101 protein-coding genes and 2 riboswitches (2 of these 103 cut by a window edge) are annotated in these 115,343 nt (G+C 50.8%); of the genes, 10 read left to right on the plus strand and 91 right to left on the minus strand.

Annotation, left to right across the window (positions count from 1 at the left end; translation table 11 throughout):
* The 7 genes from AC0YNW_RS24535 to AC0YNW_RS24565 form a co-directional block, all read right to left on the minus strand.
* Positions 1 to 370, minus strand: the 5' portion of a protein-coding gene (locus tag AC0YNW_RS24535) for a flagellar protein FlgN (protein ID WP_475834162.1). It extends 128 nt beyond the left edge of the window; only the first 370 of its 498 coding nucleotides appear in the window; it begins with the start codon at positions 368 to 370; the stop codon falls past the left edge of the window.
* A gap of 18 nt (positions 371 to 388) precedes the next feature.
* A complete protein-coding gene (gene flgM, locus AC0YNW_RS24540) occupies positions 389 to 667 on the minus strand; it encodes a flagellar biosynthesis anti-sigma factor FlgM (protein WP_475834163.1) in 279 nt (92 codons plus the stop codon).
* A 98-nt stretch (positions 668 to 765) separates the two neighbouring features.
* A complete protein-coding gene (locus AC0YNW_RS24545) occupies positions 766 to 1,182 on the minus strand; it encodes a TIGR03826 family flagellar region protein (RefSeq protein ID WP_475834164.1) in 417 nt (138 codons plus the stop codon).
* A 125-nt stretch (positions 1,183 to 1,307) separates the two neighbouring features.
* Positions 1,308 to 2,183, minus strand: a complete 876-nt coding sequence (locus AC0YNW_RS24550) for a ComF family protein (protein WP_475834165.1) — start codon at positions 2,181 to 2,183, stop codon at positions 1,308 to 1,310.
* Between the two features lie 62 nt (positions 2,184 to 2,245).
* Entirely contained in the window at positions 2,246 to 4,402 is a 2,157-nt protein-coding gene (locus AC0YNW_RS24555) for an ATP-dependent helicase ComFA (protein ID WP_475834166.1), read from the minus strand.
* Positions 4,403 to 4,518: 116 nt separating this feature from the next.
* The gene (locus tag AC0YNW_RS24560; RefSeq protein ID WP_475834167.1) at positions 4,519 to 4,983 is read right to left on the minus strand and encodes a hypothetical protein; all 465 of its coding nucleotides are present in this window, start codon (positions 4,981 to 4,983) and stop codon (positions 4,519 to 4,521) included.
* A gap of 836 nt (positions 4,984 to 5,819) precedes the next feature.
* Positions 5,820 to 6,521: a hypothetical protein gene (locus AC0YNW_RS24565; RefSeq protein WP_475834266.1), complete on the minus strand. Its 702-nt coding sequence runs from the start codon at positions 6,519 to 6,521 to the stop codon at positions 5,820 to 5,822.
* Between AC0YNW_RS24565 and AC0YNW_RS24570 the strand changes: the two genes are divergently transcribed.
* A complete protein-coding gene (locus tag AC0YNW_RS24570; RefSeq protein WP_475834258.1) occupies positions 6,481 to 6,684 on the plus strand; it encodes an LPXTG cell wall anchor domain-containing protein in 204 nt (67 codons plus the stop codon). The two genes, AC0YNW_RS24565 and AC0YNW_RS24570, sit on opposite strands and share 41 nt — an antisense overlap.
* A gap of 122 nt (positions 6,685 to 6,806) precedes the next feature.
* Here the strand turns inward: AC0YNW_RS24570 and AC0YNW_RS24575 are convergent, their stop codons facing one another.
* From AC0YNW_RS24575 to AC0YNW_RS24655, 17 genes are all read right to left on the minus strand, one after another.
* The gene (locus AC0YNW_RS24575) at positions 6,807 to 7,535 is read right to left on the minus strand and encodes a response regulator (RefSeq protein WP_387478764.1); all 729 of its coding nucleotides are present in this window, start codon (positions 7,533 to 7,535) and stop codon (positions 6,807 to 6,809) included.
* Positions 7,516 to 8,703 (minus strand): sensor histidine kinase, encoded by a 1,188-nt coding sequence (locus tag AC0YNW_RS24580; protein WP_387478762.1) that lies wholly within the window; start codon positions 8,701 to 8,703, stop codon positions 7,516 to 7,518. The genes AC0YNW_RS24575 and AC0YNW_RS24580 overlap by 20 nt, the downstream gene beginning before the upstream one ends.
* A 73-nt stretch (positions 8,704 to 8,776) precedes the next feature.
* Positions 8,777 to 11,482 (minus strand): stalk domain-containing protein, encoded by a 2,706-nt coding sequence (locus AC0YNW_RS24585; protein WP_475834168.1) that lies wholly within the window; start codon positions 11,480 to 11,482, stop codon positions 8,777 to 8,779.
* 226 nt (positions 11,483 to 11,708) lie between these two features.
* Positions 11,709 to 16,151, minus strand: a complete 4,443-nt coding sequence (locus tag AC0YNW_RS24590; RefSeq protein ID WP_475834169.1) for an Ig-like domain-containing protein — start codon at positions 16,149 to 16,151, stop codon at positions 11,709 to 11,711.
* 194 nt (positions 16,152 to 16,345) lie between these two features.
* On the minus strand, positions 16,346 to 17,548 hold the full coding sequence (metK, locus tag AC0YNW_RS24595; protein ID WP_387478756.1) for a methionine adenosyltransferase: 1,203 nt from the start codon (positions 17,546 to 17,548) through the stop codon (positions 16,346 to 16,348).
* Between the two features lie 160 nt (positions 17,549 to 17,708).
* Positions 17,709 to 17,987 (minus strand): alpha/beta-type small acid-soluble spore protein, encoded by a 279-nt coding sequence (locus AC0YNW_RS24600; protein WP_387478753.1) that lies wholly within the window; start codon positions 17,985 to 17,987, stop codon positions 17,709 to 17,711.
* Between the two features lie 178 nt (positions 17,988 to 18,165).
* On the minus strand, positions 18,166 to 18,666 hold the full coding sequence (locus tag AC0YNW_RS24605; RefSeq protein ID WP_475834170.1) for a hypothetical protein: 501 nt from the start codon (positions 18,664 to 18,666) through the stop codon (positions 18,166 to 18,168).
* Positions 18,667 to 18,736: 70 nt separating this feature from the next.
* Entirely contained in the window at positions 18,737 to 21,217 is a 2,481-nt protein-coding gene (locus AC0YNW_RS24610) for a hypothetical protein (RefSeq protein WP_475834171.1), read from the minus strand.
* 140 nt (positions 21,218 to 21,357) lie between these two features.
* The gene (locus tag AC0YNW_RS24615; RefSeq protein WP_475834172.1) at positions 21,358 to 23,802 is read right to left on the minus strand and encodes an Ig-like domain-containing protein; all 2,445 of its coding nucleotides are present in this window, start codon (positions 23,800 to 23,802) and stop codon (positions 21,358 to 21,360) included.
* Between the two features lie 486 nt (positions 23,803 to 24,288).
* Positions 24,289 to 28,491 carry an S-layer homology domain-containing protein gene (locus AC0YNW_RS24620; protein WP_475834173.1) on the minus strand — a complete coding sequence of 1,401 codons (4,203 nt, stop codon included), beginning with the start codon at positions 28,489 to 28,491 and terminating at the stop codon, positions 24,289 to 24,291.
* 358 nt (positions 28,492 to 28,849) lie between these two features.
* Positions 28,850 to 29,998, minus strand: a complete 1,149-nt coding sequence (locus tag AC0YNW_RS24625) for a glycosyltransferase family 4 protein (RefSeq protein ID WP_387478739.1) — start codon at positions 29,996 to 29,998, stop codon at positions 28,850 to 28,852.
* A gap of 197 nt (positions 29,999 to 30,195) precedes the next feature.
* Entirely contained in the window at positions 30,196 to 30,957 is a 762-nt protein-coding gene (locus tag AC0YNW_RS24630; RefSeq protein ID WP_475834174.1) for a WecB/TagA/CpsF family glycosyltransferase, read from the minus strand.
* Between the two features lie 7 nt (positions 30,958 to 30,964).
* Positions 30,965 to 32,122, minus strand: a complete 1,158-nt coding sequence (gene csaB / locus AC0YNW_RS24635; protein WP_475834175.1) for a polysaccharide pyruvyl transferase CsaB — start codon at positions 32,120 to 32,122, stop codon at positions 30,965 to 30,967.
* Complete coding sequence (locus tag AC0YNW_RS24640) at positions 32,086 to 34,200, minus strand: DUF5693 family protein (RefSeq protein WP_475834259.1); 2,115 nt, start codon at positions 34,198 to 34,200, stop codon at positions 32,086 to 32,088. Before AC0YNW_RS24640 ends, csaB begins: the two co-directional genes overlap by 37 nt.
* 30 nt (positions 34,201 to 34,230) lie before the next feature.
* Complete coding sequence (locus AC0YNW_RS24645) at positions 34,231 to 35,946, minus strand: phospho-sugar mutase (RefSeq protein ID WP_475834260.1); 1,716 nt, start codon at positions 35,944 to 35,946, stop codon at positions 34,231 to 34,233.
* 65 nt (positions 35,947 to 36,011) lie between these two features.
* Positions 36,012 to 36,443 carry a 3-hydroxyacyl-ACP dehydratase FabZ gene (fabZ, locus tag AC0YNW_RS24650; RefSeq protein WP_387478898.1) on the minus strand — a complete coding sequence of 144 codons (432 nt, stop codon included), beginning with the start codon at positions 36,441 to 36,443 and terminating at the stop codon, positions 36,012 to 36,014.
* Positions 36,444 to 36,594: 151 nt separating this feature from the next.
* Positions 36,595 to 37,125 (minus strand): CDP-alcohol phosphatidyltransferase family protein, encoded by a 531-nt coding sequence (locus AC0YNW_RS24655; RefSeq protein WP_475834261.1) that lies wholly within the window; start codon positions 37,123 to 37,125, stop codon positions 36,595 to 36,597.
* 206 nt (positions 37,126 to 37,331) lie between these two features.
* Here AC0YNW_RS24655 and AC0YNW_RS24660 point away from each other — a divergent pair, with 206 nt between their 5' ends.
* The gene (locus tag AC0YNW_RS24660) at positions 37,332 to 37,943 is read left to right on the plus strand and encodes a TetR/AcrR family transcriptional regulator (protein ID WP_475834176.1); all 612 of its coding nucleotides are present in this window, start codon (positions 37,332 to 37,334) and stop codon (positions 37,941 to 37,943) included.
* Positions 37,944 to 37,985: 42 nt separating this feature from the next.
* The gene (locus AC0YNW_RS24665) at positions 37,986 to 39,443 is read left to right on the plus strand and encodes an MDR family MFS transporter (protein ID WP_387478728.1); all 1,458 of its coding nucleotides are present in this window, start codon (positions 37,986 to 37,988) and stop codon (positions 39,441 to 39,443) included.
* A gap of 253 nt (positions 39,444 to 39,696) precedes the next feature.
* Here AC0YNW_RS24665 and AC0YNW_RS24670 read toward each other — a convergent pair whose 3' ends face one another.
* The 38 genes from AC0YNW_RS24670 to AC0YNW_RS24855 all read right to left on the minus strand — a co-directional run bounded on the left by AC0YNW_RS24670 (position 39,697) and on the right by AC0YNW_RS24855 (position 77,126).
* Positions 39,697 to 40,119 carry a DNA-directed RNA polymerase subunit beta gene (locus AC0YNW_RS24670; protein ID WP_475834177.1) on the minus strand — a complete coding sequence of 141 codons (423 nt, stop codon included), beginning with the start codon at positions 40,117 to 40,119 and terminating at the stop codon, positions 39,697 to 39,699.
* A gap of 21 nt (positions 40,120 to 40,140) precedes the next feature.
* Positions 40,141 to 40,980, minus strand: a complete 840-nt coding sequence (locus AC0YNW_RS24675; RefSeq protein WP_475834178.1) for a flagellar hook-basal body protein — start codon at positions 40,978 to 40,980, stop codon at positions 40,141 to 40,143.
* 33 nt (positions 40,981 to 41,013) lie between these two features.
* Positions 41,014 to 41,880, minus strand: coding sequence for a flagellar hook-basal body protein (locus tag AC0YNW_RS24680; RefSeq protein ID WP_475834179.1), 867 nt, complete (start codon positions 41,878 to 41,880; stop codon positions 41,014 to 41,016).
* Positions 41,881 to 42,190: 310 nt separating this feature from the next.
* Positions 42,191 to 43,180 (minus strand): rod shape-determining protein, encoded by a 990-nt coding sequence (gene mreB, locus AC0YNW_RS24685; RefSeq protein ID WP_387478716.1) that lies wholly within the window; start codon positions 43,178 to 43,180, stop codon positions 42,191 to 42,193.
* A 150-nt stretch (positions 43,181 to 43,330) separates the two neighbouring features.
* Positions 43,331 to 43,618: a sporulation transcriptional regulator SpoIIID gene (gene spoIIID / locus AC0YNW_RS24690; RefSeq protein WP_387478713.1), complete on the minus strand. Its 288-nt coding sequence runs from the start codon at positions 43,616 to 43,618 to the stop codon at positions 43,331 to 43,333.
* Positions 43,619 to 43,795: 177 nt separating this feature from the next.
* Positions 43,796 to 44,539 carry a peptidoglycan DD-metalloendopeptidase family protein gene (locus AC0YNW_RS24695; RefSeq protein WP_475834180.1) on the minus strand — a complete coding sequence of 248 codons (744 nt, stop codon included), beginning with the start codon at positions 44,537 to 44,539 and terminating at the stop codon, positions 43,796 to 43,798.
* A 64-nt stretch (positions 44,540 to 44,603) separates the two neighbouring features.
* A complete protein-coding gene (spoIID, locus tag AC0YNW_RS24700) occupies positions 44,604 to 45,830 on the minus strand; it encodes a stage II sporulation protein D (protein WP_475834181.1) in 1,227 nt (408 codons plus the stop codon).
* 300 nt (positions 45,831 to 46,130) lie between these two features.
* Positions 46,131 to 47,495 (minus strand): UDP-N-acetylglucosamine 1-carboxyvinyltransferase, encoded by a 1,365-nt coding sequence (gene murA, locus AC0YNW_RS24705; protein ID WP_475834182.1) that lies wholly within the window; start codon positions 47,493 to 47,495, stop codon positions 46,131 to 46,133.
* A gap of 273 nt (positions 47,496 to 47,768) precedes the next feature.
* Complete coding sequence (locus AC0YNW_RS24710; protein WP_387478702.1) at positions 47,769 to 48,032, minus strand: DUF1146 domain-containing protein; 264 nt, start codon at positions 48,030 to 48,032, stop codon at positions 47,769 to 47,771.
* A 32-nt stretch (positions 48,033 to 48,064) separates the two neighbouring features.
* Complete coding sequence (locus AC0YNW_RS24715) at positions 48,065 to 51,283, minus strand: S8 family peptidase (RefSeq protein WP_475834183.1); 3,219 nt, start codon at positions 51,281 to 51,283, stop codon at positions 48,065 to 48,067.
* A gap of 363 nt (positions 51,284 to 51,646) precedes the next feature.
* Positions 51,647 to 53,389 (minus strand): NADH-quinone oxidoreductase subunit N, encoded by a 1,743-nt coding sequence (locus tag AC0YNW_RS24720; RefSeq protein ID WP_475834184.1) that lies wholly within the window; start codon positions 53,387 to 53,389, stop codon positions 51,647 to 51,649.
* Positions 53,390 to 53,392: 3 nt separating this feature from the next.
* Positions 53,393 to 55,012, minus strand: a complete 1,620-nt coding sequence (locus tag AC0YNW_RS24725; RefSeq protein ID WP_475834185.1) for a complex I subunit 4 family protein — start codon at positions 55,010 to 55,012, stop codon at positions 53,393 to 53,395.
* Positions 55,009 to 56,880 (minus strand): NADH-quinone oxidoreductase subunit L, encoded by a 1,872-nt coding sequence (nuoL, locus tag AC0YNW_RS24730; protein ID WP_475834186.1) that lies wholly within the window; start codon positions 56,878 to 56,880, stop codon positions 55,009 to 55,011. Before nuoL ends, AC0YNW_RS24725 begins: the two co-directional genes overlap by 4 nt.
* 5 nt (positions 56,881 to 56,885) lie before the next feature.
* Positions 56,886 to 57,188 (minus strand): NADH-quinone oxidoreductase subunit NuoK, encoded by a 303-nt coding sequence (gene nuoK / locus AC0YNW_RS24735; RefSeq protein ID WP_119802143.1) that lies wholly within the window; start codon positions 57,186 to 57,188, stop codon positions 56,886 to 56,888.
* Entirely contained in the window at positions 57,189 to 57,704 is a 516-nt protein-coding gene (locus AC0YNW_RS24740) for an NADH-quinone oxidoreductase subunit J (RefSeq protein WP_475834187.1), read from the minus strand.
* Entirely contained in the window at positions 57,705 to 58,154 is a 450-nt protein-coding gene (nuoI, locus tag AC0YNW_RS24745; protein ID WP_387478690.1) for an NADH-quinone oxidoreductase subunit NuoI, read from the minus strand. It abuts the gene before it with no gap.
* A gap of 22 nt (positions 58,155 to 58,176) precedes the next feature.
* Positions 58,177 to 59,190 (minus strand): NADH-quinone oxidoreductase subunit NuoH, encoded by a 1,014-nt coding sequence (gene nuoH, locus AC0YNW_RS24750; protein ID WP_475834188.1) that lies wholly within the window; start codon positions 59,188 to 59,190, stop codon positions 58,177 to 58,179.
* Entirely contained in the window at positions 59,190 to 60,290 is a 1,101-nt protein-coding gene (locus tag AC0YNW_RS24755; protein ID WP_475834189.1) for an NADH-quinone oxidoreductase subunit D, read from the minus strand. Before AC0YNW_RS24755 ends, nuoH begins: the two co-directional genes overlap by 1 nt.
* A 7-nt stretch (positions 60,291 to 60,297) precedes the next feature.
* Positions 60,298 to 61,047 carry an NADH-quinone oxidoreductase subunit C gene (locus tag AC0YNW_RS24760; RefSeq protein ID WP_475834190.1) on the minus strand — a complete coding sequence of 250 codons (750 nt, stop codon included), beginning with the start codon at positions 61,045 to 61,047 and terminating at the stop codon, positions 60,298 to 60,300.
* A complete protein-coding gene (locus AC0YNW_RS24765) occupies positions 61,044 to 61,562 on the minus strand; it encodes a NuoB/complex I 20 kDa subunit family protein (RefSeq protein WP_120114298.1) in 519 nt (172 codons plus the stop codon). The genes AC0YNW_RS24760 and AC0YNW_RS24765 overlap by 4 nt, the downstream gene beginning before the upstream one ends.
* Positions 61,553 to 61,918, minus strand: coding sequence for an NADH-quinone oxidoreductase subunit A (locus tag AC0YNW_RS24770; RefSeq protein WP_387478677.1), 366 nt, complete (start codon positions 61,916 to 61,918; stop codon positions 61,553 to 61,555). Before AC0YNW_RS24770 ends, AC0YNW_RS24765 begins: the two co-directional genes overlap by 10 nt.
* 282 nt (positions 61,919 to 62,200) lie before the next feature.
* On the minus strand, positions 62,201 to 62,602 hold the full coding sequence (locus tag AC0YNW_RS24775; RefSeq protein WP_120114295.1) for a F0F1 ATP synthase subunit epsilon: 402 nt from the start codon (positions 62,600 to 62,602) through the stop codon (positions 62,201 to 62,203).
* A 24-nt stretch (positions 62,603 to 62,626) separates the two neighbouring features.
* Positions 62,627 to 64,030 carry a F0F1 ATP synthase subunit beta gene (atpD, locus tag AC0YNW_RS24780; protein WP_475834191.1) on the minus strand — a complete coding sequence of 468 codons (1,404 nt, stop codon included), beginning with the start codon at positions 64,028 to 64,030 and terminating at the stop codon, positions 62,627 to 62,629.
* Positions 64,031 to 64,062: 32 nt separating this feature from the next.
* Complete coding sequence (gene atpG / locus AC0YNW_RS24785) at positions 64,063 to 64,923, minus strand: ATP synthase F1 subunit gamma (RefSeq protein ID WP_475834192.1); 861 nt, start codon at positions 64,921 to 64,923, stop codon at positions 64,063 to 64,065.
* Positions 64,924 to 65,017: 94 nt separating this feature from the next.
* On the minus strand, positions 65,018 to 66,523 hold the full coding sequence (gene atpA / locus AC0YNW_RS24790) for a F0F1 ATP synthase subunit alpha (protein ID WP_387478665.1): 1,506 nt from the start codon (positions 66,521 to 66,523) through the stop codon (positions 65,018 to 65,020).
* A gap of 15 nt (positions 66,524 to 66,538) precedes the next feature.
* Positions 66,539 to 67,087: a F0F1 ATP synthase subunit delta gene (locus AC0YNW_RS24795; RefSeq protein WP_387478662.1), complete on the minus strand. Its 549-nt coding sequence runs from the start codon at positions 67,085 to 67,087 to the stop codon at positions 66,539 to 66,541.
* Positions 67,084 to 67,569 (minus strand): F0F1 ATP synthase subunit B, encoded by a 486-nt coding sequence (gene atpF / locus AC0YNW_RS24800; RefSeq protein WP_387478659.1) that lies wholly within the window; start codon positions 67,567 to 67,569, stop codon positions 67,084 to 67,086. Before atpF ends, AC0YNW_RS24795 begins: the two co-directional genes overlap by 4 nt.
* 86 nt (positions 67,570 to 67,655) lie before the next feature.
* Positions 67,656 to 67,874: a F0F1 ATP synthase subunit C gene (atpE, locus tag AC0YNW_RS24805; RefSeq protein ID WP_119802130.1), complete on the minus strand. Its 219-nt coding sequence runs from the start codon at positions 67,872 to 67,874 to the stop codon at positions 67,656 to 67,658.
* 109 nt (positions 67,875 to 67,983) lie between these two features.
* Positions 67,984 to 68,754, minus strand: a complete 771-nt coding sequence (gene atpB, locus AC0YNW_RS24810; RefSeq protein ID WP_475834193.1) for a F0F1 ATP synthase subunit A — start codon at positions 68,752 to 68,754, stop codon at positions 67,984 to 67,986.
* A 9-nt stretch (positions 68,755 to 68,763) separates the two neighbouring features.
* The gene (locus AC0YNW_RS24815) at positions 68,764 to 69,144 is read right to left on the minus strand and encodes an ATP synthase subunit I (protein ID WP_387478653.1); all 381 of its coding nucleotides are present in this window, start codon (positions 69,142 to 69,144) and stop codon (positions 68,764 to 68,766) included.
* Positions 69,137 to 69,370 (minus strand): AtpZ/AtpI family protein, encoded by a 234-nt coding sequence (locus tag AC0YNW_RS24820; protein WP_119802127.1) that lies wholly within the window; start codon positions 69,368 to 69,370, stop codon positions 69,137 to 69,139. Before AC0YNW_RS24820 ends, AC0YNW_RS24815 begins: the two co-directional genes overlap by 8 nt.
* Positions 69,371 to 69,561: 191 nt before the next feature.
* Positions 69,562 to 70,710, minus strand: coding sequence for a non-hydrolyzing UDP-N-acetylglucosamine 2-epimerase (gene wecB, locus AC0YNW_RS24825; protein ID WP_387478650.1), 1,149 nt, complete (start codon positions 70,708 to 70,710; stop codon positions 69,562 to 69,564).
* A 37-nt stretch (positions 70,711 to 70,747) separates the two neighbouring features.
* The gene (gene upp / locus AC0YNW_RS24830) at positions 70,748 to 71,377 is read right to left on the minus strand and encodes a uracil phosphoribosyltransferase (protein WP_119802125.1); all 630 of its coding nucleotides are present in this window, start codon (positions 71,375 to 71,377) and stop codon (positions 70,748 to 70,750) included.
* A gap of 398 nt (positions 71,378 to 71,775) precedes the next feature.
* The gene (locus AC0YNW_RS24835) at positions 71,776 to 72,828 is read right to left on the minus strand and encodes an acyltransferase (protein ID WP_475834194.1); all 1,053 of its coding nucleotides are present in this window, start codon (positions 72,826 to 72,828) and stop codon (positions 71,776 to 71,778) included.
* Positions 72,809 to 73,663: a D-alanyl-D-alanine carboxypeptidase family protein gene (locus AC0YNW_RS24840; protein WP_475834195.1), complete on the minus strand. Its 855-nt coding sequence runs from the start codon at positions 73,661 to 73,663 to the stop codon at positions 72,809 to 72,811. Before AC0YNW_RS24840 ends, AC0YNW_RS24835 begins: the two co-directional genes overlap by 20 nt.
* A gap of 9 nt (positions 73,664 to 73,672) precedes the next feature.
* Positions 73,673 to 74,779 (minus strand): alanine racemase, encoded by a 1,107-nt coding sequence (gene alr, locus AC0YNW_RS24845; protein WP_475834196.1) that lies wholly within the window; start codon positions 74,777 to 74,779, stop codon positions 73,673 to 73,675.
* 4 nt (positions 74,780 to 74,783) lie between these two features.
* The gene (locus tag AC0YNW_RS24850) at positions 74,784 to 75,863 is read right to left on the minus strand and encodes a D-alanine--D-alanine ligase family protein (RefSeq protein ID WP_475834197.1); all 1,080 of its coding nucleotides are present in this window, start codon (positions 75,861 to 75,863) and stop codon (positions 74,784 to 74,786) included.
* Positions 75,864 to 76,022: 159 nt separating this feature from the next.
* Positions 76,023 to 77,126: a mechanosensitive ion channel family protein gene (locus tag AC0YNW_RS24855; RefSeq protein ID WP_475834198.1), complete on the minus strand. Its 1,104-nt coding sequence runs from the start codon at positions 77,124 to 77,126 to the stop codon at positions 76,023 to 76,025.
* A 256-nt stretch (positions 77,127 to 77,382) separates the two neighbouring features.
* On the opposite strand from AC0YNW_RS24855, the gene AC0YNW_RS24860 reads away from it, so the two are divergent.
* Positions 77,383 to 79,590 carry an Ig-like domain-containing protein gene (locus tag AC0YNW_RS24860; protein ID WP_475834199.1) on the plus strand — a complete coding sequence of 736 codons (2,208 nt, stop codon included), beginning with the start codon at positions 77,383 to 77,385 and terminating at the stop codon, positions 79,588 to 79,590.
* Positions 79,591 to 79,645: 55 nt separating this feature from the next.
* On the opposite strand, the gene AC0YNW_RS24865 is transcribed toward AC0YNW_RS24860, so the two are convergent.
* The 12 genes from AC0YNW_RS24865 to spoIIR form a co-directional block, all read right to left on the minus strand.
* Positions 79,646 to 80,602, minus strand: coding sequence for an ABC transporter ATP-binding protein (locus AC0YNW_RS24865; protein ID WP_475834200.1), 957 nt, complete (start codon positions 80,600 to 80,602; stop codon positions 79,646 to 79,648).
* Positions 80,599 to 81,600, minus strand: coding sequence for an ABC transporter ATP-binding protein (locus AC0YNW_RS24870; RefSeq protein WP_475834201.1), 1,002 nt, complete (start codon positions 81,598 to 81,600; stop codon positions 80,599 to 80,601). Before AC0YNW_RS24870 ends, AC0YNW_RS24865 begins: the two co-directional genes overlap by 4 nt.
* Positions 81,601 to 81,633: 33 nt before the next feature.
* Positions 81,634 to 82,584, minus strand: a complete 951-nt coding sequence (locus AC0YNW_RS24875; protein ID WP_475834202.1) for an ABC transporter permease — start codon at positions 82,582 to 82,584, stop codon at positions 81,634 to 81,636.
* Positions 82,585 to 82,587: 3 nt separating this feature from the next.
* Complete coding sequence (locus AC0YNW_RS24880; RefSeq protein ID WP_475834262.1) at positions 82,588 to 83,520, minus strand: ABC transporter permease; 933 nt, start codon at positions 83,518 to 83,520, stop codon at positions 82,588 to 82,590.
* Between the two features lie 125 nt (positions 83,521 to 83,645).
* Positions 83,646 to 85,322, minus strand: coding sequence for a peptide ABC transporter substrate-binding protein (locus AC0YNW_RS24885; RefSeq protein ID WP_475834203.1), 1,677 nt, complete (start codon positions 85,320 to 85,322; stop codon positions 83,646 to 83,648).
* Between the two features lie 903 nt (positions 85,323 to 86,225).
* Positions 86,226 to 87,473, minus strand: a complete 1,248-nt coding sequence (locus AC0YNW_RS24890; RefSeq protein WP_475834204.1) for a serine hydroxymethyltransferase — start codon at positions 87,471 to 87,473, stop codon at positions 86,226 to 86,228.
* An 86-nt stretch (positions 87,474 to 87,559) separates the two neighbouring features.
* Positions 87,560 to 88,165: a TIGR01440 family protein gene (locus AC0YNW_RS24895; protein WP_475834205.1), complete on the minus strand. Its 606-nt coding sequence runs from the start codon at positions 88,163 to 88,165 to the stop codon at positions 87,560 to 87,562.
* Between the two features lie 31 nt (positions 88,166 to 88,196).
* Complete coding sequence (gene rpiB / locus AC0YNW_RS24900) at positions 88,197 to 88,655, minus strand: ribose 5-phosphate isomerase B (RefSeq protein ID WP_387478611.1); 459 nt, start codon at positions 88,653 to 88,655, stop codon at positions 88,197 to 88,199.
* Positions 88,656 to 88,780: 125 nt separating this feature from the next.
* Positions 88,781 to 88,862: riboswitch (ZMP/ZTP riboswitch) on the minus strand.
* A gap of 60 nt (positions 88,863 to 88,922) precedes the next feature.
* Positions 88,923 to 89,504 (minus strand): low molecular weight protein arginine phosphatase, encoded by a 582-nt coding sequence (locus tag AC0YNW_RS24905; protein WP_475834206.1) that lies wholly within the window; start codon positions 89,502 to 89,504, stop codon positions 88,923 to 88,925.
* A gap of 40 nt (positions 89,505 to 89,544) precedes the next feature.
* Positions 89,545 to 90,102 (minus strand): manganese efflux pump MntP, encoded by a 558-nt coding sequence (locus tag AC0YNW_RS24910; RefSeq protein ID WP_475834207.1) that lies wholly within the window; start codon positions 90,100 to 90,102, stop codon positions 89,545 to 89,547.
* 66 nt (positions 90,103 to 90,168) lie between these two features.
* Positions 90,169 to 91,257 carry an L-threonylcarbamoyladenylate synthase gene (locus AC0YNW_RS24915; RefSeq protein WP_475834208.1) on the minus strand — a complete coding sequence of 363 codons (1,089 nt, stop codon included), beginning with the start codon at positions 91,255 to 91,257 and terminating at the stop codon, positions 90,169 to 90,171.
* A gap of 163 nt (positions 91,258 to 91,420) precedes the next feature.
* Positions 91,421 to 92,149 (minus strand): stage II sporulation protein R, encoded by a 729-nt coding sequence (spoIIR, locus tag AC0YNW_RS24920; protein ID WP_475834209.1) that lies wholly within the window; start codon positions 92,147 to 92,149, stop codon positions 91,421 to 91,423.
* A gap of 146 nt (positions 92,150 to 92,295) precedes the next feature.
* Between spoIIR and AC0YNW_RS24925 the strand changes: the two genes are divergently transcribed.
* Both AC0YNW_RS24925 and AC0YNW_RS24930 read left to right on the plus strand, forming a co-directional pair.
* Positions 92,296 to 93,198 carry an RNA polymerase sigma-70 factor gene (locus AC0YNW_RS24925; protein ID WP_475834210.1) on the plus strand — a complete coding sequence of 301 codons (903 nt, stop codon included), beginning with the start codon at positions 92,296 to 92,298 and terminating at the stop codon, positions 93,196 to 93,198.
* Positions 93,199 to 93,252: 54 nt separating this feature from the next.
* Positions 93,253 to 93,690 (plus strand): carboxymuconolactone decarboxylase family protein, encoded by a 438-nt coding sequence (locus AC0YNW_RS24930; RefSeq protein ID WP_387478594.1) that lies wholly within the window; start codon positions 93,253 to 93,255, stop codon positions 93,688 to 93,690.
* 131 nt (positions 93,691 to 93,821) lie between these two features.
* Here AC0YNW_RS24930 and sdaAA read toward each other — a convergent pair whose 3' ends face one another.
* From sdaAA to ychF, 6 genes are all read right to left on the minus strand, one after another.
* The gene (gene sdaAA, locus AC0YNW_RS24935; protein WP_475834211.1) at positions 93,822 to 94,715 is read right to left on the minus strand and encodes an L-serine ammonia-lyase, iron-sulfur-dependent, subunit alpha; all 894 of its coding nucleotides are present in this window, start codon (positions 94,713 to 94,715) and stop codon (positions 93,822 to 93,824) included.
* Positions 94,693 to 95,445 (minus strand): L-serine ammonia-lyase, iron-sulfur-dependent subunit beta, encoded by a 753-nt coding sequence (gene sdaAB, locus AC0YNW_RS24940; protein WP_475834212.1) that lies wholly within the window; start codon positions 95,443 to 95,445, stop codon positions 94,693 to 94,695. The genes sdaAA and sdaAB overlap by 23 nt, the downstream gene beginning before the upstream one ends.
* A 26-nt stretch (positions 95,446 to 95,471) precedes the next feature.
* The gene (locus AC0YNW_RS24945) at positions 95,472 to 95,669 is read right to left on the minus strand and encodes a hypothetical protein (RefSeq protein WP_475834213.1); all 198 of its coding nucleotides are present in this window, start codon (positions 95,667 to 95,669) and stop codon (positions 95,472 to 95,474) included.
* A gap of 33 nt (positions 95,670 to 95,702) precedes the next feature.
* A complete protein-coding gene (gene prmC / locus AC0YNW_RS24950) occupies positions 95,703 to 96,662 on the minus strand; it encodes a peptide chain release factor N(5)-glutamine methyltransferase (protein ID WP_475834214.1) in 960 nt (319 codons plus the stop codon).
* Positions 96,663 to 96,791: 129 nt separating this feature from the next.
* Positions 96,792 to 97,862, minus strand: coding sequence for a peptide chain release factor 1 (gene prfA, locus AC0YNW_RS24955; protein ID WP_387478583.1), 1,071 nt, complete (start codon positions 97,860 to 97,862; stop codon positions 96,792 to 96,794).
* 261 nt (positions 97,863 to 98,123) lie between these two features.
* Positions 98,124 to 99,224 (minus strand): redox-regulated ATPase YchF, encoded by a 1,101-nt coding sequence (gene ychF, locus AC0YNW_RS24960; RefSeq protein WP_475834215.1) that lies wholly within the window; start codon positions 99,222 to 99,224, stop codon positions 98,124 to 98,126.
* A 198-nt stretch (positions 99,225 to 99,422) separates the two neighbouring features.
* On the opposite strand from ychF, the gene AC0YNW_RS24965 reads away from it, so the two are divergent.
* A complete protein-coding gene (locus AC0YNW_RS24965) occupies positions 99,423 to 99,566 on the plus strand; it encodes a hypothetical protein (RefSeq protein ID WP_387478574.1) in 144 nt (47 codons plus the stop codon).
* Positions 99,567 to 99,690: 124 nt separating this feature from the next.
* On the opposite strand, the gene AC0YNW_RS24970 is transcribed toward AC0YNW_RS24965, so the two are convergent.
* The 6 genes from AC0YNW_RS24970 to AC0YNW_RS24995 form a co-directional block, all read right to left on the minus strand.
* Positions 99,691 to 100,566, minus strand: coding sequence for a carbohydrate ABC transporter permease (locus tag AC0YNW_RS24970; RefSeq protein WP_475834216.1), 876 nt, complete (start codon positions 100,564 to 100,566; stop codon positions 99,691 to 99,693).
* Positions 100,567 to 100,588: 22 nt separating this feature from the next.
* A complete protein-coding gene (locus AC0YNW_RS24975) occupies positions 100,589 to 101,449 on the minus strand; it encodes a carbohydrate ABC transporter permease (RefSeq protein WP_475834217.1) in 861 nt (286 codons plus the stop codon).
* A gap of 107 nt (positions 101,450 to 101,556) precedes the next feature.
* Positions 101,557 to 102,897 (minus strand): ABC transporter substrate-binding protein, encoded by a 1,341-nt coding sequence (locus tag AC0YNW_RS24980; RefSeq protein ID WP_475834218.1) that lies wholly within the window; start codon positions 102,895 to 102,897, stop codon positions 101,557 to 101,559.
* Between the two features lie 266 nt (positions 102,898 to 103,163).
* Positions 103,164 to 105,539, minus strand: a complete 2,376-nt coding sequence (locus AC0YNW_RS24985) for an S-layer homology domain-containing protein (protein WP_475834219.1) — start codon at positions 105,537 to 105,539, stop codon at positions 103,164 to 103,166.
* A gap of 171 nt (positions 105,540 to 105,710) precedes the next feature.
* The gene (gene trxA, locus AC0YNW_RS24990; protein ID WP_119802096.1) at positions 105,711 to 106,025 is read right to left on the minus strand and encodes a thioredoxin; all 315 of its coding nucleotides are present in this window, start codon (positions 106,023 to 106,025) and stop codon (positions 105,711 to 105,713) included.
* Positions 106,026 to 106,092: 67 nt separating this feature from the next.
* Positions 106,093 to 106,509, minus strand: coding sequence for an RrF2 family transcriptional regulator (locus AC0YNW_RS24995; RefSeq protein ID WP_387478559.1), 417 nt, complete (start codon positions 106,507 to 106,509; stop codon positions 106,093 to 106,095).
* Positions 106,510 to 106,749: 240 nt separating this feature from the next.
* On the opposite strand from AC0YNW_RS24995, the gene AC0YNW_RS25000 reads away from it, so the two are divergent.
* Both AC0YNW_RS25000 and AC0YNW_RS25005 read left to right on the plus strand, forming a co-directional pair.
* The gene (locus tag AC0YNW_RS25000; protein ID WP_387478556.1) at positions 106,750 to 106,959 is read left to right on the plus strand and encodes a hypothetical protein; all 210 of its coding nucleotides are present in this window, start codon (positions 106,750 to 106,752) and stop codon (positions 106,957 to 106,959) included.
* Positions 106,960 to 107,148: 189 nt separating this feature from the next.
* Positions 107,149 to 110,229 carry an FAD-dependent oxidoreductase gene (locus AC0YNW_RS25005; RefSeq protein ID WP_475834220.1) on the plus strand — a complete coding sequence of 1,027 codons (3,081 nt, stop codon included), beginning with the start codon at positions 107,149 to 107,151 and terminating at the stop codon, positions 110,227 to 110,229.
* Between the two features lie 77 nt (positions 110,230 to 110,306).
* Here AC0YNW_RS25005 and hisC read toward each other — a convergent pair whose 3' ends face one another.
* The 5 genes from hisC to AC0YNW_RS25030 all read right to left on the minus strand — a co-directional run bounded on the left by hisC (position 110,307) and on the right by AC0YNW_RS25030 (position 114,759).
* On the minus strand, positions 110,307 to 111,380 hold the full coding sequence (gene hisC, locus AC0YNW_RS25010) for a histidinol-phosphate transaminase (RefSeq protein WP_475834221.1): 1,074 nt from the start codon (positions 111,378 to 111,380) through the stop codon (positions 110,307 to 110,309).
* Positions 111,377 to 111,841, minus strand: coding sequence for a VanZ family protein (locus AC0YNW_RS25015; protein ID WP_475834222.1), 465 nt, complete (start codon positions 111,839 to 111,841; stop codon positions 111,377 to 111,379). Before AC0YNW_RS25015 ends, hisC begins: the two co-directional genes overlap by 4 nt.
* Before the next feature lie 24 nt (positions 111,842 to 111,865).
* Positions 111,866 to 112,381 (minus strand): N-acetyltransferase family protein, encoded by a 516-nt coding sequence (locus tag AC0YNW_RS25020; protein WP_475834223.1) that lies wholly within the window; start codon positions 112,379 to 112,381, stop codon positions 111,866 to 111,868.
* The gene (gene mobA, locus AC0YNW_RS25025; RefSeq protein WP_475834224.1) at positions 112,378 to 113,004 is read right to left on the minus strand and encodes a molybdenum cofactor guanylyltransferase; all 627 of its coding nucleotides are present in this window, start codon (positions 113,002 to 113,004) and stop codon (positions 112,378 to 112,380) included. The genes AC0YNW_RS25020 and mobA overlap by 4 nt, the downstream gene beginning before the upstream one ends.
* Before the next feature lie 81 nt (positions 113,005 to 113,085).
* On the minus strand, positions 113,086 to 114,759 hold the full coding sequence (locus AC0YNW_RS25030) for a glutamine--tRNA ligase/YqeY domain fusion protein (protein WP_475834263.1): 1,674 nt from the start codon (positions 114,757 to 114,759) through the stop codon (positions 113,086 to 113,088).
* 225 nt (positions 114,760 to 114,984) lie between these two features.
* A riboswitch (cyclic di-AMP (ydaO/yuaA leader) is annotated at positions 114,985 to 115,135 on the plus strand.
* Positions 115,136 to 115,140: 5 nt separating this feature from the next.
* Here AC0YNW_RS25030 and AC0YNW_RS25035 point away from each other — a divergent pair.
* A protein-coding gene (locus AC0YNW_RS25035) for a C40 family peptidase (RefSeq protein WP_475834225.1) crosses the window boundary here: on the plus strand, positions 115,141 to 115,343 show its 5' portion. It continues 286 nt past the right edge of the window; only the first 203 of its 489 coding nucleotides appear in the window; the start codon lies at positions 115,141 to 115,143; its stop codon lies beyond the right edge, outside the window.

Genomic DNA, 115,343 nt, shown 5'->3' on the forward strand with positions numbered 1-115,343 from the left:
ACTGCTGAATGAGCTGCTGATTTGACTCATTCACTTGCTTCAGTCGTCTCAAAATATCTGTTAGCTCTTCATATAACCGTGTAAGCTGCAGCTTCTCCTCGGGATTATTGACCGACTTGATCAGATCGGACAATACGCCGGAGCGCATCCGGAAGCCGATATCCTTAAAGTATCTCGCCGTCGTCAATAACCGGGTCGTCTCGAGTTCATCCGCTTGGGCAGTTAGCAGCTTTTCCTTTTGGGTAACCACGTTCAATTGAACAATTTCATTCTCCATAATCAAATCTGTCTTGCTCTCTTCACATTCCAACAACCGTCCGTACAAGTTCAATTGCTGCTCCAATATTTCCGTTATCTTCGAGATCGACATTCGGTTATTCCCCCGCCCTTATTCTGGCCGATTATTGTTGAGATAAGGCAGAAGCTTCTCCGCAATCTTGCCCGCTTCAACATGATACGTGCCGGAAGCGACGGATTGCTTAAGCTCGTTAATGCGTTCAGCGCGTTCAGCATTGCTGAGCTTGCTCGTCGAGAGCATCTCTTTGGCTGCGGCCGAGATTTGGACCTCATCCTTCTGACGGGCTTTCTTGGCTGCGTCCGTCCGGAACTCCGACTGCTTCTGATACGGGTTCGTGCCGCCGATTCGGTTGGTTTCGTTTATTTTCAAATTCTCCACCTCATTCAATATACAGGAACTAAAAAAGCCGATGACCTTATACAAGTGTTATCGGCTCTAGTCAAGTATTATTTAATAGTATCGTTGATTTATCTATCCTTATACTGATTAAGACCGCGGTAAGCAACATCTGTTGACTTCAGCTTGTCCGTCTCCGTATGGTTGCCTTCGTTCTGCGTCATTCGGCGCGCATCCTTCACCAGCCTCGACCGGCAGCTATCGCACAGATGATTCTCCCGGATCAAGGTTCCGCAAGACTCACAAGGATAGGACATGTTCGGAGCATTGACCATCGAGATCCGGCCCTCGCGAATAAACTTAGTAATTTGCTTGATCGATACGCCTGTCTGATCCGACAGCTCGCTAATGATCGCACCTTTAAACTCTCTTAAGTAGTCGGCGCAAAGCTGATACTCCTTATCTATATCGCGTATGCATACCGGACACACATCTCTGAAATTTTTGGCAAACAGCTTTCCGCAACGAGGACAATTATCCAAATTCATCGCTCAGGCCCTCCTCATCTTCACTTCTGCATTTCTATCTATATTAACGGATTTCAGCACGCTTTTCATTAATTTTATAGTTACATAAAGGAGAGATTCGCTATTTTGTCATAAAAGATCACCGATTACGATCTCGCCCACGTCAGCGTGTACATCTGAACCGGTCGAGAGGCGCAATGAATCAGCGCTGCGGCGCAGGCTTCGGCAGTGCTGCCTGTTGTATAAATGTCATCAATGAGAAGAATTCGATAGGCTACCATATTAGAAGGTGTCCGACTCTCTAGTTTTCTGATTTGTGCATCATTCCCTGTAAAAAGAGAATGAGAATCACGCTGCCGCTCCGCTCTTGTCTTAAAGCTCATCTTCTCGGTATGCCGGTCGCGTCTCAGCAAATCATAAATCGGAATCTCGAACTTGTCCGCCAAATGGAGCGCCATCTGCTGAGCCTGATTAAATCCCCGCTCCTGCGCCCGCTCCCCGCTGATCGGCACATACGTGATCGCATCCCAACTTCGGGATAAGTCCGCATATGGATTCCATACACGGTGTACCCATTGCTTGAACCGTTGAAGCCCTCTACCCCGCCCCTCCCTTTGCCCAACCTGACCTCTTAGACAACTGGAGACCTCTGTCTCCTCCGTAAGCCGAATGAAGACCGGCACCAGCATCTCCGCAAGCAAGGGAGCAAGGCGCTCATGTCCCCGATACTTGTACATAGCAAGCCATTCGCCCATAACGGAGCTATAACCGACCGCACTGCGATTGCATACAAAATGACGTTCCGTCCGCCGTAAGCAATCCCCGCAGCTTACTCCTCTGCCGCATATCTCGCATTGAATCCGGTCCAGCCAAGGGATGGACACAAAGCAGCCTACACATAAGGCCTGTCGAAGTTGACGGTACGAGGCCATACCCCGCTCAGGATAGGAGTCCCCTTGTTGGGGCAGCACGGTTTTCCCGCATAGCATACAGCCGGTTACACCCGGAGACAGCCATTCCATCGGCCGCTCTCCTGCGGTCCGAAGAATCGATTTGAGACGCCCCAACCTTTGTCCCAAGCCGCTCATGCGCGCACTCCCTTTCCCGTATATACAGGCAGCAGGTACCCCCGCTCCTTTGCTATCTTGTTCATCGATCGGATATGTCGCACTGCTTGAAGCTGAGATTGATTGCGCTCCGGCGCGAAAAAATATACCTTGCCGCCCGGATCATCGGCAGATCGCCCAGCCCGGCCCGCCATCTGTACAAGGGAAGCTTCATCGAACAATTTCCCGTCCGCATCCAAAATGTAGACGTCGCTTCTCGGAATCGTCACCCCTCTCTCCAGAATCGTGGTCGTAACTAGCAGGCGAATATCGCCCTTACGGAAGTTCATGACTTTGGCAGCCCGATCCGGATCCTGCGAAGATGTGGCATCGACATGCGGACATTGCAGCTTGCGGCGCAGTAGGGCTGCCAGAGGCTCCGCCTGCGCAATTCGCTGCACGAACACGAAGATTTGGGCGCCCCGGCCAAGGGAGCCCCTCAGCGCCTTTGTCAAGGCCAGAGGAAGCTTGCTTTCCTCGAGCATGCCCTTGACAGTCGGCGCGCCCACAAGGCTGGGAACAGGCAAAGGATGCCTGTGATAGCGAACAGGAACGCGGGCATGCGCCAGCTTGCCGCTCCGGGCTGCCCGCTGAAGGTCACGAGGCGGAGTAGCGGATAGGAGCAGGCGCGGAGCGCCCGGTAAACAGCTCTTGTCCGCCGCATACTTAAGCATGGGATCACCGTGATAGGGAAAAGCATCTAACTCATCAAGAATGACGAGATCGAAAGCCTCCTGAAAACGGAACAGCTGATGGGTCGTCGATAACGTAATCTCGCCCCGCTCCCACCTCTGCTCGCTTCCGCCATACAACGTCACCACTTGCGCATCAGGGAATGCGCGCCTAATGCGCGGATCTAACTCCAAAACAACATCCCGTCGCGGAGAAGCGATCAGCGCCCTGCCTCCCCGGCTTATTACAGAATCGACAAGCGGGAAGATCATTTCCGTCTTCCCGGCCCCCGTAACCGCCCACAACAAAAAGTTGCGGATATCCGTTCGTTCCTCTGTCGGCGGGGTGACCCAGGACAAGAGAGTCTTCGGCCATTCGTGCAACAGGGGATGGCGTCTCTGCCACTCTGCGGCTTTCTGACGCCAAGATCCCTTTCCCGCAGCCAGGCTACTCGTTGAGCGGGCTCCATGGCGGTGACTGCTTCCCTTGTTGTACAACGGCTGCGATTCAACAAAACGCAAAGCATCCGCAGCAGCTGCACGTTGCGCAGGACTAAGCCCCCACTTTCCCAGTCGCTCCTTCACAGGCAGCTCCGGACCCACAGAGCCCTCCCTGGCCCGTTTCCCCCTCTCAGACGCTTCATACCTGCCCATCACCAGCAACTCGCATTCCCGGCTCCTTCCCATCGTCAGGCATGCCTCGCAATACGCACAGACTCTGCCGCACGACGCACAGCTCGTGCAACGCAACTGCTCCTCGCCGCTGCCGCAGCGCAGGCAGCGGCTGCGCCCCCGGGCGTCAGCCCGCCCACTAGTGGCGGCGACCGCTCCGCTAAGGCGCACGCGCCCGAGCAAAGCCGCCAGCTGCACCGCTTCGCTCCAGCTGGCTCCTGCCACCGGCGCGCTAGCGCCCTCAAGCAGGGCGCGCGCTTCTCCGCTAAGCAGCGCACGTCCCTGCAGCAGCCCGGCGGCTATGCTCGCCGACGCCGTCACCTGCTCCATGCCTCTCTCCGCTGCGCTACCTTTCAGCTTACCTCGGCCGTCTCGCGGCCAATACTCCGCTCGCTCCAGCCACCCCATCCGATCCGGCGAATCTTTAACCTTCTCGCCGACCCGCTGCCCAATGCCTTTTACCCCCCTTTCCGCCGAAAGGTATTCTTTATGCACACGTTGTATCATTTGAGCCAAGTAGGCCAGCGCTTCCTTCGAACCTGCACCACTCCCCGACAACTCCTTACTTAAGACATACTTTCGGCTACCCCTCACACCCGGCCGGTAATCCCAACCCTCAGCAACCCGGCATGCCCAGCCTAACGGCAAAGGCTCGCTCCAAAACCATCCTGCATCTGCCCGCTCTTGGCAGCCCCCTCCTTCGAACCAATACCAGTAATCCACTTGCGGCTCCAACGTCATTTTTGCTTCCCATCCAGTGCCTTTATGTACGATATACACCCACGCCTTCATGCCCGACTCTCCTCCAATCTCCGATTGAAATCAACAAAAAAAGCACACCCGATAACGCCCGTAAGGCGTCTCAAGTGTGCTTCACTCTTCATTCATCTCTATAATGGAATTATAAGTCAAAACGGCATCTTCGACAAGTCGGCCGGGTTTTGCAAATCGACAAGCACTGCGTGATCTGACTCCGACACAATGCCTTCAGCCTGCAGCATCCACATGAGATGCACCGCAGTGCTTCCGGCTGGCTGCGAGCGCTTACCACTTGCAATGCCTTCTTGCTCCTGTTCTTTTACTGCAACTGCATGAATGTGCACCTGCTCGCCCCTTCGCTTCCATCGCTCTACAATAGCCATCGTCTCCTCCGATGCGCCGGCATCTACCACCGTGAGGCGGATATCCCTGCCCAGCCAACGGGAGAAGGCATACAGCATTCTTAAATACCATTCCATATTTTTCCCGGCCTGCCCCGCAATGAGCACAAAATGCTTCTCCGTCCGGGACCGCCTCTGTCCGATCCAAAAAGCCAGATGCACGAACAACGCCGCAACAGCATAACAACCGATGATGAGAAGGATAAGCTCCACTGTCGGCACCTCCTAATCGTTTTGCCATGCAAAACCATTTCGTCAGCATACCCTTGCCACACTATATGCCGCTAACCGCCCATCGGTTACGGCTTTCAGGGACAAGTGGAGCACAATTTGAGGAAACGTACACCATTCGACAAAAATACGAGCCTTCTCACCAAAAATACACTCTTGCTCAATTACCATAATATGCTATCATTTTTGTACACGTATATTCATATCGTTGATATGATGGCCTGCATTATGAAGGGGGAGTGGAAAAGTCCTTATAGCCCGAACCGGGCCCAATGATCATATAGATAAAAGGAGAGTGAACGGATGAAGAAAATGAAGAGGCCTCTATCTATTGCTTTAGCTTTGCTAATGATGTCTTCCTTAACACTCGGCTCCATTGTATTTGCAGAAGGACGGGCGAATGAGCAGGAAGCTTCTATAGAGAGCTTGAATGCGCAATCACTGCCGGAAGATGTATTAGAAGATGCGACCGCTGCTGTATGTACCAGCTACTCTAAGCATTTTGGGGCGATTGACCAGCAGGAGCCAGGCGTTCCGTTTATCAAAATAAATGGAGACGGCACTGCAACGGCCACCTTTAAAACGAATAAAGACTGCGTAGAAGTGACATTCTCTGCGTATACGTACGAAGGCTCGCCTACGCCTTACGAAAATCAGAAGCATTTTTCCAGCAATAGTGTCCAGTTGAATAACGCCGGCAATTATTCGCTCGACATTTCATTACCTCAATGTGGTTTAAGCCAATTGGATCTTTATGCAGGACCCACTCAATTCACTTTGAACCCGGGATACGGGCATGACCATTTGACTTTAAGGTATCATCTATTATACAACGCAGGAAGTTGTCCAGAACCGACTCCGACACCTACGAGCACGCCAACTCCTACGCCTACGGAGACACCAACTCCTACACCTACGGAGACACCGACTCCGACACCTACGAGCACACCAACTCCTACGCCTACGGAGACACCAACTCCTACACCGACGAGCACACCGACTCCTACGCCTACGGAGACACCAACTCCTACACCGACGAGCACACCGACTCCTACGCCTACGGAGACACCAACTCCTACACCGACGAGCACACCGACTCCTACGCCTACGGAGACACCAACTCCTACACCTACGAGCACGCCAACTCCTACGCCTACGGAGACACCGACTCCTACACCTACGAATACGCCTACTCCGACACCTACGAATACACCTACTCCGACACCTACGAATACACCTACTCCGACACCTACGAGCACGCCTACTTCAACACCTACGAATACACCTACTCCGACACCTACGAGCACGCCGACTTGGACGCCTACAAGCACACCGACATCCACACCTACGAGTACGCCAACTGCGACACCGCCATTGGAGACGCCGTCTGCTACGCCAAGCGAATCACCTACGCCTACTCCGGTGGAGTCGACCGCTCCTACTCCTACGCCAACTATCATAACGGTTGAAGAAGAGGAAGTGCCAATTGGCGGAGGCACGGATGGGGGTGAAGAAATCATCGATCAATCTACCGATGAGAATAATCCGGAACAATCCGTTCCGATCGACAAGTTGCCTAAGACTGGAGAAAATAGTCCTGTTCCATACTATTTGTTAGGTTCCTTTATTCTCGTAACTGGCTTAGCCACTCTTCGGAAGAGACGGCGCAATAACGAATCTTGAGGATGGTATTAGCGAAGTAATGCCATCCATATAAGCAACAACGAACAAAGCCCTTGGAGCAAGCGATGCTTGCCTCAAGGGCTTTGTTGCCATTGATTAAATGGATTCATACCTATTTATCGTTAAAGCGTAACCCAGCCAAACTTAATGGAATTGATAACGGCCTGCGTGCGATCGTCGACTTCCATCTTCTGCAGAATGCTGCTAACATGGTTTTTAACCGTCTTCTCGCTAATGAACAGATACTCGCCGATCATCTTATTGCTCTTGCCCTCCGCCATCAAACGAAGTACTTCCGCCTCACGACGTGTTAATGGGCTATCTTCAGTTGCAATATATTTAACGCCTGGCTCCTTCGCTGCTGCTGCGCCAGAAGCAACGCCCATCTCATCCAGGTACGTCATACGGCGTAGCTGGTTAATGAGCTTGCCTGTCACCTTCGGATGAATGTAGGAATGTCCGTGATGTACAGAGCGGATTGCGTTAATGAGCGACTCAGCCTCCATATCCTTCAACAAATAGCCTGTCGCACCTTTGCGAAGCGTCTCAAAAACATAGCTTTCATCATCGTGAATCGATAGAATAATAACCTTAACGTCCGGGAACATCCCCTTCAGACGCTCTGTGGTGACAACTCCCGTCTCAATCGGCATGTTGATGTCCATGAGTACGATTTCTGGAATGGTATGATTGCAGAATTCCAATACCTGAATGCCATCACCGCATTCGCCTATTACTTCTATATCGTTTTCCATATTAAGAATGCGCTTTAATCCTTCACGAAAAAGCTGATGGTCATCAGCCAATAGAATCTTAATCTTAGTGGAACTGCTAGCCGATATCTGGTTCATTATTCTCATTCTCCTTTCTATGTTCGGAAGTTGCTGGAATGTCTATTACAATCTTCGTTCCCTGCCCAGGTTTTGAGTCTATTACCATCCTTCCCTCGATCAATTCCACGCGCTCCCTCATGCCAACCAGGCCAAAATGGGAATTGCGGCTGGTAGGCTGATCGTCCAAGCCTACCAGAAAGCCATTCCCGTTATCCTGAATCGTCAACGTAATAAGCTGCGGGCTGTAGCAGATGTCCAGAGATACATGGGAAGCGTTCGCATGTTTCAGTATATTAGAGAATGCTTCCTGCACCATCCGGTAGATGGCTGCCTCCATGGCGGAAGGCAGCCGGATTTCCTTCCCCGTCAGCTCGAATACGGTATGAACCCTGGCCTTCTCCTCGAAGTCCTGGGCGAATTTACGCAGCGTAGGCACCAGACCAAGATCGTCTAGCGCCATTGGACGAAGGTTAAATATGATCTTTCTAATTTCCTCAAGTCCGGAACGCACCTGGCTCTTCAGATCCACCAGCTCATCCTGCACCAGCTCGAACTGCTGCTTGATGAGCATGCGCTCCGCAATCTCGGTACGCAGGACGATGTTCGCAAGCGACTGCGCAGGGCCGTCATGAATCTCCCTCGCAATGCGCTTTCGCTCCTCCTCCTGCGCCAATATGATTTTCAATCCCAGTAGCTGCCTGGTCTTGGCTGATTCAATAATGCGTGTAACCTGATTCAAATCCCCCGACAAATACTCCAGTACCACATTGATCTGGGAGCCGATCATCTCCGCACGCTCAATCGATTTCTCGACATTGCGCACCCGCTTCTGAAGATCATCCCTGCGAGATTTCAAATAATTTTCTTTCTCGCGATAAACCATAAGGTCCAGCTGGATCTGAGTCGCCTTCTCGTAAGCGGACTTAATATCTTCTTCCTTATACCGCACGAAGTCTCGGCTGACTTCCGTCAGACGCATACGCGCGCGCCGGTACTCCTGTTCTAACTGATCTACCTTATCGATCGTCCGGACTGTCTCCTGAAGCACCTGTTCAAGCTCAGACTCCAGCGCTTCCAGCTCCGTTCGTGCCGATTCGCATATTTCATAGATTTGATATTTGCTATCCTCCATGACTTGAATGGCATTCGAGATTACTCTATTAATATCGACCGTAAGGTGATCCACTGCGGCTAGGCACTCCCCATCGAAAAAGGATATTCCTCTTTATAATACCACACTTTATCCGTATTCCGTCTAGCTATTCTATGGTAACTTTTTTGGCTTTCTCATCGTAACCGACTTTGAAGCCCAGCTTCTCCGAGAACAATCGGACCGGAATCAGCGTTCTGCCATTACGCGTAAATGGCGCTACATCCGACGTATACCGCACGCCGTTCAGCATATAATCCTTCTTACCAATCGTCATCTCGATCATTTGGCTTCCACGCAGCACGGTTACTTTCCGTGTCTTATCATCGTAGAGCACCTCGGCACCCATCGCTTCCGAGACAAAACGCAACGGCACATAAGTCGAGCCCTGCTGAATGAGCGGAGCCGCCTCCAGCTTAATACCTTTGCCATTAACAGATGCATTCGTGTTGCCTATATTCATGACGATTGACGATCTTGCCGGTTCCTTCACAGTTGCCGCAGTACGAAGGACGATATTATCAATCGCAATAGCACCGGAAGGCGCCTTCTTATCGCTGTTTTGATCAATGGTCACCACATAAATGCGCTTCAGCTTGGCCGGGAATGCGATGCCTGCGCTACCTACGTCGATTTTGACGTTTTTCCAGCCATCCCAATTCAGTTCCTTGGCTACGTCCAGCAGATGGGTCTTGCCGCTTGCGTCAACCACTTCGGCCCTTACCCAATTCTTGCTGTTATCGCTGAATACGTCCATCGTCATTGAGGTTGGCGAACCGGCTAGCGTTACGCCATTGGTTCCGAATACCGCGTAGGAAGCCCTTGTCCCTGTTCCTGCCGAGAAGTCATACGATATTTGGAGGCCACGGCTCGTTTGGTCCGGCAGGTCGCTAATGAGCTTCACGCCGCCTTTTGTCGTGTCCGCAGGCGTCACTTGCGAAGTGATCCCATAGCGTGACACTTCAAAGTCTTCGACGACAACCGCTTCTTCTCCTTTAACGAACGGAATCATTGCTCCATATCCATCGTAGCTGCCGACCGCATAACCTGTAGTCGATTTGCCGTCAACGCTGTTAACGGTAATGGCACCGTTCTGATACGTTCCCTCGAAGCCAACAAATTCCCACTTCAAGGAATCTCCTGTCAGGTTGTACGTTTTGCCGTTTTTCAGCTTCACCGTAATGGGCACGCTCACCGAGCTGCCTGGCGACAGCATGCCGGCAGAAGTATTAATTTTCATCGAAGCAATTTGATCTTGGCCAATAACCTCGACCTCATATTTGGCTTCCACATTGCCCGATTTGGCTGTAAATGTAGTTTTGCCAATTTTGCTCGCCGTAAATGCATTTTGCTCAAACTTGCCAACCGCAGCTGATGAAGTCCATGTCAGCGTCGTTGGATCCACTGTGATCGGATTGTAGTATGTATCATACGCGCTTACCGCATATTTGGCTGTCTGGCCGAGCAACATAATATTGGAACCATAGACGGACATGCCTCTTATCGAACCTTGAGGAGCGGTTGTAAAGACGCCGATTCCGTTCGATACGGATCGCTGCGAGCTCTCCTGCGTCGGATGAGCCAGCTGCAAATTCGTTGTGCCAAGCGGACGTTCGGTCATCGTAGTCGAGCCGCCTCCGTCCATATTAACGCCTTTATGTACGCCTAGCTGAACCATGATCTGCTGAAGCTCTCTCAAGCTTAATCCGGTATTGCTGCCGGATCTTTCGCTTGTAATCATGTACACCTTTGTTCCGTCCTTGGAGTAGCCAATTCCGGTACGAGATGTAAAGGATGAACCGCTTACACCTTGAATATCTCTGGAGAATGAAGAAGCGGCTCCATTATCGACGAGAAGCGTATGTCCGCCGACTAGCATTTGCAGAGTCGAAGTATCGACAGGCTGCTTCGTCGTCTGTGAGACAAGCGTATAATCCGATGTGACGGCTTGACCTACTTGAATATTCGCTTTGATGAAAGCGGCAGCTTTGCCGTGTCCCCGCAAAATATAGCCGTCTGCCGGAACTGCGCCAGCAATCTGTTCGTTTTCGCTGATCTGCTCCACGATACCATTGCGAACGAGAACCTCAGTCGGCTTTGTTGCAGAATTTCTTGGTCTCTCCGCTCCGCCCCAAGCGCTTGTGTAGATGAACAGGTTGTCTACATGACTATAAGTCACGCCTGCAATCTCCGGCGTATAAGTCGATTGGTTGAGGCCTTCAATCGCGAACGTCTGACCGTTCTCCGCCGTAACCGTTCCGCTGAAGGTAAATGCATCAATCATCGGCTTGCGGTCTGTCGTCATAGCGAATGCGTACATGCCATTCAGTTTCGATGGGCTGACCATTAGAGAGCCGCTTGTCACTTGCGCGCCCAGAGGCGCTCCTTCATTCGCCATTACGAACACATCACCGTTAATTCCGGCAACCGCTCCGCTTTCTTTTGTCATGTTCAAAATATTGTTTCGCTGTCCGACGCTATTATTCCTGCCGCTCATGGCATTTAATGTTACATGCGGATTCGTGAGATCCACTTCAATGACATGCACATCGGTTTTGACAGCCTTATTGCTTCTGGTTGTATGCCATACATAATCCATACGCTTAGCGCCCGCTGTAATAATCTGTGACTGCTTAAGCTTCAAAACAGGCGCTGCGTTTGCCGCCTCCGCCTGTGATACGATAAAGGATGCTCCGTTCCCCGGAAGCAATCCGGCAATAGGTTGTGCCAATAGGACTCCGCTTACTGCGATAATGACGACTCGTCTACTCACTCTGCTCTTCTGCCGACCAATGCTGTCTGATCGCTTGCTCATAATTCTAGCAACTCTCCCATCTCTATGTAACTACTTAGTATAGACTACAAGAATGGGTTTAAAGTTTCGTCCATAAAAGACTGCTATCACTATTGACCAAGCGATAGATATTAGCTATATATGCCTTTCTTAACAGCATTCAACTCTTCCAATAAGACCTGTCCCATAAAAATAGGACCTTATGCCCGGGATGCGTTCCCGCGAGCTAAGGTCCTATTCAATCCAATTACTGTGTCAGAAATTCCGCTTTCTCCAATAGACGCATAATCATAACCGCGCCTTCTGCCCTTGAAGCGTTCGTCGTCGGGCTAAGCGTTGTATTCGTTTTGCCATTGATAATGCCCAGGTAGACAGCTTCTGCCATATTGGTCTTCGCATAGGCACTCACCTTGGTGCGGTCTGTATACTTCTGGAGATACGAGTCAGCCGAGCTAGGCAAGCTTACGCTCATGCCGGTTACCTTCGCCGCACGCATCATCATAGCCGCCATTTCCTGACGTGTAATGAAGTTATTCGGTTTAAAGGCTGTGCTGCTTGTACCATTTACGATGCCTGCTGAAGCCGCTGCTCCAATGTAAGCGCCCATGACCGTATCGGCATTCACATCCTTGAACTTGGCTGCAGCCGTACGATTGCCTGCCAAGCCCAGTCCTTTGGCGATATACGTGGCGAATTCACCGCGTGTAATCGGCTTGTCCGGCTCATAGGTGGACGCGGTGCGTCCTTCTACGATGAACTTCTGGCTCATTAATCGCACATAATTTTGCGCCCAATGATTAGATGAGATATCGCTGAATCCCCATGTATTCGACACAAGCGCATAAGCGCCGTTTCCTTTTTGCTTAAAGGTAGCTTGCATGGTTCCATTTACTCTTTGGAATATAGTTGGAACATGTGACAGGGTACCTGTAGTAGGATCAAACCATACAATGATGGATTGGCCCGGATTCATACCGGATGTAATCTTCATTGTTTTGAAGTTATATCCGCTAAAATTAGTAACTTCCTGTTTGTTTGTTCCGTTTACAACATTTACTTCAAAGTAAAGCGGATCCGATAGAATCTCCGTTGCAACAGAACTATTAATCGCTGTTGTCAGAGCTTGCGTTTTTGATGAACGTCCTGTATCAATGGCTATCAAAAGATGATTGGTTGATCCACTACCGTTCAGCGCTCTAGACAACTCTGTAAAGTTCAATGTCTTCAGCGGAAGCTCGAACAACGTGTCCCCTAGCTGAACAACGAAGGTCACATTACCGCCCTGTCTATTCGCCATCTCAAGTGCTATGACCGGTACTGCAACAAGTGCAGCTTTTTCATGGTCAGGTACTTTAAATACGATACGCGGACTCGTAATGCCAGCATCTCTGGACGTCGTCACAGCAGCTATAAACTTCTCGTTGACCAGCGTATAACGGTTCGCCGATACACCTGCTGGTGAGGTATCGTTAGATGTGGTCGCAGCAGACAGCAAGATTCTAACACCGCCGCCATCGGCAGCCTCGTAATCGCCGGTCAAGCTATCCAGAATCGTTGTCTGGTTCGCAACATTGGCGTTATTGAAAACATTAACCGTATTGCCCGATATGGAACGGAGCCCGTTGGAATTGCTTAAATACGTCACTTCCGCTTTTTCGCCCACTTTGGCTGCGTTATCCAGTGTCAGAATGACCGTACTTCCTTCCACTTTGACGCCTGTCACCAACCGAACCATATCTTTAACTCTTACCACAAAGAAAGTATTCGACGGTACGTAAGACGGATCAAGCGTCTCGCTGAAGGAAATCGTCAGCTGATTGCCTTTCAGGATGGCTCCAATCATCGAGATGCTTCCTGTATTGCCGCCGCCTGTTCCGCTCGTAATCGACAAGCTATTGAATGAAGCCGCTGCATTGCCGTAAATATCCTTCGTAGTGCTGCTGCTGCCGTAATAGGACACTCTCATCGTCGATGGATTCGAAATGGTAGCGCTCAGTGTCAATATAACAGAGTCGCCGGACAACGTGACGTTCGTGACGGACTTGGATTGACTATCAGCTTGTACGCTGAACTGGAATGTGCCTGGCGTTGTTGTGGTATTGAGCGCCCGATTGTATCGGATCGATACCATGTTGCCTGAAGCCGCTACGCTCTGTATCTGCGGAGCGCCTGTCGTGCCTCCTGTGCCGCCTCCGCCGCTGCTTCCCGAATTGGCCAAGTAGTTGCTGAAGGATGAGACATGGTTGCCGGATACGCCGATAATCGGATAGCTGATCGGGCTATAAGAAATATGCACCTGTTGGCCGCTTGGAATCGAGCTGAACAGGTTCAGTGTAATGGTATTGCCGTTTTGCGTTAATGTATTGGCGCTATAATTGACGCCGCCCACCGTAATCGTGAATTGACTGTACGCATAAGCATGCGGCTTCATCAGCTCTTCGCTGAATCTTAACGTAACCGTCGTACCCGACGCCGTAGCGCTAGAGATGACAGGGCTCGTATTTGAAGCGCCATTGGAGATATCCACATTGTTCAAAGTATCTGCTGCATTGTCCGACAAATCACGGATTTGCGGATTGCCTGGCTTCGTGTAAGACAACGTCACTTTTTGATTAGCAGTCACGCTGCTCGCCAAGGTTACAAATACGATATTCCCTTCAATCTTCACACCCGTTACGTTGCGCGGCAATCCCGCTACGGTAACGTAGAAGCTGGCCGCAGACGGCTTTAAGCTTTCTTTCAACGGCTCATTGTAGATCAGTCGAATCGTCGATCCGCTAACTTCCGTTCTGGAGATAGACGGAGGCGTAGTATCTGCGCCTCTCGTCAAGAAGGTCCACTGGTATTCATTCAGAATGCCCGCAAAATCATTGCCCGCCAAGTCTGTAACGGCTCCCTCGTCAATGTTTACAAAGTAACGTGTATCCAGTGACAACGCGAATCTGCCAGGAATAATGATAATGCTTTTATTGTCTTCAGGATCAACATAGTAGGACGCTGCAATCGTGCGGTTGCCTTCCTCAAGCTTGGTTATAAATTTAATTTGTTTGATCGAATCCGTTGATACCATGATCGGCTTATCGAATGTTGCTTTGAACGTATCGTTGACCTCTACTACATTCGAATTGTTAGCTGGTGTAAGGCTGACTATGTTTGGCTTCTTGTCATCCTGTGTCGCTATGAAGGACCATCCGCTGGAACTGGAGATACCCGTGAAGAAATTGCCCGCCCCGTCTCTAATTGCACGGTTGCCAATCGTGACATAGTATCTCGTGTTATTCACAAAAGACTTTGCCGCATCACTGGAGGATACATGGCTCGTTGCGTCAATCGTCAGCTCTTTTGTCCCTGCGCCTTTCACACGTGTAGACGTGATCGGAATGGAACGGAAGAGCGTACCGCTATTGGCATGGCGGATCTCAATATCGCCGCTGTTCAAGTATACTTCTTTGTTAAAGGTTAACGTCAGCTTGCCGTTCAAATTCGTCAATGTGCCGCTTCTGGTTGGCGAATAGGTCGACACGTTTGGAGGCGATGTATCATTGCCAAATCCGGTCGTGAAATTCCAAACCGTAGCGGAGCTTATGCCATAGAACCACTGACTCGCATTTGGATTCGGCCTGGAGAATGCGCCTGGCTCGATCCACACGTAATAAGGCGTGTTCGGTGCCAAGGTACTCGGTTTAATCGTCACAGAGTTAAAATCCACTTTTACAGCGCTCGACGTAGCAAGAATACGTTGTACAGCTACGTTGTCGCTTACTCTACGGATCTCAATGTACTTGTTAGAATTACTTTGAACCTGCTGGTCAAAGCGAATTGTCAGCTCAGTGCCACTAGTTGGAACAAGAGTTGCGTTCTTTGCAGGGGAAAAGGGATTGCTGTTTGCCAAATTAACAGGCGCTGACCCCGTTGTGAATGTCCAAGTCATGCCGGCAAAAGTATTGCCTGATGAATCCTGAAAGTTGCTTCCAGAAATACGCACACGATAAGTTGTCTTAGGCATAAGTGCCCCGTCCGGCGTAATCGTGATATAAGACGTTCCGCTTCCGGTTACGCTGGATGATGTCACTGGAATATAACGATTATCCTCTGTCGATTCCAGAACAATGTCTCCGCTTGCTGCATAAACAGGCTTGCTGAAGGACATCGTAATTGGACTTGTAATGGAGGCATTATCGCCCTCCGGACTCCGGTACGTATACTGCGGTCTCGTATTGTCTTCCACGAGCACCGTACGGAAGCGCCAGGTTGTCGCATCCTGAATCCCCAAATAAGACGCTCCATTGGAGTCGTTCACAAAAGCACCTTGGTCGATCAACACATAATATTCAGTGTTCAGTTCGAACTTGCCTCCGAGCGAACTAAGCGCCGGGGTGATCGTCGCTTGATTGCCGGATATCGATACTCTGCCGCTTGTAGCGCCGATCTTCTCAATTAGAGCATTGTTTTCCGTTTTGTATATGTAAATGCTTGTTGATGAAGCGCCCAGTTTGACATTTTCGTCGAAGGTCAGACGCAAGCTCGTGCGCAGCGGCACATTGTCCAAATTTTTGCCGGGGAAGAAGCTTGTAACAACAGGACCTCCCGGCGCTGCCGAAACGTTCTCGGATGACGACCAGCCAGGCAATGCGAATTGAAGTAGCATAGCAATAGATAAGAATAAGGACAACTTGCGCATACGATACATAATGTTCACTCCTCAAATATACACTCGTACCTTATTTTTCGGTCTGAATGCATGAAAATGTTAGGTTCGCACACTTTTTTGTGCCGATAGCCCTATAGTCATAACAAAAATAAAAGCCATTTCACCCATCAGTACAAGTGACGGGTAAAACGACTTTTAAGTTGCGCATGCGCACTATTATTTTCCAAAAGGGATTATAGGCCAGCTCCTGCTTTAAGCAGCTCGGCTTTGTCTACACGCTCCCAAGGAAGATCCACGTCTGTACGTCCGAAGTGGCCGTAAGCTGCAGTTTGAGCGTAGATTGGACGACGAAGGTCCAGCATCTTGATAATGCCAGCAGGACGAAGGTCGAAGTTGCTAGTGATCAGCTCAACCAGCTTCTCCTCAGACACTTTGCCTGTACCATACGTATCGACATTGATGGAAACCGGCTGTGCTACGCCAATTGCATAAGCAAGCTGGATTTCGCATTTGTCAGCCAGACCAGCCGCAACGATGTTTTTCGCAACGTAGCGAGCTGCGTAAGCAGCGGAACGGTCGACTTTTGTAGGATCCTTGCCGGAGAATGCGCCGCCGCCATGACGAGCGTAGCCGCCGTAAGTATCAACGATGATTTTACGGCCTGTAAGACCGGCATCGCCTTGAGGACCGCCGATAACGAAACGGCCTGTAGGGTTGATAAAGTATTTGGTTTGCTCGTCCAGCCATTCAACTGGAACAACCGGTTTAATAACATGCTCCATGATGTCGCTTTGGATTTGCTCCAGCGTTATTTCTTCCGCATGTTGAGTCGATACGACAATAGTATCTACACGAACTGGCTTGCCGTCTACGTATTCAATCGTTACTTGCGTTTTGCCGTCCGGACGGAGGTAGGCAAGCGTCTCGTTCTTGCGCACTTCGGACAAGCGGCGAGCGATACGGTGCGACAATGCGATTGGCAATGGCATCAGCTCAGGTGTCTCGTTAGTAGCGAAACCGAACATCAGACCTTGGTCGCCTGCGCCAATATCTTCATTCTCTTGCTTCATGTCTTTGCCATCGCGTGTTTCAAGAGCAGCATTAACGCCTTGAGCGATGTCAGCGGATTGCTCGTTCAACGATGTTAGAACGGCACAAGTGCTGGAGTCGAAGCCGTATTTCGCGCGTGTATAGCCAATTTCCTTAATCGTACGGCGAGCGATCGCCGAAATATCAATATAATCCGCACGGCTGCTGATTTCGCCAATAACAAGCACGAGGCCAGTCGCTACCGAAACTTCGCACGCTACGCGCGCATTAGGGTCTGCTTCCAGGAATGCATCAAGAACGGCGTCCGAGATTTGGTCACAAATCTTATCCGGGTGTCCCTCCGTTACTGATTCCGATGTGAATAAGTGGCGTCCTTTAACCGACATCCATATCAACCTCCTACAACCTTAGTATTAAATAAGTGCGAATGTTCTACACAAAAAACGAACCTTTCCCACGAAGGAAAAGGTTGTTAGACAACTCTTCTTCTAAAAATTTATGATACCGAAAATGTCGCTTGGTGTCAATGGACGCCTCATTTGCCAATTATAACTGGAAGCCCCCGTTTAACACCTGTTCAGCCTGCGCGACAAGCCGACGAGTGATCTCTCCGCCTACAGAACCGGCTTGACGAGTAGAGAGCCCTGACCAATGTACGCTTCCGCCTTGACCGGACACGGAGCCTAGCTCACCTGCAAACTCAGTATCGGCACCATTAGAAGAATATCCGCCTGTCATCAGACCGAATTCTGCTGCAATTTCGTATTTCATTTGGTTAAGTGCGGCTTTACAGTTGGGCACAACCACTTTATTGGAACGACTCATTATACATGCACCTCCGTGAGGAATGGATTACACCCCTATTGTGCATCCATCCTCTTGGCTTCAAGCGTATAACTTAATGGTACTTGGAGAAATTTATAGCATGTAAGGGATAAATATATACGACCAAAAAAAAGCTACCCCAATACATCATTGGGATAGCTTGTAGAACTTGCCTTTATTATTTGATTGTATAATTACCTTTTACGAGAACGGTCAGAATATTCGTCTCATTCGGGTGTCCTTGAATGCCACGGCCATCACGCGGGAACCATATCAAGTGATTCGTCGGCACGTCCTTGCCGCTCTTGATATCCACACCGCCTGTCAGATCCGAGATACCATTCGTATCGGAGCTATAGGCCACCGCTTTGCCTACGCGGACGACCACTTCAGCACCAGCTGAAGCCATCAGTGTTTTGCCTACAGGCACCTCTACGACCTCCAGCTTGACGCTGGCGCCAGTCTCCCCAGAGTTACCGTTATTATTTCCTGTATTGCCGCCACCGTTCAGCTTGGCAATCTGCTCGTCTACATAGCTCTTGGTCACAACAGGATCTTCAATCGTTCCCGGTGTAACGGCTGAGTTCGCTTCAAGCGGCTTCGCCAGAACCATTCCGGCCCAGACACCTGCTGTCACTAACACAGCCGCTCCCATTACTTTCAACATCTTCTGTTTCACTCTAGCAGTCTCCTCTCCGTCTAGTATCCTATACGTACTAGGATACTAGATTTCAGGGGGATTGGGTAGTTTAATCGTTTACTGTACCCCATTGCATGTTTTGCGATGCGATCAATGTTTTGAATCCTTGGAACGAGTCGTAGATGTTGATCGTGAAGCCTTTTGCGTACTCGTTTTTGTGAGTAACCAGTTGATTTTGGAATACGAACTCTTTTTGCAGCTTTTTACCTACAACCAGTTCGTCTTTGTTATTGTCTTTGCCAAGAGCCAGTTCTTTCGTGAATACGATATCTTTATAATCGTTATCCACAAATTCAAATATCAACTTGTGCTCTTCAGCAAATGCCCGATCAGCATCTTCCGATTCAACAAGATCATATTCAAATGAAACTTTTACGCTATCAATCGCATAGCCATCCGATGCATGCATAGTAGCTACAACATAACGAATGTCTAACGAGTTATTCATGAATCCAATCTTTTTCAAGTCTTTTTGTACTGCAATTTCTTTAATTGCATAATCTGTAAATACTGGCTTCACCACAGCGGTCCCTTTATCATCTGCCAGTTTAAAAGCTTCGCCAAAATAGAACGAAATCTTATCTTTCTCGAAGTTTCTAGGCACCTTCGTCCACGCTGAGATGACTACTTTGCCATTTGGCATCACTTTTTCTTTGTATTCACTGAATGTCAGATCGATAATCGAATCATTCTGATTCTGAATATAACCAGCTAATTGTGCCGGATTAATTGCTCTACGCTCTTTATTGGTATATTCAACCTCAGCATAGAAGAAATCACTACTAGTGCCTTTGTACAAAGCAGATTTTACAAATCTTACTTCAGCGCGTTTTCCGAGACTTGTAATGTTGTACGCTTCGTTGCTGCCTAGTTCTATAGCTTGAGTAGGCGCATCAACAGAGAAGATGTGAATTTGTTTTTCATTTTTCTTGTCTGCATCTGTCTCATTCATGACAAATTCGATTTTACTTATTACCTGCGTATAAGGCACCTCTGTGTAAGCAACTACTTTATAGCTTTGATTTGGTCCTACAGTCGTTACATCATCCAGAACAACAATTGTAGATTTCGCTGGATCAATTTTAACACCGTCTACAATGAAATGTCCGCCAAGTTGAAGCTTCGATTTCGCTTGCGTTGTAGTATTTTTGAAGGTAAATTCTGCTACGACCAGATCCGTTAGGTCGTTAGGCGTACGCTGGATCGATTCTTGTCTTACTTCATATCCATTGTATTGTGCAACTGCACTGCTTTGCTCTCCAGTTGCTGTTTTCACAGCTACGGCAAAATTGCTCAGGAAGCTGCTCTTGCTTTCTTCGCCACCATTTTTATAGAAAACAACAATCTCACTGGTCTTCAGAATACTGCTGTTCGGAATTTGTCCAGAAAGCTGAATCGATTGTTTGATTTTAGGGAGAAGTACTACTTCAGCGTCTGAATCTCTGGTTAATGGATAGAGGTAACCTTCTTTAGTTTTCAGATAAAATTCCAACGCAGGTAAAGGCAATTTTGTGGAACTTGTATTCTCCAAGACAAATTGAGTAGAAAGCTGTTCGTGATTAGCTGCTAAGCTAACAAAGCTGTCTCCTGCTGTAACGTTAAGTGTATTGCCACCCAGATACAACGCTTTTGTTACGTTTGGTTTAACTGCAACCGTTGGCTTAAGTGCCGGTAGATCAAATACACCAATTGGCAAGTTCGTTTTACTTTGCTCTTCCGTCGTAGACAATACTAATGAGAATTTGCTTGAAAGATTTTTCAATGGTATGGCTACGGAAAGTGTAATCATCTTGGTTTCGCGAGCTTTAAGCGTAATGTTAGATGTGTTCTTGTCGAATGCAAATACGCTTCCGCCATCAATTTGTGCAAAGTAGTTCACAGGAGTCAGGTCCACAGAACTTAAGGATAAATTCTCAAGTGAATAATCAACGGTCAAGTAGCCGTACTGGCTATCCTTGTAAAGCGTATACTGCTTCACTTGACCTTTTAGCTTATTATTGCCGAATAACATTTCTCTAACACCATATGAAGCGGTAGAACCTGTTCCCGAAGCGTTTAAAGTGCCTAATTTGTTCTCATAATTAGCACTTGAAAAATCCCATTTAATTAAATCAATGCTCAAATCAGCAAGCTTGGTTTGGTTATCCACAGATGCATAATATGTAAGATACGTGGTCCCCTTAGATGGTGCTGTTACTTTGGTTTTGTCCGTTTCTTTTAATTTGGTTGGATACGTTTTACCGGACTTGGACTTAATTTTTGCCCAATAATCCAGCAATTGAAGACTATTCGAAGAATCATTCTGGATCGCGATCGTAAAAGATGCTAGTTTTCCTTGTTCTTGTGTTACAAGCTGTGCATCATAAAGGATTGCTTGCACGTTAGAGGCGATAGTGGTGGTTGGTTTCTTAGATGTCGCAGTAGCTGCTGCTTCAATGCGATTATTCGGTGCAATCGTATATCCAATCAGCAGACTAAGTACTAGACATAGCTGTATGACTCGACTGCGCTTCTGAAAATAATGATTCAATGAGACCCCTCCTAATCTTGGTATTAAATTAGACGCATAAGCCGTTTAATTTGTTGCGTTTTACAAGAGTAATTTATTGAAAATAATAGAAAGAACCCCTTGGCATAAGCCAAGGGGTTCTTTCGTGTAGTTGTTAAGTCTTAGTCAACAACTTTAACTACGATGATGTAGTGTTTGTCAGCGATTTTCAGTGTCAGAGTTGCTTCACCTTTAACGCCGATGCTCAGATCGTTGTCTACTACAGTCAGGTCAGAAGAGATAACTTGAACTTTAGTAGCATCCAGTGTAGGGATGATTTGAACTTTGTCGCCGTATTGGTTGTAACCAACGAACACGCCGCCGTCAGCATCAGTACCGAACAACTTAGTAGTCAAGCTGTCGCCTGCTTTAACTGTTACAGCATTGTTGTTTTGGGCAACAGTGGATAGTGCTGGAGTAGTGTTAACTACTGTGAAGCCGATAGTTGCAACACGAGCGCTGTTTACTTTAACAACAACATTCTCGGATCCAACTTTAGCGCTTGTTACTGTTTGACCAGCAACAGATACTGCACCGCCAGTAGCGTCTGCATCTTCAAGAGTTACACCGCTGTTTACAACGGAAATGTAGTTGCCATTAACGTCTTTTTCGTAAACAGTGATTGTAGTGTTTGTAGGACCTTTACGCTTTTTGTCAGCTGTGTCAACGTTCAGGTCAAGAGCAGTGTCACCAGCAACTGCAGCGTAACCAGCGAAGTTTCCAGCTTTTACAAGGGAAACAGAGATAGTTCTTTCCATGGAGCCGTATTTCACTTTCAGGGAACCGGAAAGTGCTTCAGCGTCACTTGCGGAATAAGGATTCAGAACAATGTCAGCTTTACCGTCAACGATACCAACTGTTTGAACAACGTCTTTAGCAACGCCGTCAGCCAGTTTGTCTCTGTTGATGGAATAAGTAATTTCTGTTACTTCAGGAGAAGTAGGTTTGAATGTGTTGCCATATTGATCAAGTACTTCGAATTTAACTGTTTGAGCAATTGCGGAACCGATAACCAGTTTCGAGTTAGCTGCTTCAACTTTGATAGAAGTTGCTTTAGCTGCTGCTTTAACAGTGATTGTTACAGATTTGGAGATTTTCTTGTCGTCGCCGCCGTCAGCAGTCAGAACTACTGTTGCAGTACCAGCGCTTACTGGAGTTACCAGGCCAGCTTGGTCAACAACAACAACTGTTGGGTTAAGCGATCTGAAAGAAGCTGTGTATTGACCTGGGTCAACCACGTTGTTGCTTTGGTCAAGAACTTGGAAGCCCAGTACGCCAGTGTCACCAGCGAAGATGTCAAGCTTTTGGTCATCAATGTTGCCGATGCCTACTTTACCAAAAGAAGTTACTTGGGAAAGAGTTTCTTTAACGTTGATGATTGTGTTGCCAGTTTCGAAATCAGTGTTGTTCAGTTTAACGTTAACAACTGCGTAGCCAACGTTAACTGCTTCCAGATCACTTGCAACTTTAGTAGTGTCGGAAGTTTCGATAGTCAGGTCGCCAGGGATGCTGTAGTTAGCTGTAATGTCGTTGCCGTTAGCATCTTTAATTACAACTGGAACGTCAGAACCTTTAGCAACTGTTGTGCGAGCAAAACCAATGCTTGCTGCTGCTTGAGCAACATATTTGAAATCTTTGGAAGTCAGGTCAAGCGTGTAGTCGCCAGCTTTAGTTTTCAGGCCGTTAACTTCTACAACATACTCTTTATCGTTTGTAAGAGTGTCGATCAAAGTCAAAGTAACTTTGTCGCCTTCAACTGCTACTTTGTCGATAACTTTAATTGCGTATTGGTTGCCTTTTTCATGTACAGTGAAGTTTGTAGCTTTAGCAGCGCCAACTTCAGTGTTGAAGTCAAGAACAACAGTTGCACGGCTAGGAGCGATTACAGAGTCAAGAGTCAGCTCTTTAACTTCAAAGCCTTTCAGACCCAGGATTGTGCCCAGTTTCTTGCCAGTGCCAGTAACTTCAGTGTTCAAAGCTGTTACGATAACTTCGTAAGTAGCGCCACGAAGAGCGTTAGCAGCGAAGTCAGTGCCTTCAGCAACCAGTTTCTTTTCAACTGCTACTTTAGGAACGTCGTCATAGTCAGCTTCGATTTTCAGAGCGCGAAGAACGACAGCTGCGAAATGTTGGTTAGTCAGTGGAGCGTTGTAACCAAAAGTAGTTTCGGTTTTGCCGATCATCAGGCCTTCTTTTTTAGCCCACGAGATGAAACCATCGTAGAACGAGTTAGTTACATCAGTGAAGCCGTGAGTGTTAGCGTGCTCGGAAGCAGCTTTCTCTACGCCCAGAAGACGGGACAGAAGAACTGTCAAATCTTCACGTTTCCATTCTTTGTCTTCGTTAAGGTTTCCTTCAAGGTTACCTTTAATAACTCCGATTTCTTGCAGGTACTCACCAGCAGTTTGTTTCTCTGCTGCGGATGCTACAGCTGCGAACATGGAGAATACCATTGCGATCGCAACCAACAGGGATAAACTTTTCTTCATAACCTTTTTTTCTCCTCCTCTAAATTGCTTCGGTTGTTGAGAGTTTTGCTTGGATAATGAATTGCTCGTTTCCCTCATAGCCGATTCACCCCCTTCCCAGAGTAGAGCAGTAATTTGTATAAATGATGTCTACGCATGATCAACCCTATGTAATCTCATGTCGTAGAAACTTGTAAACCATGAAAGAATAGATGCTAGACTAGCTGCATCACTATAACATTATACAATGGGCTACCCGTACCGTAAAGAGGAACTTGTGAATTCATTCCATTTAAAATCGTTGCGCCCTCTCGACAACGTCATGTAATTAAACGTATGTCATCGTGAAAAGTTGCGATTCGTTCGGAAAAACTTTTCTGAGTTTTTTCTTAGACAAGCCGCGTCCTTAGCACGTTGTTAGTATAGCTTGTTCTATTCATGGAGTCGATGCAAAAGATTTTCCATGGATAAAAATGCTCTCTATAACTCTCGTACAAGCTCTATTGCGCATCAATGCTGAAAATTTTCGTAACATTGCACAAAAGAGGGATTGGCTCAGCGCCAACCCCTCTTCCAACACAGTAATTAATTGTATATCTTAGGAAGCTTCTTCATATCGTTCATCACGCGGGCCATAATAATTGCCGCATCGCTGCGAAGAAGTCTTGCTTTTGGATCGAATACGGATCCTTCTTTTGGATTTGTCGGATTAATGAGCTTGCCTTGAATAAAGTTTTTCTTTTGAATCGCTAGAACTGCAGGGATGGAGTAGAAATCGAAAGTTCCAGAATCCTTGAATATCTTATCCAGCGACTTCTTCGCTTTCGTCGCATCAGGCTCCATCTTCAGTTGAAGCGCTCTGGCAAGTATAACCGCCGCTTCCTGACGCGTGAGCTCCACATCCTCATCAAAGAAGCCAGGACGCTTGCCGTTGACGATACCTGCCCTTGCAGCCGTCTCAATATAACGGTAATCATAGATCGAGCTGGACTGATTTGCGTTCGTTATCGTCTCCGGATAATAGGAGAAATGCAGATCACCCTTGAAGTTTAACGGCAGATCCATAGCTCTCACGATCATACGGGTGAACTCGCCACGCGTAACGTAACGGTCTCCGCCGAACATGCCAACCGGATCAATGGCATTCATAATGCCTTTGGCGAAGATCGCTTCCATCGCTTCACGAGCGTACGGATGGTCCGTAATATCGTTAAAGCCGCGCGTCAGCTTAACGGCTACATAATAGCCGAACTTCGTAAACGGAACGGTAATGGTGCGTTTCTTCTCGTCTACAACACCGCCGATGTTTTCCCACTTACTGTTATAAGGGTCAAAACGGAATACCGTAATCGTCGTACCTGCACTTTGTACGACATTAGAGTCGTAGGTTAGCGTCAGTGAACCTGGCGCGCTTGGTACCAGTTCACGATCGAATTGTCCCCAGCGTGCTGCAAAGTTATCGGTGTACTTGTTCAGCAGGTTCGGGAACGGGAACGGATCTTGCCCCGTCGTAATCGGATCGTAAGCCGGGCTAGTCGGATCCGGATTATCAGCCAAGCCTCCGTCAATCCAGTAAAGCGGGCTTGCTTTAATAAATTGTCTTGCTTCATCCTGGAAGCGATAACCGATATGCAGGTTGCCTGCAGCTTGACTTGTCGCCGAGTAGTTCGGCGGCTGTCCTTCGTACAGATGCCTATCTACGATACCATCATTAGGATTCGCAATGGCAAACAATAAATCATTACCATTGTATACTTGCGTTGCATGACCAGTGGACGCGTTATATTCCGGTCTGATCAGTTGCGTGTTTTTGCTGAAGGTCAGCGTCAATGAATTGTTAAACAATTTGTGCGATGAAGCCATGGTCTCCATCATTTGTGCGCCTGGAATGTTCGTCGGCACATATTTGACGGTCAGCTCTTGCTTAATTGTATCCTCGCCGCGTGTAATCGTGAACGGAATTTTGGTATCCCTTCCCGCTCTCAAATCTTTGACTACTGCCCGGTAGGCTTCAATATAAGTCGTTCCGCCTCCGTTAGCTCCATAATCAACGAAAGTAACCGGCTCCGCTTTTTGCTTCCCGACCGTAATCGAATCGGCGCCTGGGGAACTGATAATAACTTCAACAAAGTTTCTATTCGTCACAAGCTCTTCTTTGACAGGCGATTTAATGCTGTACGGGATGGAAATTGGATTGATTTCCAGACGGTATGTGGCACGCGGGCCATTAACGCCGGCATTAAATACTGTGATTACATAAACCAAGGAACTGCCATCCTCCGGCATTACCTGGCTATTAATCGTAAAGAAGAAGTCCTGTGCATTCACATCATAATAGAATTGTACAGCTGCGTCAGGAGTGGATGGATTTTCTCCAGCTCCGTTAATCACATGATGGGCACTGCCCGGGTTTCCATCAATCGTAATAATATTGCGGTCTTTATCCGCCATCTTGAATTGCTTCGTCAAGTTCCAATTGACCGGGCTTTTCCAGTCCGGCGAATCAATGGTAACAATATAATCTTGCGGGTTTGATAATCTAGTTGGATCTACATTGGATTGAACGTTCGCAGGAACTGTACCCAGATCTACGAAGTCAAATGTGCCGTATACATCAAAATAGGCTTCTCTTGTTGTGTAGACAGACCCTTGCTTATTAAAGTTGGAATCTGCCGATACCGGCGGCCATTGGCCTTGCGAATACGGGTAGACGCCGTCCGAGTTAGGAGACGGAATCGTCGGCAGGTTCGTTGGAACGATGCTGAACCTTAGCGTGTACTCATAATTATTGCTCTTGGATGCAAAAACAAACTTGATCGTATTGTCGCCGGCTTTATTCAAGATGCCTGCAATAAATTGCTGCGTCGCATCAACGTTAAAGTTTTTCGGCTGGAACTTGGTCACCGAGCCCGGTTGCTGCTCTAATTCAACGGCCACGTTATTAATGTACAGGAACACAGACTGATCTGCTCCGGCATACTTAATTTCACCGTCATTGACCACATTGAACAATTGGCCCTTCAAGAAGCCCAACTGATTGAGAAGGCTTGCTGGCGTGCCGTTCACAGTATCAAACTTAACATCCATTCCATCAACGATGGCATCGAATTTCATATACGGGCCATACAGCAAACGAGCGATAACGTTTTTCGTCTCGTTGGATGCATTATTATGATTCAACTTGAACGTAATCGTATTGGAACCCGATGTAGGCAGTTTTTGAATTTCTACAAAAACGCGAAGGAATGAAACCTGCTCGTTATTGACAGTCTGGGTAACAATCTGTCCCAGCGGTCTGGTGCCTGATTCACCAACCAGCTTGTAGCTAAGCGCTGTAGAGTTCGGAACAGTACCTACCAGAATGTTGCCCACTAACGCATTAAGCTGGGATAGATCTTGTCCAACAACAGAGTTATAGTTGCCGATCAACAATTCCACGCCCATCGGCACAGAATATACGTCCACACCCCCGCTAGGAATATCCGTGCTTTGCAGGCTCAATACGCGGCTAATGTCTTTAGCACGCACCATGTTGGTATTGCCAGTAATGGCTTCTGTCATGGAGCCGTCGAAGCCCGTCAGGTAGTTAATGTCGTAGATATACGCTTTTGTATTGTCTCTAAGTGTAAAGTCGATCCAGGTCGACCAATCGAACTGGGTCAGGTTTGGTGCTTTGAAGCGAATACTGTTCTTCACATCGAACGACAAAGTCGGCATGTTATACGTAAAATCAACCGTGATGAACTTAGTCGTGCTATCAATCGTAGTTGGCGAGTAAGATACGGAAGCCGGGGTAAGGTCCGTCGCTACGCCTTGAATACGCATAGCTAGCAGCGCTGTTAGAGCATTTTTAAATACCACTGGATCTGTTGTCGGAATGGTGTTGTTTACAGTTCCGTTCAGATCATGCAGAGGCAAAGGAATAATCGCTGTGCCGGATACTTTAATGCCGGTTCCCGCATTGGTCGAGAAGTCCGTATTGTTTTGCAGATTAGACTCCTTTGGCGGGTTTGCACTGTTGCTGATCTTAAGGTCATAGTATGTAACCTCGCCATTATAGAAAGCGACTTGACGTGTCGTTTCTACAACTTGTCCACCGTTATGCACTTTGAACTTGATGTTGTTGATGCCTTTGTCAATCGTCAGCTGAGATGTGCTGAACCGGTTGTTGTTGTTGCCGGTCGACACATTGAAGTCGTAGCTGCGGCCGTTAATATCGATGGTTACCTTTGTAGCATTGGGCGCGCGGCCGGTAATAACGATCTGGCCTTGCTGCGTAATGTTCGGAGCTGTGGAATAGAGCATGGTAGGCCCTGTTTCCTTCATATCGTAATCCTGATTCTCGAAGGTTACCTTAAGGTCATACAGCATCGGATTGTCACGATATTCGATGTAGATCGATTCCGAGACAATCGACGTGCCTGCTATACCTTTCAGTGTAATCTTATTCATGCCTGGGAACAGGATGAGACTATTAATGCTAATTCGGTTATCGCCCGTCGTGGAGATCCCCGTCGTAATTTCTTCAGTCGTATTCAGTACTTCCTCTAATCCAGTGGAAGTCACTTGTTTGACATTATAGCTAATGGAACTGCCGACAACGCCGTTAATCGTACCGTCGATCTGAATCGTCTTCGTGGATACAATTCTTGCGTTGGCTCTTGTGTCATTCTCATTCGGGAACAGGAAATAGGCTCCCGCAGCGTTCGCCGTTTGCGGAGCCATGTAGGTTGGCAGCAACGTCACGATAAGTGCAAACGTCAAAAGTAGGGCTAATACTCTTTTCAAAACGGTGTTCCTCCTTTATGCGGATCTGTTCTTATGCTGCGCGTAAGTCAGCTGAACTACTTGGATCATACGGATTAGGTCTATAGTCATTGGATAGCATGTCCATAGGATGATGACTGACTTATAATCGTTCCTCCCTCTTCCTCCAAAGTCAGATATTCTCTCTTCCTGTTATAAGACGCACTGACCCAAGAAAAGTTCTGTATGTATTTTATCGGCGGCTAAAACTCAGATGTTTAGACAAGCTGGTAAATTACTGGCGCAATTAGGCTAATACTCCTAGAGAACAGGTATCCGGACATATAAAAAAGCCCTGTATCCCGAAGAATACAGAGCTCTATGTGTATAAGTGCGAAAATTATTTACCGCGCGACTGCTGCGTATCCACTTTCGCTATACGAACGCCGATGCGAGCCAGGAAATTGATGAGCGGACGCTTTGACTTGTCAACGATGCCCGTCAACTCGGCACCAATCTGCAAGAAGAACATCAGCAAGCATATAACCGCAAAAGTAATCCAATTGGCCGCGCTCGATTGTACGACAGCGGACTGAACAATGGCCAGGACGCCAAAAATTGCGGCAATTCCCCAAATGATCAATACCGTGCGGCGATGGCTGAAGCCAAGGTCCTGGAGCCTGTGGTGCAGATGCCCCTTATCCGGTGCAAAGATCGGTTTCTTGTTCACCCAGCGGCGCACAATCGCAAAGAATGTGTCCGAGAGCGGTACGCCGATAATAAGCAGCGGCGTCACAAAGGATACGATCGTCACCTGCTTGAAGCCAAGCATGGATAAGGTCGCCAAGCTAAAGCCCAAGAACAGTGAGCCGGAATCACCCATAAATATTTTGGCAGGGTGAAAGTTGAATACTAAAAATCCGATTATGCCGCCGAGCAACAACGTGCTAAGCAGAATAACTGGCTGGAAGCCCATCAGGGACGCCATCACTACAATCGTCGCAATGGAGATACCGGATACGCCAGCGGCGAGCCCGTCGAGGCCATCAATCAGATTAATGGCGTTCGTCACACCGACAATCCAAAGAATAGTAAGCGGAATACCGATCCACTCTGCGATCGGCTGCATGGTCTCGCCGAACGGAATGTTCACGAGATCAATCCGGACATCGAAGCCGAATACAACGACGCAGGCGGCTGCAATTTGCCCAAGCAGCTTAACCTTCGCTGACAGCTCGAAGCGGTCATCCAGCGCGCCAAGAATAATGATTATGGTTCCGCCGACAAGGAGCGCATTAATCATGTTCACATCGCGGGGGCGTAACAGTCCGTCCGGGATAAATGGCGAGACGGCCAAGAACGCGCCTACGAATGCGATATAAATGGCAAGTCCTCCGAGACGCGGCATAATGCGCGTATGTACTTTCCGGTGGTTCGGTTTGTCAATGGCACCAATCTTGAACGCAAATTTCTTCACAAGCGGCGTCATGGCAAGTGCTAATAAAAGAGCGATAATAAATCCCATCGTATACAAGAAGCCAACTGGCATGTGTACAACTCTCCTTTTCTGAAAACATAAGCAGTCTTGCCCATGAGCGAGTGCTCTGCTTATATTTCACCGGGAAACGGCGCCTTATTCGGCGACTACAGTCACCTGGGCAACCATTTGCTCCGAAGTGAATTATACTCCGTTCGAAAAAGAATTACCAACACCGTTTTCAACCAATTTTCATGAAAATACCGACATTATTGCGCCTCAGGACGAGGTTTTGTCACGTTTTCTTTGTTGCGGAGCACTTTCACGACGAATTTCGGCAGCGCAAGCATCCGCTTATAGCGGGAAGGCTCTTGGAATAAGCGATATAGCCATTCAATTCGGAGCTTCTGATAAAACATCGGCGCGCGCTTCAGCTTGCCGGATACGATATCAAAGCTTCCCCCGACACCCATAATAAAGGGCACGCCGAGACGTTCTTTGTACTGCGCATTCCAAGCTTCCTTATCCATACCGCGGGCAACGAAAAGCAGATGGGGCTTAAGCTTGCGAATCTCTTCCACAATATCCTCATCTTCATTTGGGCCAAAAAATCCGTTGCGGCAGCCCACAATACGGACCTGCGGATATTGCAATTGCAGCTTCTCGGCGGCAGCTTCAATGATTTCCTGAGTGGTCCCCAGCAAATAAGCTGTCCAGCGCCGCTTCTCTCCTTGCTCCATGAGCCGATGCATCAGGTCAAAGCCCGCTACACGCTCAGCGACGGGATTGCCTCCCGTCTTGGCAGCCCATACAACCCCCGCGCCATCCGGCACGATCAGGTCAGCCTTGCGTAATACGGCAGCAAATTCTGGTTTGTCCAAAGCTTCCATGACCATAATCGGATTCGCTGTTACGACATGCGTCAAGCGTCCATCCTCAATAGCCTCAGTAAGATAATGAACCGTCTCGTCCATGCTCATTTTCGAGAACGGTACGCCGAATATCGGCACGGTTGGCAGTTGTTTCGACATGAGGAAATCACCTCGATCTATATTGACGCAATATTTGCAAGATTTGTTGCGCGGGATTTTTTGCTTGTTGCTTTAACGTCTCGATTGCGGGACCGTGCTTGATTCGCCACTCCTCCGGCGCGTCAAGCAAATCGCACGCTTCGTCTGCGAATGACTCGGCATCCAGCGATTCTGTTGTTCCGATCGGACGCAGATTCAAGCGGTTCATAAATTGATCGATCTTAGGGTCGTACGACAGCCCAAGCATCGGAATTTGCTGATTGGCGGCATAGATTAGCGCGTGAAGGCGCATGCCGAACAAAGCGTCACAGCGGCTGACCTCCAGAAGCATCGCCTGGGGGTCGTCGCCAGGAGCGGCCAGCTCGGCGGAGCTTCTTTCGCCGAGCCGGCCGCTCAGCCGTTCCATCACCTCTTCCGACGTTACCCGGTCGGAGGGAGTGTGGAACGGCAAGAAGCGCAGCCGAACCGGCCTGCGCTTCGACAGCGCGACCAGCGCCTCGGCGGCGCGCGCCATATCGGCGCCGTCCTCACGCCAACGGCGCAGCGAGACGCCGATAATCGGCGGCGTCCCGTCCGCGTCCGCACGGGCGCGCGGCTCCCCTGACGGTGAACCCTCCGGCAGGGGTAGCCCCATCACCGGATCGGGCACGATATCGATCCGGTCCAGCGGGATGCCGATCCGCCCCAGCAGAGCGGCGGATTCCGCATCTCGCACCGACACATACTTGCTCCGGTGCATTGCGCTCCGGATCATAGAATCCATGGAGCGGCGATTGATCGGCCCGATTCCCTGTGCATAGGCGAAGGTCGGCTTGCCCAGCCACTGGGCAAGCTTCATGACACCAATGTAATAGGGAATCGTCTTCCCGCTCGTCACGTCCTGGAGCAAGCTGCCTCCGCCGCTGATCAGACCGTCGCAGCTACGGAGCGCGCGGAGTACTTCACCCGGCTTCATCCGGTGGAAGGACTCCACGCCATACATCGCTGTCGTCCATGCCGGGTCGGCGCTAAGCACGATAGGCTGGACAATTACGCCCTGCTTGTCTCCTTCATTCTTCAGCGCCAGAAGGATCGAACGAAGCACCGCTTCGTCTCCGCTGTTGCGGAAGCCGTAATATCCGGATATGGCTATGCGGAATATTTGCGAATCATTGGTGCCAGCCATTTGCGCCATGCTCCTTCCAATACGATCCAAGCCGCGATAAAGATCGCGCCGATGATAAGACCTGCGCCCAGGCCAAGCAGTGTGCGTACAATCGAAATATACAGCGGCGTATGAATGTGCGTGAACGTGCTAACCATCGTCAGCTGTCCGATCGCGCCCACAATGATTAATACCCATGCCGCGCGGTAACGAATCGCGAGGAACAGTCCAAGCAGCAGCGGCGGATGTCCCAGCATAAACTCTTTAAAGCGCGGACGAACACCGAACGTCGATTCCAGCCAATTGCGAATAATGAGCTCGATCCAGGAGACTTGTCCCGAGTTGCCTGTGCGGGACAGATAGTAGAAGCCTATCGCGCCTACGACAGCCGCAATAATGATCCAACTAACCAAGATCGGCTGACGAAGCAGCTTGGTCGCGCGCTTGATAACGCCACGGCCTTCATTGCCCTCATAAAGCAGGATGTACAGTGCGATAAGAGCAATAGGACCCAAATGCAATACGCTAACGCCTCTGAATTGCTCCAGCACCAGACTGTACGTAATATTGTTTAGCAAACCGAATACAAGCGGAACGGCCGTAAGCGAGATGCATGTCGCCACGATGAACCAGTTCAGCGCTATACCGATTCTGCGGCCAATAGACACGCTAGGGAATACCCATTGTGTCCGTTCTTCAGGTTCGTTAGCCGGATTCCCAACCGTCCATTCTTCGCCGCCAACCATGCGGCGCTCGCCAATCGTCCGGGAATAGATCCGGTTCATGACCCAAATGAGCGCCAGTGTCGGACCGCTCACCGCTGCTCCAAGCGCAAGCGCTTGCTCCATAAGCGAGCTGTTCAAAACGAACAAGCCTGCGGAACCGATTAAGCCAAGGATAAAGACCAGAATGGAGATATGCGGAATAAACGCGCTGATCAGCAGCGTAATTATCGCAATCGCTCCCAGCGCTACAATACCGCGCACCGGCTTCTCCCATGATGGCTTTTCGTAGGTAAACGCTTGGGCAATTCCCGAAGGGTAACCTGCCTCATCCAACTGGGCGATTACGCCATTAGGCCCGCTCATCGCAGTGGCAAGCTTGTCCACCGAATGATTCAGCAGCCCTGTATCCGCGCTGCCTTGATTCATCGTATTCAGGAAGAACATTCGAATATTGCGATCCTTGGCAGCCAGCAAGAAACGGTCGGCAATGCCTTCCTGCGTCATCTCTATGCTGTCTTCCGGCGACAGGGAGTAAAGCCTTGTCACATTATAATTTGTCAAATAAGCCAATTTATTTATGCCTTGCTGAGGTTTCTTCAAATTCTCAATCGCAATAAGACCGATGTCGTATTGCTTAAGCAATTCGCCGAAGCTGTCAAGGCTATGCAGCGCCGATTGGTCTGACACGCCCTTGGCCTTCTCTCCGTCGAATAGAACACGCGTTATGCCGTACGACTTAAGCCGCTCCAGCTGCGCTGCCGTACGCTCCGAATCGTAGGGTACCACGCGATCTGAGAAGCGCGGCAAAATGTGAAAGCCTTTATCCGTAAGCTCCTCAATGGTCATCGGATCAAAGTCGAACGTTTTCAGCACGGCTGCCGTCAGCGATTCTTCGATTATTAAACCGGGACGTCCATCGAACGACCAATTGCGGACCGGAACTTCCATCCGTCCATACGCTTCGCGCAGAAGCGGACCGATCTTCTCTTCTTCCACACGGCCGTTAAAGAGAACATAGGTATAGTTAACCCGCTCGTCCGGTAATTTTCCTTGCAGCAAAGCAGCATCTTTTTCATTGTAATACGTAAGTCTGCCCGCCTGCATGAGCTCCTTGAGCGAGCTCTCATACAGAGCCATTGTCGTAATGCCGGACTCTTTGAGCAAATCCACCTTTTCATTCAAAAATGTCTTGGGATTCGGACGAAGCTCCGCCACCTCCACAATATCCCGATGATCAAATACATACTCGATCGTATTCGATGATTTCTCCATCGCCATTCGCGATAGGCCAAGCGGCATGGCTGCCACTACGCCAATTAGCGTAATGACCCACAGCCACAGCTTTGCTTTCCGATTCCAACGCTGCCAACGCATGAGCACGTTAATCCTCCGTTCTATTCCTTGTTAAGCCAGTCCGTCCACACGGGACATAACCGTCTGCCGCAATTGCTGAAGCGCCGCAGCGGAAGCATCCGCCGACTCTTTCTTTACGCCAAAATAGATTTTAATTTTCGGTTCCGTGCCGGAAGGTCTCAGGCAGAACCATGAACCGTCCTCCAGACCGTATTTTAACACGTTCTCCGGACGAAGGCCGTCCAGACCGATTCCGTAATCCTGAACCGATACGACACGTACGCCATTGATGTCGACTGGAGGGTTGGAGCGCCAATCTTCCATAATCGCGCCGATCTTCTGCACGCCATCGAAGCCTTTCAGTGTGCGAGATTCAAGCGCCTCGAGATAGAAGCCATACTGCTCGTAAAGCTCCACTAGCACGTCATACAGAGTCTTGCCTTGACTGCTGTAGTAAGCGGCGGCTTCGCTGATTAACAAAGAAGCAACTACTGCATCCTTATCCCGTGCATATGTACCGGAGAGGTAGCCATAGCTCTCCTCATAACCGAACAAGAAAGCCCGTTCCCCATTTTTCTCGTATGCCGTCATTTTTTCCCCGATATATTTGAAGCCGGTCAGCGTATTTTCGACGCTCATCCCGTAAGAACGGGCAATATCGGCTCCCATCTCACTTGTCACGATCGTCTTGATGACCACGCCATTACCCGGAAGCAGCCCTCTCTCCTTCAGGATGCTAAGCTTGTAATGAACCATCAAAGCACCAGATTGATTGCCTGACAGCACAACATATTCCCCATTGCCGTCCTTGACGACCGCACCCATCCGGTCTGCATCCGGATCTGTACCGATAATCATATCCGCTGCTTCTTGCTTCGCCAGCGCAATGGCCAACTCGAACGCTTCCCGTTCTTCCGGATTCGGCGATTTGACCGTGCTGAAGTAGCCGTCAGGCTGCTCCTGCTCCTGGACGACGAGCACCTTCCTGAAACCAGCGCCGAAGAGCGCGTCGCGTACAGGCTTATTACCCGATCCATGCAGCGGCGTAAAGACGATGCCGAAGCGCTCACCCAGCTCACCTTGCAGCAGCTCACGGTTCAGGCTCTCGCCAACAACCGTCTCCGTATATCGGCGGTCCTCATCTTCCCCGAGCCACACAAGCAAGCCCTCTGATTCCGCAGCCCCTTTATTTGCACGTTGAATAACGCCAAAGCTGTCAATAGCCGCAATAGAGGCTATAACCTGCTCAGCGTCCTCCGGTATCAGCTGGCAGCCATCTGCACCGTATGCTTTGTAGCCGTTATATTCCGGCGGGTTATGGCTGGCTGTTATGACAATGCCCCCAGAAGCATCCAAGTCGCGAACAGCGAACGATAACTGCGGCGTAGGGCGCAGCTCCTTGAACAAATAGGCTTTAATTCCGTTCCCGGCAAGCACAAGAGCTGTGTCCAGGGCAAATTCCGCAGAATTGTTACGGGAATCGTAGGCAATGACGACAGAAAGCCCTTTCCCCTCGACGCGATTAGCCAGCAGCCAATTGGCAAGCCCTTGCGTCGCTTTGCCTACCGTATATGCATTCAACCGATTGGTGCCGGCACCCATCACGCCGCGCAGTCCCCCCGTGCCAAATTCAAGCTCGCGGTAAAAACGATCCGTCAGTTCCTTCTCGTCACCTGCAATAGCCCGCAACTCTTCCTTCGTCGCCAAATCGATTACAGGATCATTCAACCAGGCCTCATATCGAGTCTGGATGCTATCATTCGTCAGTTGGCTCACCCTTGACTACCTCTCCCTTGTCTATAGGATTCTTTATCCTTGCATAAAATCCACAATTATGAACGATCAGACAACGCAAACATAAGCTCGCCCTCTGCGACGACCTTATCTCCTACTTTAGCAGTAGCTTTTCCTTTGCCGATTGGCCCCTTCAGACGGGTAATCTCCACTTCGAGAATAAGCGTGTCGCCAGGCTTCACCTGATCGCGGAAACGGAATCCGTCAATTCCTGCGAAAAAGCCCAGTTTTCCTTTATTAGCCTCGACCATCAGCATAGCCACAGAACCAACCTGAGCGAGCGCCTCCACGATCAATACACCCGGCATAACCGGATAACCTGGAAAATGACCGGTGAAAAACGGTTCGTTCATCGTGACATTCTTAAGTCCTACGGCGCGTACGCCCGGTTCGACCTCCACTATACGGTCAATGAGCAAAAATGGCGGTCTGTGTGGAATGATTTCTTGAATTTGGTTAATATCCAGCATCATTATGACTCCTTCAACAATTCATAGTATAAAACGGTCCAATCTAAGCGAAACTAGTCTTATCCTTCATAACTCTGCAGATTATGGAGGTTAAGATAAGGGGGCTTGATCACCCTGACCTAAAGTGTCGGGATCAAGCCTCTTTCTGTTTTTATACTTGCTCTGTAGTTGTGTTATTCTCGCGGTTCAGCTCTTTATAAGACGCCAAATATACGAAAGAAGTTACGAACGAAAACGCAATAACGATCCACAAGTATGTATGGGCGAATGGTGCTTGAAAAAATATAAACATGATCGCAAAATAAAACATCACGGTCGTCAGCTTGCCCATCCAATTGGCAGGCACGGTCCGTTTTCCCCGAAAATGCGTCAATAGCCCTCCCGCAATCATTCCGAGATCGCGCAAAAACATAGCTCCCGCGGCCCACCAAGAGATATGGCTCGTCAGCAGCAATGATAAAATGACGGTAATCAGCATAAGCTTATCCGCCAGAGGGTCAAGCATCTCGCCAACCGTCGTAATTTGTCCGTATCTGCGGGCAATATAGCCGTCCATCACATCTGTGACACCGGCGGCGACCACGACGAGAAAAGCTGGAATCATGTGACCGCTAACAAATATACCAATATAGACAGGAATCAACAGAAATCGCAATGATGTCAGCAGATTGGGCAGATTCAAACGCAACGTTCACACTCCTCCTAGTCCCCGGAATGTCCCACCATGGTTCCCAACTATTATAAACTACCTATTCCAAAATGAAAACAAACACCGCTTGCCGCTGATAAAGAAAGGAATTGCACAAAAGGATTGTGCATGCTACAATACTGACTGACCGTTCAGTTTATGTTTTTCAAACGGTCAGTTCCCAAGGAAGGAGAGGCGTCTTGAACAAAAAGAAAACGCAAAGCGAAGAGACGAAATCGCGTATTATTGAAGCTGCGAACATCCTGTTTTCACAACGAGGCTATCATGCTGCTTCTATAGAAGATATCGCTTCCGCTACCGGAGTGAGCAAGGCCAATATTTATTATCACTTCAAAAGCAAGGAAGGATTATTCCTCACGCTGCTGGATCAATTCGAAACGGAATGGAAGTCGCTATGGGCAGAGCAGGAACAGCTCTATGAATCCACGACGGATATGCTTAATGGCATGATTGAAGCCGGACTGGAACGCGGATTCCATCATCCCTTGAACCGGGCAGCCAGAGAGTTTCTTGAGGAAGCCTGGGGCAAGAGCGAGGAAGGCTGCCGCCAAATCGCCATAAAGACAGAGGAGAATCGCGTATTTTACCAAAAACTGATTCAACGGGGCGTTGACTCCGGAGAATTCAAGTCGGTGAACGCCTCAGATCTTGGCCGCGTTCTGGAAGGCATGTTCCGCGGGCTTGGCGATTCCTCGCGCGATTTGAACCTGGAGGAAGCGATTCGGCTTTACCGTGTAGCGTTGGACGCTTTGCTTTACGGGATTAGAGCAACAGACCTTAGGAAAAACTAAATAAAGAACATTTGGATAAGGATTTGGAGGGTTAAAGCAATTATGAATACATCAGCAGCCGCATCTAGCGCGGCCCCGCAAGATCTGGGCAATATTAAGCGATTGCCTATACTGATTTCCCTAATAATCGGCGCGTTCTTCTCGATATTGAATGAAACGCTGCTGAACATCGCTTTTGTCGATCTCAGTATCGATTTCAACGTTGCCTATACAACCGTTCAGTGGCTGTCAACAAGCTATCTGCTCGTTGTCGGCATACTAATTCCGGTGTCCGCTCTATTAGTACAATGGTTTACGACCAGACAAATGTTTTTGGGCGCGATGACACTCTTCTCTATCGGTACGCTTGTATGTGCCCTCGCACCTGAGTTTTATGTTTTGCTGATCGGCCGTGTGATTCAAGCACTGGGTACCGGCCTTATGCTGCCGGTTATGATGAATACCATTCTTGTCCTCTACCCGCCTGAGAAACGCGGCGCAGCGATGGGCAGTATGGGTCTGGTTATTATGTTCGCTCCGGCGATCGGCCCTACGTTGTCGGGACTGATTCTGGAATCGCTGGACTGGCGCTGGTTGTTCTATCTGGTATTGCCGTTCGCGATTTTCTCCATCCTGTTCGCGGCCGTCTTCCTGAAGAACGTGTCCACGATCACTAAACCACGGGTAGACATATTATCCATCCTGTTATCAACTATTGCTTTCGGCGGTCTTGTATTCGGCTTCAGCAGCCTGGGCGAAGGCCACGGCGGCTGGTCCAGCGAGCGTGTCTACCTGCCTGTTATTGCCGGCGGCATTGCGCTGATCCTCTTCATCTGGAGACAGCTTGTCTCCAAAGAGCCCATGCTCGATCTCCGGGCATTCAAAGCGCCGATGTTTTCTTTTGCAACCGTGCTTATTATCATTGTTATGATGTCCCTGTTCTCTACGCTGCTGCTTCTGCCGATTCTGATGCAACAAGGGATGATGATGACTGCATTCGCAGCAGGCCTCGTCCTTCTGCCGGGCGGCATAGCCAATGGTTTCCTGTCTCCGATTACCGGCAAGCTGTTTGATAAATTCGGACCGCGTGCGCTCGTTATTCCAGGGGCAGCTATTCTTGTCGTCGTCATGTTCTTCTTCACCCAAATATCGCTCGACACCAGCAAAGGCTTCCTCATTCTGCTGCATGTCACGATGAGTATTGCGATGTCCATGATTATGATGCCGGCTCAAACGAACGGATTGAATCAATTAACGCCTAAGTTCTATCCGCATGGCTCCGCTATTATGAATACGCTGCAGCAAGTATCCGGCGCAATTGGCATTGCCTTCTTCATCAGCGTAATGACCACTAGCCAGAAGAACTATCTGGCAGACGTTGCTGATCCCATGTCCAAAGTTGAGCTTGCGAACTCCCTCAGCGTTGGTGTGAACAGCTCGTTCAAGCTTGGATTGGTGTTCGCCATTATTGCACTGATTATGTCACTCTTCATCAAACGTTCCGTCGCACCAAAGGCCTAAGGTATACGGATCGCATCATTCAGGCAAAGCTTGCCTGAATGGACTTGCCCGAATAGCTGCAGACGAAGCGCTTGACGGAACAGCGTTAACGATCGGTTTGCATGGAGCCCCGTTTAACGGGGCTTTTTTTGTGCACGTTGCGACCGCGGTCGCAGATTAATGCTATCTTCAAAACAAATAAAAAAGAGCTATTCATACAGTGTGTACACTGCATAAATCAGCTCTCTTGATTATATCGACTCGACATGTATGATTAGGATTCAGCGAAGACCAGGTCATACAGATGGCGCCAGGTTGCCCATTCGAATACATCGTTTTTGGAACCATCACCTAAAAACACGAAACCTACGTAAAGCCCGACGATCAGCATCACAATCATCACGATAGGTACAATGCTTTTGCGCAACATCCAGAAGGCAATTCTTGCCCACTTCGGAAATTTGTAATCCTCTTCGTCTTCCTCACCTGGCTCTTCATGCACGGATTTGCGGCTTTTCTCCTTTATCGGATCTGCTGCCTCGCCCGAATAACCAGGCTGGGTGCCGCCATGCCGCTGCGTACGGGAAAGCGTCGTGCTCATAGAGCCATAACGCAACGTTCTTCCCTCATCGCCATCTTTCTTCATGGTCCCGTTCTCGAATTCTCTGCGGCTCGCGGGGATTCGATCATCGGCCATACCTATCACCTTCATTCGTTCTTACGCGCGTATCGAGTTCGCAAGGCCCATCATCGTATCGCTGGACGATAAAGCTCTTGCTGCCAATTGATAAGCACGCTGAACATTGATAAGCTCCGTCGCTTCATCTACATACTCGACGTTGGACTGTTCCAGATAGCCTTGACGCAAAGCGATCCGATTATCCAGAGTTGGAGTAATCTCCTGAACAACATCGTCTACATTGATGCCCGTCGCGATCGCGAACAAATTATCCGCTACTGCCGTCAGTGCGGCCGGACGGGTTGCTTGAAGCAATTTGATGCTGCCCAGATTAATCGTACCTGCAGAAGATACGCCAAGCACGGTTCCGTCAGCATCGACACGGAGATTATAGCCTGCTGGCAACACAATATTCCCTTCGACGATATTGCCGTTGCCGTCAGGGATATTCGCGATAACCGGATAGCCATTTTCCGTTGCCAAAATCGTATCACCGTTTGCCGCCATCGTCAACTGGAAGGCTCCGCTGCGCGTATAGGCACGGTTGCCCGCTCCGTCTACTTGCACTTCAAAAAGCGCATTTCCTTCGATCGCCAGATCCGTCGGCACGCTCGTTTCTTTCATCGGTCCTTGGGATAAATTCGGCTGAATCATGGTCAGCTTGGAGCCCCAGCCCTGGCTGAAATCAAGCGGCGTCAGCCTGCCCGGCTGACTGAATGTATCAGGTTGTCTCTTGACATTATTAAGCAAATCCTCGAAGGTCGCTTCCTTCTTCTTGTAGCCTACCGTATTGACGTTAGCCATATTGTCAGCGATGAGGTCCAGCTTCTGTTGAAGCGCGTTCATCGATACCATCGCATTGATCATGGATGCATTCATGTCGCAATTCCTCCCTTAGCTCGTCCGTATCGTCTAGCCTACCCGTCCTACTTCATTAGCCGCTTTCTGCAAGCTTTGGTCATAAAATTGAATGACCTTCTGATTGGCCTCATAGGCGCGCAGAGCAGACATCAAGTCTACAGCCGCTTGAGCGGAATCCACATTGGAACGCTCCACATAACCTTGTCTAACTTCAATTCGCTCGCCAACCTCGATCGGACGGGCTTGTCCACGGTCATCGACGAAACGAAAATTACCGTTGCCTTCTCTGACCAGGTCATTCGGATTTTCAATTCGGGTAATGAGCAGCTGAGCCCCGATATCGACGCCGTTACTGTCTACAAAGCGCTGGTCGTCCGTCAGAATCAGGCTGTCCAGCCCTACTCCGGCAGGAAGCTGAATAGGCGCCCCGTTGGTGCCAAGAACATTGGAACCGTCGCTGGTCATCAGGAATCCGTCACCCGTAACCGTAAACTTGCCGCCCCTTGTATAACGAATATCGCCATTGCCGTCCTGTACGGTGAAGAAGGCTTGCGGCTGGAATACTGGCACCCCATCCGGCCCGGTAGCCTTCCCCGATGCGTCAAAGGCAAGTCCGTCGACTTCTATATTGGATATCAATGCAAAATCGGAGGACTGGTTCGTCTGTGTCAGATCGCCCTGCAGGTGAATGGACAGACTTTCCTCAGCAAAAACCCCGCTTGTCCAGCGTCCGACAGTCGTGCGCTCCGCCTGATCCACGCCTGTCAAAGACAAGAGCATCTCCGGGAAAGAACGTGTAACCGCGTTGGTCTGCTTGTAGCCTGGCGTATGGATATTGGCGATATTGTTCGTCACCGTGTCATGGCGACGCTGCTGGGCAATCATGCCCGATGCTGCCGTGTATAGTCCTCTTAGCATGACAATTCCTCCTAAAATGTTTACGAAGTAAACATAGCATCGAAAGCATAAGCTTAATGTTTGCGGAGCAAACATAACATCGAAAGCATAAGCCTAATGTTTGCGGAGCAAACATAACTCCGAAAGCATTAGTCTAATGTTTACTAAGTAAACATAGCTTCCGTCCCGATTCGTGATCTCTATCCTCTATTATCGGTTGGCGGCGAGGCCCTCTGAATAGCTCATGACCATGACCTTAGACTCATTTCCGCTTCGGCACGCCCCCCAATGGCGCCCTACCCGCGAAAGCTTGTCCTGTGACAAAAACCATTTATTTTTTGAGCTTGTCCAAGTTATCGAGCAGAATGCCCGTCCCCTTGACGACGCAATGCATCGGATTTTCAGCGATCAAAACCGGCACCTTCAGCTCGTCCGCAAGCAATGTATCAAGCCCGTCCAGCAGCGCGCCGCCACCGGTCAGGATTACACCTCTGTCAATGATATCCGCCGATAGTTCCGGCGGCGTCTGTTCGAGCACGAATTTCGCAGCCGCTACAATGGACATCACAGGATCCCATAGCGCTTCCCTAATTTCACCCGAACGAATCGTCACCGTCAGAGGCAGTCCGGAGACCATGTCGCGGCCCCGAATATCCATCTCTTCCACACGGCCGTTGTCGTATACCGTACCAATCTTAATTTTGATATCCTCGCTTGTCCGCTCACCGATTAATAGCTTGTACTTATTTTTGATGTACTTCATGATGGCGTCGTCGAACTTATCCCCCGCGACTTTAATCGAGGAAGCCGTAACAATGTCGCCCATGGACAAGACGGCTACGTCCGTCGTGCCGCCGCCGATATCCACTACCATATTGCCGCTAGGCTGGAAGATATCCATGCCTGCTCCAATCGCAGCAGCCTTAGGCTCTTCTTCCAAATAAACTTCTTTCGCGCCGCTGCGCTCGGCAGCCTCGCGAATCGCCTTCTGCTCCACGGATGTAATATTCGTTGGGGCACAGATGAGAATACGTGGACGGCTGAACCACTTGCGGCCGTCCACGCGATCAATAAACGCTTTCAACATAATTTCCGTAATCTCGAAATCGGCAATAACGCCGTCCCTCAGCGGCCGGATGGCCACAATATTCCCAGGCGTACGCCCGACCATGCGATGCGCGTCCTCGCCAACAGCGAGCACCTTCTTGCTGTCGCTCTCAATGGCGACGACAGACGGCTCGTCAAGCACAACGCCTTTCCCTTTCACATGAATAGACACATTGGCTGTCCCAAGATCAATTCCGATATCCTTGCTCAGCATAAGGCTTAAGTCCCCCAACGAATAATGATAATCGTAACGTTCCACTTCTGTTTTCCCAAAACAGGAAAAACCCCTAACGAACATTATTCGCCAAAAAGGACAAAAATCCTCTATGCTTTGTAAAAAAATCAGGAATCCCTTCAGAAGACGTTACGCCTTTCCAGCAGCCAATACCTCGCGTTTTTTGGCACTCGTTTTTTTGTACTTGATTTTAGTCGCTTCGCCTCCTCTGAGGTGCCTGATCGACTTGTGGTACTCGAGAATGTGCTTCACCTGGTCCGCCAGGTCGGGGTTAATCTCCGGCAGCCGTTCGGTCAAATCCTTATGCACCGTGCTCTTGGACACGCCGAACTCTTTGGCGATCGTTCGTACCGTTTGCTTCGTCTCCACGATGCAACGGCCTATTTTAATGGTTCGCTCTTTGATGTAATCGTGCACGTTCCCGCCTCCCTACTCGAGATAGTTTGGTACATTATATGAGTGCAGCGGGTAGATATTCTTTATGTCCAAGCGTGACAAGCCCTGAAAGGCAATAATTTTTGAAAAAAACAAAACAGGCAGGGGAATTGTCCCCCGCCTGTCGCAACTTTTGGCCTATTCGCCAGCTTCCCAAAATTATTCGGAAATGTACTGGCTTGGATTAACTGTCTTTCCGTTCAACCGAGTTTCGAAGTGAAGGTGGATGCCAAGTTCGCGTTCCAGGTCGCTGCGGCCTGCTTGTGCGATCACTGTTCCTTGACTCACTTCATCGCCTTCTTCCACTTGAACGTCCGTCAAGCTTTGGTATACGGTCACGAGACCGTTGCCATGGCTAATCTCAATGACATTGCCATTAAGCGGATGCGGCTCCACACGCGTTACCTTGCCGTTCAGAGCAGCAAGCACGTCGAACGGCTGACCGCTCGGATCGACGAAGTCGATGCCCGTATGCGGCGAATACGTCGTTCCGACCTGGACAAGCGCGGCTTCTTTCTCGGTCTCGCTTGCTTTCTCATCATAAAACTTGGTTTCCACTTGCAGATCCTGCTTGCTCGCTACCGGCCACTTCATGTCCTCGGCGATAGCCACAACGTCGACTTCATCCTCCGGCGCAATTTGGCCTTCGCCTTCTTCACCTTTCGCGACCTCAGTAGAGTTGTCCGGGCCCGTTGTCGGCTTCGCCGGATCAGATCCCTGATAGATCCACATTAAGGTTACGATAATTGCCGCCGCAGCCATGAAGATTGCTGGAGAAACCCAACGCTTTGCGAATAGTTTCTTCAGTCCGCTGCTAGATTTCGCGGCAGACGCTCCTCCCAGTGAGTTTTTGGGAGATTCCTCTGGTCTTTGCTTTTGTTTGTTCTGGTTTTGATCATTCATTGATATCACCTCACTAGCCATTGTTGCCACATCTGCTAGGTTTATACGTGAGGCATATCAAATTTTAAGAGGTTGTCCGGTTTGGAAGCTTCGAAGCTTGTTCCACTTTCGTTCCCGTATAGTAATGCAACAGAATCTCGCTCGCGAACTTCCCTTCTTGTGCCATTCCGTTGGCTCCCCACTGGCTCATACCCACACCGTGTCCTAGCCCGTAGGTCAAGATAACTATCTCGTCGCCTTCGATCTTCCAGCTGAAATGAGAAGATGCAAGACCTAGCTTCTCTCTTACTTCCCTGCCGCTAAAAGACTTGCCGTTTATGACAACCTCTTTGATCCGGTTTCCTTCCGTACGTTTCGTTACATGAATGGATAGCTTGGAGCCGGCTGCCTTTCCCTTTAAACCAAGCGCCCGGTACAATTCCTTTCTAGAGAATGAAGTCTCCGCTTCGTAACGAGGAGAGATGTCTTCATCCCAAGGACTCTCTACACTGCGCAAGTAAGGGAGCGATTGCGTCCAGTAGTCTTCCGCGTTTTCCGTAAAGCCATTGCTAGTAGAAAAAAACGCCGCCTCAATAGGTTCGCCCTTATAGGTTAAAATATATCCTCGCGTCTCGTCTACCGCTCGTTTGAGCTTGGCCAAATTCACCGTTTTGTCCTGGCCCTTCCACCGTTTGCCCAGCTCGTCCTTCGATAGATACGCCTGATGCTGCACCGTATCCAGCACATCCGCTCTTTCGCTTGCCATCTCCGCCGAGGACAACCGGCGAACAATGTAGGTGCGGGCTGCAATCGCTTGTGCCTTCATCGCCTCCAGTTCAAAGTCAATCGGCATTTCGGCGGCAAGTACGCCCATTACATACGTCTCCAGCGGTACGCTCTCTACCTTCTTCCGATCTGTCAGATAGACACGAACGCGCTGATTGTCCAGTGCGCCTTTAGCCGGGACCGCAAGTTCTGCGGCTCCCGTTCTTGGCTCGCTGACCGGTAACGGCTCAACAACAACTGAGTTTGTTGGTTCCTTCGCGCCATCATCTTGACGTACAACCGGCTTCGGCTTTTCGGTGTGGCCCACCTCTGGGGCAGGCTCGACCGATTCTGGAGCCAGCCCTGCCGTTTCATTCCTATGGGACGCAGCCGCTGCTCTTCTCTCCGCGGCAGCCACATCGGAGGCTATGATCATGCCTCTCATTCCGAATACTGTGAAACCGAGCAAAACGCCGATGCAGAAGATGATCCACCATTGCTTGCTTCTACGCAAGCTTAATCCAACTCTAGCAAGCTTTCCCGCCATGCTAAGCCTGCCGACCTCCCTCCATTCCAGCGCTGGAGCCGTTTGTCTCCATGCCGCGCTTCTATATGGACGTCTCTTGCCTCACGTCCTAATAGTACAGTCTATGAAGTCGTCTAGTAGGATAGAAGCAAAATGAAGCTTCTCTAATCTCTTTTGCGGCGGGTTCTATCAATCGCATCATGTCTTATCCCGGCAATCAGCCTCTACAGAGCATCAAAAAAACGGGAGACTCCTTGCGCCGTCCGGTCTGGCCGGACAAGCTGCTAGAGAATCTCCCGTTTGTTCTTGTTTACGATTACGTTAAGCCCAAGTGGGCTGCACCTTCAGTACTGCAACTTCCTTCTCCCGCTTGTACGTTGATGAATCGGCCGCTTTGCTAGCTGCCTGAGCAGTTGCCACGGTCTCTGACGCTTCCTCACGATAAATGGTGGCGCCAAGCGATGCCAGCTTGCCAGTAATATCCACGTAGCCGCGATCGATATGATGCAAGCCTGTTACTTCCGTCTCGCCATCAGCGCGTAAGGCGGCACAGATCAGAGCAGCACCTGCGCGAAGATCAGTAGCGCATACCTTTGCTCCCGTGAGCGGTACACCGCCGGTCACAATAGCAGAGCGTCCATCTACCTTGATGCTGGCATTCATCTTCTGGAATTGCTCCACATGCATGAAGCGATTCTCGAATACCGTCTCCGTCACGACGCTCGTACCTTCCGATACGAGAAGCAGCGCCATCATTTGAGACTGCATATCCGTTGGGAAGCCAGGATGCGGCAGCGTCTTGACATCAACCGCCTTCAGCGGATGGCCGGAGCGGACGCGGATGCCGCTGTCACTCTCGGTAATCTCGACACCCATTTCTTGAAGCTTGGAGATGACTGGCGTCAGATGATCGGCGATGGCTCCTTCAATGAAGACATCTCCGCCTGTAATGGCAGAAGCGATCATATACGTACCCGCTTCTACGCGGTCAGGAATAACATTGTGCTTGGCGCCCTTCATACGCTCCACGCCTTCAATACGGATCATTCCTGTGCCTGCGCCGCGGACCTTGCCGCCCATCGCATTGATGTAGTTGGCGAGATCCACAATCTCCGGCTCTTTCGCCGCATTTTCAATCGTCGTGGTACCGCTTGCCAGAGCAGCCGCCATCATAATATTCTCCGTTGCGCCTACGCTTGCAACGTCCAAATAAATTTTGGCGCCTCTCAGCCTGGTCGGCGCTGTCGCCTCGATAAAGCCTTGCCCGAGCGTAATCTCGGCGCCCATCGCCTCGAAGCCCTTCAAATGCTGGTCAATCGGTCTGGTACCGATTGCACAGCCGCCCGGAAGAGAAATGCGCACCTTGCCGATACGGGCCAGCAAAGGACCCATAACCAGGAAGGACGCTCTCATCTTGCGAATAAGCTCGTAAGGCGCTTCGAATGATGAAATTAAAGGTGCGGATACCCGCATGGTTTCATTATTATAAGAAATTTGGGCTCCCAGAGAAGCGAGCACGTTCTGAATCGTCATAACGTCGTCGAGGAGGGGAACGTCACAGATGACGCTGTCTCCTTCCGTCGCTAGTAATGAGGCAGCAAGAATGGGGAGCACTGCATTTTTGGCGCCGCTTACGCGGACCGTGCCCGTTAGACGCTGGCCTCCGCGGACGATAATTTTAGTCATCTTTGTGTTCCCTCCGCGAATAGCAATTTCAATAATTAGACAGATTTCGATCGCATTACTAACCTTCATCTTAACATTATGCTGCAATAATCGACAAGGGTTAAATTCTTTCCACTTTTTGCATCTGTGCCACTTGGCAACAATTGCGGGGTGAAATACAGCGGTAGCCGCTATCTAACCCTGTACTGCGGGCTGATATCACCCTTTTTTGTCGACTAATTTCAACAAATTGTGCAGCATGGTATTACCCATTGTTAACATGTTTCGCTGTTGTTATTCGACAAAGGTTTTCAGCATGACAGTGTAATTCCAATATTGCAAGATAAACTGTGCGAACATATGCCCGAGTGCGACAGTAAGCACAATTTTCAGCACCTGCGCCTTTCGGCTGTTAGGGAAATGAAAAAACGTCTCCCACTTTACTTCGCGAATCAACATCCAGACGAGCAGAATGCTGAGCAGTTCCACGACGATCGAGAACATCCCCGTTAATCCGTTCATCCGGAGCAAATCGCCCATTACATCATTGTTTCCCATAGCTCCTCCTCAGGGAGCCGCTGATACGGCTCTTAGTCCTTATAATAACGGTACAACAATACGGTAAATTCGGCCCTGCTCGCTTGGCCTTCCGGCTTGAACCGGTTCGGCTCGACGCCCTTCAGCTTGCCCTCCAGCTTCATAGCATGAAGCATGGCAGAGTACCATTCGTATTGTGACACGTCCTGGAAGGGACGGGAGGTCGGTATTCGTGCGGCTATACCCTCTGCATGCCCGATCATAACGGCCATCTCAGCTCGCGTGACCGGTCTGTCAGGCTTGAAGGTTCCATCCGGAAACCCGTTCACCCAACCCTGTTGAACCGCTTTGCGTATCGCATCATTCGCCCAGTGGCTGCTGCTTACATCCGAAAACGACTTGGTTACGACATTGCCGGTCAGCGGCTTATACGCCTTGACGATCATCGCTACCGCTTCCGCCCTTGTAATATTTCGCTCCGGCTGAAAGCGATAACTGCCTGTGCCGTTCACAATGCCGCTTGCGGCCATCGATACGATTTCATCTCTGGCCCAATGCCCCTTAATATCCCGGAACCCGGAGATTAGCTCCTCCGCTTGGAACGAGAGGCGATAATACTGGTTCGTGAACGCTTTGCTCGATGTCAGCTTCACATAATAAACGCCCGGCTGCAGCACTTGCTCCTGTGTCTGCAGCTTGCCGCTTGATCCGGTGGTGCCGAGTGCAAGGCGGCTCATTCTCTTGTCATATACCTCTAGCTTAAGTGAGGCGTCTGTCGGCACTCCCCCGACATTCATCCGGACAATACCGGAGCTGGCCATACGGAACTGGAACCAGTCAATATCGGAGGTGCTGTGTATGACGCCCTTGTACTCCGTGCCGGGATTCATGAGAAGAGCTTCATAGCTCTTGTCATTAGGCTCATTGGGATCGGTAAGCTCCGGTTTGTAATCCAGCCGCAGCTTATAGGTGCCAACTGTTGGACTAGCCTCCAGCGATATCGCATTGTGCACCCTGATATAATACGTCCCTGGTGTTACCGACATGACTGGTGTCCATTCATTCATGCCTTCCCCGTTCTCATCATATAGGGTAAGCGAGCCGCCTTCCCGCTGAATAGAAAGCCCCAAATCCATGCGCGCGGTACTGCCTTCCAGCGTAAGCTGCAACTTCCCGTCTTCCTTGAACGTCACGGCGAACCAGTCACGGTCAGCCGTCTGATGGAAGGAGCCCGAAATAGTCTGCGACTTGGCTTCCAGCTTGAACGCATTCGCCATACGGTCATTCGGCTCATACGGATCCGGACTCATCGTGAAGGATGACATTAAGGCATAAGCAAGCGCTCTGCGTTCCTCCGGACTTCCGTACTGTACCTGTATGTACTGCTTGCCTTTTTTGACGTCGAAATCCATCGTTTTAGTGGACAACTTGGTATCTGTGGCGGACAGTTGCTTGCCGCCCGCATAGTGAGTGAACCGGACAACAGGCACAGCCTGCCCCGATTCAACCATCCCTTTGTAATAAATCGTAAGCTTGCCGTCAAAGGGAACATCAATCATATACCAGTCTTGATCTTTGGCCGACTCAAGCTCAGCGATCATCTGACTCATCAGCGGAAAGGTCGTTGCCGCGCCGATACTATTGTTTGGTTCATGCGCATCCTTGGACAAGGAAGCCGTGACGGCTTGATCCAGCTGCAGGATGCCGTAACCGGATGTTGTATCCGCACCCTTGGGACCGATATCCTTCGCCGTTTGGCGAAGCAGCTCTCGTATCTGATAGGGTTGATAATCAGGATATTGAGCCATCAGGAGAGCTGCAGCGGCAGCAGCTTGCGGTGCTGCCATAGACGAGCCCTCTTCCTTCTTATAGGTACCGTTCACTCCCGTTGTGTATACGTTCCACGGAGCAAGAAGATCCAATTCAGGACCGGGATTGGACCGCGGGTCCGGCTGACCGTCGGCTTTCACGCCGCCCACAGCGAGAACAGTGGGATAGGCTGCTGGATATTTGACCGCCGCCTTGCTCCCTAGCGTTACACCGTCATTGCCTGCGGCCGCTACCAGAAGCACGCCATGGTTTTCAGCATAGTTCACGATATCCTGCATATAAGGCGAATACCGGTGAAGGCCAACAGACAGCACGACGACCTTGGCTCCATTGCGAACAGCGTACAGAATGCCTTCTCCCAAATCCTGCTCCGTTCCATCGCCCCATTGATCGAGAGCTTTGACGGGCATAAGCTTGGCATTCCACAGAATGCCGGCTACGCCAATTCCGTTATTTCCTTTGGCCGCGATAACGCCAGCTACGCTTGTGCCATGACCATTGTCGTCATCAGGCAGCTTCTTGGGATCGACAAGGTTTACGCCAGGCACCAAATTGTCCTTCAGGTCAGGATGATCCAGATCGACGCCTGTATCCACAAGCGCAATCGTAATTCCGGTATGCTCCCTAATGGTTTCCCAAGCTTTCAGGGCTCCAATCTGCGTCAAATGCTTCTGCTTGGACAGCTCGGGATCATTTGCCTTTATTGGCGCTGCTTTAGCTGCAGCCAGTGGCTCATCTGCTGCCGGAGATTCTGTCGTTAGCGAAGAGGAGGTCTTAGCACCGGCATCCTTGGAGCCGGCAGCACGCTCTTCTTCAGTCGCTGGATCAGACGTCTGGTCTTCCTCCACTGGCGCTTCATCGTCTACGTCATTCTCGGGATCTGACGCTTCCGTTGCCGCTAGCGAATCTGCTAGCTCTTCGTCCGTGATGGAGAGCACCTGCACCTTTTGATTCGGGTGCACGTACTCGACCCCCGGCGCGCTGCTCAGGCGGCTCAGCCAATCTTCCAGATCCCCGCCCGCATCCTTGGCGGGGCGCACGACATCCACCGCCGCTTCGCTCTGGCGGCGGATCACCTCAACCCCGCTCAGCTCATGTGCGAGCTGGGGGTCCGACCACTTGAGCAGCCAGCTCTGCGGCTGCTCTGTCAGCGCTGCCGAGCCGGACGCCTGCGCGTATCCGGCTGGCGAGGCCCCTCCGGGAGCGGAGGCGCCTGGGGCGGATAAGCCCCAGAGCGCGATGCTCCCGAGCAGCAGCGCCAGGAACGCGCGGCGCAGCCCTCTGCGCGCCAGGAGCGCAACACGGTCAGCGCCTCTTCCGCGGACGAGGCGCTTCGCACTGTATCGGGCGCGCGATGCAGCCGCGCCCTCAGTATGAGATACAGGATAGGAAATGGGCCGATCCTGCTTCTTTTTTGCATCGTTATGATAGTCTATGTTCATTATATTCTGCCTTTGAAACGTATTTCATTAATATTTCGTTGAACGAATACGTTTTCCCTTCTTATTGATCATAAAAAAGGGCATAGAAGACGGATGATACCGGCTGAAGCCTCTCCCATTCCCATTGCAACTAGCAGGCAAGCGGGAGGCCCCGGCGCTATGGACAGATATACCATTCGCAAGCAGTCTGCCGTATAAGTCCGTCGCCCCATATTCCTTGCCAAATCGATGACTAACATCCCTTACCCGGCTAGCCGCTGGATGAAACAAAAAAGCTCTGTCGCTTTGCTGCTGCCAACCAGTCGATAACCGGTGCAGCTCAGCGTCAGAGCTTTTAAAAGACCAGAGGGTGCGAGCCCCCTGCTAATGCGACGGTAGAGGGAAGCTGAATAGATGATGGATCATATCCATCATCGGTCCAGGCACGATGCCTAACCCTAGCGTTAATATTGCGCAGAGAGTGATGACGATAGCGGTCGGCCATGGCATCCGAATAACGCCGTCCGACTGCTCGGAGAGCGAACCAGGGACACCCGCTTCCGGACTAGAGCCTCGTTCAGCCTCCTCTGCGCTTGCCTGTTCCCTTGTTCCCGCCGTCTCGATTTGGCCTGCTTGGGCCTCCTGCATGGCAATTGACGGTGCGGGCCCTGATGTATGGGAGGGAGATCCCTCATCCTCATCGAAGTCGAGCGGAACGGAAGCGGAGGATAGGCCGTTGCTGCTGCGCATGAACATTTGGCGGATCAATCCGAAGTAGAAGTAGTAGGAGATGACGCTGCTTAGCACCATAATGGCGACGATCCAGTAGGCCTGCGCTCGTTCGGCGCCAAGCAGTATAAACAGCTTCCCGAAGAAACCGGCCGATACAGGCAGCCCGGCTAACGATAGGACAAAAAGAATCATCGCAATTGCCGACCATGGCGAGCGGTAGTACATACCGGCATAGCCCTTCAGCTCATCATGACCGGCAGCCCGGCTGACTATTGTATGAATCGCAAATGCCCCTATCGTCATGAGCAGATAAGCGATGAGATAGAACAGGAACTCGGACATATTGTTCAGGTGTCCTACTGTAAAGGAAATGCCGATTGGCACCAAGAAATAGCCTGCGTTAGCCACGCCGGACAAAGCGAGCAGACGCTTCACATTGAACTGTCGCAAAGCCGCCAGCGTACCGTACAGCATAGATGCAGCCGCAACAAGCAGCACGATGAAAAACAATTCGTCACTAACGCCGCTGACGGCCGTACGTTCGGGATTGGCGAACAAAGCCGTTGCGAACATAAGCCGGAAGACGACCGCCAATGCGGCGCCTTTCGATACGACAGCCAGAAAAGCGGCTACCGGTGTCGGCGCCCCTTGATACACATCCAGCGACCATGCATGGAACGGAGCTGCCGCAATCTTGATCGCGAATCCAATGATCATCATGAGAAAGCCAGCATAGACGAGAGCCTCAGCCTGCTCCAGCGCTCCGGGCAACGCCGCGTTAATCCCGGCTAGCTGCACCGATCCGGTCACACCGTAAAGATAGGACATGCCGAACAAGATGAAGGCGGAGGATATCCCCCCTGTGACAACGTATTTGAAGGCCGCTTCGGCCGACAAGGACGACTTTCTTCTAAGCCCGACCAGAACATAGCTGGTGATGCTCAGCAGCTCCAATCCGATATAAAGCGTAACGAGATTTTCGGAGGAGGCCATCGTCATGGCCCCGATCACAGCAGGCAGCAGCAAATAAAAGTATTCGCCCTTATCTACAATTGCCCTGTCCTGCTGCACCGTGCCTAGCCCAAGCAGCACGATAAGCGCCGTAGCCGCCAGGAACAACAGCTTGAGCAGGCTCGCAAAATCATCGATTCGGTAGCTGTCTCCCAGCAGCGAGACCACCTCGCCGTTCGATTCGATCATACGCAGCAGAACCAGAATAAAGGCGCCGAGCAGGCCTGTCAGTGTCAGCCCCCCGATCCAGCTCCTGCTAACCTTCCTTGGAAGCAGCAGCTCCAGCACAACTAGTAGAACAAACCAAGCGCCGAGCGCAAGCTCAGGAGCCATCACCAGCAGATCCGACCATGTCAACGGTTGAAATAATGTTTGCTCCGGCATCGACTACCCTCCTGCCCTTGTTGCAAGTAATAGATCCATATAGCCGCCTACGCTTGCCTGCACGGTATCGATCAGGACGGATGGATAGCAGCCTAGCAATACGATACAGGCGAGCAGAACGACCATCGGCAGCGCTTCGATGAACCGGGCATCCCGTATGGCGGCAAAGCCGTCCCGCTGCGGACCAAACGTTATCTTCAGAACGCTTCGAAGCACGTAGACGGCCGTCAATATGATTCCGATCACCGCAATGACTGTCACCCAGCGCATGGACTCGAACAGTCCCAGCAGGGACAGAAACTCACCGACAAATCCGGAAAGTCCCGGCAATCCAAGAGAAGCCAGACCTGCTGCAAGAAGAACGCCGCTAATGAACGGCATAGAACGGGCAAGTCCGCCTAGCTGAGACAGCTCTGTCGTCCCCGTCCGTTCATACAGGCTGCCGACGATGAGGAAGAACAGTGCAGAGATCAGTCCATGGGAGATGAGCTGGAACAAGGCGCCTTGCAAGCCGATCTCATTGAAAGCGGCCAAACCGATCAATACAATTCCCATATGGCTGATGGAGGAATATGCGAGCACCAGCTTGAATTCCTGCTGCCGGAAGGCCAGTATCGCGCCGTATAGCAAGTTGATGACGCCAAGAATGGCGAGTACACTTGCCCACTCCCTAGCCTGATCCGGAAAGAGGAACAACCCGAATCGAATCAGGCCGTAAGCGCCTATCTTCAGCAGGATGCCAGAGTGAATCATGACGACAGCAGGCGGAGCCTCCTGATGTACCTTGAGCATCCACGAATGGAAAGGGAACACGGGGAGCTTGATGCCGAATGCGATCAGCAGCAGAAGGAAGATCGCCCACTGCTTGGTCTCACTGAGCGCAAATGGATTGCTGCCCGCAGATTCGGCAGGCAGATTCACATAAGCGTTCGGATCGGATAAGTTCCGCAAAATATCCCCATAACTTCCGCTGTAGACATACTGCAACGATGAAGCTGTCTCGATAATATGAAAGCCTGCCGTATTGACCAGCATGATAAAGGCAATGAACAGGATAGCCGAGCCGATGCCGTTGTAGATCAGGAAGCGGTTCGCTGCACGCTCCCGGTTGTAGTAGCCCCAGATGCCAATGAGGAAGTACATCGCGACCAGCGTAATTTCGAAGAAGATAAAAAACAGAAAGACGTCACGCGCAATAAACGCGCCGATCATACCGAATTCCAGCAAGAGAAACCAGCTGAAGAAGGACTTCCACCGCTTCTTCACATGAACAGCCGCCAGCGCAGCCATCGCTGTCACGACCGACGTCAGCAGCAGCAGCGGAAGCGACAAGCCGTCCAGACCAACCGCATACTGGAACGAGAAGAACCAGTCGCCGCCCACATTCATCTTCAGCGGTGCCTGCACCCAGCTGTACGTCTCGCTATAGGATGCGGCGCCTTGTTGTCTGTCGTAATCAGCGTAGAGCCATAGTGACAAGACAAGCGGAAGCAAGGTAGTCGCAACCGCCGCAATCTTCAGCCAGCTTGCACGATGCCTCGGCAAGAGCTGGATGAAGGCAAGGCCTAGCAGCGGAGACAGCAAAATGATCGAGAGAATCGGAATTTGCTCCAAGCCGCTCATGACAGCATCCTCCTTCCGATGACGACAAGCGCAATCGCCACGACGCCCAGCACGGCAGCGACGCCATAGGTTTGTACCTGGCCGTTCTGCAGCCGCAGTCCGAGCTTGCCAGCCGCGCTCGCCGCCGATCCAGCCAGCTTCACGGCACCCCCGATGACATAGGTGTCGATTGCAGCCAGACAAGCACTCAGTCCACGCAGCGACTTCACAAACACCGTCTCATATAGCTCATCGATATAAAATTTCCGCTCCGCCAGCTTGACCAGTCCAGGCATTCGGCTTCCAAACGGATGATTACCCGCAATGACCTTCCCATAGAGCAGCCAGCCCGCCAGAATTCCGATTAGACCGGCAGCGACGGATAATAGGATGACTACAATACTGCCATGCGGTTCGATCACCTCGTCACTAAGCCATCCGCTTAACCATCCGTTCCACGGCAGCTCGACGAATCCGGCAATGACCGCTAGTATAGCCAGCGCGATAAGCGGAATCGTCATCACCAGCGGCGACTCCTTGGCACCCATGGTTTTCGAGCCTGACTTTCCCATGAATACGAGGACGAACAATCTGGTCATGTATAGCGCCGTGAAGAATGCCGTCAGCAATCCTACAGCGAATAGCAACGGGTTATGCTCCAGCGCCGCAGTCAGAATAGCGTCCTTTGACCAAAATCCGGAGAGCGGCGGGATTCCGGCAAGAGCCAGCGCTCCAATCGCGAACGTCCAAGCGGTGATCCGCATACGCGAGCCGATGCCGCCCATCTCCCGTATATCCTGCGTATGTACAGCATGAATGACACTGCCTGCCGCGAGGAACAGCAGCGCCTTGAAGAAGGCATGGGTGAACAGGTGGAAGATCGCGCCCGTCATCGTGCCCAGACCAAGCGCCAGCATCATGTAGCCCAGTTGACTGATCGTGGAATAGGCCAATATTCGCTTCAGATCGTTCTGGGCAAGTGCGATCGCAGCCGCGAAGATCGCGGTAAACGCGCCAACGTACGCGACCGTCTCCATCGCCGCTGGCGACGTCTCGAATATGCTGAACGTGCGGGCAATGAGGAATACTCCAGCCGCTACCATCGTCGCTGCGTGAATTAACGCACTGATCGGCGTAGGCCCCTCCATTGCATCAGGCAGCCAGACATGAAGCGGGAATTGTCCGGATTTGCCCACTGCCCCAAGGAATATCAGCAATGCGATTAGAGTCGTAATGCCCTCCGTCATGATGCCGCCATGTCCCCCGAATATGCTTTGAATACTTGTAAAGTCGAGCGCATGGCCCGGCATGTGCCAGAATAACAGCAGGATGGCAATTAATAGACCGGCGTCTCCGATTCTCGTCACGATAAAGGCCTTCTTAGCCGCTGCACGAGCAGCTGGACGCGCATACCAGAATCCTACGAGCAGGAAGGAGCAGACGCCCACAAGCTCCCAGAACAGATAGAAGGACAACAGGTTATCCGACAATACGAGGCCCAGCATGGAGAATGTAAAGAGCGACACATAGCCGTAGAAAACCGTGATCCGTTCATCCACGGCCATGTAACCCGACGAGTAGATATTAACGAGCAAGCCGACGAGTGTAACCACCACCAGCATTAGCGCCGTCAAATTAGTAATCTCAAACCCGATTCGAAGCGAATATTCGCCAATCGAGATCCAGCTAAAGTTATAGCTGTAATCGATAGCGTGAGGCTTAAGCCTCTCCCCCAGTACAAGCAAGGATAGAACGAAAGCGCCTAACGCACCGATCGAGCCGATCCATGCGCCCGCTCTCCGAAACCCCCTCCCGAGCGTCATCAGCACAAGGAAGGCAGCGAGGGGAAGGAGCGGGATCACCCATGCGATTTTCGCAAAAAAGTCCATGCGCCCTACCTCCTCATCCGATTGAATGCATCGATCATAACTGTGCCGCGCGCCCGGAACAACGCGATCAGTATCGCAACGGCTATCGCAGCCTCCGCCGCAGCTACCGTTATCGTGAAGATAGAAAAGAGCTGTCCCGTCAGCGAGGGAATAACGCCATATTTGGAGAAGGCGATCAAATTCAGATTGACGCCGTTCAGCATCAGCTCAAGCGACAGCAGGACGATAATGGCATTGCGCTTGGCAAGCGCGCCGTACAGGCCTATGCAAAACAATATAGCGGCCATTGTAAGATAGGATGGCAGCATCTAGTCCGCCTCCTTTTTCGCCAAGGCAATTGCACCTATGAACGCGACAGTCAGCAAGATCGACAGCAGCTCGAACGGCACGATATAGCCGGTAAACAGCTGCTCGCCAATCGCCAGCGTGTTGTCTTCGCCAAAATCGAAGGCCCCGGCGCTTTGAAAGTCCGACGCACGGATAGAATAGAAGAGAAGACCAAAAAGACAAAGCGCACCGACGGCGGCAAGCGTCTCGTGAAGCGGCTTCGCAGGCTCAGCCGCTTCTTCGTTATGCTTCGTCATCATAATGCCGAAGATCATCAGAATGGATACCGCCCCTGCGTAGATCAGCACTTGTACAAAGGCGACGAATTCCGCATCCAGGAGCACATACATGCCGGCAAGCCCCAGAAAAGCGGCTGCCATGGAGATGACCATGTGGACCACCTTCTCCAGGCTGATCATCAGCACCGCTCCGCCGATAATGATGACTGCGAATAGGAAGAAGGCAACGTATTCCCCCGTAATGTCGACGTTAAACAATTATTTGGCGCCCCCTTTTGCCGGAGCACCGATATTGTTGTTGTCCTGACGAACCAATGTATTGTTGTCCGTCAGCCACCCTGCATCCTTATACAGGTCATCTCGGCTGTATGCGGCCAGCTCAAAGTGATTGGTCATGACGATCGCTTCCGTCGGACATACCTCGGTGCACAGATCGCACAGGATACAGATTTCGAAGTTAATGTCGAAGGTATCGATCACTTTGCCTTTCTTCTCGGGATCGGGATTTGGCTTGCCCGTCAGCGTAATGCAATCGGTCGGGCATATGCGGGCGCATTGATTGCACACAATGCACAGATCCGGTATAAAGTGCTGAATGCCCCGGAAGCGGTCCGGCATCAGGAACGGTTCATCCGGATAGGATGTCGTCACCTTCGGAGCCGTTAGCGCCTTCATCGTAACGCCTAGACCTTGCAGCAATCCTTTCATGCTTCTCTCCCCTTTCAGACCCTTATTTCACGAACAGCTCCAGATAGAGCGCGGTGAGGAATACGTTGAGCAGCGCCACGGGAAGGAGCACCTTCCAGCCAAGACTCATGAGCTGATCGATACGAACGCGCGGGAAGGTCGCCCGTATCCAGAATAGTGAGAAGACAACAAAAGCAAACTTGAGCAGGAACCATATTATACCCGGCACAAAATCCAGAAAGGGCGCAGGCGCGTGCCACCCGCCAAGGAACAAGACCGTCGTTAGTGCCGCAATCGCGTACACATAGACGTACTCTGAGAGCATGAAGAACGCGAAGCGGAAGCCGCTGTATTCGACATGGTAACCCGCCACAAGCTCCGACTCCGCCTCCGGCAAGTCGAAAGGCGTCCGGTTCAGCTCCGATACTGCCGCGATGTAGAAGACGATAAATCCGATGATCTGCGGGAACAGATTCCAGTTCCAGAACCAGCCGCCGTCTTGGGCGGCTACGATATCACGCAGGTTCAGACTGCCGCTTAATAGGATGACGCCCACAATGGATATGACAAGCGGCACCTCGTAGCTGATCATCTGCGCCGAGGAGCGCATGCCGCCCAGCAAGGCATATTTGTTATTGGAGGCCCAGCCTCCAAGCACAATCGCTAGAGTAGTAATACCGGATAAGGCCACATAGTAGAGCAAGCCGACATTCAGATCGGCGAAATAAAGCTTCTCGGTGTAAGGAATAACGGCAAGCACGGTGAATGAAGGAATGAAAGCGAGAGCGGGCGCGATAATGAATAGCAGCCGATCCGCCTTTCGAGGTATGGTGTCTTCTTTGATCAGAAGCTTGAAGATGTCGGCTACCGTCTGCAGCAAGCCAAACGGTCCGACCCGGTTAGGCCCGATGCGAAGCTGCATCCAGCCGATGACCTTTCTTTCGTAATAGATGGCGTACGTCACAAAACCTAATACAATAAGCAGAAACAACGCTGCCCACAGGAACAGGATTAAGGCGCTGCCCCATGTCAGCGGCTCATTCAGCCATGCGCCCATCAGCAATCAACCTCCCCAACGACGATATCGATTCCGCCTAATATCGTGATCAAATTGGTCATCGACTCCCCCACGAGCAGCTTGGGCAAGATTTGCAGATTGACGAACGACGGCCTTCTGAATTTGAGACGGTACGGCTCCGCCTTGCCCTTGGAGACGATATGGCAGCCGATCTCTCCGCGTGGCGATTCAATTCGCACATACGTCTCTCCCGCAGGCGGCCGAATGACGCGCGGCACCTTGCCCATCGTCTCGCCGTCGCTCGGGAATTGCTCTACCGCCTGCTTCAGGATACGAAGGCTCTGCCTGATCTCCTCCAGACGTACGCGATACCGGTCGTAGCAATCGCCGTTATGGCCGATCGGCACGTCGAATTCGAATCGGGGATAGAGGCTATAGGGTTCATCCTTACGCAAATCCCATCTTACGCCTGTACATCTCAGGTTGGCGCCGGACAAGCCATGGTCAATCGCGGTAGCCGCATCATATTGGCCGATTCCTTTTATGCGTGCCAGGAAGATTTCGTTGCCGGAGACCAGCTTGTCATATTCCGCCAGCTTCTTCTCCATGTACGGAATGAAATCTCTGACTTTATCCATCCAGCCGGAAGGCGCATCCCATTTGACCCCGCCGACCCGCATGTAGTTGTAGGTCAGCCTTGCGCCGCACAGCTCGTTGAATAGATTGATAATCGTCTCCCGGTCACGGAAAGCGTACAGAAACGGGCTCATCGCGCCAATATCCAGCAGATAAGTTCCCCACCAGACGAGATGACTGGCTACCCGTTGCAGCTCCATAACGATTAATCGCAGAAACTCTGCGCGTAGCGGCACTTCCAGTCCCATCATCGTCTCGACAGCATGGACCAGAACATAATTAGTCGTCATGGCGGACACGTAGTCCATCCGATCGGTATACGGAATAATTTGTGTGAAATTAAGACTTTCCGCGAGCTTCTCTGTGCCTCTGTGCAAGTAGCCCATCACAGGCGTCGCCTCGGTGATGACTTCTCCATCAAGCTTGACTACGATCCGGAACACGCCATGCGTGCTCGGATGCTGGGGTCCGACGTTGAGCAGCAGTTCCTCCGTTCGAATCACCGGTTGCCTACACCTCCGAATCAAGCGGTTCATAATCTTTGCGCAAAGGATGGCCGACCCAATCATCAGGCATCATAATACGCCTCAGATTGGGATGGCCGGCAAATTCAATGCCTAGCAGATCATAGATCTCACGTTCGTTCCAATCGGCCGTCGACCAAGTCGGCGTCGCGGAAGGTACGGATGGCGCCTCCCGGTCTGTCCTCAGCTTAATTGCGACATCCTGCCTCGTGTCGAGCGATAACAGGAAATAGACAACCTCAAGATGCGACTCATAATCGATACCGGACACATTGCGGAGATAGTTGAACCTAAGCTCCTCGTGATCCCGCAGCAGCAGACTGGCCTCCCGCCATCGTTCGGTAGCAATGACGAGCATCGGCATATCAGCGTTCAATTCGTTCAACCCTGATTCTACTACTGTGCCAACCCCCATCTTCTCTTCGATCAGTCGGACATACCGATCCAGATCGCTTTGCCTCGGGGAAGGCTCCTTGGGGGTGTCCTGCTCCATTTGGGCTGCTTCGGCAGCTTCTGCCTCTGCTTTCGCCTTGGCTGCCGCTCTTGCCGCTCGCGCTTCGGCAGCGGCCTTCAGCTTCGCTTCGCGCTCCGCATCAACAGGGGCTGGCTTGGGCTCAGCCTCTGCCGGCTTACTTGTTGCCACATCTTCGCCAGTCGGTTCAGAAGCATTCGCAGCTTCTTGCTGCTCTATCGGCTCTTGTAGCGCTTCGGGGTTCTTTTTCTCCTCCTCGCTCAACGGCTCGTCACCTGCTTCCCGGTCTTCGCCTCATAGCGGATCTTCTCCTGGAGCTTGTTGATGCCGTAGATGAGCGCCGCCGGATTAGGCGGGCAGCCAGGAATGTACACGTCTACCGGTACGATTTGATCCACACCCTTAATGACCGCGTAGGACTTCACGTAAGGACCGCCGGCGGTAGCGCATGACCCCATTGCGATAACCCACTTCGGCTCCGGCATTTGATCGTATAAGCGGCGCAGCAGAGGTCCCATCTTCTTTGTCACTGTACCCGATACAATCATGACATCCGACTGCCTCGGAGATGTGCGGAACATAACGCCGAATCGGTCCAGGTCATAGTGGGAAGCGCCCGTACCCATCATCTCTATGGCGCAGCACGCAAGGCCGAATGTGAGGGGCCACAAGGAATTACTTCTCGCCCAGCCCTTTAGCTGCTCCAGCGTTCCCATGAATACATTGCGTTCCAGCTCCTTGCGCTCTTCGAGTGTAATCGACTCCAGGTTCAATTCCATTTCAGCACCCTCTTCTTCCATGCGTATAGAAGTCCCACGAGCAGCATTCCTGCAAAAATGACCATTTCGATCAGCACAAAAAGACCGAGCTTATTATACGCAACGGCCCACGGGTATAAGAAAACGGTTTCCACATCAAAAATGACAAACATAAGGGCAAACATATAGTACCGGATGTTGAATCTGACCTGACCTTCGCCTACTGGCTCGTTGCCGCTCTCGTATGTACTTCGTTTCGGATCGGTCGGCTTATGCGGCCTCAGCAGTCTGCCGACTGTCAAAGCCACGACCGGGAGCAGAATGCCCAGTACGAGAAAAATCGCGACGACGACGTAGTGGTTGACATAGTTATCCACACAATCGCCTCCGTAAAAGGATGGTATGCAGGATGTCTCTACGCTGTCTTTCCATGGTCAATTTTTCCTCACAATTATAACAAATGCTGGGACTACCGTCTATGACGGAGTTGCGATCAACGCACCTGCTTACTTCAGGAACCTTATTCCATTATATGCGTCCCTATTATAAAAATGGACTGTTCTCCTACTTTTCCTTGCAATGATTCTTGTATTGGATTCGTTCAAATTAAAAAAAAAGCCTCCCGCACGTCATACGCACGGAAAGCTTCTTAGGGTCGATTAGATCTTTTGTCTCACGTTCAAGCGGTTCATTGCCCGCTGCATAGCCATCTCAGCACGGCGGAAGTCCACCTCGTCCTGCTTGGCAGCCAGACGCTGTTGCGCACGCTGCTTCGCAGCTTCCGCACGTTCAATATTGATGTCTTGAGCGAGCTCAGCGCTCTCTGCAAGAATTACGATTTTGTCCTTACGGACTTCGATAAAACCGCCGTTTACAGCGACAATATCGACTTTGCCATCACGCTTGATCGTAACAGGAGCGATACGCAGCGGTGTCACAAGCGGAATGTGGTTAGGCAGAATGCCCAACTCGCCTTCTACGCCCGTTACGCTTACCATGTTCGCTGTTTCCTGATACACCTTACGCTCAGGCGTTACGATTTCTACCAGAAAGGTACTCATGTGGATTCCTCCCGCCTTTCGCTATTAAAGCGTTTTGGCTTTCTCCACGGCTTCTTCAATGACACCTACGTAACGGAAAGCTTCTTCCGGCAGGTGGTCATATTTGCCCTCGAGAATTTCTTTGAAGCTGCGAACGGATTCTTTAACCTGTACGTATTTGCCTGGCGTTCCAGTGAACGGCTCGGCAACGTGGAACGGCTGGGACAAGAACAATTGGATTCTGCGTGCACGGCCAACTGTTACTTTATCTTCCTCGCTCAGCTCGTCCATACCCAGGATTGCGATAATATCTTGAAGCTCTTTGTAACGCGCAAGAATCTTCTTGACGCCTTGAGCAACATTGTAATGCTCTTCACCCAGAACCTCAGGATTAAGGATACGGGAAGATGAAGCTAGCGGATCAACCGCTGGGAAGATACCCATCTCGGAAATTTTACGCTCCAGGTTAGTCGTTGCGTCCAAGTGAGCGAACGTTGTAGCAGGAGCCGGATCCGTATAGTCATCCGCAGGAACGTAGATCGCCTGAATGGACGTTACAGAGCCTTTTTTCGTGGATGTGATACGCTCTTGAAGCTGACCCATCTCCGTTGCCAGCGTTGGCTGGTAACCTACCGCCGATGGCATACGTCCCAGAAGGGCCGAAACCTCGGAGCCCGCTTGCGTGAAGCGGAAGATGTTGTCGACGAACAGAAGTACGTCTTTGCCTTCTTCATCACGGAAATACTCAGCCATAGTCAGACCCGTCAAAGCTACGCGTTGACGCGCGCCTGGCGGTTCGTTCATTTGACCGAATACCATCGCTGTTTTTGGAAGAACGCCGGAATCTTTCATCTCGTGGTACAAGTCGTTACCTTCACGGGTACGCTCGCCTACACCAGCGAATACGGAGATACCGCCATGCTCTTGCGCGATGTTGTTGATAAGCTCTTGGATCGTTACCGTCTTACCTACGCCGGCACCGCCGAACAAGCCGATCTTGCCGCCTTTAGCGTATGGTGCAAGCAAGTCGATAACTTTGATGCCCGTTTCAAGAATTTCCGCTTGCGTGGACAATTCGTCGAATGCAGGTGCTTGACGGTGAATCGGAAGATTCACTTCCGACGTTACGTCGCCAGCTTCGTCGATAGGCTCGCCTAGTACGTTAAATACGCGGCCCAGCGTCGGAGCGCCAACCGGAATTGTGATAGGTGCGCCAGTGTCTACAACTTCCATGCCGCGAACAAGACCGTCTGTCGTGCTCATCGCAACGGCACGAACCATGTTGTCACCGAGGTGAACAGCTACTTCCAGCGTCAGGTTAATATCAACTCCGCCTTGGCTAGCCTTATGCTCGATTTTGACAGCGTTCAAAATTTCCGGCAGGTTGCCGCGTTCGAACTCAAGGTCGACGACCGGACCCATGACGGATACAACGCGTCCTTTTTTCATTGCTTTCCCTCCTGCTTCCTTCTTATATGAACTTACGATTGTGCGTTAGCTCCCGCAACGATCTCGGAAATTTCCTGAGTGATCGCAGCCTGACGGGCACGGTTGTACGTCAGCGTCAGCTGGTTGATCATCTTCGTCGCGTTCTTCGTTGCGCTGCCCATTGCTGTCATACGAGCACCAAATTCGGATGCTTTGCCGTCCAGTACCGCGCTGTAAATAAGCGTCTCCGCATATTTCGGCAGCAGCACTTCCAGTACGCCTTCCGGCGATGGCTCGTATTCATAGGCGGAAACCGTCGTACCCTCGCTGATCTCGTCCAGAGGCAGCAAACGGGATTCCGTCGGGATTTGAGTAATCGCATTTACGAATTGGTTGTAGTATAAATACAGTTCGTCATAAGCGCCATCTGCGAACTTCTGCACAGCTGCTGTAGCAACCGTCTTAATGTCTGCAAAGGTTGGAGCATCGGACAAACCGACTACTTCTTCTACGATAGGCATACTCCGACGACGGAAGTAATCACGGCCTTTACGGCCGATCACGAACAATACATACTCGTCGGTAGACTTATGCTTCTCTTGAATGGTTTGCGTTACTTTGCGCAAGATGTTCGCATTGTAGCCGCCTGCCAGACCCCGGTCGGATGTGATGACCAGATATCCCGTCTTTTTGATCGGACGAGTCTCCAGCATCGGATGCTTCACATCCTTTGTGCCTGCGGCGATGCTAGCGACAACTTCTTTCAGCTTATCCGCGTAAGGACGGGCAGCGGTAGCAGCTCCCTGTGCTCTTCTGAGCTTGGATGCGGCAACCATCTCCATCGCTTTCGTGATTTGCTTCATGCTTTGTTTGCTCTTGATCTCGCGTTTTATATCACGCATGCCTTTTGCCATTTGGTTTCACCCGCCTTCGTATGCCCTCGAATGCCTTCGGGGCGTGGTAAGGACCTACGCCCGGACATGATTGGACGGGCGTAGGGAAATATGTCTAAGCGAAGCTTTTCTTAAATTGGTTGATCGCGTCTACAAGAGCTTTCTCGTTATCTGCAACGAGGTCTTTTGTATCGCGGATAGAAGCGCCGATCTCCGGATGGTTGGAGTCCATGAATGCCAGGAACTCTCTCTCGAAACGGGAGATGTTCTCGAGCGCAACTTCATCAAGGTGTCCCTTAACCGCTGTATATAGAGAGAGAACTTGCTTCTCTACCGGCATTGGTTGGTTAACGCCTTGTTTCAGGATCTCCATCGTACGCGCGCCGCGGTTAAGACGAGCGAGCGTTGACTTGTCGAGGTCGGAACCGAACTGCGAGAACGCTTGAAGCTCGCGGTATGCCGCAAGGTCAAGACGGAGCGTACCGGCAACCTTCTTCATCGCCTTGATCTGCGCGGAACCGCCTACGCGGGATACGGAGATACCAACGTTAACCGCTGGGCGTTGGCCGGAGTAGAACAAGTCGGACTCCAGGAAGATTTGACCGTCAGTAATGGAAATAACGTTCGTCGGGATATAAGCCGATACGTCGGACGCTTGCGTCTCAATGAACGGCAAAGCTGTGATCGAGCCGCCGCCGAGCTTGTCGCTCAGTTTCGCAGCGCGCTCCAGCAAACGGGAGTGCAGGTAGAATACGTCGCCCGGATAAGCCTCACGACCCGGCGGACGGCGAAGAAGCAAGGAAAGCTCGCGGTATGCCGCAGCTTGTTTGGTCAAGTCATCATATACGATCAAGGCATGCTCACCTTTGTACATGAAGTACTCAGCCATCGATACGCCTGCGTACGGTGCAAGATACAGAAGCGGAGCCGGATCGGATGCGCCTGCAGTTACAACGATGGTGTATTCCAATGCGCCGTGACGGCGAAGCGTTTCCACAACGTTGGCAACTGTAGATTGTTTTTGGCCAATGGCAACGTAGATACATTTTACGCCATTACCCTTTTGGTTGATGATCGCATCGATCGCGATCGTTGTTTTACCCGTTTGACGGTCGCCGATGACAAGCTCACGTTGACCGCGGCCGATTGGTACCATGGCGTCGATCGCTTTGATACCTGTTTGCATCGGTTCATGAACGGATTTACGATCGATAACGCCCGGAGCCGGGGATTCGATCGCGCGAGTTTGCGTTGTGTTAACCGGACCTTTGCCGTCTACCGGCTGTCCAAGCGGGTTAACAACGCGGCCCAGAAGCTCGTCGCCTACCGGAACTTCCATGATGCGGCCTGTACGCTTAACTTGGTCGCCTTCGCGAATGTCCGTGTAAGGACCCAGGATAACAACACCCACGTTGCTTTCCTCAAGGTTGAGCGCCATACCTACAACACCGTTCGCGAACTCGAGCAACTCGCCTTGCATCGCATTCTCAAGGCCGTGTACGCGTGCGATACCGTCACCGACATTGATGACCGTGCCGACATCCACGACTTGAATTTCGGATTTATATTGTTCGATCTGTTGTTTAATCAGCGTGCTGATTTCATCAGGTCTGATACTCAATTCGTTCACCCCTATCTACAGTGCTTTAGAATTTAACGTTTTTTGTAAACGATCCAGCTTGCCGGACAAGCTTCCGTCATACAGACGGTCACCGATGCGGACTTGAATGCCGCCAAGCAGCGCTGGCTCGACAATTTGCTGTGCAATGATTTTCTTGCCTGTGATGCTTCCGAATTGCGCCGCAACGCCCGAAAGCTCTTCGTCCGTCAGCTTCTGCGCAGAGTAAACTGTCGCATGTGCTTGACCGAGCGCCTCGCCCGCAATCTTGGTGAATGCTTCATACACCTCAACGATGATCGCTTGGCGACCGCGCGTGATGATGACTTTCAGCGTATCCAGTACGATTCCGGAAGCGTTGTTGCCGAATGCCGCTTTCAATACGTCGATCTTGGCGGATGGAGCAACACTTGGCAAGGAAAGGAATTTCTCGATTTCCGCGTCCTGCTTCAGAGCTTCGGCGATCAGCTTAAGCTGGTCCTCAACCTCGGAGACAGTTCCTGCGGCGGAAGCAAGCTCGAACAACGCTTTTGCGTAGCGCTTCGCTACGACCGTGTCCCGGCTCATTTGCTTCCAACCTCTTTCAGGTATTGGTCAACAAGTTGCTCTTGCGACTTCTCGTCCACTTGCTTCTCGATAATCTTGGAAGCGATCTTCACGGAGATTCCGCCAACCTCTGTGCGAAGAGCGGCAATCGCCTTGTTCTTCTCGCTCTCGATGTCCTTCAGTGCATCGTCTTTCAGACGAACTGCTTCGTTCTTCGCGGATTGTACGATCTCATCCGCTTGCTTCGTGCTTGTGGATCTTGCTTGATCAATAATCGCATAAGCTTCTTTGCGCGCTTGCTCGAGTGCAACCTTTTGCTCATCCAAAGATGCCTCTGCCGCTTTGCGGCTTGTTTCTGCCGTATTCATCTGTTCCTGAATCAGCTGTCTGCGCTTCTCCATAACAGTGAACAACGGGCCAAATGCGTATTTATTCAACAGCCATAACAGAACTAGAAACGCAATAATCGCGAAGACTGTCGACTCCCAAATAAACTTATCCATAGCTGCAACTCCTTCCTTACATGCTTGTAATCAAAACGAAGGCGAAGAGGGCTAGGCCTTCCCCGCCAATTTCAGGTCTCTAATGATTAGCCGAAGAACGCCAGGAAGGCGATAACTACGCCGATGATAGGTACAACTTCGACGATACCTACGCCGATAAACATTGTTGTTTGCAGCTTGCCTTGAAGCTCAGGTTGACGAGCGATACCTTCGATTGTTTTACTTACGATCATACCGTTACCGATACCAGCGCCAAGTGCGCCCAAACCAACTGCAATTGCTGCTGCCAAAACTCCGTAATCCATTTAAAAATCCTCCTCAAAAATAGGTTTTTAGATTTAATGTTAGATCTTGTTTATAACTAATCCCGCGCAAGTAATCGAACCGATCCTTATACGGGGTTTAAACCCATGATTAATGCGCTTCTTCTTCGTCGTGATGATGAATGGTCGCTTGCGAGATATACACCATCGTAAGAATCGTGAACAAGAACGCCTGAATACCTCCGACAAAGATACTGAAGGCTTGCCATGCTGCAAGGAATGGGAGACCCCATAAGCCTAGCATCAGGATTGTTGCAATCAGAACCTCGCCCGCGAAAATGTTCGCGTATAGACGAAGAGCCAGCGTCAGTGGTTTCGAAATTTCCTTGATCAGGTTAAGAGGGAAGAAGACTGGAAATGGCTCGAAATAGTGCTTCAGGTAATGCTTGCGGTTTTCCTTCATGCCCAGGTAATGAACCAGGAAGATAACCACAATCGCAAGACCGGCTGTTACAGACAAGTCCGCAGTCGGTGATTTCCAGAAGGCAATATGAACGTGGCCATGATATTTGTCGAGAAGATCATTCGTAATGCCGAGGAAGGCATTAGGCTCCGAATACTCGAACACGACACCAAACGGAAGTCCTAGCAAGTTAGAGATGAAGATGAACAGTATGAGCGTAAGTCCTAGCGATAGGTAGCGCTTTACTTTTTCCAGCGGCATCGTACTTGCAACGGTATTGTGAACGAATTCGATAATCCATTCCATGAAGTTCTGCATCTTCGACGGATTCTCGACCGACAGATTGCGAACCGCGAGACGAGCGAGCACGAACGTAATGATCATGGTGACGATAATCGTCCCCCAAGTTGAAAAATCAATTCGAAAGCCGCCTACATCCCATACCGGAAATTCATGCATGTTAATTTTTCACCCCTTTCCGCTGTTAAGTCGTTTCTGGTGAATCAAAGCTGATACCAATAAAATAAACGGCATCACCATACTTGCCGCAAGCGTTGCCGGCAGGTTGAACGTTTCCGGATATTTGTAGGCCAGCATTGCAACCAGCAGCACCATCGCCATGCGGCTACCAAGTCCCAGCCCCATCTTGCGCATGCCGCGATTCGCCATGGCTTGTCCTACAATCTCCACTCTGCGTCTAAGCAAAAGCGCATTCATGAAACTCGCGAATACGCCCAGCAGAAGACCAGCGAATACGCTCTTCCACTCCGGAAAGATACCCCAGAGCAGCAAGCAGGCAGCCGCAAAAAAAAGCGCCCCGCGCATCGCCATCTTGAAAATGTTATCCATCGGAATCCTTCAACACCTTCCTGACAATCAGAATGGCTGAAAGAATACCGACAGCCAGACCAACAAGCAGTCCGCCGACCGTCCCGGCTTTCGGATCGCCGAAGCGTTCCCCAGCCGCCTGGCCGAGCCAATATCCCAAGAAAACACAAATCCCGACATCCACACCCAGCGCCCCGACAAGCGCGGCGGCCTTCCATGGATTGTCACTGTTGCTTTTCCCATTCATATTGCTCCAACCCCTGTCAATCCTCATTTATTTTATCGAAGCGGCGCAAGGTTTGTCAATTGAAATAACAGCAAATTTTCCGTGAACGAAAGGGTGAAAACCCTTATGCTACAAGGTTTCTGAAGCGCCGAAACCGTACAGTGCCACTGTATGCTGTATATTCTGCGCTTAGTCCGAATCCCCGAGATAAACTATGAACGTTGTGTGAACGAATCAGGACGTTGCTTGCTTCTTCCAAAATGATGAAGGATTGCGTCAACAATCCGCTCGGAGGCCTTGCCGTCGCCATACGGATTAGCCGCTTGGCTCATTCGACAATATAATGCTTTATCATTGAGCAATGCCTTCGCTCTGCCATATACATCCTCTTCATTGGTGCCGACCAGCTCAAGCGTGCCCGCTTCGATGCCTTCCGGACGCTCCGTCGTATCCCGCAGCACGAGCGTAGGAACGCCGAAGGAAGGCGCTTCCTCTTGCAAGCCGCCGGAATCCGTCATAATCATGTACGTATGAGGATAGAAGTTATGGAATTCAAACACATCCAGCGGTTCAATCAGACGAATGCGCGGATGATCGCCGAGAATTTCATTAGCCGGCTCTCTCACCGCCGGGTTCGGATGAACGGCGTAGACGACGACGATATCCTCGTGCTCATCTGCAATACGCTTGACCGCGCGGAAGATATTGCGATGCGGCTCGCCCAGCGACTCTCTGCGGTGCGCGGTCATCAGAATCATCCGCTTGCCCTTCGCCCACTCGATGACCGGATGCTCGAACGACTCGTCCACCGTATATTGGAACACATCCGCAGCTGTGTTGCCCGTTACGTAGATCGTGTCCTCCGATTTGTTCTCCTTGCGGAGGTTGTTCGCCGACCATTCCGTCGGTGCGAAGTGAATGTCGGACAAGACGCCCGCCAGCTGCCGGTTCATCTCTTCTGGATAAGGCGACATCTTGTTCCAGGTGCGAAGTCCCGCTTCGACATGGCCTACCTTGACTTGCTTCAGGAACGAAGCGTAGCTGGCCAGGAAAGTCGTTTGCGTATCGCCATGCACCAGCACGATATCCGGCTTAGCTTCCGCCAGCACAGGCTCAAGTCCCTCAAGCACTCGGACTGTCGTCTCCGTCAGCGTCTGGCGTTCCTTCATTACGTTCAGGTCATAATTCGGTTTGATCTCAAAAAAATCAAGCACCTGGTCCAAAATCTGGCGATGCTGCGCCGTCACGCATACGATGGATTGGATGTCATCCTCGCGCCGCTGAAGCTCCAAGACGAGCGGAGCCATCTTTACCGCTTCCGGGCGCGTGCCGAATATAGTCATTACCTTTAGTTTAGACAAAAGATTCCACTCCTACATCATAGTTGGCTGAAAATGTTTAGTTCGTGCCGTACATGCGGTCGCCCGCATCGCCAAGTCCAGGCACGATATAGCCTTTTTCATTCAAACATTCGTCCAGTGCGGCAATATAAATATCAACGTCGGGATGCGCGTCCTGCACAGCCTTGACGCCTTCCGGAGCTGCAATGAGACACATGAGCTTGATTTGGTCGCAATTGCGCTTCTTCAGCGAAGAGATCGCGGCAATAGCAGATCCGCCCGTTGCCAGCATCGGATCGATTACGATCAGCAGCCGGTTCGGCGCATCCGTCGGTAGATTAATGTAATACTCTTTTGGTTGAAGCGTCTCATGGTCTCTAGCCAGTCCGATATGGCCGACTTTGGCCGACGGAATCAGCTTCAGAATGCCATCCACCATGCCTAGGCCTGCTCTCAAAATCGGAATAAGGCCGAGCATGCGTCCCGATACGACTTTCGCGTCGGTAATGGCGACCGGCGTCTCCACCTTGATCGTGTCCAGCGGAATATCCCGCGTAATTTCGTAAGCCATCAATGTTGCAACTTCATCCACCAGCTCGCGGAAATCCTTCGTATTCGTTTCCTTGTTACGAATAAACGTCAGCTTGTGCTGGATTAGGGGATGGTCGCATATAACCAGTTTGCTCATGGAGCGTAATTCCTCCCAAATTCCTTTTCGACGGACATGCTTATAGTACGTGTTCAAAAGTCGGGTTTTCAGCACCGAGAAGGTTGCGAGAACCTGAAGAAGGAGGAGCGGAGTGTAGGCAAACCTACATGAGCACCGGACTTCAAAGGTGAACGCAAGATTCGATGTCGAATACGCTTCTAGGCTGGCTTCGTGATCAAAAGACGACTTTTTGAACTACCTCTTATAGCATGGTCACAATCCCATATATTATAGCACTGTAAAGTAAGCGTTGCATCTGGGACCCGAAAAAAATCTGCGCCTCTTCCTGTGCCTTCCATCACATAACCGAGCCGTAACAAAAAAGCCGCTTGGCCCCTGGAAGTATTCTTCATTCCAAGAGCTCAAGCAGCTGATATTTATACTCGCTTCGCCGGTCGCAGCGGCAGTCTGCCTAGCCTGTCCAGAAGCCGCGCTACTAGGATGGAGACGATGGTCGTCAAGACGCATACGGCAATATAATGCACAAGTGAATGGTCTACTAGCAGCGGTTTCATTCCCGCAGCTCCAGCTACCCCCCGGACCGCTACCAGGACTGCCGGGTGGAGCAGATAGATCCACTGGGCAATCGCGCCTGCGCGGGGAGTAGAGTTGATCTTTATCCCCATAGCCATCCCGAATAGGGCGTATACCGCGGGCAGGAGTGCGATGTACATGCTGTCATGCCTTGGGTAACCGGCCTCTCGCAGCAAGATGCCCTCCAGGAACAGCAGCCCCATGCTGATTAAGAAAATGACGGGATATATATATCCCCCTTTTGCTTTTGCCGGACGCTTCCCCATGTACAAGCCCATCGCCAGAAAGACAGGAGCAAAGAAGAAGCCGTTGCGCGTATAATCGAATCGTGCGAACATCCATTCATACACCGCTTTGAGGTGGGACTCCCGCACAGCAAGACCATAGTAGCTGTCCCCCATCAGGCCAATGGCGTACAGCAAGCATACCCCTAACGCCAAAGCCCATAGCGGCAGCAGCCTGTACAAGCCATACACGATATAGACTCCGATGAACAACGCCGGCAGATACCATAAATGATAGAAAGTTCCGTCAATCGCGATATCCCTTGCAAGCACTAGCCAGTGAATGCCTTGATCGAGGTCGCCTTTATATACATTAAGAGGAAGATAGATCATGATGGCCGCCAAGTAGAGAAGGGCTACTCTCCGAGCATAACGATTGATCATGACGAGATCATCCCGGCCATTGCCCGTCAACTTCCGAAAGAGCAAGTAGCCGGAAGCCATGAAGAAGAACGGTACAGCCAAGCGGCCGAGTATGCCCGTAATCAAAAAATCGGCATATTCATCATAGGTTAGCAGAGGCCCTGTATGAATAGCGATGACGAGGAAGGAGGCCGCCAGCTTGACGAAGTCGATGCCTCCATATCGTCGATTAGCTCCCCTCGGTTGCATGATCATCATTTCTATATACGGTCACAATATAACCGTCGACATTATTGCCCGATACTTGGCAACGTCCGCTTACCGGCAACGGGATCTCCGTCTGCCCGGTCTCCATGGCTCTTACGTAATAGGCAGAAGCTTCTTCTATATCGCTATCAAGCTGAAGCCATTCCCCGGAAAAGTCGAATTTCTTCACATACTCTATATACTCCTCCAAGCAATAGCCCAAACGCTCCATCCCCTGCGCATGCGGCGTTCCCACATAACGATAGTGCCAAGGCTCGCATGCAATGCCCGTAAGCGCCCGCTTCCCCTCTTGATACCGCTGGACGAAGCCATAACGTGCCGCAGTTTGTTTAAAATCGAGACATTTCCCATCGTCCGGAAACGACGGCGCGATAAAGTCCAGCTCGCCCGCCTTCCGCTCGCCTACGTCAACAGCCAGTCCCGTCTGATGCTCGCTCCTGCCCGGCAGCGCAACATAACTGGCGGTATATTCCGGTCCATTGTCCCGGAGAGAGCCCTCATAGATCGCTTGCTGCTCCTCCTGCGGGCGGTAGCCGCTCACAACGATAATGTCGTCCGATGCCTGAACAGCGCTCAGCAATGCAGTCAGCTGCCGGAGACAAGTCGTCTCCAGTTCGATTGCAGGATCAATTGTATGCACTCTGTCAACAGCAGTCACAGGCGACAAGGCGACTGCCTCCTTTGCTGATTGCATAGGGTTCGCCGCATTCACGAGCAGCAAATGACCTCTATGCACCTCTTCCCGGTCCAACAAGAGCTTAGAGGACAGCACTGGTCTTGTTTTATTCACTGTGAACTGCGCGGATGCTCTCTCCATATCTATCCCCTACTCTCTATATATTCGCTCGACTCGTGAAGACAGCGATGTCGAGATTTCCTGCGGTACGGTCCCCATGTGCAGAGCGAGCTCTGCGGCCGCTATGAGATCCTCTCGCTGGCTTCCAATCAAGACAACCTCTGTGCCCGCTTCATACGAACGATCCAGAGAAATCATAAGCTGATCCATACAGATCTTGCCTACGATTCTTGCCCTTCGTCCTTCAATCAGCATTTCCGTGCCTTGCAGGCTCTGGGACCAGCCGTCCCCATAGCCAATCGGCACCGTCCCAATCCACTCGTCTTCTTCCGCGACATAGGAGTTGTCATACCCGATGCACTCCCCCTTCTGCAGCCGTTTCACTTGGATCAGCCTGCTGTACAGACTTAGTGCCGGACGCAGATTAATGCCTGGAACTAACTTCTCCGGATAGAAGCCGAACAAAGCCGCTCCTATCCGAACCATATCCATCGCAAGCTCGGGGAAGCGCAGCGCCGCATTACTGCCGGCGCAATGATAATGACCCACTTCTAGGCCAGAGGCCTGGCTCCATTCCTTCATCTCCATAAACTGGGCATATTGCAGCTTCAGAAAGCCAGTATCTTCCCTAGCGGAGGTGGCAAAGTGGGTATAGAAGCCGTCAACTTCGATAAATGCCCATTGCAGCCACGGCACAAGCTCGTCCCATTCCTCTTTGGTCCTAAATCCGATTCGCCCGAGTCCTGTGTCCGCCTTCACATGCACCTTCAACTTCTCCTTGCAGAGCGGGTCTCGTTGCGGCTTCATTTGGCGGAACCACTCCGCATGTGTCACAGTCACCATGAGTTGATGCTGGATTGCAATCATGACCTCCGAAGGATGGATCGGAGCCAAGATCAGGATCGGGAGCTCGATCCCCTGCGACCTGAGCAGCAGCGCCTCATCCAGATAAGCAACGGCCAGATGATCAGCTCCTCCTTGAACCGCGGCTCGCGCTGACTCTACGCTTCCATGTCCGTATCCGTCAGCCTTTACGACAGCCATCAGCTTGACACTCTCCGGCATAAGTCTGCGAATCTCGGCTGTATTTTCTCTGATCGCGCCAAGACTCACTTCCGCTCTTGTATCTCTATACATGTCATCACCTTGCGTATTGAACGGTCAGCTTGTCCGCATGACGCATAAACGCGTAATCAATCAGCTTTTCGATCAGTTCGCTGTATGCCGTTCCGTTTGTACGCTCCCACATTACGGGATACATGCTCGTTCCCGTAAAACCTGGCAGGGCGTTAACTTCGTTCAAATAAATATGGCCGTTCGCATCCAGGAAGAAGTCCACCCGCGCAAGCCCGGAGCAGCACAGCACGCTATAAGCTTGAACCGCATACTCCCGAATTTGCTCCATAGCGCCTGCAGGCAACTCCGCCGGAATCGACATAACCAGTTCCTTGTCCATATATTTCGATTCAAAGTCGAAGAAGCGATGGCGATGAATGAACTCTCCCGGCAAGGAAGCAAGCGGGCGCTCGTTGCCCATGACTGCGACTTGGATTTCCCGTCCCGCCACTTCCCGCTCAATCACTAGCTTTTTGTCAAATCGGAACGCAAGCTCGATTCCCCGGATAAGCGCGTCTCTATCCTCGCAGCGGCTAATCCCTATGCTGGAGCCGAGCGTCGCCGGCTTGACGTAGCATGGATAGCCCAGCGCCTGCTCCAGCTGATCCAGCCATTGCTCCCTCTCCTCACTCCATTGCTCCAGACGGAAGCTGAGATGGTCCGTCTGCCGGATACCCGCCTGTGCCAGCAATTGCTTGGATACAGCTTTATCCAGCGTCAGGGCAGCTGACAGCACGCCATTGCCGACATAAGGAATATCCAGCAATTCCATAAGCCCTTGAACCGTACCATCCTCTCCATTCGATCCGTGAAGCAGCGGCAGCACAACCTTCTTGTTCTCTCCCGACATATAACGCAACAATACCGAGCCCATCGATTGCGAAGGCGATACGGATTCTGGCTCCATCACCAGCTCATCGATGATTTCACGCGGGTACTCCTGTATACCTGAGCAGCACCATGCCCCCTCCTGCTGTGTAATGTAGATTGGATACACATCGAACTTCTCGCGATCGATCGATCCCAGGACTGTGAATGCCGTTCTGAGCGAAACTTCGTGCTCTACCGATTTGCCGCCATATATAACAAATAATTGGGTTTTCATAAAAAATAGCCTCCTACGCTCGACTGATTACCTGTTACCAAGATAACCGTCAAACGTTAAGAGGCTTGTAAGCGAAACTTAAAAAAAACTTAAGTTAATATGAGGTTTGATTATGAACTTCCTTAAGATCCGGCACATCATGCATCGCAGCTAAGCATACTAGCCGAGCTCCGGCTTCCCCTCATGCCGTGCCTCGTCCGACTCGCGGCCGACCACAATGCGCTGCATAGGAAGTGCAAGCTGCACGCCTTCTTCCTTAAGAATTTGGAGCATGGCCAGCTGTGTCTCCTGACGAACAGTGAGATGATCCTTCCATGCCGTCGTCTTCGTGAAGTAATAGAGCATGATGCCGAGGCTGCTCTCCTTGAATTCATTGAACTTGACCATAACCGTCTGATCGTCGATTTCCTCGTTAGTCATTAAATAGCGTTCAATGTGGTCAATAGCCGCAGTCAGCCGGTCCGCATCCGTATCCAGCGCCACATTCAGCGTAAACGTGATGCGCCGTCTCCCCATCCGGCTCCAATTCGTAATCGGCTGATCGGCAAGTGTAGAGTTAGGCACTGTGACCAGCGCATCGGCAAATGTGCGAATCTTGGAGCTTCGGAATGTAATATCTTCTACTACTCCCTCTGTTGAAGGCGTCAAGATCCAATCTCCTTTGGAGAAGGGCTTCTCTAGAATGATGATGACCCCGCCCAGAATATTACCCATTGTATCCTTGGCCGCCAGCGCCAGTGCGAGACTCCCTAGCCCCATCCCCGCAACCACCCCGTTAATATTGAAGCCCCACTCCGAAATCACTGCCGTTATGGCAACAACGATTACAACGAAACGGGCAGCCTTCGACAGAAACGGAATCAGCATGCTGGAGTCGTCTCCGCCAAATCGCTTAAGCGCTCCTTCCATAAATACGGACGAAGCAGCGGACAGATTATACAAGCCAGCACCGATCAAGAGAATCATGCCGCTGCGGAACAGCTTATGCACCACAAGCAGGAACGTCCAATGAGCCGGGATGTAATAGAGGATGGCCAAATAAGCGCCCAGCAGCACAAACAAGCCGCGAAGCGGCTTCTCGAATGCTTCCAGCACGCGTGCAGCCAGCTCCATTCGCGCCAGCCTTCGCATCAGGAAGGTGAACAAAAACCGGACAAATAATCTGCGGAACAACAGAAACAACAAAAATATACCGATGGCAATGCCGAGATCAAGCAATCGCCATACTTCAACCTTATGCATGATCCAATCCATAGTGACCATAGTGTATTGCAGCTCCTTTCCGGACGCTCACGGCAAGGGTTCGGCATGTTAATGCTGAGCGTCTGCGTAAAGTCTTATTTTAACATAGTTTTAAAATGACCGTCGAAGCAGCATACCCTCCGCAAATGTACAAGAATATTTGAGGAATATCGTACCAATGACCTAGCCAGTCGTGTTCATTTTTGGGCCTTAGATGCCGTTAAATATAGAGAGAGAAACAAAAATCCACCTACGAAAGGAAAGGGATGTAGTGAAATTGAGTTCAAGTTGGGGCAAGTCGCTTATGAACGCGCGCAAATCGCTGGCAGCCATGATGGCGTTCGTCCTCGTCATGTCCAGCCTTGCAGGCGTTGCAAGCGCCGCGGAGGAGACCATAACCGGAATAGAGTTGGATTACGATTCGTCGGATTATAACTCAGGCACATCATCGCTTGTCATGTTTGTAGAGGATGACAAAGTTAATGTATCCGTTCTGGCAAGTCTGTCGGGATCGTCATCCAAAAAAGACGTGACCACGGATGCCACATGGAAAACATCCAATAGCTCTATCGTTAAAGTTGAGAAGGGCGTACTGACCGGGGTCGGCAAAGGCACGGCAACGATCAGCGCTACGTATAAAGGATTTACTGCTTCGATCAAAGCCACTTCCGATTATGTCTATGACGAAGTCATCATTATGCAGGATGATCAAGCGGCTCCCGCATCGATCGCGGACATCAAACTGGGTGAATCGTTGACCTTCACTCTTGATGGCAAGAAACAAGGAAACGTGACCAACATTACAACCGACGCGACATGGACGACATCGAGCGCATCCGTAGCAACGGTAGCCGATGGCAAAATTACGCTCGTCGGAACAGGAACAACAACGATTACCGCCAAGTACAAAGGAAAAAGCGATACGGTAAAGCTCACCGTTACGTCTCCTTACAAGGGCATCGAGATCTTGCCGAAGCCTGCCCATGATCTACTGGAGCTTGAGATCGGCATGGATGATCATAACTTGCAAGCCATTGCTGAACCTAAAACCGGCGGAACGCAAAATGTAACCGAAGACGCAAAGTGGACAAGCGGCAACACGAAAGTGCTGACTGTCGAAAAAGGCGTAGTCACAGCAGTCGGAACTGGTAAAACAACCATCACTGTCAGCCATCTCGGCGTGACGGATACCCTTACCGTCGTGGTAAGGACACCTTATCAGTCCATCAAGCTTTCTCCGGAGAAAGAGTTCCACCTACAACTGCAAGACACGCCGCTTCAAGTGCGAGCGGAAGTACTGAACAATGACAATGTATCTTATGACATAACAGACGTAGGCGAATGGACATCCTCTGATGTGACAGTAGCAACTGTCGTACAAGGCAGAGTGATGCCAAAAGCGGTTGGCACGACTAAAATTACCGTATCGCATAAAGGCGTCAGCAAGAGCATTGATGTCACCGTCTATCCGAGCATTACGAAGCTGAAGGTAGAGAAGGAAACCATCGACGGATTCAAAGGCATTAGCGCCGCGCTTCCGAAAGTAACGGCTACGACCTTTGACGGATCTAGCGTTGACGTGTCGAAGCTGGTCAAGTGGTCGGTAAAGGATGACGACATTGCAGAAATCAAAGGCAATGAATGGACAGCCAAAGAGCTGGGCGAAACAACGTTTACAGCTACGCTCCAAGGCATGAAAGTAGAGACCAAACTTATCGTTCATCTGAAGCCGGTCAAGCTGATAGCTGAGAACAAAGATTTGAGCATCGTGCTGGGACGCTCCACAACACTGCCAACAGTGACCGTCATCTATGAAGACGGCGAGGAAGCAGATATTAGCAAATCGATCGAATGGAAAACAACATCGGACAATATTCTTCTTCTTGAGGACAGCATGAAAGGCCTTGAGGCTTCTACGGTAACACTAACCGGTACTTACCTCGCGAAGACCGTATCGGTACGTGTGAAGATCGAAGAAGAAATCGTAAAGCTGGAAGTAGATCCGACCGTCATTGAGCTTAATCCTGGACGCTCTAAGTCCATCAAAGTAACCGGTTATTACAAAAATGGCAAAAAAGTATCCGTCGGCTCCAGAATTGACTGGGCAGTTGCCAATACGAAGATAGCAACGGTAAGCGGAGCTTCCTCCGTCAAAGCAATCGACGTAGGCACGACCAAAGTAACAGGCTCCTATCAAGGCAAACCGATTGAAGTGACGGTTATCGTTACGCCGAAGCTAAAGTCGCTGCAGATGTCCGCTAAGTCTGTGCAGCTAGGAGCAGGCGGCACGTACAACGTAACCGTCCAGGCCGTCTACTATACCGGCAACCCGGCGAACGCCACTGGCAGCGCTGTATGGACGTCCTCCAAGCCAACCGTCGCCACGGTTAAGGATGGCAAAATTACAGCGGTTGCCAAAGGAACAGCCTCGATCAAGGCCACATTCGGAGGCAAGAGCGCAACCATCCGTGTTACGGTTAAATAAGATCGTTAACAATAAGGCCCTCTGTCATATGACAGAGGGCCTTTTTCTATGCTTCTTATGCGTAATGACAAGCTGCGAAGTGTCCTTGACCAACATCTACCAGCTTCGGCTCGTCGGTCTTGCATTTCTCTGTCGCGATCGGGCAGCGAGTATGGAACTGGCAGCCGGACGGCGGGTTGATCGGACTCGGCAGATCGCCCTTCAGGACGATACGCTCGCGCTCCGCTTCTACCTTCGGATCTGGAATCGGAATCGCCGACAGCAGCGCTCTTGTATAAGGATGGCGCGGATTGTCGTACAGCTCGCTGCTTTCCGCAAGCTCAACAATCTTGCCAAGGTACATAACGGCTACACGGTCGCTGATATGCTTAACCATAGACAGGTCATGCGCGATAAACAAATAGGTCAGCCCCATCTTCCGCTGCAGTTCCTGCATCAGGTTAACGACCTGCGCCTGAATGGATACGTCAAGCGCGGAGATTGGCTCATCGGCAATGATGAATTTCGGATCTACCGCGAGAGCGCGGGCAATCCCGATACGCTGGCGCTGGCCGCCGGAGAACTCATGCGGATATCTCGTCGCATGGTCAGAATTCAAGTTAACCAGGTCAAGCAAATCCTCAACCTTGCGCTTGCGTTCGGCTTTGCTGCCGGCCAGATTGTGAATGTCCAGCGCTTCACCGATAATATCACCTACCGTCATACGCGGGTTCAGCGATGCATACGGGTCCTGGAAGATCATCTGCATATTGCGGCGCAGCGCCTTCAGCTCGGAGCCGCGAAGCTTGTAAATATCCTTCCCGTCGAATGTAACGCCGCCGCTAGTCGGCTCGTACAGACGGAGAATGGTACGTCCGGCAGTCGATTTGCCGCAACCGGATTCGCCTACGACACCAACCGTCTCGCCGCGTCCGATATCGAACGAGATTTCGTTAACGGCTTTTAGAATATTACCTTTGCCCAAGTTGAAAAACTTGCGCAAGTCATTGACTTGAACTAATGGGGAGCTCATACCGGCACCTCCCGATTGGCATATGGATGCAGCATCCAGCAAGCAGCCGAATGGGAGTCGCTTCCCTTGATCGCATGCAGATTCGGATCGTTGTCCACGCAAACTTTCATCGCTTCGTCACAGCGTGCGCAGAAGCTGCAGCCCGCTGGCGGCTTAATCAAATCCGGCGGCGTGCCCGGAATCGGGATAAGCGGCTCGTCTTTCCTTTGATCCAGACGAGGCAAGGAACGCAGCAAGCCTCTCGTATACGGATGCTGCGGGTTGGAGAAGATCTCCCACTTAGTGCCTTGCTCCACGATGCGGCCCGCGTACATAACGATTACACGGTCGCACACATCAGCGACGACACCAAGGTCATGCGTAATGAGAATAATAGAAGTGCCCATTTTTTCCTGCAGGTCCTTCATGACGCGCATGATTTGCGCTTGAATCGTAACGTCGAGAGCCGTCGTAGGCTCATCGGCAATCAGAAGCGAAGGATTGCAGGCCAATGCGATTGCGATCATAACGCGCTGGCGCATACCGCCGGAGAATTGATGTGGATATTGCTTAATACGCGCTTCAGGATTCGGAATACCGACCAGATTGAGCATCTCGATCGCGCGAGCTGTAGCATCGCTTTTACTTACATTCTGGTGCTTGATCAAGCCTTCCATGATCTGAGCGCCCACAGTAAGCGTCGGGTTCAAGGATGTCATCGGGTCCTGGAAGATCATACCGATCTTATTGCCACGCACCGATTGCATTTCCTTTTCCGACAAAGAAAGAAGCTCTTGTCCTTCGAATTTGATCGAGCCTTGTTTGATGCGGCTTGGCGGCGATGGGTTCAATCTCATGATGGATTGAGCTGTGACGCTTTTACCGGAACCGGATTCGCCTACGATAGCGACCGCTTCTCCTTTGTTCACATGGAAGCTGATGTCGCGAATCGCTTGCACCTCACCGCTATACACGTCAAAGGAGACACTTAAATTGTTAACTTCCAGCAAGGTCTTCATTGGTGGTGACCTCCTCTCAGCCAGGCTATATAATTATTTTTTCAGCTTCGGATCGAATGCGTCGCGCAGTCCGTCACCGAAGACGTTAAAGGCAAAAATCGTTAAGCTTAGGAAGAATGCAGGGAAGAACAGGCGCCATGGATAGATCGACATCGCTTTAACACCGTCGTCAATCATTGTACCCCATGAAGCAACAGGGGACTGTACACCAAGGCCCAAGAAGCTCAGGAACGCTTCCGTAAAGATTGCAGTGGGTATCGTCAATGTCAGTGTGACAAGAATCGGCCCCATCGCATTGGGAATCAAATGGCGGAAAATAATACGCATTGCCCCTGCGCCCAGAGATTTGGAAGCAAGCGCATATTCCTGGTTTTTGAGCTGCATAATTTGACCGCGTACAATCCACGCCATATTGATCCAGCCTGTAATGGACATCGCCACAATGATTGTGGTCAAGCTTGGCTCCATAACAACCAGCAACAGAATAACAACAAGCAGGTAAGGGATGGAGTACAGGATTTCAGCGAAACGGTTCATAACCTCGTCCACTTTACCGCCATAGTAGCCCATAATACCGCCATAAATAATCCCGAGGATCAAGTCGATCAATGCGGCTACTACACCGACGAACAACGATACCTGCGCACCCTTCCATACGCGCTCGAACATATCGCGTCCAAGGTCATCTGTTCCGAACCAATGCGTACCATTAGGCGGCTGGTTGGTGTTCGTCAAATCATTAGTGAAGTGGTCAAATGGCCAAATAAAAGGCATAACAATGGCCACCAAGACCAGTGTAATGATAATCCAGAAACCTGCCATCGCAAGCTTATTGCCCATCAGACGCATCTTGATGTCTTGCCATGCCGTTAAGCTGGCGCGGCCCGCTTCGTCGACGCGCACTTCCGCACGCTCCAGCTTCTCGAACATATCTGGCGTTAAGGAATCCGAACTTTCTTTATGATTGGAATTCAGGTTTGACATCGATTATTTACCCACCTTTCCGCCGGCGCGCATGCGCGGATCCACTAGAACATAAGCGATATCTGCCAAGAAACGACTTACCATGAGAATCACGGCGTAAAAAATGGTAATGCCCATAATTAACGGGTAATCCCGATCTATGATACTAGTAACAAAGTGCTTTCCGACGCCCGGAATCGCGAAAATTTTCTCAACGACTACGGAACCGGTAATAATACCGGCGGTCAGATAACCCAAATACGTTACGACCGGAAGCATCGAATTCCGCAATGCATGCCTCACGATGATGACATATCCGGAAAGCCCTTTGGATTTGGCAGTTTTAATAAAATCAGCATTCAATACTTCAATCATCGTCGATCTAAGAAGCCTTGCGATAAATGCGATCGGACCTGATGCCAAAGCAATGGTCGGCAACACATAATCCATAGGACCGTTCAATCCAGCTACATTAAACCACCCTAGCTTGGTTGCCAGGGAATATTGCATGACAGGTGCGAGTACGATACTCGGTATAGCTAAGCCAATAACGGCTAATGACATGGCCAAGTTATCAAGTAGCTTACGATGATACATGGCTGCGAGAATACCCAAGATGCATCCAACAATTACGGATGTGACAAGCGCGGAAAGACCTAATCGAAGAGAAGGACCAAACGATTGGGAAATCATCTTATCAACGGATTGGAACTTTTTCTTCATGGAGATACCCATATCGCCTTGAACAAGGTTTTTTAAATAGGTGCCATACTGTACATAAAGCGGCTTATCCAAGCCGTAATACGCTTCCAAGTTTTTCTGAACGGCCTCGCTTGTCGCCTTCTCCGATTGCAGCGGGCTGCCGGGGATGGCATTCATAAGCAAGAATGTCACCGTTACGAGTAAAAACAAAGATATGAGCATGAAAACAAACTTACCTGAAATGTAACGGAGCACACGATCACCCACTCTCTCACAATCTTTATTTCCATTTCAAAAGGGTATATATAGAGACTATATATACCCTTCTGGAACTTAAGTTACTCTAAGTTAGTCGCTATAGATAGGACAGGTTGAGTGACCTATTTTTTGCTGCCGTGTACCCAGTCAATATGTCCGGAGTAATCGGAGATAACGCCTTCGATGCCTTCTTTAATCATTGTTACAGTGGTGTAATAGAACGCTGGCAATACGCCCATGTCTTCTTCGATAGCAATTTTCTCAGCTTCCGCCATCATTTTCATGCTTTCTTCAGGGCTGTTTGCTACCAAAGAGCCGTCAAGCAGCTGCTCGACTTTAGGGTTGTTGTATTTGCCGTCATTGTTGCCGGATTTCGGGTGAATCAGGTCATACGTGAAGTTGATCGGGTGGTTGATGTCAGCGCCCCAGCCGGAACGTGCGATATCGAATTGACCCGCTTTTCTGGATTCCAGGAATGTACCCCACTCTTGGTTAGCCAGCTTCACTTCTACGCCCAGGCTCTTGCGCCACATGTCAATGACTGCTTCAGCCAGTTTCTTGTGACTTTCGGCCGTGTTGTACAGAAGCGTTACTTCAGGGAATGCAGTGAGGCCCAGCTCAGACAGACCTTCTTCAAGCAATTTTTTCGCTTCTTCTACATTCTCTTGGTAATAGTTATCCGGATATACTTCACGGAACATTTTGCCTTCTGGACCAGCAATGGATGGCGGTACCAGACCGAATGCCGGTTGTTGGTTCGCTTGAGCCACGTTGTCAATCAGGGATTGACGGTCGATGGACATCGAGAATGCTTTACGAACTTTTGCGTTGTTGAAAGGTACTTTGTTGTTGTTGAACAGGTAGTAGTAAGTCGAAGCAACAGGTGTCACTTCAGCTTTGCCTTCGTCGACCAGTTTTTTCGTCAGATCCGTTGGTACGGAACCCGCTTGAGCACCGATCCAGTCGATTTTGTTTGTTTCAAACAATTGGTAAACCGTGTTCTCGTCTTCAACAAGGGAAATGGTAACTTTGTCGAAGTTGATCGCATCTTTGTTGTAATAGTCAGGGTTTTTCTCAAGGACCAGCTTGTCAGCATGAGCCCATTGTTTCAGAAGGAAAGGACCGTTCGATACGATCGTTTTCGCTTCAGCAGCCCAATCAGCAGCACCTTCTACAGTAGCCTGGTGAACTGGCAGGTATGTGTAGTGAGCCAGAAGGCTTGGGAAGTAAGGAGCTGGCGTGTACAATTTAACTTCCAGCGTGTAATCGCCAGTAGCTTTAACGCCTACTTCGTCAGCGGAACCTTCACCGGAATTGTATTTCTCGCCGTTCTCCAGGTAGAACAACATGTATGCGTATTCGGAAGCTGTCTCTGGGTTCAAAGAACGTTTCCAAGCAAATTCAAAGTCATGTGCAGTTACAGGGTCACCATTGCTCCACTTTGCATCTTCGCGAAGGGTGATCGTGTATGTTTTGCCGTCTTCAGAAGCCTTGATTTCTTTTGCAAGTGCATTCTCAGGCTCGCCTTTAGTGTTCAGACGAGTAAGACCTTCGTAAAGACCTGCAGCTACGATGCTGGACTGAGCGTCCGTCATCAATGCAGGGTCCAAGCTAGGTGGCTCGCTCGCAAGTGTGAAACGGAACTCTTGAGGTGCTTTTGTCTCTCCCCCGTTGTTCGCGCCGCCGTTGTTCGAAGGCGTTGGCTTGTTGTTGTCGCTAGAGCAAGCTGCGAGCAGCATGCTGAAGGCGATTACGAGCACAAGCATGAATTGCACTGGCTTTTTGAAATTTTCTTTCACCAACATCAACTCCCACTTTCTATAATAATTTTTTTAAAACCGTAAGTAATGAGATAACGCTCACATATTGCATGGATGTAACAATAATTAACATGGTTTTAATAATTATTCGACGTTAAACAATATACAACTTCAATTGAACAATTGTCAACTATTCGATGCGCTTAAATCCTTCCAACAAACGTTTTTACTATGTCCTATTGGAGAGAATTTATGAGCGAAGTGGATTAATTATTCATTCCGGCTTGTCTTTACTACGTCAGTACATATAAGCGTTAAAACATTCTAGAATTAATGCATACAAGCATTAATGCAGGCTAGCATTAATGCTTGTATGCAATAACCCGACCCTGTGTTAATACATATGCGCATTAACACAATACGGCTTTAACGTATATTATAGAAGAAACTCATTTCGCACATGTCAATTCGACGAGTTGAAACTCATGTTATGCGCTTACTCCATCAGACAATTCCTTTGATTTTCATTTTCCTTAAATGGTATATTATAGAATTTATAATATTTCATGTATGAATGAAATAAAAAACCATCGATTCCCAATAAACCATGTCTATCGTTCGTTTTTTCCTTCATTTCATACCCCAATATTCGTTTTTTGAAACACTCGGCTCTGAATAAGCTATACTGCGTACTTGGGTCGCCCTTACGACATCTTATACTAAACCTTTTTATGAACAATTGCAGCACACGTAAAAAGTTACCAAATTATCTTATGAGAACACTTTCATCAACTATATAAACTTATAATGATTTTGACCAACTATTACACTCCGTAATCATTTGCCATCTCTTTTTTACACTATTTCCATCATTTGTTGGTTTTTCGAATACAAAAAAGCTCCCGGCTTTCATAGCCGAGAGCTTTCTAATGGGACCGTTTATTAGTATGTGATACCCGGGTAAAGCGGGAACTTAGCCGTCAGATCGCGTACCATGCCTTTAGCTTGATCCAGCACTGCTTGATCTTCCGGGTTCTTCAGAACCAACGCGATTACCTCTGCGATTACCTTCATGGCATCTTCATTCATGCCGCGAGCAGTCGCTGCAGGCGTGCCTACACGAATACCGCTAGTCACAAACGGGCTAGTTGGGTCGAAAGGAATTGCATTTTTATTCACCGTAATGCCTACTTGATCAAGAACATGCTCCGCAACTTTTCCTGTAATATTCAGGTTGCGCGTATCGATCAGCATCAGGTGGTTGTCTGTGCCGCCAGAGACGATGTTGATGCCTTTGGAGACCAGCTCTTCAGACAGAACTTTGGCATTGGTCACGACATTCTGTTGATACTCTTTGAAAGAAGGCTGCAGAGCCTCGCCGAATGCTACCGCTTTTGCAGCGATAATATGCATCAGAGGACCGCCTTGGGAACCTGGGAATACCGCTTTATCGATAGCCGCTGCCCATGGTTTTCTGCACATAATCATGCCGCCGCGAGGTCCGCGAAGTGTCTTGTGCGTCGTAGTCGTAACAAAATGAGCATGCGGAACCGGACTTGGATGCAGACCAGCTGCAACCAGACCTGCGATATGCGCCATGTCGACCATGAACAAAGCGCCTACTTCGTTGGCAATCTGGCCGAGTTTTTCGAAATCGATAATGCGCGGGTAAGCACTAGCGCCTGCAACGATCATGCGAGGGCGATGCTTGAAAGCAAGCTTGCGCACTTCTTCATAATCAATGGTGAAGGAATCTTCTTGAACGCCGTATGCCACGAAGTTGTACAGCAAGCCGGAAGCGTTGACAGGGCTGCCATGCGTCAAGTGGCCGCCATGAGCCAGGTTCATACCAAGCACCGTATCGCCAGGCTTCAGAGCTGCCAGGTATACCGCCATATTCGCTTGTGCGCCGGAATGCGGCTGTACGTTAACATGCTCAGCGCCGAACAGTTCCTTCGCACGATCGCGCGCAATATCTTCGACGATATCGACATGCTCGCAACCGCCATAGTAGCGTTTGCCCGGATAGCCTTCCGCGTATTTGTTCGTTAGTACGGAGCCCATTGCCTCCAGTACCGCTTCGCTTACGATATTCTCCGATGCGATTAGTTCAATGTTGTCGCGTTGGCGTTGAAGCTCAAGGCCCATCGCCTTCAATACTTCTGGATCTTGCTTGCGTAATTGTTCCACCTTTAGTTCCTCCTTGTATCAATGCTTGTATAATAGCGAAAACACACTTTCATATCGCCAAAGCGTCCTTCGCGCAATCACCTTACTTACTCGCATAGCCCAGCTTTTTGTTCTGCTCTCAAGCTGCTGCTCTCGTCATAGACCGCTCTCGCTCCGCCGATTAGCTTCGGCCTCGTGATCGCCATCGTAACGTGAGCTTCGCCAATCGTCTTAATGGACGGTCTCACTGGAACGGCAACCCGCTTCAAATGCATACCGATGAACGTATCGCCAATGTCGATGCCCGCATGTGCTTCCAATTGCTCAACCAGACAAGGCTTGGCGAATTGTCCATATGCATAGGCCGCCATGGAGCCTCCCGCCTTCGGCACAGGTACAGCATGGACAACGTCAAGTCCGCGCCGCACGGCCTCATCTTCTTCGATAACCAATGCACGATTCAGATGCTCGCAGCACTGATACACAGGAACAAACGGAATCTGCTTTCTGACCGCTTCAACGCCTGCATAGACAGCCGCCGCCGTCTCCACAGCTCCCGATGTACCGATTCGATGACCAAGCACCTCACTCGTACTTACCCCAATAATCAGGAGATGGCCCGCTCCCAGCTTGCCGGCTAGCGCAAGCTCTCTGATAACGGTCTCTACTTGCCCAGCAATTGCCGCTTGTTGCTCATTAGGTTCATTGCTCATTCAGTCACGCCTCCTTCCCTGAAACCAGCTGTTAGGGATGAATGGAGAAGCGCTTCTCCAGTTGCATAACTTTGTCGATGCGGCCTGCATGACGACCCGCATTCGAGAATGGCGTCTCCAGCCACACTTTCACAATCTCTCCGGCTACACCAGGTCCGATGACGCGCTCGCCCATAGCTAAGACATTCGTGTCATTATGCTCCCGAGTCGCTTTGGCCGAGAAAATATCATGCACCAACGCACAACGAATGCCTGGATACTTGTTCGCAGCGATGGACATGCCAATGCCTGTACCGCAAATCAATATGCCGCGATCCGCCTTGCCGCTAGCCACCATCTCGCATACCGGCAGCGCATAATCCGGATAGTCGACCGACTGCTCGCAATCGCAGCCAACATCCTCAATCTCATGACCCAGTGCTTCAATAATCGGAACAAGCTCATCCTTCAAACGGTAACCGCCGTGATCGGCGCCAATCGCAATCTTCAATGTGAACACCATCCTGCCTTAAGTTGTAAGAGTCATTGCTTCCTGCAAATAACCTATGGTGATAGTATACCTTGTTCCGGCCAAAAAGACGAAAAAAAGAGCAAGACATGCTTATTCAGCATGCTGCTCTTTGCCCAGGCGACCGGCCGTATATTCCGATGCTCCACCGTGGTTAGCCCACTTCCGTCGCCAGTTACATCGGAAACTCTTTTGTCTCCATCATCATAGCTCATATCTGTTCAGAAATCAATCGTTTCGAACGTCTAATTACGGACGTTTCGACAGCTTGTCGAGGAGCTTCTGAATGGAAGCTTCAATCTCGCGGGAGCAGCTGTCATAGACGGATTGCGTCCCTCCGAACGGATCGGCGATATCGAAGCTTGGAATACGCTGCTCCAGCTCCAACAGACGCTGTCTCTCGGATGTGCTGAGCTGCTGGCCAAGCGCGCTTTTCATCTGCATTTCGGTATAAAGACCTTCCAGCTCCAATATATCCTGCAGCACGCTGTCATCCTGATAGGCGAACTCTTTGAGCGTATACGTCTTGTCGACCGCACCCGGATGATAATGTAGCAAAGAACGCTTATGGCTTGAGGTCATGGTTAAAATCAAATCCGCCCAATCCACAGCCTCAGCGGTTATCGCCCGCGAGGAGCCTGCATGCTCAATGTCCCTGAGCCTGAGCGTGGATAAGGTATTCGATGAGATCGGCAAGCCGTCGATCGTGGATACGCCCGCTGAGCGGACAGCTACCGTAATGCCCCGCACTGCGGCATGACGACGAAGCAAAGCCTCCGCCATGGGCGAACGGCAAGTATTCCCTGTACAGACGAACAAAATACGTTTCATTGCGCCAGCTCCTTTGTATGAACGGTTACCTTACACTACATTAGACAATAAATAATATGCCGAACACAAGCAATATGGCGCCGCCGCAAGCCTCCCCATATTCGCCCAGCTTGCTGCTTACCTTACGACCTAGCAATAGGCCCAGCATGGACATCATCCCGCCAAAAAAGCCGAATAACAATATGGTTAGCCATAAGTCGGCGGAAAACATCCCTAGCGTTACGCCTACCGAAAAAGCATCTACACTAACACTTAAAGCCAGGACAAGCAGTCCCAGCGACGAACGATGGTTGAAGGTCGGTACGCCTTCCCCGCGGATCGAGCTGTAGATCATATGACCTCCAAGCAGGAGGAGCAAGACACCGGCGGCGGTCGTGGCGACACTGCCCAGCAGCCCGCTCACGAATTGGCCTGTCAGCAAACCTCCGATGGGCATTAGAATATGAAAAAGTCCAATAACTGCGCCAAGCTTTACTATATCAAGCAGTCGAATGCCCTTCAGTCCAATGCCAAGACCGAGCGAGAACGCATCGAATCCAAGCGCCACAGCAATAATGAGCAGCGTCAAAAACTGCCCCATATACGCACTAACGTCCATTCGCACATCTCCCCTATGTATGGCCGCACTTACTAACCAACATATGCGGACATAGGGACAAACATACTACTTGTCTAATGCAATGATTGTACCGCCGGCTGCCTTCACCAGGCGGTTCATAAGTGCGCCGCCAATCCCTTCCGAGAGACAAGCCTCGGACCATATGCGGCCAATCCCAGCTTCATCGAATTGGCGAAGCGCTCCGTAGAGACGATGGGCTGCTTCCTCCAGCTTGCTCTCGCTGCCGAGATCCAGCACAAGATCGGCTTCATAACGGCTTGACCGCTCACTGAAGGACAGCACGCCGGTAACCACACCGTCTGCCTTCGACTGTCTGGCCTGTTCATTCACATACGAGATGACAGCCTCGGGCTGACCCTGTATGATGGAAAGCTCGCCTTTCGGCGCATAATGCGTATACTTCATGCCAGGCGATCTCGGTTTCTCTGGCGCTGCGCTTGACTCAGGCTCGCTAATGATCTCCGCATCCGGGAAAGCAAGGCGAAGCGCTTCTTCCGTCACGCCGCCCGGTCTCAATACGCGAATGCCGCGTTCTCCTTCCAGCTCGACCACTGTCGATTCCAGTCCGACGCCTGTAGCGCCGCCATCCAAGATGCCATCTATGCGTCCATACAAATCCTCCATCACATGCCCGGCAACTGTCGGGCTGGGCCTGCCGGAGCGATTCGCACTCGGTGCGGCTACCGGGCATCCTGCCAGCTTGATCAGCTCCAGTGCAACAGGATGATCGGGCATGCGGATGCCAACCGTCCGAAGATTGGCTGTCACAAGGGGTGACAATACATCCGGACGCACCGGCAGCACGATCGTAAGCGGTCCCGGCCAGAACCGCTTCATCAGACGTCCCGCAAGCGGCGGATAAGGGAGGACCAGCGCATTCAAGTCCGTCTCGCTAGCCACGTGTACGATAAGCGGGTTGTCCGATGGCCTTCCCTTGGCCTGAAAGATGCCTGACACGGCTTCCGTGTTGAGCGCATTGGCTCCAAGCCCGTATACCGTCTCCGTAGGAAAGGCAACAAGTCCGCCCTGTCTCAAGATGTCAGCGGCCTCCCGCAGCGCTTCTCCTGCCTCATTGTCACAACCGGGTGTTTGTTCTTTATCTTGAACGATCCAAACTTTCGTATTAATTGCCATATCTATTCAATCCTCTTACTTTGCCTATAGTGTCCATATCACCGCTATTATAGCACAATCGCATTGGAATAGAGCGCCTCTCATCAGGGACCACGCTGTACGAATAAAGGAAAAACGCCATCATTCCTATTGAGCTAGGAATAACGGCGCGCAATGGGGAATCTTAGAACAAGGATTTAATCCAGTCAATCAGCGACTGCAGCAGCTCCCATAGAAAAAACTTTGCTTTCGGCGCGTCCGTTCCATGATTCTCAGCCGCTGCTGTGATATCATTGTCTGCTGTATCCGCGTCTGCTGACACTGTCACCGCAGCGCTTTCTTGCACGGGACCGGACGCCGCTGAAGCTTCGCCAGACACAGCGTCAACAAAGCATAATGGAGGAAACAGCACGCACCACCAATTTTGCCCTTGTCCTTCCCCGATTGTAATCAGCAGCGCTTCATATTGGCCTGCAGGATAAACTTTGTTGCCGTACATTTTGGTCGGAAATTCAACCAGACCAAGCTCAGCACTGGAATCATAGGCGAAGCCCCTGTTCTGCAGCACACTCGCTACGAGCTGCTGCAGCTCCGGCAGCTTGGACTGAATAGTCGCACGGGCTTCTTCGATCGTCTGCTGCCCAGTCGCCCAGCTATTCATTGCTTTTACAACTTCATCACGCACAACACGCTTAACAAGCTGATCGGACGGACTGTCCGAATGAGCCAATATACGAAGCCGGATCGCTTCTTCGGGAATTCCGCCCTTGGCCAAGGCAGCATCCATCTGTTGCGATTCCCAGCTCATGATCAACACCATCAAAATCATTATAATAAAGCCATAGGATTTGCGATAAGGAAAACGAAAAGGGGAAACCGAACGATAGGAAGAATAGGAATAAGTACGGGACATGACACAAGCTCCTCTCGCGCACCCGCCGGTGCGTCTGCTTGCGTTCCGGAACGTCTCTATCCGTCATTATGCCCGTGAAGGCAAATCTATAAACCTATCAGGCTATTATAAATTCAAGTGGAATAAGAGAAGGAGAGAATAGCCCTATGCAAGAACCGCAGCCTTATAAAGCCTACCGTCCCTTGCTGCTTAGCCTGGCTTATCGAATGCTAGGTTCCCTCAGCGACGCCGAGGATATCGTTCAGGAGGTATTCCTGGATTATTATCAGTTGGACCGGAAGGGTATCGAGCATGAAAAAGCCTATCTGGCGAAAATGGTCACCAATCGCTGCTTGAATGAGCAGCAATCCGCCCGCAAGAGACGGGAGACGTATGTCGGCAACTGGCTGCCCGAACCTGCCGTGATCTACAGCGATCACGGGCAAGGCGATCCGGCTGACAAGCTTGAGCAGACAGAGACCATTACCTATGCCATGCTGGTTATGATGGAGAATTTAAGCGCCATCGAACGAGCCGTATTTGTGCTTAGAGAGACATTCGCCTTCGACTACTCGGACATTGCTGAGGTTGTTGGCAAGTCCGAGGCCAACTGCCGCAAGCTGCTGAGCAGAGCCAAGGAGAAGCTTGGCTTTCTGCCTGATACCCCCTCCTTCCCCAACAAACGAGCCCTGGAGCTAGCGGGCGCATTCATCCGGGCAGCGGAGACCGGCGACACAGCTGTGTTAGTTGGCATGCTGTCGGAAGACGCCATTATGGTATCAGACGGCGGAGGCAAAGTACGCGCCGCGATCTTCCCCATTCTGGGACGCGACCGCATTGTGGCGTTCTACGAGGGACTCGCCCGCAAAGGAAACCAGCCAAGCAGCGGGGCTTACATTCCTGCTATGGTCAGCGGGCAATCCGGTCTGCTGCTCATACAAGACGGGCATGCAGCCAGAGTGCTCACCTTCCAGTGGGACGCTTCCGGCGAGAAAATCAATCGAATCTATCTCGTTATGAATCCCGATAAGCTATCACATGTCACAAAAACGGATGCTAATTTGTCTTAGATATATAGCCGTTTCATATGGAATCGGCCACATCAGACAAGGAGTGTGGATGAAATGAGCAACCGAATAAATATCCATCAAGTGAATCCGGAGGCGTATGCAGCGATGAGCGGCATGGAGAAATTCGTTAGAGCCTCCAGCCTGGAGAAGCCGATCATTGAATTGGTGAAAATTCGCGCGTCACAAATAAACGGCTGTGCGTTCTGTATCAATATGCATACGAAGGAAGCACGGAGCGAGGGAGAAACTGAGCAGCGCATCTATGCGCTGAATGCTTGGAGAGATACATCGTTTTTTTCGGAGAAGGAGCAAGCTGCGCTGGCGTTGACAGAAGCGGTTACCCTGATCTCAACCCAGCATGTGTCTGATGCGGTATACCAAGAAGCATCCAAGCACTTCGATGACAAATCATTGTCCGAGCTCATCATGGCTATCGTTACCATTAACGGCTGGAACCGCATTGCCATTACAACCGGCTTGATGCCGGAGTAGACCTTCGCCCATCCTTTCAGATCACTCGAACAGAACCGCCCTCTCCGCATGCGATGCGAAAGGGGCGGTTCTTCGATTGGTGCAGTTATGCGGATAGACACTGACTATTGGCTGCGATTGAATCAACCAGGTCATGACTGCTTTGGCTTCGTACGCAGAGAACTCAGATTGCGCAATATCGCTTTGCCGGTCGGCGTCTGGGCAAGCCCTCCGCCGGCGGTCTCGCGATGCTTGTCCGGCATGGCGGAGCCCACCTCCAGCATCACCTGAATGACTTCATCCGACGGAATAGCGCTGCGCACGCCCGCAAGTGCCATATCGGCCGCCGCCAGGGCGGTCACCGCACCAAAGCCGTTGCGCACGATGCAAGGCACCTCCACCAATCCGCCGACTGGATCGCAGATGAGGCCCAGCGTGTTTTTGAGCGCTAGCCCTACCGCATGTACCGCTTGTGCGGGATTGCCGCCCTGCAGCTCTGTCAGCGCGCCTGCCGCCATTCCGATCGCGGAGCCAACCTCCGCCTGGCAGCCGCCTTCCGCGCCGGATACAAAGGAGTTATTCGCAATGACATACCCAATCGCGCCCGCCGCGAACAAGCCATAGGTCATATGCTCGTCCGACCAGCCGTAACGCTCCTGGCAGCTGACGAACACCCCGGGAATAATGCCGCAAGAGCCAGCCGTCGGCGTCGCAATGATGCGGCCCATGGAAGCATTCACCTCTGATACAGCCAGCGCATAGGCCATTGCATCTCCCGCGATGCCCAGATTGGAGTGAGATCGCTTATTGTAGGCAGCGACCCGCTGAGCATCGAGACCCGTTAGCCCGCTACGGGAAGTTGTGTCCTCCGTCAGTCCCCGCCGAACCGCATCCTTCATCACAGCATAATAATCGGCCATCTTCGCGAATTCGGCATCTGGTGATTGCCCGGATTCAGCGGCCTGCTCCGCAACCATCATCTCCCCGATGCTCGCGTCTTCATCGGCGCATAGCTTGGCTAGTTCATTCAGATGGCGAAACCTCATTCTCCTCCGCTCCTTTCGGCCCTTCCTCGGGACTTTGCAGCTTCTTCGCCGCCGAAAATTTATCTGTAATATCGACCACACGGATCGTCTGAATCGCATGGATTTGCCTCAACTGGCTCAGCATATCTTCTGTAATGTCCGTGTCCAGCTCAATGACGGTCAACGCATCTCCGCTGCGGCTTTTCCGATCGACGGACATATAGCCGATATTGGAATGCTCCTCCTTCAGCTCACCCGTAATATCGGCAATCACTCCTGGGAGATCCGCATGGAAGAGCGCCAGCGTTGGATAGATCGCGGTCATTTTCACCCGGAAGCCGTTAATCTCTACGATTTCGATATTACCTCCGCCAATGGAAGTACCCACAGTCTCTATGCTCTCTCCCGCTGCACTTTCCAGCTTAATACGAGCCGTATTGGGATGCGGATACAATCCCTTTCCTTCGCGAAAATTGACCTCTATCCCCATCTCCTCCGCCAGTGAGATTGCATCCGGGATACGGACGTCATCCGTCGAGAAGTCAAGAATGCCGCCGATAATGGCAACATCCGTGCCATGGCCGGCATACGTAGCGGCGAAGGAGCCATAGAACGCGACGTCCACCTTCACAGGCGCAGCGCCAAGCAGATGCCTGGCTGAACGGCCGATTCGGGCGGCTCCAGCTGTATGCGAGCTTGATGGTCCGACCATAGCCGGACCGATAATCGAGAATACATCCTTGAATCTCATCGGACACCTGCTCTCGTATCAGTCGTTCAACTATCGGGATACCGCATGTTCCAATAATTAAGCGGCAGCGCTCCAACCGGACGAGATCCATCATCCCGCTTGTTGTTGTCACTGTAGTGTATGCTGACAAGATTCCCTTCAACCATGCCCTGCCGCAAAAAAAAAACGGAACGGACGCTGCTGATTGGCATAGCCAATCGCCTCGCAGCGACCATTCCGTCCATCTTTTCATCATTCTCTATATCGGCAACGCCATTCTATTGAGCAGTTCTAACTGCTACAATATGCCGCTCAATTCCGTTGTAATCAGTAATGATGCGAATATCGTCCCAGACGTCCATCGCGCGCATCAGCTCTGCGACGATGGCAGGCTGGCCCATGCCGAGCTCGAAGGCGACGATGCGCGGCATGGCCGGGAGCAGCGGCAGCTGCTCCAGCATGCGGCGGTACGGATCGAGCCCGTCCGCCCCGCCCTCCAGCGCGAGATGCGGCTCGTAATCCCGCACCTCGCGCTGCAAGCCCGGCATATCCGCCGCCGGTATGTACGGCGGATTGCTCACAAGCACGTCGATGCGCTTGCCGCCATCGACGGATGTACCCCCGCGCCCTGAAGCGATGAAGGGCGCGAGCAGGTCGCCCTGCGCGAAGGCGACGCGGCCCGATGCCTCGTGGCGGGCCGCATTCGCGCGGGCGACTTCCAGCGCGTCCGGCGACAGGTCGGACGCGCATACGCGCCAGCCGTGACGCTCAGCTGATAGCGTCACGGCAATGGCGCCGCTGCCGGTGCCGACGTCGACGACTGTCGGCGCGGCGGCGCCATCTTCGGCTGCCGGAGGCCAGAGGCGATCGGCAGCGGCCAGTACCGCTTCCACGAGCAGCTCCGTCTCGGGGCGCGGAATAAGGACGGCGGGCGTCACCGCGAACGGACGCCCGTAGAACCATTCCTCCCCGATCACATATTGCAGCGGCTCGCCGGTCGCCCTGCGGCGTACCAGCGACTCCCACACGGGCAGCCCGCTCTCGGGAAAAGCATCATGCCAAGCCATCAGCAGCGCTGCACGATTGATGCCCAGAATATGCAGAAGCAGCCGCTCTGCATGGCTGCGTCCATCTTCCACGCCCTGCTGCTCCAGCCATGCCCCGGCGCGATCTCGCGCTTCCCGAAGCGACATCGGCAAGCTGTGCCAGCTCTTCTCCGACGCTTGCTCAACAGTCATATCAAAGTCCTCCTTTGGTCCAGCCCCTATAACAAAGAAGCCGAATTGCCCTCGCTTGCACTAGGCAATGCGCGCGGCAATCCGGCATCTATGTGACAAGCAAATGCATGTCTCTATCGTTTCATTCGCTTACATCGACTCGCGTTCCATGATTTCCGCTTGCTCCGCAATTGTGAGCGAGGAAATGATGTCCGCAATATCGCCGTTCATCACCGAATCCAGACGATGCAGCGTCAGGTTGATGCGATGGTCCGTCACACGGCTTTGCGGGAAGTTGTACGTGCGAATCCGTTCGCTCCTGTCGCCTGTTCCCACTTTGCTCTTGCGCTCGCCCGCATACTTGGCTTCCTCTTCCTGACGGCGGATATCGTAAATCCGTGCGCGAAGCACTTGAAGCGCCTTCGCTTTGTTGTCATTCTGCGATTTGCCGTCTTGGCAAGTTGCCATGATGCCTGTCGGTACGTGTAGAACGCGTACCGCAGACTTGGTCGTATTGACGGATTGTCCGCCTGCGCCGCTGGAGCAGAACGTATCGATCCGAATATCCTTGTCCAGAATTTCAACTTCGACCTCTTCCACTTCCGGCATTACCGCTACCGTCGACGTGGACGTATGGATACGTCCGCCAGACTCCGTTACCGGAATACGCTGTACGCGGTGCGCGCCGCTCTCATACTTCAGCTTGCTGTACGCACCTTTGCCGTTAATGGAGAAGATAACTTCTTTGAAGCCGCCGAGATCATTCTCAGTGAATTCCATCAACTCCACACGCCAGCCTTGGGAATCCGCGAATTTCGTATACATGCGATACAGTTCGTAAGCGAATAACGCCGCTTCGTCACCACCTGCCGCTCCGCGAATTTCCACGATAACGTTTTTGTCATCGTTCGGGTCCTTCGGCAGGAGCAGAATACGCATTGTCTCTTCCAGCTCGTTCTTGCGCGTGGACAGCTCATCAATCTCCATCTTGACCATTTCGCGCATTTCATCGTCCATCTTCTCGCCCTGCATCAGCTTGGCGTCTTCCAATTGCTCCGTAACCTGCTTATATTCCGTATAGGCGTCATGCGCCTCTTGTAGATCGGATTGCTCCTTGGACAGATCTCTAAGCCGCTTCGGATCGCTGGCTACGTCCGGATCGCATAGAAGCTCGCTTAGCTTCTCATATCGGTCGGCGAGTGCTTGTAATCGGTCAAACACGTTTATTCACCTCTGTTTTATTCCATTAAGATATACAATATCAATATTATAGCACATCCCGAAGGGTGTATCGATATGAGGTTTTAACCACTGCATCTTTTTTATCCACAATTCATCCACACACTGTGCACATCTTGTCCACATCGCATTTATTTTATTCAAATAAAGCGCGTGAGCGCCCTTGTTCAGGACAGCCTCACGCGCTTCATTACACGGCCGAACGCTCTTCTCTATGCGGCCCGTTATGATCCCCGTCTTGCTCTATACATTGAAGCGGAAGTGCATAACGTCTCCGTCGCGCACCACATATTCCTTGCCCTCCAGACGAAGCTGTCCTCTCTCGCGAGCCACGCCCATAGAACCTGCCGCAGCCAAGTCATCGAACGACACGACCTCTGCACGGATAAAGCCGCGCTCGAAGTCGGTATGAATGACACCTGCCGCTTGAGGCGCTTTCGTGCCTTGACGAATCGTCCACGCACGTACTTCCTGCACACCTGCCGTGAAGTATGTGTACAATCCAAGCAGCTTGTATGCCGCACGAATCAACCGGTTAAGTCCCGATTCCGCCATACCCAGCTCCTGCAGGAACATCTCCTTGTCCTCGCCTTCCAGCTCGGCAATCTCCGATTCCACTTTCGCACTGATCGGCACCACTTCTGCGCCTTGCTCGGCAGCGAACTTGCGTACGATTTGTACGTACTCATTGTCGTCAGTACCGCCTGCCTCTGCTTCACTGACGTTCGTCGCATACAAGACCGGCTTCATCGTCAATAGATGCAGATCGCGTACCAGCAGCTTCTCATCGTCCGTAAGCTCCAGACTGCGCGCCGGCATATCGTTGAATAGCGATTCCTTCAGGCGCTCCAATACTTCCACTTCCTGAGCGACCTTCTTGTCTCCGCCCTTCAAGTTTTTACGCGAACGCTCGATCCGCTTCTCCACCGTATCCAGGTCCGCCAAAATCAGCTCCAGATTAATCGTGGTAATATCGCTGATGGGATCGACTTTGCCAGCCACGTGCGTAATGTTCTCATCCTGGAAGCAGCGCACGACATGCACGATCGCGTCAACTTCACGGATATGTGCAAGGAACTTATTGCCTAGACCTTCGCCTTTGCTCGCGCCGGCAACAAGACCCGCAATATCCACAAATTCGAATGCGGTAGGCACAATGCTCTTAGGCACAACTAGCTCCACGAGCTTGTCCAGACGCTCATCCGGCACCTCTACTACCCCTACGTTAGGATCAATCGTACAGAACGGGTAGTTCGCAGACTCCGCTCCCGCTTGCGTAATCGCATTAAACAAGGTCGACTTGCCCACGTTCGGCAGACCTACAATCCCAGCTTTCAAAGCCATGTATGAGACACTCCTTATTATCCGAAAAGTAAACAACTTCCGTCATTATACCTTAGCGCCTTCCACTTTGAAAGGGCTAAGGCCAATCCGCGCCTCATCTCTCCATCATCTTGCCCGAATCGATGGACCCTACTCTCCAGGTGCGGGAATGCTTCGTTTCCCTGAGGCCATACTATGGAACAGCAGGAGGTGAAGACAATGGAAAATCAATCCCATAAAGGCAATTACAAAGGAACCACGAAGATGAAAGCCAAAAATCAGGACATGGCTTTCGTGAACGATACCGTAGAGGACGCCAAGTCTGTAACCAACTTCTCTTCTACCAACAAAAAAACAGACTAACCTCTTCATGATCTCCCCTCTAGTCGAGAAGCCGCAAACTCATACAGCCACGCTGCAGCCGGTCCATACCGGCCACTGCGTGGCTGCAGAGTCACTCCACTTATCCGATTCCAGCAGGAAAGAATTAACCTTTCACTGCACCTTCTGTCAGGCCTTTCTCGATATACTTCGAAATAAACAAGTACACGATCAATACCGGCACAACGGTAAGCGAGACGGCAGTTGCCATCAGACCGAAGTCCGTACCGTATTGGGAGCTGATCTCACTCAGAAGCAATACGATTGGGCGAACCGCTTCTTTGTTAACAAAGATCAGAGCCGAGAACAAGTCATTATACGACCATAGGAAGACAAAAATAGATGCGGAAGCAAAAGCGGGTCTTGAGATCGGCAATAGGATCTTCGTAAATAAAGACCATCGGTTACATCCATCAATGAAGGCTGCTTCCTCAAGCTCCTTCGGGATCGTGGCCATGTACCCAGCCAGGACAAGGATGGCGAAAGTCAGGTTGCCCGCCGTCTGAGGGAACATCAGGCCGAAATACGTGTTGACCAAAGACGTCTTGATCAGCAATTCGTAGACTGGAACTACTGTTGCGAATGCCGGAATAAGCAAGCTTGCGTAAAGGATGGAGAACAATATTTTTTTGCCGCGGAAGGTAAACCGCGACAGAACGTATGCAGCCAATCCTCCGAACAGAAGCACGAGCAATACCGTGCCACCAGACATAATCAAGCTGTTCAAGTAGCCTTTGCCTATATTGATACGGTCGAATGCAGTTGTATAGTTAACCATTACAGGATCAAATGCGATTTTAAACGAGCTGTTCATGACGTCGCGGGATACTTTGAACGAATTGTTCACAATCCAGAACATGGCGTAAATAGTCGAAAGTGACCACGCGAACAACACGAGGTAGGAAAAAATTTGACCTGGACTAAAGTTAATTTTTTTTCGTTTATAAACTACTTTTTGCTCTCCTCTTGCTAATTGTTGCATAAACGTACACCCCTAAACCAGCTTAGTATGTGATTTCATCTCTTTTCAGAAGTCGGTTGGCGAGCAGAGATAAGAGTACGCCGAATACTACGATATAGATGGCAATCGTCGAACCATAACCATAATTCTGGTCTACAATCGCTCTCTTATAGATGTAAGTACCGAGAACTTCCGTTCCATTCGCGCCTCTTGTCAAGACGTAAATGAATTCGAACACTTTGAGCGTGCCCGTAATCGCTAACGTAATGACAACCTTGATATCGCTCATAATAAGCGGAATGGTCAGCAGGAACGTTTTCTTAACGCCCGTAATACCTTCCAGCTTGGCCGCTTCGTAAAAGTCGGATGGAATCTTGGACATCGCGGTAAGGAATAATACGAAATAGAAACCTACATAATGCCATACGGTTGGAATGGCTACGGCTTTGAGCGCCATGCTTTCGCTCAGCCAATTGACTTTGGAGAAGCCGAAATTTTGCAAAATGGTATTAAGCAATCCGAATTGGAAGTTGTAGAACAGTACAAATAACAATGCAATAGCTGTTCCCGAAATAACAACCGGGAAAAAGAATACGGTTCTGAAAAAGCTCTTGCCCCAAGTAATGTTGTCGACTAAGACTGCCAAAAACAGCGCGATACCCACTTGGAAAACAATAACGTAAAACATTAATTCCAATGTATGAAGGGTGGCGGCGCCAAGCAAATTGTCTGAGAACATGCGGATATAGTTATCGAAGCCGACATACGTTTTTGTCGTAAACCCTTTTGTTCTGAAGAAGCTAAGGAACAAGCTCTTAAAGAACGGATAGTACAGAAACACCGACATAAATGCTGCCGCCGGCAACAGAAACATCACGATATACTTGCGATCGCCCTTCATCATTTATCACCTTTGATGTTTATTTTTCAGAAATGATGACGCCGCCCTTGAGTCAGAGGGGCGGCGGCTATCATTGTTTCTCTTACAATCACTACGCGTTAGAAACGTTCTTACTTAGCTGCGTCTTCGATTTTCTTAGCCGCATCAATCGCTTCAGCCGCTGTTTTCTTGCCTGTTACGACAGGCTGGACGTTAGCGCGAAGCTCGGAGAAAGTTTCTTGCGTAACTTTGGAGTCGATTGGCGAATTGACGGAAGTTGCTTCCGATACCATTTTGAATCCGTCAAGAACCGCTTGTGTCACGCCTTCTGGCTCAACACCAGCAGCTGCAGGCGTACCGCCGTTAGCTTCAGCAATGTTTTTAATTGTAGTTGGTGAAGTCAGGTGTTTCAGCAATGCGATTGAAGCTTCTTTCTTAGCAGCGTCGTCATAAGTTGCTTTGGATACGTAGAAACCAGTACCGAAGCCGCCTACTACGTCTTTGCCAGTGCCTGCTCCGCCTGGGATTGCAGGGAAAGGAAGAACAGTTGTGTTCGCTTTAGTCTCGTCGGATAGACCGCCGATTGCCCACGATCCTTCAAGGACCATAGCTGCCAGACCTTCGGAGTAGTAGTTCGCTGCCATACCAAGATCGATTGTTGCAGCGTCTTCTGGGAATGCGCCGAGGTCATACAGTTCTTTCATAGCTTCCAGGCCTTTTGCCCAGTTTGGATCTACTGCTTCTTTCAGACCTTTGTTTTGGCTTTCAGTACCAGCTGCTGCCAGAATGAAGTGCTCAAGCAGGTAGTGGGATTGGTCGAATGGACCGGACAAAGGAATGATGCCTTTTGCTTTCAGGCCAGAAACAGCTGCTTTCATTTTGTCCCAATCAGTAGGAAGCTCAAGGCCGTTGTCAGCGAAGATCTTTTTGTTAACAAGCAGACCTTCAAAGAAACCTGTCAAAGGAATTGCGTATGTTTTGCCATCTTCATGTTTAGCGAATTCAAGAGCTGCTGGAGCGAAACCGTTTTTCCACTCTGGGTCAGCATCCAGAACCTCGTCCAAAGGAACAACTTTTTCGGATTTGATAATTTCAGAAGCGTCAGTACCGATGAAGTAGAACAGAAGGTCCGGCTCGTTGCCGCTTGTCATGTCTGTATTTACTTTTGTTCTGAAGCCGTCATCGTTAGCGGACATAGTGTCGTTTTCGATTTTCACATGCGGGTTAGCTGCTGTGAACTCGTCAAGCGCTTTTTGGAAAGCTTCGCGAGCTGCGTCAGTACCGCCGAATGTGGAGAATACACGAAGGTTAACAGGGTCTGGTGCTTTGGATGGTTCTGTTGTTTCAGATGGCGTGCTCGAAGGCGTGTTGCTTGCACCGCCTGTGGAGTTGTTCTTATTGCCGCCACAAGCAGCAAGGAACATTGTCATCACGAGAAGCAAGCTTACGATAGTCAATGCTGATTTCTTCACTTCGAAAATCCCCCTTAGTGTTATTAGGACCTCAGCCGGATCATTAGACCGGAATTCGTTTGCCCTACACTCAAAATGTTAGGACATATCTACTGGGTCGTCAACGGCTTGGAGGGCGTTTTCGGGGGGACATTCCTCTAATAACGGGGGGGACATTCCTATGGCCTTCAGGGGTACATTTCTCTAAAATAGGGGGAAAATTTGTGTCGCATAAAAAGAGGCGATCCGCTTCTTGCGAATCGCCTTCTCTCCCGCCTGTATTCTGCTTACATCCGAAGCGGCGCTTCCTGCAATTCTGCCCGTTTTTGCAAGTAACGGAAGAACGCAATAGAGGCCTCAGCCCTTGTCACCTGCTTCTTCGGCAGGAACTTTCCGTCTGCTAAATTCATGATACGGAGACCGACAACAATCGCCGCTTGCCCCGTATTTGCTATATCTTTGCTGTCTTTGAAGTTTGCTTTGAAGATATGGTCATAGTTGGCCAGCGAATTATAGCCCAGCGCCCTGACGATCAGCTCTGCCATCTCGTCACGGGAGACCTTGGCGGCGGGATTGAACGAGCCGTCTCCGATATCAATCAGGTTCTGCTGCAGGGCGCTCTCTACGTAGGCGAAGTAAGCAGAACCAGCTGCCACATCATTAAAGGATGCCTTGCTCAAACCAGCGATTGAAGCCGTATCGTAGGCAAACTGTCGGCCGCCGCTTCTGGCCAATACCAGCATCTTAATCAGTTCGCCGCGGGTGATCGTCTCGTTCGGTCGCACTTTGCCGTCAACTAGGTCTAAAGCCTTATAGGCAACCATGAGACCCAGCGACTCTTCCGCCCAATGACCCTCCGCATCCGTTGGCTTTGGGATTTCCAGTTGTGCCGGCTCGCCGGTCTCGTTGCTGCGCCACTCGCCGGTCATCGCATCCAGCACAACGTTTTCAGGACGAGGCTTAGGCATCTGCTGATAGACAAGCTCCACTTTTGATTGCTGCGTAATCTCTTCGGAATCATCCAGGCCGGCCGCAAGCAAGGTCTGGTATTTCTCGACGGGAATCGGCTCGCCGTTCAAGCGGTATTCGGAGAACAGCCGGTAGGTCAGCCCAATGTTGTAATACTCCTCGAAGCGATCCAGAACAGCATTCCTGTCGATCGTTTTGGGCGCTTGCCCCGGGTACGCAAAATCCGACAGATACGCGCTATAATTCTCCACCGCACCCGTTACCGCATTAATGGCGACCGAGATATGATCATACGTCACTGTAGCGCCATGAACCTTGCGGACAAATGTCATATAATAGGCGCCGATTTCCTCCGGAGTACGATCCTTATAGCGCTCCTCCGAAGGCTTTTGGAGATAAATCTCATGTGTCTTCCACGGCAATAGCTTCTTCACGACATCGATTGCGCGCTCGACCGCTTTCTCAAGCGTGATGCCGCCTTCCGCTGCTTGACCGATTTTTCCGTTTTGATAGCTATAAAATTCCGAGATTGTTCCTGTATGGCCGTCAACGCTGGCATGGGCGAAGCCGGTATCCTTACCGTCTTTCTTCACGCTCCACTCCAAACTCCATCTAGTGCTCGACTTGTCTGCCTCATCGACATATTCGTTGAAGCTGGCGTTCTGCAGCTTGTATTCCTGCGGCAACGCAAATGCTTTCTCCACGGCGGCTGCCGCCTCTTCTTGGGTGAGAGTGACCGGCACAGGAGGCTTGGCAAGCGGCTCGGCCGACAACGGCTCCTTCGACACCTCTTGGCGAATGTACGCCGAATACCCGTTTCCAGGCAGCGGCTCGCCTGTCTCCGCCTGAATGACGACTGGCTCCACACCGTAATATAAGACAGGTTCTTTCTTCTGTCCCGAATAGGGAATGAAGTAAGCCAGCTCCGGCTTAGCATGCTTACGGATGCTGGCGGTTGCTGCTTCTTGAGAGATCGGCTTGACCGAAGCAGGGAAAACAATCGTATCATCCCACTCCAATCTGAACTGAAGAACATGACCCTCGCTGTCGATCGATAGCTGTATATAGTTGTCGATATAAGGAATGCCGTTCACAATCCGGTCATAACGAAGCTCATGACGCACCTCTCCCGACAGAGGAGGCAAGACATGGACCCCGGCATCCGAATTAAATTTCACTTGGGACGCATAGTCCGCGGCGATCTCGCCAATGAAATCCGCAGCCAGCTTTTGGGCCGCCTCGCGATTCACTTTAAGCGGATAAACAGGCTTTGCATTCGTCTGATCCGTATACGATTCAAAGCTGAGCAGCTGGCCGCTGTCAGCATGAAGGGAGGCATAGATCGATCCCAGACGTTTGCCGCTCACTGTTTTTACAAATTCCATGCCCCATACGGGGGTCGAACCTTTTTGCTTCTTTATAGATGAACTGCTCGCGCTCTGAAGCTTGTAATCGCTTGGAATGCTTATGTATTGCCTAAGGAGCTTTTCTGCCTGAGCCTTATCAATGGAACCCTTTGCGGATGCACGATCTTTGTTGTCTGAATCGCTCGAAGCTGTATTACCGGAAGCCACATTTTCAGTCGCCGCTTTGGCAGCCGTATTGTCGGCGGATGTCACCGGCACGCTGCAAAGGCCTGCCAGCATCGCAGCCGCGAGACTTAACGCCACCGCTTTTCTGATTCGTACGCTCACCTTCGCTCCTCCTGACCAATTGTAAATTTATTCATATTTATAACGAAGCGGATTGTCAATCGGTTGCAGAATGAATGAGAAAATGGAAAATAAAAAACGCCACCGTCGCAAGCAGCTATGCGCTGCAAGTACGGTAGCGTTTCAGTCCTCCAAGAAAGGAGGGCGTTATTCTTACAATTGGTTGGAGATTTTGTTTTTTAGGGCGTCTTTGCTTTGCAGACCGACCATTTTGTCTACAGGCTGGCCGTCTTTGAACAGAATCAGCGTCGGAATGCTCATGACGCCGAATTGGGAAGCAAGCTCAGGCTCTTCATCCACATTGATTTTTGCGATTGTCGCTTGACCGGAAAGTTCACCAGCAAGCTCTTCTACGATAGGAAGCTGCATTTTGCAAGGTCCGCACCAAGGAGCCCAGAAGTCTACCAAGGATACGCCGCTCTCTACGCTTTGTGTAAAGTTATCTTTTGTCAATGCTACTGCTGCCATTGTCAATCATCCTCTCTAAGACATGATTTATGATAAAGGGAAGTCCCGTCTCACCAAAGATAAGCCTCTAGCAGGCATGGATTTGCTTCAGGACATCGCTTATCGTTATACCTCTGAAGTGATCCTCAAGTTGTCTCTCTGCCTGACAAAAGATACCGAACATGACCTGGTTCATATTAGAGCCCACGACGCAATCCATCTCTGGATTGCCGGAGCACCAGCTCGGTATAAGCGAGCCTTGCGCCATGACACGATAGATATCAGCCAGCGTAACAGAATCCGGATCAAGCGTTAGACGATAGCCGCCTCCCGATCCTTCCCGGGTTTCGACAAAGCCGCCTTTGCGCAATGCGCTCATCACCTTGCGAACACGGGCGGAATGCGTACGCACGTTATCGGAGATCATGTCGCTGCTTGCCATCTTCTCCGGCAAATAAGCCAAGTAGACGAGACTGTGTACGGCAATTGTAAATTCACTGTTCACGGTAAGCGGGCCTCCCTGCTTTATACTGTAATAATATCCGTTACAGTTGATGTTGTCAAGCGCAATACGGCCCGTTCCCTGATTAGGTTGCGAAAGACCGAGTCCGCTTATGCACCGTACACGATCGCAAGCCTATTATAATTTTACCCATCGCAGTCATGAGCGAATCATGACCCCGAATATATATGAAGGGAGTCTCCAATCAAGTGCGGGATACGCGCGGAATAGGAGGTGAAAACGGTGGGTTTGTTCGGCAATCGCTGGGTAGCGGTGCGCACGGAAACCGGCTCTAGGGCCGATGTGATCGATCGGCTTCAGGCGTTGTTCAAGAGCCATGGCATCAAGTCCAAAATTACCTTTGAAGGAAATACGCTGAAACGGATTCATGTACCGAAGAAAGAGATCGAACGGGCAAGGGAGCTGATTGAGACTTTCGATAAGGAACAGTAACAAATAAGTAAGTTGCAAGGCGGCGGCGCCCTTGATGGCGGCCGCCGTTATTTTATTGTAAAGATACAATGATCTGCCTTTCGATGACGTTCCTATTTTTGCTACCTCGTCATCTTGCATATTCCTATAGGATAGTGATACCATTTAAACGATTTGGCCCCCAATACCGGTAAGAGGAAAGGTAGGATCATGACCAATCAACCGAACTTGAAAAAAGAGCATATCCCCGAATTGCAACTGGTACGTGCCATTGCGATTATCGGCGTGCTGTCTGTGCATGCAAGTGCAGCAGCCACCGTCTACATGAAGGAATCGGCCTATTTCTTCTTCTATAATTTCATTAATATCTTCATGAAATACGGCACACCGACCTTTATTTTGCTAAGCAGCTTTGTCCTGTTCTACAGCTATTACAACCGGCCGTTGGACAGCAAGCTCATCGCAAGCTTCTATAAGAAGCGGCTGCTCTACATCATCGTCCCTTACATTATCTTTTCGGCTATTTATTTTATCTATATTAAATGGGCCAACAACCTTCCGCTATGGAATATCGAGGCATTGCAAGAGTTTCTCGATAAGCTTGTGAACGGCAAAGTATATTCTCATTTATATTTTGTCTATATCAGTATTCAGTTCTATCTGCTGTTCCCGTTGATCCTATGGGCAGCCAAGCGCTGGCCGCGTATCGTATACGGCTTTGTGCCGGCAGGCTTCATCCTGCAATGGATTTTTGTGTATTTCAATTTCTACGACTGGCAGCTGGACAACAAAGGCAGCCTCGCGCCATCGTATTTCTCGTTTTTCTTCGCAGGAGCCTTTATGGGCGTCTTCTTCCCGAAAATCAAAAGTTGGCTGGCCATGACGAAGGAGAACGTGTCGATCAGCCGCGTGCTTTTCTGGGTGGCGCTCATAGGCGCTTGGCTCGGCGTTTCGCTGTACCATGTGCATATCTATTTTAACGCGCGCGCTTACGGCACCCGTTATCACGGCATGCTCTACGAGTTCTTATGGAATTTCCATTCCTTCTTCGCCGCGCTGGTCGTCATTGGCCTGTCGTTCTTCATCTTCCGGCATATGCCAAGGTGGATCTCGAAGGTTCTGTACAGGATGGGACAGCTGTCGTTCGGCATTTATTTAATCCATCTTCTGTTCCTGATGCTGTACGATCGCTATATGCCAAGCTTCGGCTCGGCATGGATGGAGCATCTCAGCTACTTCGGCAGCTGGGTCGTTATGCTGGTGGCTTCGTGGTTCACCGTTGCGATAGTTTCGCGCTTTGTGCCGTTTTCGTGGGTGCTGTTCGGCAATGTGCCGCGCAAAGGGCTGCAGCTTCCAGATGAAGCACCGGCTGCTTCCAAGAAGAAAACAATTATTGCTGCCACATCTCTCGTGCTTGTCCTTGGCGTAGCTGCTGCAGCTGGCTATGCTTGGCTCCGCTCCAATGATACGGTCAACACCAACAAGAGACAGGAGCTTGCCCAAGTTCAATATATAGAAGAGGTTCAAGACAGCTACGATGTCATTGTGGCCGGGACGGATCCCGAAGGCATCGCCGCGGCTATATCCGCTGCAAGGAATGGCCTCAGCGTTCTTCTCGTTGATGGCAAGAACCGGGAGATTCTAGGCGGTCTCATGACGGTCGGCGGGCTGAATACGCTCGATCTGAACTACTCGCCGAAGAAGTCTTCCATTCCGGGCAAGCACAACTTCCTAAACAAAGGCATCTTTCAGGAATGGTACAACAGAGTCGAAGGTACTTCATTCGATGTGAATACCGCTGCCAATGCGTTCTATAGTATGGTCAAGGCTGAGGACAATATTGATCTGCTGATGAAGACGCAATCCATGGAGCCTATTGTGGAACCAGGGACAGACGGCAATGGAGTCGTTAAGGGCCTTCGCATTGTGAAAGAAGACGGGACAAGCCTTGATGTCTCCGCCCCATCTGTCATCGATGCCACGCAGGATGGCGATCTTGCAGCCACAGCCGGAGCTCCGTTCACGCAAGGACGCTCAGATATCGGTGATCCGGAAGCCCAGATGGCGGTTACGCTTGTTTTTGCCTTGAAGGGTGTTACGCAAGAGGTATGGGACTCATTCGGCAAAATTCCGAACACCGGTATTGATTCGATGAGTGCATGGGGCTTCCACGATGCCGCCAATTATGTTTCCAGCGACCCCGAACGGGTCAAGCTTCGCGGCCTGAATGTCGGACGGCAGAACGATGATACGATGCTGATTAATGCTATGCATCTGTTCGGAATTGACCCACTCGACCCGGAAAGCCTGCAATCTGCGATGGAGCTTGGACGCACCGAGGCACCGCGTATCGCTCAATATTTGAAGGATACATATCCGGAGTTCAAGAATTTGGAGCTCGCCTATACATTCGATGAGCTGTACGTGCGCGAGACGAGACATATTCAAGGGGAATACCGCCTGACTATGGCAGACCTGATGGCGAATCGCGATCATTGGGATGCCGTAGCCTATGGCTCTTATGATGTCGATATTCAAGCGACCAGTAATGCAGATACCGGCTTTGTTCTTTATTCACCGCTTCAATATGGTGTCCCGTTCCGTACCTTAGTGCCGCAGAAGGTAGACGGCCTGCTTGTGGTAGGACGCGCAGCCAGCTTCGATTCGCTGCCGCATGGCAGCGCGCGCGTCATTCCGCTCGGAATGGCAACCGCAGAGGCAGCGGGACTGGCGGCCAAGATGGCGTCAGAGAATAATATAACCTTCCGCGAGCTGTCGAAGTCGACTGAGCTGATTGCGGAGCTGCGCGACAGATTGACCAAGCAAGGCATGGAGCTGACGATGAATGCTTTTGAGACGCCTTATTATATGAACCATAAAGCGTACAAGGGTCTTGTGGCAGCTGTCAGCATGCTTATGACTAGCGGCAATCACGATAATATGGCGTATGATCTCGATGGCAAGTCCAATATGCAGCGCATTGTCTACAGCATGAACCGCGTGAAGAAGCAGCATTCAGACTATTTCCATGGCGATCCTTCTGTAGCCATTGCCGGAGTGGATACGCCGGCCGAACAGAAGCTGTCTCTCGACCAAGCGGTCAAAACGATTGCCAATGCGATGGATAACGAACAAGCCAAAACGCTAACGCTGGACGAGTTCTTAAATAACGGCTGGCTGAAGCAGGAAACGATCAATCAGATTACGGATCAGACTGCGATGACGAACGGGGAATTTTTCATCGTGCTTCGCGATGTCATTGAATATTATGCAGGTGTTGTATACGAATAACGCAAGCCTATGAAAGAAAGGGTGCCGCTTAGCCAGTTGTCTGGCTGTAGCGGCACCCTTTTCAAGTTAGACAGCGATTAGGACAGCTCTCTGACACTTTCCTCCAACGCCGACAAGAAAGCATCCATTTCCTCGTCGGTTCCAATACTCACACGAAGATACTGGTCAATACGCGGGGAGGCAAAATAACGAACCAATACGCCCTTCTCGCGAAGTCGCAGGAACAGCTCCTTAGCCGCAATAGCCGGGTGCGAGATAAAGAGGAAATTCGCTTTGGAATCGGTCAGCTTGAACCCTAAGCGGGCAACCTCCCCTGCCACTCGCTCACGCGTCTGAATGACCTTGTCGGTCGTCTCGCGGAAGTACGCCTCATCTTGAAGGGAGGCAACTGCTCCATAGAGGGCCAGTCGGTCCAGCGTATAGGAGTTGAATGAATTTTTGATTCGGTCCAAGCCTTCAATTAGTTCCTCGGAGCCAAAGGCCATGCCTACGCGCAAGCCCGCAAGCGACCTGGACTTGGACAGCGTCTGGATGACGAGCAGGTTCGGATAACGCGGGATCAGCTTCACTGCGGACTCCCCGCCAAAGTCAATATAAGCCTCGTCGATAATGACGACGCGATCGGGATTGCGCTCCAATAGCGATGCCAGGTCGGACAGCGGCAGCAGCTTGGCTGTAGGCGCATTCGGATTCGGCAGAATAATGCCGGTATGCTCCTCATTGCCCGCGAATTGCTCCAGCGGAATTGAGAAGTCTTCATCTACTGGAATAAGCTTAGGCTGCAAGCCGTACATTTTGGCATAAACCTTGTAGAAGCTGTATGTAATGTCAGGGAATAAGACCGGTTTCGCCGGATCGAAGAATGCGGCAAACGCGAATGCCAGCACTTCATCGGAGCCGTTGCCCACAAACACTTGCTTCTCTGTCAGTCCGTAATAACGGGCCGCTTCCTTCACCAGAATATCGCAAGTGGGATCAGGGTACAGCCTGAGATCGCTGTCCGCAGCAGATCTGATCGCTTCGATCGCCTTGGGTGAAGGCGGGTATGGATTCTCATTTGTATTCAACTTGATATACGATTTGTCCTTCGGCTGCTCGCCCGGCACATAGGGCTCTAGCGATCCTGCCAGCGGACTCCAATATTTACTCATCGCTTCTCTCTCCTCATGAATGGCCGGGTCAGCAGCAAACCTATCCAGGCTCCGGCCGTATTCAATATAATATCGTCAATATCAAAGCTGCCTACCCGAAGCAGCATCTGGGCTGTCTCTATGATGCCAATAATGATGACGGTAGCCGCAATCAGCATCAGACTGCTCCGAAAGCGCGTATTCAACAGCGGGAGGAACATGCCGATCGGAATAAATAATACCAGATTGCCGAACAGGTTTTTGAACCAAGTATCGAAATTAAAATGATCGCGATGCACCACATAACGTTGAATCGTATCGAACGGTACGAAATTGTACGCATAGCCGTCCATCATGAACCGGTCACGTAAAAACAACAAGTTCAGCATGATCAATGCGTAGAGGACAGCAAGCAGCGTCACCGCCACATTAAAGCCGGTATGCTTGCTGAAAGCCTTTTGATAGAGCTTTACGTCGATCACCCCTTCCGTTCGCCACCCGGGTCGTTACACAGCGTCTATTCGTCGTCCCATAATGACGAGATCCCGTTCAACGTCGTCAAGTGTCGCTACCCGAGGCAGGAGCCCATATTGCAGGAATCCGTATTTGCGAAGCAACCGCAAACTTGGCTCATTATGGCCGAAGACAAATCCGAGCAGCGTGGTTAGACCAAGTCTCGGGCACTCCTCGAGCGCTTGCTCCAAGAGAAAGGAGCCCAGCCCCTTGGCACGCTGTTCCTCCGCGATATAGATGCTAATCTCCGCGGTAGCCTGATAAGCAGGACGGCCATAGAAGGATTGGAAGCTCATCCACGCGCCAATGGTCCCATCCTCCATCCGCACGACCCAGATTGGATGCTTCTCCGGCGAATGCGCATCGAACCATGCCCGGCGGCTCTCGGATGTTACAGGTTCCAGATCCGCCGTTACCGTACGGCTTGCTATCGTTGTATTATAGATGTCCACAATCCGCTCCAAGTCTTCTGGCCTGGCATCGCGAATGTCATAAGTAGGTGTGCTCATGATCCATCTCTCCGCATTCTATTCAAATAATTTTGGTAATCCTCTTGCGTATTTAAATTGGAAAGCCCCGTCGCAATCTTAGCTGAATCGTTCTCTGGCGGAAGAACGCTACTATTCAACCTGCCAATGAAATCCATAACCCGCAGGCTCCTCTGCTGCAGGGCTTCTTCCAACACAGCAGTCACGCTGGTGTGATAGAGGGCATGGAACGGTTGCCCCTGCGCATAGATCACGTCAGGACCGCCCGTTCTGCCATCAAGCAGCCTCTGGAGTAAGGAAGGGGAGATATCGGGCATATCACAGGCCGTCACCAAGACATAACCTTCTTCCCGAATCTCGCAAATTCCTGCATGCAATCCTGCCAAAGGACCCTCCCCGGGATAACGATCTACTGCGAACTGAATATCCGTCGCGGACGGCAAGTCCTGTAGGACAGCGCGATATCTCTCCATCTGTTCTTCGGAGCCAGATGCTATCATCACGCGTTCCGATATCTCCGACAATTGGCGGACCAACCGCCTGAGCAGAGTTTCTCCTTCTATGATTAGAAGTGCCTTGTCCTGCCCCATCCGGCTGCTTCGGCCGCCTGCCAGCACGATACTGTTGCGGAGCTTATCCAGCATCTCTCGAACCCCCTCTTAACGAACAACAGCCTGCCAAGCGGAATGCTTGACAGGCTGCCCGCCTAACCGAAGCGAATTCCTCTAAGCCTTGGCAGGATCAAATGAGCTTTTCAATGAAACGATACGGTTGAAAATCAACTTCTGGGATGTGGAATCCTTCGGATCGACATTGAAGTAGCCATGACGGAAAAATTGGAATTTGTCGCCGCCCCTCGCCTCGTTCATGTTCGGTTCTACAAAACCTTGCTCCACTTGCAGGGAATTCGGGTTAATCCGCTCCAGGAAGGAGGTATCCTCTTCATTGGACTCGTCCAGGATAAGCGGTTCGAACAAGCGGAAGTCGGCAGGAATCGCTTGGGAGGCCTCCACCCAGTGAATCGTCCCCTTCACCTTGCGTGCATTGAAGCCGCTGCCGCTCTTCGTCTCCGGATCATACGTGCAATGCAGCTCCACGACCTCGCCGTTTTCGTCCTTGATCACGTCTTGGCAAGTAATGAAGTATGCATGCTTCAGGCGCACTTCGTTGCCAGGGAACAAACGGAAGTACTTGCTGGGCGGGTTCTCCATAAAGTCGTCGCGCTCGATATAAATTTCACGCGAGAACGGGATTTGGCGAACGCCCATCTCCTCGTTCTCCGCATTATTCTCCGCATCCAGAAGTTCCGTCTGGCCCTCCGGATAATTCGTAATGACCACCTTAAGCGGACGTAGTACCGCCATCGTACGAAGCGCCTTCAGCTTCAGATCCTCCCGGATAAAATGCTCCAGGTTCCGCTCATCTACAACGCTGTTGCTCTTCGCAATGCCGATCTCGCGGCAGAACGTACGGATCGCTTCTGCCGTAAAGCCTTTGCGGCGCATGCCGCTGATCGTAGGCATGCGCGGATCATCCCAGCCCTCTACGACGCCTTCGTCTACGAGTTGCTTCAAATAACGCTTGCTCATCACGGTATTCGTTATATTCAGACGGGCAAACTCATATTGGCGCGGCTGCGACTCCATCTCACATTCCGCGATTGCCCAATCGTATAGCGGACGGTGATCTTCGAATTCAAGCGTACAAATCGAATGCGAGACACCTTCAATTGCATCGCTCAGCGGATGCGCGTAATCGTACATCGGATAAATATGCCACTCGCTGCCCGTGCGATGATGGTGGGCATGGGAGATCCGGTACAGGACAGGGTCGCGCATCGTAATATTCGCAGACGCCATATCAATCTTCGCACGCAGCACGCGCTCGCCTTCCTTGAATTCGCCAGCGCGCATGCGCGCGAACAAATCCAGGTTCTCCTCGACACTGCGATTACGGTACGGGCTGTCCTTGCCAGGCTCCGTCAGCGTTCCTCTCAGCTCGCGAGTTTGTTCGGCTGTCAGATCGCATACGTACGCTTTTCCTTTTTTAATAAGAAGGACGGCGCGATTATACAATTCTTCGAAATAATCCGAAGCAAATCTCAGCTCATCCCACTCGAATCCGAGCCATTGCACATCTTCCTTAATTGCATCTACATATTCCGTGTCTTCCTTCGCCGGATTCGTGTCGTCGAACCGCAGATTCGTCTTGCCCTTGAACTCGTCGGCGAGCTCGAAATTCAGGCAGATCGACTTGGCGTGCCCGATATGCAAATAACCGTTCGGCTCAGGCGGGAAGCGAGTAATGACTTCCTGCACGCGGCCGCTCTTCAAATCTTCTACAACGATATTTTTAATAAAGTTCGAGGATGATGTCTTATTATCCACAGCGCTCTCCATCACGACCAACCTTTCCCGTTAAATAGTTTTCTATTTATAATACACAAATTCCATTGAAAATACACTCAAGTTTAGGTGTCATAGCTTGGCTGAAATGATGTTTATCTCTGTATTTTTGTCTATGCCGATTAAGCGAATGAGTATATCTCGATTTGTATTATTAAAATCTACTCATTTTCAACACGAATCTACACTTTCCATCTATTATATTGGTTAAAGATGTTTAAACAAAAATTGCCTAATTCCCGCTCGGGAAACGGGGGAACCACTTTGGGTGAATTGATCTTGACGCACGGCACGCCGGGCGCCTGAGAGATCATAGGGAACCTTCAACCGAACCCCACAGCTAACCTCGTCGGCACCGGAAGGAGCTTCACCAAGTTGAAGAAGAAAGTCAGCATCATCTTGGCGGGCCTTGTTCTTATGCTCGCTTTCCAGGCTGGAAGCGCATTCGCCAGCGCATCCAAGATGGACGGCATCATTGATGAATTGATCGGAACGCGTTATTCCTACGGCGGAACAACAACTAAAGGATTTGATTGCTCTGGATTTACGAGCTATGTGTTCAACAAGATGGGCATCGA

It is taken from the genome of Paenibacillus sp. J31R120 (assembly GCF_056269225.1).

Bases quoted from the DNA above. Each gene is read 5' to 3' on its own strand.
- AC0YNW_RS24590 (WP_475834169.1), bottom strand. From the start codon at position 16,151: ATGTATCGTATGCGCAAGTTGTCCTTATTCTTATCTATTGCTATGCTA.
- spoIID (WP_475834181.1), bottom strand. From the start codon at position 45,830: ATGGCGGGAAAGCTTGCTAGAGTTGGATTAAGCTTGCGTAGAAGCAAG.
- nuoK (WP_119802143.1), bottom strand. From the start codon at position 57,188: ATGCTGCCATCCTATCTTACAATGGCCGCTATATTGTTTTGCATAGGC.
- sdaAB (WP_475834212.1), bottom strand. From the start codon at position 95,445: ATGAGATTCAAGGATGTATTCTCGATTATCGGTCCGGCTATGGTCGGA.
- atpG (WP_475834192.1), bottom strand. From the start codon at position 64,923: ATGGCAAAAGGCATGCGTGATATAAAACGCGAGATCAAGAGCAAACAA.
- AC0YNW_RS24600 (WP_387478753.1), bottom strand. From the start codon at position 17,987: ATGAGTCGTTCCAATAAAGTGGTTGTGCCCAACTGTAAAGCCGCACTT.
- AC0YNW_RS24795 (WP_387478662.1), bottom strand. From the start codon at position 67,087: ATGAGCCGGGACACGGTCGTAGCGAAGCGCTACGCAAAAGCGTTGTTC.
- AC0YNW_RS24895 (WP_475834205.1), bottom strand. From the start codon at position 88,165: ATGAGCAATGAACCTAATGAGCAACAAGCGGCAATTGCTGGGCAAGTA.
- AC0YNW_RS24625 (WP_387478739.1), bottom strand. From the start codon at position 29,998: ATGCCAGTTGGCTTCTTGTATACGATGGGATTTATTATCGCTCTTTTA.
- AC0YNW_RS24615 (WP_475834172.1), bottom strand. From the start codon at position 23,802: ATGAGGGAAACGAGCAATTCATTATCCAAGCAAAACTCTCAACAACCG.
- AC0YNW_RS24640 (WP_475834259.1), bottom strand. From the start codon at position 34,200: ATGCGTTGGCAGCGTTGGAATCGGAAAGCAAAGCTGTGGCTGTGGGTC.
- mobA (WP_475834224.1), bottom strand. From the start codon at position 113,004: ATGCTGGATAAGCTCCGCAACAGTATCGTGCTGGCAGGCGGCCGAAGC.
- sdaAA (WP_475834211.1), bottom strand. From the start codon at position 94,715: ATGAGGTTTCGCCATCTGAATGAACTAGCCAAGCTATGCGCCGATGAA.
- AC0YNW_RS24545 (WP_475834164.1), bottom strand. From the start codon at position 1,182: ATGAATTTGGATAATTGTCCTCGTTGCGGAAAGCTGTTTGCCAAAAAT.
- AC0YNW_RS24715 (WP_475834183.1), bottom strand. From the start codon at position 51,283: ATGAACATAGACTATCATAACGATGCAAAAAAGAAGCAGGATCGGCCC.
- AC0YNW_RS24840 (WP_475834195.1), bottom strand. From the start codon at position 73,663: ATGGAGAGAGCATCCGCGCAGTTCACAGTGAATAAAACAAGACCAGTG.
- AC0YNW_RS24930 (WP_387478594.1), top strand. From the start codon at position 93,253: ATGAGCAACCGAATAAATATCCATCAAGTGAATCCGGAGGCGTATGCA.
- AC0YNW_RS24910 (WP_475834207.1), bottom strand. From the start codon at position 90,102: ATGGACGTTAGTGCGTATATGGGGCAGTTTTTGACGCTGCTCATTATT.
- AC0YNW_RS24630 (WP_475834174.1), bottom strand. From the start codon at position 30,957: ATGTCGAAACAACTGCCAACCGTGCCGATATTCGGCGTACCGTTCTCG.
- AC0YNW_RS24665 (WP_387478728.1), top strand. From the start codon at position 37,986: ATGAATACATCAGCAGCCGCATCTAGCGCGGCCCCGCAAGATCTGGGC.
- ychF (WP_475834215.1), bottom strand. From the start codon at position 99,224: ATGGCTTTGAAAGCTGGGATTGTAGGTCTGCCGAACGTGGGCAAGTCG.
- AC0YNW_RS24970 (WP_475834216.1), bottom strand. From the start codon at position 100,566: ATGCAACAATTAGCAAGAGGAGAGCAAAAAGTAGTTTATAAACGAAAA.
- AC0YNW_RS24915 (WP_475834208.1), bottom strand. From the start codon at position 91,257: ATGGCAATTAATACGAAAGTTTGGATCGTTCAAGATAAAGAACAAACA.
- csaB (WP_475834175.1), bottom strand. From the start codon at position 32,122: ATGGCTGGCACCAATGATTCGCAAATATTCCGCATAGCCATATCCGGA.
- AC0YNW_RS24975 (WP_475834217.1), bottom strand. From the start codon at position 101,449: ATGATGAAGGGCGATCGCAAGTATATCGTGATGTTTCTGTTGCCGGCG.
- nuoL (WP_475834186.1), bottom strand. From the start codon at position 56,880: ATGGACTTTTTTGCGAAAATCGCATGGGTGATCCCGCTCCTTCCCCTC.
- AC0YNW_RS24905 (WP_475834206.1), bottom strand. From the start codon at position 89,504: ATGAAACGTATTTTGTTCGTCTGTACAGGGAATACTTGCCGTTCGCCC.
- AC0YNW_RS24925 (WP_475834210.1), top strand. From the start codon at position 92,296: ATGCAAGAACCGCAGCCTTATAAAGCCTACCGTCCCTTGCTGCTTAGC.
- AC0YNW_RS24575 (WP_387478764.1), bottom strand. From the start codon at position 7,535: ATGAACCAGATATCGGCTAGCAGTTCCACTAAGATTAAGATTCTATTG.
- nuoH (WP_475834188.1), bottom strand. From the start codon at position 59,190: ATGGGCGCATGGCTGAATGAGCCGCTGACATGGGGCAGCGCCTTAATC.
- AC0YNW_RS24835 (WP_475834194.1), bottom strand. From the start codon at position 72,828: ATGCAACCGAGGGGAGCTAATCGACGATATGGAGGCATCGACTTCGTC.
- AC0YNW_RS24820 (WP_119802127.1), bottom strand. From the start codon at position 69,370: ATGAATGGGAAAAGCAACAGTGACAATCCATGGAAGGCCGCCGCGCTT.
- metK (WP_387478756.1), bottom strand. From the start codon at position 17,548: ATGTCGGTTAAAGGACGCCACTTATTCACATCGGAATCAGTAACGGAG.
- nuoI (WP_387478690.1), bottom strand. From the start codon at position 58,154: ATGAAAGGATTGCTGCAAGGTCTAGGCGTTACGATGAAGGCGCTAACG.
- AC0YNW_RS24725 (WP_475834185.1), bottom strand. From the start codon at position 55,012: ATGAGCGGCTTGGAGCAAATTCCGATTCTCTCGATCATTTTGCTGTCT.
- fabZ (WP_387478898.1), bottom strand. From the start codon at position 36,443: ATGCTGGATATTAACCAAATTCAAGAAATCATTCCACACAGACCGCCA.
- spoIIR (WP_475834209.1), bottom strand. From the start codon at position 92,149: ATGTCCCGTACTTATTCCTATTCTTCCTATCGTTCGGTTTCCCCTTTT.
- AC0YNW_RS24815 (WP_387478653.1), bottom strand. From the start codon at position 69,144: ATGGATAACATTTTCAAGATGGCGATGCGCGGGGCGCTTTTTTTTGCG.
- AC0YNW_RS24670 (WP_475834177.1), bottom strand. From the start codon at position 40,119: ATGGCCGATGATCGAATCCCCGCGAGCCGCAGAGAATTCGAGAACGGG.
- AC0YNW_RS24555 (WP_475834166.1), bottom strand. From the start codon at position 4,402: ATGAAGGCGTGGGTGTATATCGTACATAAAGGCACTGGATGGGAAGCA.
- AC0YNW_RS24775 (WP_120114295.1), bottom strand. From the start codon at position 62,602: ATGAGTACCTTTCTGGTAGAAATCGTAACGCCTGAGCGTAAGGTGTAT.
- AC0YNW_RS25030 (WP_475834263.1), bottom strand. From the start codon at position 114,759: ATGGAGAGCGCTGTGGATAATAAGACATCATCCTCGAACTTTATTAAA.
- prmC (WP_475834214.1), bottom strand. From the start codon at position 96,662: ATGACTGTTGAGCAAGCGTCGGAGAAGAGCTGGCACAGCTTGCCGATG.
- AC0YNW_RS24565 (WP_475834266.1), bottom strand. From the start codon at position 6,521: ATGATTTCTTCACCCCCATCCGTGCCTCCGCCAATTGGCACTTCCTCT.
- atpE (WP_119802130.1), bottom strand. From the start codon at position 67,874: ATGGATTACGGAGTTTTGGCAGCAGCAATTGCAGTTGGTTTGGGCGCA.
- AC0YNW_RS24710 (WP_387478702.1), bottom strand. From the start codon at position 48,032: ATGGGAAACAATGATGTAATGGGCGATTTGCTCCGGATGAACGGATTA.
- mreB (WP_387478716.1), bottom strand. From the start codon at position 43,180: ATGCTGAGCAAGGATATCGGAATTGATCTTGGGACAGCCAATGTGTCT.
- murA (WP_475834182.1), bottom strand. From the start codon at position 47,495: ATGACTAAAATTATCGTCCGCGGAGGCCAGCGTCTAACGGGCACGGTC.
- AC0YNW_RS24850 (WP_475834197.1), bottom strand. From the start codon at position 75,863: ATGAAAACCCAATTATTTGTTATATATGGCGGCAAATCGGTAGAGCAC.
- AC0YNW_RS24855 (WP_475834198.1), bottom strand. From the start codon at position 77,126: ATGGTCACTATGGATTGGATCATGCATAAGGTTGAAGTATGGCGATTG.
- AC0YNW_RS24680 (WP_475834179.1), bottom strand. From the start codon at position 41,880: ATGCTAAGAGGACTATACACGGCAGCATCGGGCATGATTGCCCAGCAG.
- upp (WP_119802125.1), bottom strand. From the start codon at position 71,377: ATGAGCAAACTGGTTATATGCGACCATCCCCTAATCCAGCACAAGCTG.
- AC0YNW_RS25005 (WP_475834220.1), top strand. From the start codon at position 107,149: ATGACCAATCAACCGAACTTGAAAAAAGAGCATATCCCCGAATTGCAA.
- AC0YNW_RS24865 (WP_475834200.1), bottom strand. From the start codon at position 80,602: ATGAGCTCCCCATTAGTTCAAGTCAATGACTTGCGCAAGTTTTTCAAC.
- atpF (WP_387478659.1), bottom strand. From the start codon at position 67,569: ATGGATAAGTTTATTTGGGAGTCGACAGTCTTCGCGATTATTGCGTTT.
- atpB (WP_475834193.1), bottom strand. From the start codon at position 68,754: ATGCATGAATTTCCGGTATGGGATGTAGGCGGCTTTCGAATTGATTTT.
- AC0YNW_RS24695 (WP_475834180.1), bottom strand. From the start codon at position 44,539: ATGAATGATCAAAACCAGAACAAACAAAAGCAAAGACCAGAGGAATCT.
- AC0YNW_RS24675 (WP_475834178.1), bottom strand. From the start codon at position 40,980: ATGAATGCATCCATGATCAATGCGATGGTATCGATGAACGCGCTTCAA.
- AC0YNW_RS25020 (WP_475834223.1), bottom strand. From the start codon at position 112,381: ATGAGCACACCTACTTATGACATTCGCGATGCCAGGCCAGAAGACTTG.
- trxA (WP_119802096.1), bottom strand. From the start codon at position 106,025: ATGGCAGCAGTAGCATTGACAAAAGATAACTTTACACAAAGCGTAGAG.
- AC0YNW_RS24875 (WP_475834202.1), bottom strand. From the start codon at position 82,584: ATGTCAAACCTGAATTCCAATCATAAAGAAAGTTCGGATTCCTTAACG.
- atpD (WP_475834191.1), bottom strand. From the start codon at position 64,030: ATGAAAAAAGGACGCGTTGTATCCGTCATGGGTCCGGTCGTCGACCTT.
- AC0YNW_RS24585 (WP_475834168.1), bottom strand. From the start codon at position 11,482: ATGAGCAAGCGATCAGACAGCATTGGTCGGCAGAAGAGCAGAGTGAGT.
- AC0YNW_RS24765 (WP_120114298.1), bottom strand. From the start codon at position 61,562: ATGGAATTGAACCTGGAGTCGATTACACTCGAAGAGCGCAAGGAGCTG.
- hisC (WP_475834221.1), bottom strand. From the start codon at position 111,380: ATGAGTAAATATTGGAGTCCGCTGGCAGGATCGCTAGAGCCCTATGTG.
- AC0YNW_RS24945 (WP_475834213.1), bottom strand. From the start codon at position 95,669: ATGGACGGAATGGTCGCTGCGAGGCGATTGGCTATGCCAATCAGCAGC.
- AC0YNW_RS24550 (WP_475834165.1), bottom strand. From the start codon at position 2,183: ATGGAATGGCTGTCTCCGGGTGTAACCGGCTGTATGCTATGCGGGAAA.
- AC0YNW_RS24720 (WP_475834184.1), bottom strand. From the start codon at position 53,389: ATGCCGGAGCAAACATTATTTCAACCGTTGACATGGTCGGATCTGCTG.
- AC0YNW_RS24870 (WP_475834201.1), bottom strand. From the start codon at position 81,600: ATGAAGACCTTGCTGGAAGTTAACAATTTAAGTGTCTCCTTTGACGTG.
- AC0YNW_RS24965 (WP_387478574.1), top strand. From the start codon at position 99,423: ATGGAAAATCAATCCCATAAAGGCAATTACAAAGGAACCACGAAGATG.
- alr (WP_475834196.1), bottom strand. From the start codon at position 74,779: ATGTATAGAGATACAAGAGCGGAAGTGAGTCTTGGCGCGATCAGAGAA.